This window comes from Pseudoalteromonas sp. DL2-H2.2, assembly GCF_021532535.1.
In the GTDB taxonomy this organism is placed as follows: domain Bacteria; phylum Pseudomonadota; class Gammaproteobacteria; order Enterobacterales; family Alteromonadaceae; genus Pseudoalteromonas; species Pseudoalteromonas rubra_A.
The window spans coordinates 519,043-634,385 of record NZ_JAKGBD010000002.1; the positions used below are offsets into that span (position 1 = coordinate 519,043).

103 protein-coding genes, 1 other RNA gene and 1 riboswitch (2 of these 105 only partly in view) are annotated in these 115,343 nt (G+C 50.7%); of the genes, 43 read left to right on the forward strand and 61 right to left on the reverse strand.

Annotation, left to right across the window (positions count from 1 at the left end):
* The 3 genes in view from L1285_RS04995 to L1285_RS05005 are tightly spaced (at most 9 nt apart) and all read left to right on the forward strand, a layout consistent with a single transcriptional unit that may run on beyond the window.
* Positions 1–106 carry the 3' portion of an FKBP-type peptidyl-prolyl cis-trans isomerase gene (locus L1285_RS04995; RefSeq protein ID WP_235411208.1) on the forward strand. It extends 389 nt beyond the left edge of the window, so only the last 106 of its 495 coding nucleotides appear in the window; the start codon falls outside the window, past its left edge; the stop codon is at positions 104–106.
* Positions 107–115: 9 nt separating this feature from the next.
* Positions 116–844 (forward strand): SDR family NAD(P)-dependent oxidoreductase, encoded by a 729-nt coding sequence (locus L1285_RS05000; RefSeq protein WP_235411209.1) that lies wholly within the window; start codon positions 116–118, stop codon positions 842–844.
* Positions 841–1,677, forward strand: a complete 837-nt coding sequence (locus L1285_RS05005) for an amidohydrolase family protein (RefSeq protein WP_235411210.1) — start codon at positions 841–843, stop codon at positions 1,675–1,677. Before L1285_RS05000 ends, L1285_RS05005 begins: the two co-directional genes overlap by 4 nt.
* On the opposite strand, the gene L1285_RS05010 is transcribed toward L1285_RS05005, so the two are convergent.
* The 5 genes from L1285_RS05010 to L1285_RS05030 form a co-directional block, all read right to left on the reverse strand.
* Positions 1,674–2,399: a YggN family protein gene (locus tag L1285_RS05010; protein ID WP_125716753.1), complete on the reverse strand. Its 726-nt coding sequence runs from the start codon at positions 2,397–2,399 to the stop codon at positions 1,674–1,676. The two genes, L1285_RS05005 and L1285_RS05010, sit on opposite strands and share 4 nt — an antisense overlap.
* 177 nt (positions 2,400–2,576) lie before the next feature.
* Positions 2,577–3,113: an Lcl C-terminal domain-containing protein gene (locus L1285_RS05015; RefSeq protein WP_235411211.1), complete on the reverse strand. Its 537-nt coding sequence runs from the start codon at positions 3,111–3,113 to the stop codon at positions 2,577–2,579.
* On the reverse strand, positions 3,110–4,798 hold the full coding sequence (locus L1285_RS05020) for an Lcl C-terminal domain-containing protein (RefSeq protein WP_235411212.1): 1,689 nt from the start codon (positions 4,796–4,798) through the stop codon (positions 3,110–3,112). The genes L1285_RS05015 and L1285_RS05020 overlap by 4 nt, the downstream gene beginning before the upstream one ends.
* Positions 4,799–4,938: 140 nt before the next feature.
* Complete coding sequence (locus tag L1285_RS05025; RefSeq protein ID WP_046005414.1) at positions 4,939–5,271, reverse strand: hypothetical protein; 333 nt, start codon at positions 5,269–5,271, stop codon at positions 4,939–4,941.
* 12 nt (positions 5,272–5,283) lie between these two features.
* A complete protein-coding gene (locus L1285_RS05030) occupies positions 5,284–6,000 on the reverse strand; it encodes a DUF2982 domain-containing protein (protein ID WP_235411213.1) in 717 nt (238 codons plus the stop codon).
* A 245-nt stretch (positions 6,001–6,245) separates the two neighbouring features.
* On the opposite strand from L1285_RS05030, the gene L1285_RS05035 reads away from it, so the two are divergent.
* The 3 genes from L1285_RS05035 to msrA are packed head-to-tail and all read left to right on the forward strand — an operon-like array spanning position 6,246 to position 10,939.
* Entirely contained in the window at positions 6,246–7,295 is a 1,050-nt protein-coding gene (locus L1285_RS05035; protein WP_235411214.1) for an efflux RND transporter periplasmic adaptor subunit, read from the forward strand.
* 3 nt (positions 7,296–7,298) lie between these two features.
* Entirely contained in the window at positions 7,299–10,409 is a 3,111-nt protein-coding gene (locus L1285_RS05040) for an efflux RND transporter permease subunit (RefSeq protein ID WP_235411215.1), read from the forward strand.
* A gap of 2 nt (positions 10,410–10,411) precedes the next feature.
* Positions 10,412–10,939 carry a peptide-methionine (S)-S-oxide reductase MsrA gene (gene msrA, locus L1285_RS05045; protein WP_235411216.1) on the forward strand — a complete coding sequence of 176 codons (528 nt, stop codon included), beginning with the start codon at positions 10,412–10,414 and terminating at the stop codon, positions 10,937–10,939.
* A 222-nt stretch (positions 10,940–11,161) separates the two neighbouring features.
* Here the strand turns inward: msrA and L1285_RS05050 are convergent, their stop codons facing one another.
* Both L1285_RS05050 and L1285_RS05055 read right to left on the reverse strand, forming a co-directional pair.
* Positions 11,162–13,033: a TonB-dependent receptor domain-containing protein gene (locus tag L1285_RS05050; RefSeq protein ID WP_235411217.1), complete on the reverse strand. Its 1,872-nt coding sequence runs from the start codon at positions 13,031–13,033 to the stop codon at positions 11,162–11,164.
* 38 nt (positions 13,034–13,071) lie between these two features.
* A riboswitch (cobalamin riboswitch) is annotated at positions 13,072–13,253 on the reverse strand.
* A 107-nt stretch (positions 13,254–13,360) separates the two neighbouring features.
* The gene (locus tag L1285_RS05055) at positions 13,361–13,843 is read right to left on the reverse strand and encodes a YajQ family cyclic di-GMP-binding protein (protein ID WP_046005408.1); all 483 of its coding nucleotides are present in this window, start codon (positions 13,841–13,843) and stop codon (positions 13,361–13,363) included.
* 169 nt (positions 13,844–14,012) lie between these two features.
* On the opposite strand from L1285_RS05055, the gene L1285_RS05060 reads away from it, so the two are divergent.
* From L1285_RS05060 to L1285_RS05090, 7 genes are all read left to right on the forward strand, one after another.
* A complete protein-coding gene (locus L1285_RS05060) occupies positions 14,013–14,366 on the forward strand; it encodes a VanZ family protein (RefSeq protein ID WP_235411218.1) in 354 nt (117 codons plus the stop codon).
* A complete protein-coding gene (locus L1285_RS05065) occupies positions 14,359–15,267 on the forward strand; it encodes a ketopantoate reductase family protein (RefSeq protein WP_235411219.1) in 909 nt (302 codons plus the stop codon). Before L1285_RS05060 ends, L1285_RS05065 begins: the two co-directional genes overlap by 8 nt.
* Before the next feature lie 592 nt (positions 15,268–15,859).
* Positions 15,860–16,690, forward strand: a complete 831-nt coding sequence (locus tag L1285_RS05070; RefSeq protein ID WP_046005406.1) for an alpha/beta hydrolase — start codon at positions 15,860–15,862, stop codon at positions 16,688–16,690.
* A 24-nt stretch (positions 16,691–16,714) separates the two neighbouring features.
* The gene (locus L1285_RS05075; protein ID WP_235411220.1) at positions 16,715–18,208 is read left to right on the forward strand and encodes a flavin monoamine oxidase family protein; all 1,494 of its coding nucleotides are present in this window, start codon (positions 16,715–16,717) and stop codon (positions 18,206–18,208) included.
* Positions 18,209–18,225: 17 nt separating this feature from the next.
* A complete protein-coding gene (locus L1285_RS05080; RefSeq protein WP_235411221.1) occupies positions 18,226–19,920 on the forward strand; it encodes a thiamine pyrophosphate-binding protein in 1,695 nt (564 codons plus the stop codon).
* Positions 19,921–20,161: 241 nt separating this feature from the next.
* On the forward strand, positions 20,162–21,094 hold the full coding sequence (locus L1285_RS05085) for a hypothetical protein (protein WP_235411222.1): 933 nt from the start codon (positions 20,162–20,164) through the stop codon (positions 21,092–21,094).
* Between the two features lie 3 nt (positions 21,095–21,097).
* Positions 21,098–22,111: a twin-arginine translocation signal domain-containing protein gene (locus tag L1285_RS05090; protein ID WP_235411223.1), complete on the forward strand. Its 1,014-nt coding sequence runs from the start codon at positions 21,098–21,100 to the stop codon at positions 22,109–22,111.
* 50 nt (positions 22,112–22,161) lie between these two features.
* Here the strand turns inward: L1285_RS05090 and thiI are convergent, their stop codons facing one another.
* Together thiI and L1285_RS05100 are read right to left on the reverse strand one after the other, a co-directional pair.
* Positions 22,162–23,619: a tRNA uracil 4-sulfurtransferase ThiI gene (thiI, locus tag L1285_RS05095; protein WP_235411224.1), complete on the reverse strand. Its 1,458-nt coding sequence runs from the start codon at positions 23,617–23,619 to the stop codon at positions 22,162–22,164.
* Between the two features lie 126 nt (positions 23,620–23,745).
* Positions 23,746–24,402: a TetR/AcrR family transcriptional regulator gene (locus L1285_RS05100; RefSeq protein WP_046005400.1), complete on the reverse strand. Its 657-nt coding sequence runs from the start codon at positions 24,400–24,402 to the stop codon at positions 23,746–23,748.
* A 176-nt stretch (positions 24,403–24,578) separates the two neighbouring features.
* On the opposite strand from L1285_RS05100, the gene coaD reads away from it, so the two are divergent.
* Together coaD and L1285_RS05110 are read left to right on the forward strand one after the other, a co-directional pair.
* Positions 24,579–25,061: a pantetheine-phosphate adenylyltransferase gene (gene coaD / locus L1285_RS05105; RefSeq protein WP_046005399.1), complete on the forward strand. Its 483-nt coding sequence runs from the start codon at positions 24,579–24,581 to the stop codon at positions 25,059–25,061.
* Positions 25,058–26,422 (forward strand): capsule assembly Wzi family protein, encoded by a 1,365-nt coding sequence (locus L1285_RS05110; RefSeq protein WP_235411225.1) that lies wholly within the window; start codon positions 25,058–25,060, stop codon positions 26,420–26,422. The genes coaD and L1285_RS05110 overlap by 4 nt, the downstream gene beginning before the upstream one ends.
* Before the next feature lie 47 nt (positions 26,423–26,469).
* On the opposite strand, the gene argH is transcribed toward L1285_RS05110, so the two are convergent.
* From argH to argC, 5 genes are read right to left on the reverse strand one after another with little or no spacing between them, the layout of a single operon-like run.
* Positions 26,470–28,335 carry an argininosuccinate lyase gene (gene argH, locus L1285_RS05115; RefSeq protein ID WP_235411226.1) on the reverse strand — a complete coding sequence of 622 codons (1,866 nt, stop codon included), beginning with the start codon at positions 28,333–28,335 and terminating at the stop codon, positions 26,470–26,472.
* A gap of 24 nt (positions 28,336–28,359) precedes the next feature.
* Positions 28,360–29,574 carry an argininosuccinate synthase gene (locus L1285_RS05120; protein WP_235411227.1) on the reverse strand — a complete coding sequence of 405 codons (1,215 nt, stop codon included), beginning with the start codon at positions 29,572–29,574 and terminating at the stop codon, positions 28,360–28,362.
* A 32-nt stretch (positions 29,575–29,606) separates the two neighbouring features.
* Positions 29,607–30,527 carry an ornithine carbamoyltransferase gene (locus L1285_RS05125; protein ID WP_235411228.1) on the reverse strand — a complete coding sequence of 307 codons (921 nt, stop codon included), beginning with the start codon at positions 30,525–30,527 and terminating at the stop codon, positions 29,607–29,609.
* Positions 30,528–30,535: 8 nt separating this feature from the next.
* Complete coding sequence (gene argB / locus L1285_RS05130; RefSeq protein WP_235411229.1) at positions 30,536–31,318, reverse strand: acetylglutamate kinase; 783 nt, start codon at positions 31,316–31,318, stop codon at positions 30,536–30,538.
* Between the two features lie 3 nt (positions 31,319–31,321).
* Positions 31,322–32,332, reverse strand: coding sequence for an N-acetyl-gamma-glutamyl-phosphate reductase (argC, locus tag L1285_RS05135; protein ID WP_235411230.1), 1,011 nt, complete (start codon positions 32,330–32,332; stop codon positions 31,322–31,324).
* Positions 32,333–32,506: 174 nt separating this feature from the next.
* On the opposite strand from argC, the gene argE reads away from it, so the two are divergent.
* From argE to L1285_RS05165, 6 genes are all read left to right on the forward strand, one after another.
* Complete coding sequence (argE, locus tag L1285_RS05140; RefSeq protein WP_235411231.1) at positions 32,507–33,670, forward strand: acetylornithine deacetylase; 1,164 nt, start codon at positions 32,507–32,509, stop codon at positions 33,668–33,670.
* Positions 33,671–34,042: 372 nt separating this feature from the next.
* Positions 34,043–34,531, forward strand: coding sequence for a hypothetical protein (locus tag L1285_RS05145; RefSeq protein WP_235411232.1), 489 nt, complete (start codon positions 34,043–34,045; stop codon positions 34,529–34,531).
* Between the two features lie 9 nt (positions 34,532–34,540).
* Positions 34,541–36,376, forward strand: coding sequence for a GMC family oxidoreductase (locus tag L1285_RS05150; RefSeq protein WP_235411233.1), 1,836 nt, complete (start codon positions 34,541–34,543; stop codon positions 36,374–36,376).
* Between the two features lie 13 nt (positions 36,377–36,389).
* Complete coding sequence (locus L1285_RS05155; RefSeq protein WP_235411234.1) at positions 36,390–37,478, forward strand: ferritin-like domain-containing protein; 1,089 nt, start codon at positions 36,390–36,392, stop codon at positions 37,476–37,478.
* A gap of 1 nt (position 37,479) precedes the next feature.
* Positions 37,480–39,465 (forward strand): alkaline phosphatase family protein, encoded by a 1,986-nt coding sequence (locus L1285_RS05160; protein WP_235411235.1) that lies wholly within the window; start codon positions 37,480–37,482, stop codon positions 39,463–39,465.
* 95 nt (positions 39,466–39,560) lie between these two features.
* Complete coding sequence (locus L1285_RS05165; RefSeq protein WP_235411236.1) at positions 39,561–40,592, forward strand: heme-binding protein; 1,032 nt, start codon at positions 39,561–39,563, stop codon at positions 40,590–40,592.
* Between the two features lie 57 nt (positions 40,593–40,649).
* Here the strand turns inward: L1285_RS05165 and L1285_RS05170 are convergent, their stop codons facing one another.
* A complete protein-coding gene (locus L1285_RS05170; RefSeq protein ID WP_235411237.1) occupies positions 40,650–43,076 on the reverse strand; it encodes a zinc-dependent metalloprotease in 2,427 nt (808 codons plus the stop codon).
* A 159-nt stretch (positions 43,077–43,235) separates the two neighbouring features.
* Here L1285_RS05170 and L1285_RS05175 point away from each other — a divergent pair, with 159 nt between their 5' ends.
* Positions 43,236–44,204 (forward strand): class 1 fructose-bisphosphatase, encoded by a 969-nt coding sequence (locus tag L1285_RS05175; protein WP_235411238.1) that lies wholly within the window; start codon positions 43,236–43,238, stop codon positions 44,202–44,204.
* 43 nt (positions 44,205–44,247) lie between these two features.
* Here L1285_RS05175 and L1285_RS05180 read toward each other — a convergent pair whose 3' ends face one another.
* From L1285_RS05180 to L1285_RS05215, 8 genes are all read right to left on the reverse strand, one after another.
* A complete protein-coding gene (locus L1285_RS05180) occupies positions 44,248–47,031 on the reverse strand; it encodes an NACHT domain-containing protein (protein WP_235411239.1) in 2,784 nt (927 codons plus the stop codon).
* Entirely contained in the window at positions 47,024–48,484 is a 1,461-nt protein-coding gene (locus L1285_RS05185) for a KAP family P-loop NTPase fold protein (protein WP_235411240.1), read from the reverse strand. The genes L1285_RS05180 and L1285_RS05185 overlap by 8 nt, the downstream gene beginning before the upstream one ends.
* 162 nt (positions 48,485–48,646) lie before the next feature.
* A complete protein-coding gene (locus tag L1285_RS05190) occupies positions 48,647–50,821 on the reverse strand; it encodes a carbohydrate-binding protein (RefSeq protein WP_235411241.1) in 2,175 nt (724 codons plus the stop codon).
* 552 nt (positions 50,822–51,373) lie between these two features.
* Positions 51,374–53,977 (reverse strand): TonB-dependent receptor, encoded by a 2,604-nt coding sequence (locus L1285_RS05195; protein WP_235411242.1) that lies wholly within the window; start codon positions 53,975–53,977, stop codon positions 51,374–51,376.
* A gap of 166 nt (positions 53,978–54,143) precedes the next feature.
* Positions 54,144–55,742: a glycoside hydrolase family 3 protein gene (locus L1285_RS05200; protein ID WP_235411243.1), complete on the reverse strand. Its 1,599-nt coding sequence runs from the start codon at positions 55,740–55,742 to the stop codon at positions 54,144–54,146.
* 155 nt (positions 55,743–55,897) lie between these two features.
* Positions 55,898–56,671 carry an ATP-binding cassette domain-containing protein gene (locus L1285_RS05205; RefSeq protein WP_235411244.1) on the reverse strand — a complete coding sequence of 258 codons (774 nt, stop codon included), beginning with the start codon at positions 56,669–56,671 and terminating at the stop codon, positions 55,898–55,900.
* A complete protein-coding gene (locus tag L1285_RS05210) occupies positions 56,664–57,632 on the reverse strand; it encodes an ABC transporter permease (protein WP_235411245.1) in 969 nt (322 codons plus the stop codon). Before L1285_RS05210 ends, L1285_RS05205 begins: the two co-directional genes overlap by 8 nt.
* Positions 57,633–57,640: 8 nt before the next feature.
* Positions 57,641–58,726, reverse strand: a complete 1,086-nt coding sequence (locus L1285_RS05215; protein WP_235411246.1) for a substrate-binding domain-containing protein — start codon at positions 58,724–58,726, stop codon at positions 57,641–57,643.
* Between the two features lie 294 nt (positions 58,727–59,020).
* Here L1285_RS05215 and L1285_RS05220 point away from each other — a divergent pair, with 294 nt between their 5' ends.
* Positions 59,021–60,202: an ROK family transcriptional regulator gene (locus L1285_RS05220; RefSeq protein WP_235411247.1), complete on the forward strand. Its 1,182-nt coding sequence runs from the start codon at positions 59,021–59,023 to the stop codon at positions 60,200–60,202.
* Here the strand turns inward: L1285_RS05220 and L1285_RS05225 are convergent.
* Complete coding sequence (locus tag L1285_RS05225) at positions 60,199–61,035, reverse strand: sulfurtransferase (protein ID WP_235411248.1); 837 nt, start codon at positions 61,033–61,035, stop codon at positions 60,199–60,201. The genes L1285_RS05220 and L1285_RS05225 overlap by 4 nt on opposite strands.
* Before the next feature lie 95 nt (positions 61,036–61,130).
* Between L1285_RS05225 and L1285_RS05230 the strand changes: the two genes are divergently transcribed.
* Complete coding sequence (locus tag L1285_RS05230) at positions 61,131–62,150, forward strand: glycosyltransferase family 9 protein (protein ID WP_235411249.1); 1,020 nt, start codon at positions 61,131–61,133, stop codon at positions 62,148–62,150.
* Between the two features lie 116 nt (positions 62,151–62,266).
* Complete coding sequence (locus L1285_RS05235; protein WP_235411250.1) at positions 62,267–63,076, forward strand: FkbM family methyltransferase; 810 nt, start codon at positions 62,267–62,269, stop codon at positions 63,074–63,076.
* Here L1285_RS05235 and L1285_RS05240 read toward each other — a convergent pair whose 3' ends face one another.
* The 5 genes from L1285_RS05240 to L1285_RS05260 all read right to left on the reverse strand — a co-directional run bounded on the left by L1285_RS05240 (position 63,077) and on the right by L1285_RS05260 (position 68,657).
* Complete coding sequence (locus tag L1285_RS05240) at positions 63,077–63,529, reverse strand: group I truncated hemoglobin (RefSeq protein WP_235411251.1); 453 nt, start codon at positions 63,527–63,529, stop codon at positions 63,077–63,079. It lies immediately after the preceding gene.
* A 9-nt stretch (positions 63,530–63,538) separates the two neighbouring features.
* Complete coding sequence (locus tag L1285_RS05245; RefSeq protein ID WP_235411252.1) at positions 63,539–64,315, reverse strand: DUF3034 family protein; 777 nt, start codon at positions 64,313–64,315, stop codon at positions 63,539–63,541.
* A 52-nt stretch (positions 64,316–64,367) separates the two neighbouring features.
* Positions 64,368–66,683 carry a putative bifunctional diguanylate cyclase/phosphodiesterase gene (locus tag L1285_RS05250; RefSeq protein WP_235411253.1) on the reverse strand — a complete coding sequence of 772 codons (2,316 nt, stop codon included), beginning with the start codon at positions 66,681–66,683 and terminating at the stop codon, positions 64,368–64,370.
* The gene (locus L1285_RS05255; RefSeq protein ID WP_235411254.1) at positions 66,673–67,404 is read right to left on the reverse strand and encodes a methylamine utilization protein; all 732 of its coding nucleotides are present in this window, start codon (positions 67,402–67,404) and stop codon (positions 66,673–66,675) included. Before L1285_RS05255 ends, L1285_RS05250 begins: the two co-directional genes overlap by 11 nt.
* Before the next feature lie 149 nt (positions 67,405–67,553).
* Entirely contained in the window at positions 67,554–68,657 is a 1,104-nt protein-coding gene (locus tag L1285_RS05260; RefSeq protein WP_235411255.1) for a phosphoribosylaminoimidazolesuccinocarboxamide synthase, read from the reverse strand.
* A 195-nt stretch (positions 68,658–68,852) separates the two neighbouring features.
* Here L1285_RS05260 and L1285_RS05265 point away from each other — a divergent pair, with 195 nt between their 5' ends.
* Genes L1285_RS05265 through L1285_RS05275 form a run of 3 tightly spaced genes read left to right on the forward strand, consistent with a single transcriptional unit; the run spans position 68,853 to position 71,432 of the window.
* Positions 68,853–69,545 (forward strand): ABC transporter ATP-binding protein, encoded by a 693-nt coding sequence (locus L1285_RS05265; RefSeq protein ID WP_235411256.1) that lies wholly within the window; start codon positions 68,853–68,855, stop codon positions 69,543–69,545.
* Positions 69,536–70,924, forward strand: coding sequence for an ABC transporter permease (locus L1285_RS05270; protein WP_235411257.1), 1,389 nt, complete (start codon positions 69,536–69,538; stop codon positions 70,922–70,924). The genes L1285_RS05265 and L1285_RS05270 overlap by 10 nt, the downstream gene beginning before the upstream one ends.
* Before the next feature lie 10 nt (positions 70,925–70,934).
* Complete coding sequence (locus tag L1285_RS05275; protein WP_125716799.1) at positions 70,935–71,432, forward strand: DUF3299 domain-containing protein; 498 nt, start codon at positions 70,935–70,937, stop codon at positions 71,430–71,432.
* 64 nt (positions 71,433–71,496) lie between these two features.
* Here L1285_RS05275 and L1285_RS05280 read toward each other — a convergent pair whose 3' ends face one another.
* The 5 genes from L1285_RS05280 to L1285_RS05300 form a co-directional block, all read right to left on the reverse strand.
* Entirely contained in the window at positions 71,497–71,667 is a 171-nt protein-coding gene (locus L1285_RS05280; protein WP_235411258.1) for a hypothetical protein, read from the reverse strand.
* Positions 71,668–71,747: 80 nt separating this feature from the next.
* Complete coding sequence (locus L1285_RS05285) at positions 71,748–74,222, reverse strand: cation:proton antiporter domain-containing protein (protein WP_235411259.1); 2,475 nt, start codon at positions 74,220–74,222, stop codon at positions 71,748–71,750.
* 82 nt (positions 74,223–74,304) lie between these two features.
* Positions 74,305–76,896, reverse strand: coding sequence for a M14 family zinc carboxypeptidase (locus L1285_RS05290; protein ID WP_235411260.1), 2,592 nt, complete (start codon positions 76,894–76,896; stop codon positions 74,305–74,307).
* A gap of 75 nt (positions 76,897–76,971) precedes the next feature.
* Entirely contained in the window at positions 76,972–78,366 is a 1,395-nt protein-coding gene (locus L1285_RS05295; protein WP_235411261.1) for an ATP-grasp domain-containing protein, read from the reverse strand.
* A 58-nt stretch (positions 78,367–78,424) separates the two neighbouring features.
* A complete protein-coding gene (locus tag L1285_RS05300) occupies positions 78,425–79,372 on the reverse strand; it encodes an ATP-grasp domain-containing protein (protein WP_046005366.1) in 948 nt (315 codons plus the stop codon).
* Between the two features lie 188 nt (positions 79,373–79,560).
* Between L1285_RS05300 and L1285_RS05305 the strand changes: the two genes are divergently transcribed.
* Positions 79,561–80,691 carry a M20 family metallopeptidase gene (locus L1285_RS05305; protein WP_235411262.1) on the forward strand — a complete coding sequence of 377 codons (1,131 nt, stop codon included), beginning with the start codon at positions 79,561–79,563 and terminating at the stop codon, positions 80,689–80,691.
* Here the strand turns inward: L1285_RS05305 and mutM are convergent.
* The 3 genes from mutM to L1285_RS05320 all read right to left on the reverse strand — a co-directional run bounded on the left by mutM (position 80,688) and on the right by L1285_RS05320 (position 83,711).
* Positions 80,688–81,497 carry a bifunctional DNA-formamidopyrimidine glycosylase/DNA-(apurinic or apyrimidinic site) lyase gene (gene mutM, locus L1285_RS05310; RefSeq protein WP_235411263.1) on the reverse strand — a complete coding sequence of 270 codons (810 nt, stop codon included), beginning with the start codon at positions 81,495–81,497 and terminating at the stop codon, positions 80,688–80,690. The two genes, L1285_RS05305 and mutM, sit on opposite strands and share 4 nt — an antisense overlap.
* Positions 81,497–81,985 (reverse strand): hypothetical protein, encoded by a 489-nt coding sequence (locus tag L1285_RS05315; protein WP_235411264.1) that lies wholly within the window; start codon positions 81,983–81,985, stop codon positions 81,497–81,499. The genes mutM and L1285_RS05315 overlap by 1 nt, the downstream gene beginning before the upstream one ends.
* Before the next feature lie 82 nt (positions 81,986–82,067).
* Positions 82,068–83,711 carry a methyl-accepting chemotaxis protein gene (locus L1285_RS05320; RefSeq protein WP_235411265.1) on the reverse strand — a complete coding sequence of 548 codons (1,644 nt, stop codon included), beginning with the start codon at positions 83,709–83,711 and terminating at the stop codon, positions 82,068–82,070.
* A gap of 284 nt (positions 83,712–83,995) precedes the next feature.
* Between L1285_RS05320 and L1285_RS05325 the strand changes: the two genes are divergently transcribed.
* Positions 83,996–85,027 (forward strand): energy transducer TonB, encoded by a 1,032-nt coding sequence (locus L1285_RS05325; RefSeq protein WP_235411266.1) that lies wholly within the window; start codon positions 83,996–83,998, stop codon positions 85,025–85,027.
* A gap of 161 nt (positions 85,028–85,188) precedes the next feature.
* On the opposite strand, the gene L1285_RS05330 is transcribed toward L1285_RS05325, so the two are convergent.
* A complete protein-coding gene (locus tag L1285_RS05330) occupies positions 85,189–86,043 on the reverse strand; it encodes a LysR family transcriptional regulator (protein ID WP_235411267.1) in 855 nt (284 codons plus the stop codon).
* 86 nt (positions 86,044–86,129) lie between these two features.
* Here L1285_RS05330 and L1285_RS05335 point away from each other — a divergent pair, with 86 nt between their 5' ends.
* A complete protein-coding gene (locus tag L1285_RS05335; protein WP_235411268.1) occupies positions 86,130–86,351 on the forward strand; it encodes a DUF2798 domain-containing protein in 222 nt (73 codons plus the stop codon).
* Positions 86,341–86,673 carry a putative quinol monooxygenase gene (locus tag L1285_RS05340; protein WP_235411269.1) on the forward strand — a complete coding sequence of 111 codons (333 nt, stop codon included), beginning with the start codon at positions 86,341–86,343 and terminating at the stop codon, positions 86,671–86,673. Before L1285_RS05335 ends, L1285_RS05340 begins: the two co-directional genes overlap by 11 nt.
* 42 nt (positions 86,674–86,715) lie before the next feature.
* Here L1285_RS05340 and L1285_RS05345 read toward each other — a convergent pair whose 3' ends face one another.
* The 5 genes from L1285_RS05345 to L1285_RS05365 form a co-directional block, all read right to left on the reverse strand.
* Positions 86,716–87,582, reverse strand: coding sequence for a hypothetical protein (locus L1285_RS05345; protein WP_235411270.1), 867 nt, complete (start codon positions 87,580–87,582; stop codon positions 86,716–86,718).
* Between the two features lie 135 nt (positions 87,583–87,717).
* Positions 87,718–88,170, reverse strand: a complete 453-nt coding sequence (locus L1285_RS05350) for a hypothetical protein (protein WP_235411271.1) — start codon at positions 88,168–88,170, stop codon at positions 87,718–87,720.
* A 116-nt stretch (positions 88,171–88,286) separates the two neighbouring features.
* Positions 88,287–88,511, reverse strand: coding sequence for a helix-turn-helix transcriptional regulator (locus L1285_RS05355; RefSeq protein WP_046005356.1), 225 nt, complete (start codon positions 88,509–88,511; stop codon positions 88,287–88,289).
* On the reverse strand, positions 88,504–89,013 hold the full coding sequence (locus tag L1285_RS05360) for a hypothetical protein (protein WP_235411272.1): 510 nt from the start codon (positions 89,011–89,013) through the stop codon (positions 88,504–88,506). The genes L1285_RS05355 and L1285_RS05360 overlap by 8 nt, the downstream gene beginning before the upstream one ends.
* A gap of 154 nt (positions 89,014–89,167) precedes the next feature.
* Positions 89,168–90,061 (reverse strand): hypothetical protein, encoded by an 894-nt coding sequence (locus tag L1285_RS05365; protein WP_235411273.1) that lies wholly within the window; start codon positions 90,059–90,061, stop codon positions 89,168–89,170.
* A gap of 191 nt (positions 90,062–90,252) precedes the next feature.
* Between L1285_RS05365 and L1285_RS05370 the strand changes: the two genes are divergently transcribed.
* Positions 90,253–92,367: a winged helix-turn-helix domain-containing protein gene (locus L1285_RS05370; RefSeq protein WP_235411274.1), complete on the forward strand. Its 2,115-nt coding sequence runs from the start codon at positions 90,253–90,255 to the stop codon at positions 92,365–92,367.
* 92 nt (positions 92,368–92,459) lie between these two features.
* Here the strand turns inward: L1285_RS05370 and L1285_RS05375 are convergent, their stop codons facing one another.
* From L1285_RS05375 to rsmI, 3 genes are all read right to left on the reverse strand, one after another.
* Positions 92,460–92,975 carry a hypothetical protein gene (locus tag L1285_RS05375; protein WP_235411275.1) on the reverse strand — a complete coding sequence of 172 codons (516 nt, stop codon included), beginning with the start codon at positions 92,973–92,975 and terminating at the stop codon, positions 92,460–92,462.
* A gap of 381 nt (positions 92,976–93,356) precedes the next feature.
* Positions 93,357–93,739: RNase P RNA component class A (gene rnpB / locus L1285_RS05380), an RNA gene on the reverse strand.
* A 59-nt stretch (positions 93,740–93,798) separates the two neighbouring features.
* Positions 93,799–94,662, reverse strand: coding sequence for a 16S rRNA (cytidine(1402)-2'-O)-methyltransferase (gene rsmI, locus L1285_RS05385; RefSeq protein ID WP_235411276.1), 864 nt, complete (start codon positions 94,660–94,662; stop codon positions 93,799–93,801).
* A gap of 63 nt (positions 94,663–94,725) precedes the next feature.
* Between rsmI and L1285_RS05390 the strand changes: the two genes are divergently transcribed.
* From L1285_RS05390 to dolP, 4 genes are read left to right on the forward strand one after another with little or no spacing between them, the layout of a single operon-like run.
* Positions 94,726–96,618, forward strand: a complete 1,893-nt coding sequence (locus tag L1285_RS05390; protein WP_235411277.1) for a penicillin-binding protein activator — start codon at positions 94,726–94,728, stop codon at positions 96,616–96,618.
* Between the two features lie 3 nt (positions 96,619–96,621).
* Positions 96,622–96,987: a YraN family protein gene (locus tag L1285_RS05395; protein ID WP_235411278.1), complete on the forward strand. Its 366-nt coding sequence runs from the start codon at positions 96,622–96,624 to the stop codon at positions 96,985–96,987.
* Between the two features lies 1 nt (position 96,988).
* Positions 96,989–97,573, forward strand: coding sequence for an SIS domain-containing protein (locus tag L1285_RS05400; RefSeq protein ID WP_046005342.1), 585 nt, complete (start codon positions 96,989–96,991; stop codon positions 97,571–97,573).
* 3 nt (positions 97,574–97,576) lie between these two features.
* Positions 97,577–98,143 carry a division/outer membrane stress-associated lipid-binding lipoprotein gene (gene dolP / locus L1285_RS05405; RefSeq protein WP_046005341.1) on the forward strand — a complete coding sequence of 189 codons (567 nt, stop codon included), beginning with the start codon at positions 97,577–97,579 and terminating at the stop codon, positions 98,141–98,143.
* 63 nt (positions 98,144–98,206) lie between these two features.
* On the opposite strand, the gene L1285_RS05410 is transcribed toward dolP, so the two are convergent.
* The 8 genes from L1285_RS05410 to zapE all read right to left on the reverse strand — a co-directional run bounded on the left by L1285_RS05410 (position 98,207) and on the right by zapE (position 104,742).
* Positions 98,207–98,650 (reverse strand): ClpXP protease specificity-enhancing factor, encoded by a 444-nt coding sequence (locus tag L1285_RS05410; RefSeq protein WP_235411279.1) that lies wholly within the window; start codon positions 98,648–98,650, stop codon positions 98,207–98,209.
* Positions 98,650–99,276 (reverse strand): stringent starvation protein SspA, encoded by a 627-nt coding sequence (gene sspA, locus L1285_RS05415; RefSeq protein WP_046005339.1) that lies wholly within the window; start codon positions 99,274–99,276, stop codon positions 98,650–98,652. Before sspA ends, L1285_RS05410 begins: the two co-directional genes overlap by 1 nt.
* A 127-nt stretch (positions 99,277–99,403) precedes the next feature.
* On the reverse strand, positions 99,404–100,141 hold the full coding sequence (locus L1285_RS05420) for a cytochrome c1 (protein ID WP_235411280.1): 738 nt from the start codon (positions 100,139–100,141) through the stop codon (positions 99,404–99,406).
* Positions 100,138–101,430 carry a cytochrome b gene (locus L1285_RS05425; protein WP_046005337.1) on the reverse strand — a complete coding sequence of 431 codons (1,293 nt, stop codon included), beginning with the start codon at positions 101,428–101,430 and terminating at the stop codon, positions 100,138–100,140. The genes L1285_RS05420 and L1285_RS05425 overlap by 4 nt, the downstream gene beginning before the upstream one ends.
* Complete coding sequence (gene petA / locus L1285_RS05430; protein ID WP_046005336.1) at positions 101,430–102,020, reverse strand: ubiquinol-cytochrome c reductase iron-sulfur subunit; 591 nt, start codon at positions 102,018–102,020, stop codon at positions 101,430–101,432. The genes L1285_RS05425 and petA overlap by 1 nt, the downstream gene beginning before the upstream one ends.
* Positions 102,021–102,524: 504 nt before the next feature.
* Positions 102,525–102,914 (reverse strand): 30S ribosomal protein S9, encoded by a 390-nt coding sequence (rpsI, locus tag L1285_RS05435; RefSeq protein ID WP_046005335.1) that lies wholly within the window; start codon positions 102,912–102,914, stop codon positions 102,525–102,527.
* A gap of 12 nt (positions 102,915–102,926) precedes the next feature.
* Positions 102,927–103,355 carry a 50S ribosomal protein L13 gene (gene rplM, locus L1285_RS05440; RefSeq protein WP_010386604.1) on the reverse strand — a complete coding sequence of 143 codons (429 nt, stop codon included), beginning with the start codon at positions 103,353–103,355 and terminating at the stop codon, positions 102,927–102,929.
* Between the two features lie 292 nt (positions 103,356–103,647).
* Entirely contained in the window at positions 103,648–104,742 is a 1,095-nt protein-coding gene (gene zapE / locus L1285_RS05445) for a cell division protein ZapE (RefSeq protein ID WP_235411325.1), read from the reverse strand.
* 143 nt (positions 104,743–104,885) lie between these two features.
* Between zapE and L1285_RS05450 the strand changes: the two genes are divergently transcribed.
* The 3 genes from L1285_RS05450 to L1285_RS05460 all read left to right on the forward strand — a co-directional run bounded on the left by L1285_RS05450 (position 104,886) and on the right by L1285_RS05460 (position 108,045).
* Positions 104,886–105,338 (forward strand): YhcB family protein, encoded by a 453-nt coding sequence (locus tag L1285_RS05450; protein ID WP_235411281.1) that lies wholly within the window; start codon positions 104,886–104,888, stop codon positions 105,336–105,338.
* Between the two features lie 111 nt (positions 105,339–105,449).
* Complete coding sequence (locus L1285_RS05455; protein WP_235411282.1) at positions 105,450–106,802, forward strand: DegQ family serine endoprotease; 1,353 nt, start codon at positions 105,450–105,452, stop codon at positions 106,800–106,802.
* A gap of 160 nt (positions 106,803–106,962) precedes the next feature.
* On the forward strand, positions 106,963–108,045 hold the full coding sequence (locus L1285_RS05460) for a trypsin-like peptidase domain-containing protein (protein WP_235411283.1): 1,083 nt from the start codon (positions 106,963–106,965) through the stop codon (positions 108,043–108,045).
* 64 nt (positions 108,046–108,109) lie between these two features.
* Here the strand turns inward: L1285_RS05460 and murA are convergent, their stop codons facing one another.
* The 7 genes from murA to L1285_RS05495 are packed head-to-tail and all read right to left on the reverse strand — an operon-like array spanning position 108,110 to position 112,767.
* Positions 108,110–109,375, reverse strand: a complete 1,266-nt coding sequence (gene murA / locus L1285_RS05465) for a UDP-N-acetylglucosamine 1-carboxyvinyltransferase (RefSeq protein WP_235411284.1) — start codon at positions 109,373–109,375, stop codon at positions 108,110–108,112.
* A gap of 12 nt (positions 109,376–109,387) precedes the next feature.
* Positions 109,388–109,645: a BolA family protein gene (locus tag L1285_RS05470; RefSeq protein WP_046005329.1), complete on the reverse strand. Its 258-nt coding sequence runs from the start codon at positions 109,643–109,645 to the stop codon at positions 109,388–109,390.
* A 5-nt stretch (positions 109,646–109,650) separates the two neighbouring features.
* Complete coding sequence (locus L1285_RS05475) at positions 109,651–109,944, reverse strand: STAS domain-containing protein (RefSeq protein ID WP_125716830.1); 294 nt, start codon at positions 109,942–109,944, stop codon at positions 109,651–109,653.
* Positions 109,937–110,620 (reverse strand): MlaC/ttg2D family ABC transporter substrate-binding protein, encoded by a 684-nt coding sequence (locus L1285_RS05480; RefSeq protein WP_442960472.1) that lies wholly within the window; start codon positions 110,618–110,620, stop codon positions 109,937–109,939. The genes L1285_RS05475 and L1285_RS05480 overlap by 8 nt, the downstream gene beginning before the upstream one ends.
* Before the next feature lie 4 nt (positions 110,621–110,624).
* Complete coding sequence (gene mlaD / locus L1285_RS05485) at positions 110,625–111,170, reverse strand: outer membrane lipid asymmetry maintenance protein MlaD (RefSeq protein ID WP_046005326.1); 546 nt, start codon at positions 111,168–111,170, stop codon at positions 110,625–110,627.
* 14 nt (positions 111,171–111,184) lie between these two features.
* The gene (gene mlaE, locus L1285_RS05490; protein ID WP_046005325.1) at positions 111,185–111,964 is read right to left on the reverse strand and encodes a lipid asymmetry maintenance ABC transporter permease subunit MlaE; all 780 of its coding nucleotides are present in this window, start codon (positions 111,962–111,964) and stop codon (positions 111,185–111,187) included.
* Positions 111,961–112,767 (reverse strand): ATP-binding cassette domain-containing protein, encoded by an 807-nt coding sequence (locus L1285_RS05495; RefSeq protein WP_235411285.1) that lies wholly within the window; start codon positions 112,765–112,767, stop codon positions 111,961–111,963. Before L1285_RS05495 ends, mlaE begins: the two co-directional genes overlap by 4 nt.
* Before the next feature lie 229 nt (positions 112,768–112,996).
* Here L1285_RS05495 and L1285_RS05500 point away from each other — a divergent pair, with 229 nt between their 5' ends.
* The 3 genes in view from L1285_RS05500 to kdsC are tightly spaced (at most 9 nt apart) and all read left to right on the forward strand, a layout consistent with a single transcriptional unit that may run on beyond the window.
* Entirely contained in the window at positions 112,997–113,956 is a 960-nt protein-coding gene (locus L1285_RS05500; RefSeq protein ID WP_235411286.1) for a calcium/sodium antiporter, read from the forward strand.
* A gap of 9 nt (positions 113,957–113,965) precedes the next feature.
* Complete coding sequence (locus L1285_RS05505; protein WP_235411287.1) at positions 113,966–114,937, forward strand: KpsF/GutQ family sugar-phosphate isomerase; 972 nt, start codon at positions 113,966–113,968, stop codon at positions 114,935–114,937.
* Positions 114,938–115,343: the 5' portion of a 3-deoxy-manno-octulosonate-8-phosphatase KdsC gene (kdsC, locus tag L1285_RS05510; protein WP_235411288.1), read on the forward strand. Its footprint extends 146 nt past the window's final position; 406 of the gene's 552 nt are visible here — the first part of the coding sequence; it begins with the start codon at positions 114,938–114,940; the stop codon falls past the right edge of the window.

Sequence of the window (115,343 nt, forward strand, 5' to 3'; positions counted from 1 at the left end):
AACACTGACCTTCGACGTAGAGATCCTGTCTGTACGTGAAGCCACGGCGGAAGAAGTATCACATGGCCACGTTCATGCTGAAGGCGGTTGCGGTCACAACCATTAAGGAATACACATGCAAAAAGTTGCCATTGTAACCGGTGGCAGCGTCGGCATTGGTAAAGCCATTGCCGAACGTCTGCTCACTCAGGGGTATCAGGTTTTCAACCTGGACATTCAAAACGCACCGCACGGTGAATATCGTCACTGTGACGTCAGCGACGTCGATGCCGTGCGCCGCACCATCACAGAGATACTTGCCACCACCGGACGTATTGATGCATTGGTGTCCAATGCCGGAAAGCACCTCAGCGCCACCATAGAGGACACCGATGAAAGCACTCTGGATCAACTTTTTGCCTTAAACGTCAAAGGCGCATACAGCGCCATTCAGGCGGTACTGCCAGCGATGAAAACACAGTGCAATGGCAGTATTGTCTTGATCTCATCCGATCAAGCACTGGTTGGTAAACCCAACTCCTTTGCCTACAACCTGACTAAAGCCGCGCTGGCTTCAATGGCTAAAACCACCGCTCTGGATTATGCCAGTTATAATATTCGCGCCAATGCCGTGTGCCCGGGCACCATTGAAACGCCTTTGTTTCATCAGGCCATTGATCGTTACTGCGAAAAAAGCGGTGCCGATAAACAAGCAATCGTCGCAGAAGAAGCGGCGCTTCAGCCACTGGGCCGACTTGGTCAGGCAGATGAAGTGGCAGCCCTGGTGGCCTTTTTACTCAGTGACGATGCCAGCTTTATTACCGGCAGTTTGCAAACCATAGACGGCGGATATACGGCACGATGAGCAAGATAATTGACCCGCATCTTCACTTTTTTTCACTCCAGCAGGGTCAATATCACTGGCTGAAACACACCCCGCCTGCCTGGCAGAACCTCGACCTGATCCGCCAGGATCACCTGCCCGAGGCACTCTCTGACTTGCGTGACTTTACCCTAGAGGGCTGTGTGCATATTGAGGCGGGCTTTGACAATGATCAGCCTCGTCGCGAGCTCGACTGGCTGGCAGAGATATTGCCTGCCCCGCGTTACAAAGCGGTAGGCTATGCCCAAATTGATGCGCCAAATGCGCAGTTCCGCGCTCAGCTGGACGCGCTGCGTCATCCCAGCTTGATTGCTGTTCGTGATATCACGGAAGGCCACGATGCCGTTCGTCTGCAAAGCCCTCAGGTGGCCGATAACCTGGCTTACCTCAGCGAGTGTGGACTGCATTTTGAAGCCCAGTTTGAGCTGTCTCAGCACACCGTCGTGCAGCACCTGTGTGATATCGCACGCCAGCTGCCGCAGTTACGCATTATGCTCAATCACAGCGGTCTGGTTGGCCAGCACGATAACTGGCAAGACAATGCAGCCAGACTGTCAGCACTGCCACACTGTGCTATCAAATTCTCCGGACATGAATTGCTGGACCACCCACTGCCTTTGCAAGCGCAGCTGCATAGCCTGCTGAACCTGTTTGGACGGGAGCGGGTGATGTTTGCCTCCAATCACCCGGTGTGTCTTATTCAGCACAGCTATGAAGCGATTTGGCACAAGTATCTTAATTTGTGTGAGGATGATGCGCCATTGTGGCATCAGCTCAGTTATGCCAATGCCAAAAGCTGGTATGGGTTTAGTTAGCGGATCTGCACTAAATCGTATGCCGCCAGGCTAGGTACTATGCTTTGCAGCCGGGTTTCGGTTTTATCCAGCGCATTCAGGCACTCACAGTATTCATCGGCTTTTTCTTCAAGTTGATAAGCTTTCTTTTTCAGTGACTTATCAATTTCACGTGAGATGATCTCCATACGCTGGCCCATGTCGCTGAAACGATCTTCTATATTGCCCTCACGTGCTTTAAATGCGTCCCCCACCGACACCAAAATTGCGCCCAGAGAGCCATGCACTGCAGAGTGGATCCGCTCACTGATCTCCTTGGTAAAAAAGTCATCGATTTTTGACAGTGACTGAGGGGCGATAAAATAGAAGTCTTCGCCGCGCTTGAACTTGTCCATCAAGGCCCGCTCAACGTATTGTAACTGAGTTTTCAGTACCTCAGGATCGTTGTCTGACATCCCCTCAACCACCTGCTCTATGGCACTCAGGCCCAGATTTACGCCGTCGGTTGCCAGGTTCACCAGCTCAGGTACGGTATCACGGATCCCCAATGCATACTCATTGAGCAACTGGGTGTCCTGATCGCTCAGCTGGATCCACTTACCTTTGATCAGCAGTTGGTTATCATTGTTAATTTGAACCCGGGTCTGGTTCTTATCGACAATCCGGATCACCGAGTCTGTGATGATCAGGCCATGGCCCAGCTCAACATCACATTTTCCGGCGGCCTGCAGCGGGATTGCCATCAGCCACAATACGGGTAGTAAAAGGAATTGTATTATGCGTACACGGAACACGTGCTACCTCCACCTTAAGACAATGTGAGCGTAGCAAATTTAGCAAGGCCAACCCACCGGTTTGCGGCGGGACTGGCCAATTTTTGCGCCTAACAGCAGTAAACGCGGTCAGTCTCAACGTCTGCGTTATTCACAGAAGGTATAACGCGCCAGTCTGACATAGGCCTGGGCGCTTTTGTTAAACACATTGCTGACCTTGCCATCACCAAAAGACAGTAGCCAGGCATTCGCTGGTGTCCCTTCTACCGTAGTGCTGGACCAGTAGTTTTTTTCCAGTGTGGCTAGAAACACGGTCTCATTGATTGATGGCTTGACACAGCTGTGTTCAACGATGCTGGCCAGCTCTTTAACATTAGGCAAATGCCAGTCACTGTAACCGGCAAACTCCTGGGCATTAGCGGTTTGCAGGGCCTGTTGCCAGCTCAGCTCTTGCGCGACATTATCGCAGCTACCATTGTCACTGTTATACACCTGACCAAACGTGCAGCGCTGCCACATCAGGTTAGTTTGCTTATCACAGACAGTGCCATCTTCATTCACCACAAACTGCTCTGTCGGCGTTGTATCCGGCACCAGCGTTTGCGACGCACAAATTTGCGAGGCATGACTTAGCGTGCTGATACTCGCAGCACTCAACGCGACAAATAGGGTCAATCTGTTCATTGGTCATCCTCCCCGTAACGACGGACTAACCGCACATAGGCCGTCTGCGACTTATTGCGTGTGACATCATTGCCCGTTTTTATATCTATCACCAGCGCTCTGACCAGGTTAGCGTCTTTGCCATCGGTTCCATCCACACTGGTTTGCGTGGTCCAGTAATATTGATGCCCCAGCAAGGCCTCAGCCGGAACATTGGGGAAATAGTTAGGGTCGAGTAAATAATCACCACTGCTGCTATGATCCAGCAGGTTAGCCAGCTCCATATAGGTCGGTAAGCGCCAGTTATTACCACCGCAAAAACTGGCCGCATTGACGGTATCAATTAATGCTTGTACACCACAATAGTTGTCCTGCGGGCAGGTCGTGTTAGGCGCACCGGGGCTCACATTCGCACCATCGGTGAGATACCAGGTGTAATGGTTTTGTGCATTGCGTGTGCTGGTGTTCGGCAAAGTGCCCGCGGTTACTTCTTTGACTTCCCAGATCAAGCCAGTCACGTTATCCAGTACGCAGCTGAAGTCCGTTGAATCTGACGTCAGCGGCTCAAACTCCTCACTGAACTTGGTAAAGTCAAAGGCCTGATTGCCCTGACCACTTTTAGGTAAAAACTGTACAACCGCATCCCGTCCCAGCTCGGCATCCTGTCCGGGAAAGTCGCTATTGCCACAACTGATTTCAGAGGTGTTGTTATAGCACTTAGTGGTGCCGGTATCATTCAGTTTGCCAAGTGGTTTGGGCAAGATTTCGACATTCACCGTGTCTGAACCATTGCGCTGTGCGCTGTCAGTCACAGTGACTTTAAAGTCTATCGAGGTGGCCTGGTTACCACTTTTTAGCGGTGCCATAAAAGAGGTTTTACAGGCCCGTTCATCCGCCAGCGTCACGGCACTGCCGTTACTCACCTGCTCCCATAAACAGCCAAACTGACCATCAACGGTAACGCTTTGCGTGGCGTCAAGCGTCACAGAGTCCAGTTCCTGAACCTGCTGATCACTGCCGGCATTGGCCAGCACCAGTTGATCATTGGCAACTAACGCGAGCTGTTTTGTTGACGTTGCGCTGGCACCTTCATCATCCGTGACCGTCAGCTGCCACGTCACGGTATCCGCCTCAGCCAGTAAGGGATGAACAAAGCTCAGGGTAACCTGATCGGTGCGCTCAGCGCTCACCGTGGCAGGCCCTTCGAGCTTTTCCCACTGGTAAGCAACGATGCTGCCATTTTCATCGTTATCCGCAGACTCTGCCGCAGATAGGGTGATGGTATCGGCATATTTTGCTGCCCCTTCCTCAGGGGAAGTTTGCGAAATTTTGGCGCTGGGCAGCAGGTTGACAGAAATCACATTCACCACCAGCGTATCGCTGGCAGACGAACCATCTGGCGCAGTATAGCTGACCTTCAGTTCAATCTTACTGTCACCCTTTACATCCGGCGCCGCGACCACCAGTTCCTCGCCTTCTTGTGGAAAACCTTCAAGCTCAGGTCCCGAGACCATTTGCCAGCTAAACACGCCACCGGATGGCGAGCCCAATGGTTTGAGCGTAAATTCGGTCTTTTCATTGACACTAATGTCCGGGCCGGCATTAACACTAACACTGATATTCGGGCTTTCATCACCGTCAGAGCCCCCCCCGCAAGCACTTAAAACACTCGCAAGGCCCAGAGCCAGTACTGATTTCTTCAGCATGGTAACTCCCAAAAAGTTACTTATCCGTTGTACAGTCACACAGAGACCGCCAACAAACTAGTTGTGACTATGCCAGGGGATTGAGCACAGCAGGCAAGAATATACCTTGCCCGGCGTGCGAGTAGTGGATGGTGAATAGCCTAGAGGTAACTGTCCTGATGGATCCGAACAAATAGCTTTGTGCCTATTTTGCTGTAATCTACCTTATACTCACGTCCATCGAGCGCCTGGATAAACAGCAGCCTCTTTACTTCACCAAACACATCCACGCTGGCCACGTGAACTACCTCTAAGTAACGCTCTTTTGCCTCGCGACGATTTTTTGGCAGTTCTTCTTTGAACGGTACCAATCCCGTAGGAGTCACCTTAATTTTTGGGTGATTCTCTCCATTCACGATCACTAAATCGAGCTTTTTCTCTTTGTGGATAAGGGTATTTCGACCACTTTTAATAAAAGCTTTATCAAAGCTCATGTATTTATCCTGTTACTTCATTGCTGAGGTAGCCAACTCGCTATGCAAGTTTTTGACCACCTCTTCGGGTGTTAACTTCCAACGATTCATGACAGTGGCAAATTGCCAGATATCCCTGTCCAGTACATTGGCAGGCAACATAAGGTCGTAGCCTGTCAGCGTTTTAAAGTTCTGCATCCGATTTGCGAACATCGCCATTAATCCAGAATAAGGCTGGCCATTCGGTGAGATGTAGCTCGCCTCTTCAATCAACCATTCTGATGGGCAATTGCCATTACTGCAATGTATTTTAACAGCTTGTAAAAAAATATTCCGCTGTTCTATCAGTAATTTTCCAGCCAGTCTTGGGGTCAGACGGGATAAAAATACATCAATATCCTTTAGTTTAATACCTACGACATTTAACTCAAGCGTTTCAACTCCTTGAGTGACACTTGGCACCCCACTGGAGTGAAAATTATCGTGCTCAAGTAAGAATTCTCCAAACTTGTGATTGTAGACCAGCCGCTGCGGACTCATTTCAATACTATAATAAGGTTGCTGGCTTTTCAGAAAGCCCAGCATAATCGCAACAATCGCGGCACTCGCCAGAGCAGTTTCAAGTAACGAAATGGGCGTCGCCCGTAAGGTGACAAACACCATGATAACAATGAGCGCTATTGCACCAACCAGCATAAACTCAATGCTGTGGCGATTGGCTGACGCACGCAGCCTGACCGGTTCAACCATAACTATAAAACCACAAATAAAAACCGTACATAATGATCCCCCAGAACACCATTTTACGTATTTTCTGACATCTTTCGCATGGCTTAGACTTTTTCATAATGCCTTAATTTTTGGGTACAAATTTCCACATAAAGGCTCCCTTTTGGGTCGCTTTTCGTTTAATGCACAAATATACAGGACGTTCGACGATTTGCTCTATTTGGAATTTTTGTACACTAAAGCCCCGCAGTCAACGAGAATCAATTATGCGCGCCAGTCAATCGGGTAAAGCCCTCTTTCCTTTTATAATTTTAGTGCTTATTGCTCTATGCGGCTATCTCTATTTGCCTGCCAGCAAGGGTAACAGCAAACCGTTCTCCGGCGCGCCGACTCAGGTCGCGGCGGTCACCATAGAAGAGCAAAGCCGGGCTATCACCATCAATGCAATAGGCTCTGCCCGTGCCAATCATGCCCTGAATATCACCAGTGCGCAAAGTGACTATATCAGCGCCTTGTACTTTGACGATGGAGACAGAGTCAAACGTGGCGACAAACTCGCCCAGCTGCAGGATCTGAAAGAGCAGCTGGCCGTACGAGAGCTAGAGGTCAACCTGAAAGAACAACAGCGTCAGCTTAAACGCCTGACAGAGCTGGCCAGAACCCAGTCGGCTGCGCGCTCTCAGCTGGACAGCCAGCATGCCATTGTTGATGCGCTGGAGATCCAATTACAAACGGCACGCACTAAGCTGGCCGAAATGGCCATTTATGCCCCGTTTGATGGCGTACTGGGCCAACGGATGGTGTCTGTCGGCAGCTTCGTCAACAATAACAGTATACTGGCCACGCTGGATGATATCAGCATCATCAAGGTGGACTTTCAGGTGCCTGAAAAATACCTGGCACAGCTGCAACTCGATATGCGTGCCTCCGTCTCCAGCGATGCATACCCGGGTGAAGCCTTTGAAGGTATCATTACCCATATCGACCCGCGTATTGATGACGCGACCCGCAGCATTCGCGTCACGGCCAGTTTTGACAACCCGCAAGATTTGCTCAGGCCCGGTATGCTGCTCCATGTGTCGCTCTTTTTGGGTGAGCTGAATGCGCTGATGGTGCCGGAGAAAAGCCTGATCCCCAGACAGGACAAGCACTTCATCTACACCATTAACGAGGGTAAGGCAAAGCAACAACAAGTGAGCGTGCTGTCTCGCTTCCAGGGCTGGGTTGCCATCGATGGTCTGTCTGCGGGTCAGCAAGTGATCACCGAAGGCACCACCAAAATTCGTAACGGCAGTGCCGTTGTGGTTAAGGGGTAGCGCGTGCGGATCACAGATACAGCCGTAAAACGGCCCGTTTTTGCTATTGTTATCAACCTGCTGCTGCTGACCTTTGGCCTGGTGGCCTTCACCATGTTGCCGCTGCGCGAATACCCCGATATCGAAACCCCTATCGTCAGTGTCAGTACCGATTATACCGGCGCCTCTGCCGAGGTGGTTGAAACCAAGATCACACAAGTGCTGGAAAATCGCATTTCCGGGATCGAAGGGATCAAGAGTATTACCTCATCCAGCCGCAATGGGCGCTCTAATATCACCATAGAGTTCAACATTGACCGCAATATTGATGCTGCCGCCAACGATGTGCGAGAGCGCGTATCCAGGGCACTGGACCGGCTGCCCGAGCAGGTTCGCCCGCCTGAAGTGTCGAAGTCAAACAGCGACGAAAGCCCCATCGCCTGGTTCGTGCTCAACAGTGAAACTATGGATACCCTGCAATTGTCCGACTATGCCCAGCGCTTTATCGTCGACAGACTGGCGGTGGTGGATGGCGTGTCAAACGTGCGCATCGGTGGCGAGCGTAAATACGCCATGAAGATCTGGCTGGACCGCCGTGCTATGGCCGCCCGGGACATTACTGCCAGCGACATTGAGCGTGTGCTGCGCAACGAAAACGTCGAGCTGCCGGCCGGTGAAATTGAATCGCTGGATCGCGACTTTGCCGTGCGCATTGCACGCAGTTATAAAACCCAGCAAGACTTTAATAACCTGGTGATCAAACGTGGTGCTCAGGGCTATCTGGTTCGACTGGGTGAGGTGGCCGATGTACGCCTGGAAGCGGCCGATGTCGAAAGTACCTTCCGCGGTAATGGCAAAAACATGATAGGCCTGGGCATTGTCAAACAAGCCAAGGCCAACACTCTGGATGTGGTCGACAACGCCCGCAAAGAGCTGGAAAAAATCAAGCGCAACCTGCCTGAAGGCACCACCATTCAGGACAGCTATGACTCATCGGTGTTTATTCGCGAGTCAATCGTAGAAGTATATCGCACCCTGGGCATTGCCATGGGTCTGGTGGTACTGGTGATTTTCATCTTCCTTGGCAACATTCGCGCCACCCTGATCCCGGCGATCACCGTGCCGATTGCACTGATCGCCACCTTTACCTTTTTATTTGCCATGGGGTATTCCATTAACCTGCTGACTCTGCTGGCACTGGTGCTTGCCATCGGCCTGGTGGTGGATGATGCCATTGTGATGCTGGAAAACATCCATCGCCGCATCGAGCTAGGGGAGCCGCGACTGCTGGCCGCCTATCGGGGCGCGCGCGAGGTTGGCTTTGCCATTGTCGCCACCACCTTAGTGCTGGTCGCAGTTTTTGTGCCTCTGGTATTTATGGAAGGTCGTATTGGTGCCTTGTTTACCGAGTTCGCACTGGCCGTCAGTGCCGCCGTTATCTTCTCCAGTGTCACGGCGCTGACTCTGTCACCGGCCTTGTGCTCCAAAGTGCTCAAAGCCAGTAATAAAGAAAGCAAATTCTCGCAGTGGATGGACCGCCAATTTGGCCGCCTCGAAGCTGGCTATCGTAATGTCATCAGCGATAACATCAATCGCCGTTATAGCCTGACGCTGACTCTGGCACTGGCCGGCTTCGCCAGCTTTGCACTGTTCCAGCAGATCCCCTCAGAGCTGACGCCCAAAGAAGACCGGGGCACCTTCTTTATTATGATGAATGGTCCGGAGGGTGCCAGCTACGAGAACAACGCCGCAAATATGGCCGAGATAGAGCAACGCCTGCTGCCCTATGTGGAAAATGAAGAACTGAGCCGGGTGCTGGTACGCGTACCGGGCTGGGGTGGTCGTGGCGGCGTCGCCATCGTCGGCATGCCAGACTGGGATGAACGCAAACGCTCAACCTGGGAAGTCATGGGTGAGCTCAGTGGTAAAATGCGTGAAGTAACCGACGTGCGCGCCTTTGCCATCATGCGCCGCGGGATCGGCGGAGGTGGCCAGTCTCGCCCCATCGAATTCGTGCTACAGGGCAATGATTACGACGAACTGGTCGACTGGCGGGATCGCATTCTCACCCGTGCTCGCACCAATCAGGGACTGGTCAGGCTCGATCATGATTACAAAGAAACCTTCCCGCAATTTTTGATCAGCATAGATAAACTCAAGGCCGCCGATCTTGGTGTTTCGGTCAGTGATATTGGCCGCACCTTAGAAACCATGCTGGGTCAGCGCCGGGTCACCACCTTTATTGATCGCGGCGAAGAGTATGATGTGATCCTCAAAGGCACCAAGGCCGATTTCAGCGCACCAAACGATATCGCCGACATTTATGTCACCTCGCGCAGCGATCAACTGGTGCCGCTGGATAGCCTGATCACCATTCGCGAAGAAGCCACCGCATCGCGGTTAAATCGCTACAACCGGATGCGGGCAATCACCATCACAGCCAACCTGGCGCCCGGCTATACGCTGGAGCAGGCGCTGGATTTCCTTAACCAGGTTGCAGCAGAGGAAAATGACATAGACGGTGCTGTCGACTATAAGGGCGAATCTCAGCTGTTTTACGAAGGCGCATCGGCCATGACCTATGTGTTTATTCTGGCCCTGACCGTGACGTTTTTGGTGCTGGCAGCCCAGTTTGAGAGTTTCGTACACCCGCTGGTGATTATGCTGACCGTACCGCTTGGGCTGGTTGGCGCCATGTTTGGCCTGTATGCCACCGACAGCTCGCTGAATATTTACAGCCAGATCGGGATTGTTATGCTGATTGGCCTCAGTGCCAAAAATGGTATTCTGATCGTTGAATTTGCTAACCAGCTCAGAGACAAGGGTGTGGCCTTTGAGCAGGCGATTATCGATGCGGCGGTACAGCGACTCAGGCCCATTATCATGACCTCACTGACCACGGTAATGAGTGCCATTCCACTGGTACTGGCCTCGGGTCCGGGCTCAGAGAGTCGCATGGTGATCGGGGTCGTGGTATTTGCCGGGGTGAGTGTTGCGACCATTTTGACGCTGTTTGTGATCCCCTGTGCCTACAGCATGCTCGCAAGACGCACGCAATCACCACAGGCCACCAGCGATAAATTGCTTGAGCAGCACGATGCCCACCCGCAAACACAACAGGAACGGGAGATTTAATAATGGATCAGCAAATTGCCACCTTTGGTGGCGGCTGTTTTTGGTGTATTGATGCCGCCTTTCGCAGTGTCCGGGGCGTCACGCACGTGGCCTCTGGTTATGCCGGCGGCCATACCGACAACCCAACTTATGAACAGATCTGTACCGGTCAAAGCGGTCATGCCGAAGTGGTTCAGCTGACCTTTGACCCTCAGCAGGTCGACTTTTCTGTACTGCTGGAGATGTTTTTTGCGCTGCATGATCCTACCCAGCTGAATCGTCAGGGCAATGACATTGGCACGCAATACCGCAGCGTCGTGTTTTATCATTCAGAACAACAACAGACGTTAACTCAGCAGTACATAGATACGTTAGCGCCCACACTGAGTGCGCCTGTTGTCACCGAAGTATCGGCTCATACGCACTTTTACCCTGCGGAGCAGTATCATCAGGACTATTATACCAATAACCCCAACCAGGGTTACTGTAGCGTAATGATAGCACCCAAGTTAGCTGCATTCGCTCAGAAGTTTGCCGACTATCTTGCGTAAGCTAAGCACGGAAGATCAAAAAAGGAGGCATCGCCTCCTTTTTTATTCCCCTTCTATAATTATACCAATTTCACTTAATACTTGGTCAATTTGAAGGATTAAATAGGACGCTAACGGCGTTAAAAATTTCTCATTTAGAACAACTAAATAGCAAAATTTTTGCCTTGTTATCGATCCTATTTTCTCGCCTCAAAATAGAACACTTAATTAAGCAAATTGGTATTAGAAGGTAATGCGGGTGCCCACATAGATCTGTCTGCCCGGCGGCTCATAAGGCAGCAAAGTGCCGTCAGCCGTTTTACTGGCAACTGAGTTGAAATACGCTTTATCAGTCAGGTTTTCTACTCTCATTGTCAGTGCAACCGGTTCAAGCAATTGGTAATTGGCACTCAGATTAAATACCGTGTATGACGGCAGGTCGGTATCAAAGTAGCTGATAGACGGACGCTTATCACGGTATTGCATCGCCAGTCTCACATCCAGCTTGTCCCACTGCTTAGACAGGACATAGTTAAACGCTTTGCCAGGACGACGTGGTAAATCTTCACGCTTTTCCTGATCTCTGGCATCCAGCAAGGTCAGGTTAGCGGCATGTTCCAGGCCCAGGGCTGAGAATTGTGCACTAAGCTCAATGCCTTTCATCTGCGCACGACCCACGTTGGCGGGAATATACTTACTGGTTTGCGCGTCAAACTCATTGCTGATCAGGTTGTCGATACGATTGTCAAAAATGGCTACATCATAGCGCACCTGTGCGGTATCCACCGTCACCCCCACTTCGTTGTAAGTGCCCTCTTCCGGTTTGATTTCGCTGTTTGGTAAGTACCAGGGGCTGTCTTTAACAAACGCATTTGTCAGGCTGGGCGCACGAAATGCGGTGCCATGGTTAACCCGAAAGGTGACTATGTCTGAGGCTCTGAACCCTAAGTCTGTGGTATAGGTATTGGCACGGCCATGATGCTCGTAATCATCGCTTCGCACCACTGCATTGAGCAACCAACGCGTATTGTCATAAAATGCCGCAGCAAACACGGCCGTGTTGTCACGTTCCGCAATGGAGAACTGCGCACTCGATGACGACAAGTCTTCATTTAAGCGGCTCACACCGCCCATCAGTTGTAATGACGGCATGAGTTTATAGCGGGCGCGATACTCGATTTCATCCCGCTTAGTGCTATAAATATCTTCTGGCGGCGGCGTGCCACCGACTGGCAACACCGACAAAAACTGGGTATTTTCTTCTTGTGCCAGGCTGACAGACACCTCCTGGCTCAATAGATCCGATTGTTTCTGCCAGGCCAGCTTAGTGGTGTAATTATCAAATTTGTACGCATCATTGCCAAAGGCTGAGTCATAGTCTGCCTCACCTTCACTGCGCTGTGCATGCAGTGCAAGCTGACCATACTGCACCAGGTCATAGCCCAGTTTCACACCCATATTGGTGTTGTCGTAGGCATCACGATCATGCTCTTTGCCGCGTGGCTGGGCAGGATCTTTGGCAGTCACATCATAGCCATCTGTTGTTTCATAACCAAAGTGATAGTTGACGGTCAGCTTATCCGCTTCAAACTGACCAGCCAGCTGTGCACCACCATAGTTGCGACTGCCCGAGGTCAGTGCCAGCTGGTGGCCTTTTTGCTCACGGGTAATAATGTTGATCACCCCGGCCACCGCATCAGAGCCGTAAATGGCGGCACGCGCGCCCTTAAGCACTTCAATACGCTCAATGCTGTTGACTGGAATATTGGTGAACGAGACATCGCCCGAGTTGGCATCGCTGATCCGCACACCATCAACCAACACCAGGGTATATTTAGTCGCAGCCCCGCGCACAAACACACTGGCTTTCTGGCCATAGCCCCCGCTGCGCACCACGTCAATGCCGGCCAGGTTATTCAACAAGGTTGGCACGTCACGCACATTAGCTCGCTCTATTTCAGCTCGCTTAACCACCGCAACTGAAGTCAATGTATCGACACTAGCTTGCTCAAACTTGTTCGCCGTGATGGTAATATGTTCAATGTCTTGCGCAGACAGCACAGAGAAAGGTAACACAGCCAGCATTGCCGTGGTTAAAGCAGATTTTTTAAACATGAGATCCCCTGATCCACGCCCACCGCGTGAATTACAACTATTGAGTAGGCTTCAGGGCCGGTTTCCGGACTTACTAATTCCAACCAGACAGTTGCGATAAGCTCACCGTTGCGGGGGCAGCGCCGGACTAATGCCAGTTCCTGAGGCATGCACCAGCTTCCCGATTATTCAGATCTTACAGAGACTCCGGGCTCCCGATCTGACACCCTGAAAAGTTGGCGCTATTGTCGGGGATCTGAGGACAAAAAGCAATGGACGTCTAGCATGCTAAAGCCTATTGTTGACGCTCAGCATGCCAGATAAAAGAAGGGGTTAACCTCGCACAGTTTAATCGCGGAAGTTTTTGAACTGGAAAGGCTGGCCAAGCTCAGCGCCGCGGATCAACTGCATGGTTTCCTGCAGATCATCACGCTTCTTACCGGTCACACGCACCGTCTCGCCCTGAATAGACGCTTGCACCTTGATCTTGGAATCTTTAATAGCTTTAACGACTTTCTTCGCCATATCTTTGTCGATCCCTTGCTTCAGCATCACCTTACGTGACACATACTTACCTGATTTTTCAACATCTTTAAGCTCAAAGCTGGCAACGTCCAGACCACGCTTTGCGGCTTTGCCCACCAGCATGTCGAATAATTGCATCACTTGCTGCTCAGACTCACTCTTGAGCACAATCACCTCGTCTTTGAGCTCAAATGAGGCTTCTACGCCACGAAAGTCAAAACGTGTGCTCAGTTCACGATCGGCGTTATCAACGGTGTTTCTCGCCTCTGTCATATCAATTTCAGACACAATGTCAAAAGAAGGCATATCTAGCTCCTGGATAATGTTTTTTCGGATTATAGCAATCCAAAGGCTGCGGCGCGACACCCCCGGTTGCGAACGTTTTCGGTTCAGGATCAGAATGCCTGTGCTTCATCCTATTTTCAGATTTCAATGATATACTGGCGTTTTCAACCCTAATGATTTGGAAGTATTTGTGGCACGCCGACTTTATCAATGTCTGTTATTACTGTCTCTGGCCGTTTGTACCTTTTTGTTTGCTAAAGAGATCCAGACCAATCAAATTGTTAGGTTTGAACACGCCGACAAGGTCGCGCACTTTGGGGTGTTTTTCGTGCTGGCGTTTTTCTCTCATCATGCATTTAGGTTCAAGATCTGGTTTCATTTGGTATTACTGACGCTTTATGGTGCCGGCATAGAGTGGATGCAAGACTCCCTGCCTTATCGCCAGGCATCGTGGGGAGATTTTATTGCCGATCTCGCTGGTGCCGTCAGCTACTTTTTAGCCTATTGGGCTTATTGCAAAAAAACAGGTAAAGCTGATGCCTGAGCTGTTTATTGTTGGTAAAGGGGCAGTAGGCCTGTTACTTGCTCAGCGACTGGCAAACACACACCAGGTCACATTGATCACCCGAACGCCCACTGATGCGGTGTTTTTTCAAACCGCTCAGTGTCGCCAGCAACTGCCTGTAAAGTGTCTGACCTGGGAAGCGCTGGCACAACAACAAATAACCATTTCTCAGTGTATTGTTCCGGTTAAGTCTTATCAGCTTGCAGAGGCCTTTATCACGCTCAGGCCTCACTTGAGTGAGGATGCCAATGTCATTCTGAGCCATAACGGGATGCAAACCCTGACTCCCATCACCGATGCGCTATCTGAACATCAGGGACTGTTTTTCCTGTCCACCAGTATGGGAGGATGGAAACCCAACAGTACGACGGTTGAATTTACCGGTCCGGGTCAAAGCATGTTTGGTCCTTGTAACCTGATTGCACAACAGCGCGCGCAGGTACTGTTTAATCAACTTATTGACCCCGCACTGCCAAATGCGCATTTAGCGTACGACATTGCACTGTTGCGCTGGCAAAAGCTCTGCGTCAACCTGGCCATCAATCCGCTCAGTGCCCTCACCGGACTCAAAAATGGCCGCTTGCGGGCACCTTGCTACGCCACCCAAGTGTTGTCAGTGCTAAATGAAGCATGCAATGTCGCAAACCACGTTGGGGTGCCCCTTAAGCTCAGTGAGGAACTCGCGCGCGCCCACCAGGTGATGACCCTGACTGCCGAGAACTTTTCATCTATGGCTCAGGATGTCGCAAACCACCGACGCACCGAAATCAACGCCATGTGTGGGTATATTGTTGAGCTGGCACAGCAGCTGGGCGTACCTGCGCCTCACAATACCTTACTGCTTAATCAAGTTCAGTCACTTCACCCAACCAATAAGTAGTACCTCTTTCTATTTTGGTACGTAATTCATATTGTTTTTTCTGCTGTAAGCCACCTGAGCGGCCCACAAATACCTCTGACACATAAATTTCAAATTTTTCGATAATGATTTTTATTTAGATTAGCTGCAGTTTTGACAATAATCACCCTAAGGGATGCCTTGTAAAATTATGCAGCATTCGGCCTGGTGCTTTGCACAATGGATAAAATGGCATTATTGTCACGCCGCGTAACGTGCATGAATTATTCTTGGCCAAAGATGCGTATGAATAAAAAACAAGTAAACGGTTCGATAATAGATACGATTCCAGCCTTCGGCTCTGTTTTTAGCACAATGAACATGAAATAATTATTCTCATCGATTAGACATAAGTCTAGTCTTTCATCGCCTTCCAGAAATGAATAATCACCCAAATAAAATGCATAACTCATTTGTCCAATACTCTCTAGATCTACTCACTATGTGCAACTCATATGTTTATGAAAGGTTAAACCAAGGAAAACACGATATAAACCGTACTTAATATTGGGAAATTTTTTTGCTACCATGCCCGCGATTTCAACTGCCTAACTTTAATTAAGAAGGAATTAATATGAACGCAAAGGCTTGGTTGCCACTGTGCTGCGCTGTCATTTTGAGTGGCTGTAATAGCGTCTCTTCGCAAACTCCCGCGCAATCTCTTTCTGAGCAAACAGTTGCCGTTAATAAATCAGTCATATTTATTCATGGCGCACATTTGAAAGGCGCGGCCTGGTCTGCTGTCCAATCTCAGCTGTCTAAACAAGGGATCAGCAATTATGTGGTCGACTTGCCAGGGCGCAGCACCCACATTGACCCTAAGTCCATCACTCTGGATCATGCTGCGCAAAGCTTGTGTGATCAGTTACGCACATACCCGCAACCTCAATCGCTGGTTGTTCACAGTCAGGGCGGTGCGGTGGCGCATAAAGCCATGACATTGTGCCAGGATGTCAAAATCACTGACCTTGTTTATGTCAGTGCAGTTGCCCCTGTTGACGGTGCCAAACCATTTGCATTGCTCAATAAACAGGATGAAGAAAACTACTTTGCAGGCATCACCTATGAAGATGGCTGGTTGAAGATTTCGGATAAGTCAGCTTACCTGGCGTCGTTTACCGAAGCTCAGAAAAAAAGCCAGCAGCAGTTTGTGCTGGATAACTCAGTTGATGAGCCCGCCATCACAGGCGATGGCAAAGTCACCCTGAGCAAAGCCACATTAGCGCCCATCAACAAAGCGTATGTGTTTGCTACTCAGGACAAAATTATCTCTTTGCCATCACAGCAGAAAATTGCCGAATCTATCAATATTACGCACACCTACAGCCTCGACTCAGGCCACTTACCTATGGTGACCAAACCAATCGAGCTGGCTGAGGTAATTACTCAGGCCCTGCAACTTTAACTACGCAGACAAGGATTGAAAAGTATGCAAAAAGGTATTTCTAACTCAGTGCCGGATCCTATGGTCACACTGAACAGCGTTCGGGCATTGGCAAACAACAGCCTGGCAACACGCCCAACAGTGACCATTATTGGTGCCGGTGTGGCCGGACTTAGCGCCGCCTATGAGTTGCTCAGACTGGGCGCAAAGGTCACGCTGCTGGAAGCGGATCCCAGCCACATTGGCGGGCGCGTCAGAACATTGCGTGAATCTGACAAACTGTACGCAGAACTGGGCGCGATGCGGATCCCGACAGAGCATCACCTCACCCGCCATTACATCCGTGAAATGGGGCTCAAGATGCGCCATTTTGTACAGGAAAATGACAAAACCTTTGCCATGATCCGGGGCCAGAAAGTACCGCGTAATGAAGCCGGCTTTGAGCAATTGAAGCAGCACTTTGCTTTGACTGAAAGAGAGCAAAAAATGTCTGCCGATAATATGTGGGAAATCGCCATTACTGAGGTGCTGAATTCACTCAGCGGTGATGAACAGCGTGCACTTTACGATGGGACTTTACGCAGTGACAAGCTCAAAGCACTGGATGAAATGTCGCTAAAAGACGCTTTTATCGCCGCAGGCCTGAGCCTGGATGCACTGGAATACGTCAGCGCAATTTATGGCGTCTCAACTTTAATGCACACCTCGCTGAGCGAGCACCTCAGAGAAGAGCTTGAACGAGTCTGGTTTGATGGCTTCGACGAGGTGGTAGGTGGTACCGATCTGCTACCGCGTAAACTGTTCGAAAAGATCCAGCATAAAGTGCAGTTCAAAGCCGGTGCGCGCGTTGTTGCCATCGACAGCCAGGCTAACGGCGTTGCAGTGACTTACCAGCTCAGAGATCGATCCAGGCACACCCTGCGCTCAGACTTTGCGATTTGTACATTGCCATTCGGGGTGCTCGGTAAAATTGACTTCAACCAGTCTATTAACCCCGGTAAGTCCCGCGCTTTTGCCCAGGTCAATTATGACTCAGCAACCAAAGTGCTGGTTCGGACAAAAAACCGCTTCTGGGAGCTGAACGAAGGCATTTACGGCGGCAGTACCATTTATGATGTGGGCCTGGGCCACACCTGGTTTCCTGCTGATAACGCCAGCAACAAAGATCCTCAGGTATCACGTTCACCCAGTTACCTGCTGGCCTCTTACACCTGGGGTCAACATGCGCGCCGGGTGGATACGCTGAACAACTTCGAGCTCAAAGAGTTTATCTTCACCGAACTGAAAAAAGTGCACCCCTATATTGAACGCGACGATATTGTCAGTGTGCTGCGCTGGAGCTGGACTAACCATACCCACTCAGCGGGCGCCTACGCCTTTTTTAACCCCAGAGATCATCAGGACTTTTACGCTCTGATGACCCAGCCCGAGCAGCGTCTGTGCTTTGCCGGGGAACATTGCTCTATGTACCACTCATGGATCCAGGGCGCGCTGATCTCGGCGCTGGAAGCCGTTCAGTACATAAGTGAAAAAGCATAACTAGATAAGGAAAGAAGATGTCTTACACTGTTGCTGAGTTTATTACGCTCAGATTAAAGCAACTTGGTTGTTATCACGTATTCGGGGTGCCGGGCACCTCATGCTCGGATTTTATCGACAGCCTGGTGGCCGATCCGGATATGCAGTTTGTTAATACCGTCAACGAGCTGGAAGCCGGTTATGCTGCCGATGGTTATGGCAGACAGGGCGCAATTGGTGCGGTGTCGGTCGCCTATGGGGTTGGTACGCTCAGCATGGCCAATGGTATTGCCAGTGCCCTGACCGAGCGCGTTCCCTTAGCCGTGATCAATGGCGGTCCCACCGACAAGGACTTACGCCTGGAAGCCGAGTATGACGTGCTTTTCTCTCACTCCACAGGCTTTGGCAAAACCGATCTCAAGGTCTTTCGTAAGCTCACTTTGGGCGCGGCCGAGATCCGTACTCTCGAAGGCGCAGCAGATCGTATTGACCGCTTGCTGATCATGGCGATGGAGCGCTCTGGCCCGGTTTACATCGAGATCCCCCAGGATCTGTGGAAACAACCTATAGGTCACTTCTCACCTAACCTGGCTTACAGCCCGAAACGCTTTAAACGTGGCGCACGGGCATTCACCAATGCAGTCGCTGATAAACTTGCCCAGGCCAGTAATCCAGTGGTCTTGCTCGGTGCCGAGTTGGTGCGCTTTGGTCTGATTGATGAGGCACTGCGTTTTGTCGAAGCACAAAACTTGCCCTTCTACACCACGTTACTCTCTAAATCTCTGATCAGTGAATCTCACCCATTATTCTGTGGTGTCTATGACAGTGACTTGGCCCCCTCTACCGTAACTCAGGGCGTTGAATCGTCGGATTGCGTCATCGCATTGGGCTGCTTGTTTGGTATAGATCATCGCTATATGGTCACTAAGTTGGGCGACAAGCTACTCCGCGTGGCCTTTAATAAAGCCATGATAGGGACTGAAGTACTGCCCAAATTGTCGCTGGGTGCCTCTTTGGAATCACTCAATCAGCTGCCTGAATTGAGCCGCACAGATCGCCAGATCCCCACCGTCGCCGGACAAACTTATCAGGATCGCCGCGCGCAGTGGCAGTCCAAGCTAGGTGATAGCCCTTACAGCGGCACTCTGGGCCACGATGGGATCTTTGCCGCCATTGGGGATTTCCTGATGGATCAAAACGACCCGTATTACATCAGCCTGGATACCTGTTTGGCCAGCTTCCCCGGTGCCGATATTCCCGTGCTGGACACTCAATGCTTCCTGGCAAACCCAATCTGGCTGTCAATCGGCCAGGGTACACCGGCGGCGATCGGTGCCTATTATGCAACTGGCAAACGACCACTGATAGTCACCGGAGATGGCGGCTTCCAGATGGTTTCGCAGGCATTCTCCTCATTCGTGCAGAACCAAATACCTGGCATCATAGTGATCATAGACAACGGCTCGTATGCCATCGAACAGTTCCTGATCGACGGCACTTTCTTTACCGAGCCAGACAAAGCGCCACTGGACTACGTGATGCTTAACGGCTGGAAATACGAAAATATGCCGCACGTATATAACGGCGGGATTGGCCTTAGGGTGACCAGCTATGAGGACTTACTGGGCGCGTTGCGTCATGCCCATGCCCGTCCTGATCAGCCTTGCGTGATCGCAGCCCAGATCCCAATGAAAGATCTGCCGGCTGAAAACCGCGCTTTCCTGGGTATTTAATACCAATTTGCTTAATTAAGTGTTCTATTTTGAGGCGAGAAAATATGTTCGATAACCAGGCAAAAATTTTGATATTTAGTTGTTCTAAATAAAAAATTTTTAACACAGTTAGCGTCATATTTGCTCCGTCAAATTGAACAGGTATTAAGTGAAATTGGTATAAGTCACTTAGTTCGTTAATTATCTCGTTATTTAATCGTTTTAAGAGGCGTTTACGCCTCTTCAGCACAAGGGTATAAGGATGACATTGTCGCGGCGTACGTTTTTAAAAAGCAGTTTCGCACTTGCAGGACTCACCGGCTGTCAGGTTGCAGCCTCTCCGCTGGTCAGAGCTTTGTTAAATCAGGAGAACAGCTATCATGCGCTCTACCTGAATAAAAACCGTCTGACTGAATTACTGCCACTACTGGCTCAGCAATTACACCTGTATCAGGATGCCGAGATCCACACCCAGGCTATCCAGTGTATTGCGCAGCTGGACAGTGAGCACGCCATCTACACGCGTCTCAACGAGTTGCTGACGCAAGACTCTATGAACCTGGGCCTGATCAATATGCACCGCTATCAGGATCGCCAGATGCAGTGTCTTGAGTCTTTGCAGGATCTCGTCTCCACCTCGCCGGTGGATGGTTATATCAGCTTTGGCTTACCCAACAGCAGTTTTGATCCTATCGCTCAGCTGACTCAGGTGAGCGGCACTAAGCTGACCGTCACCCGGACTATGCCAGCGGCTCATAGTCCGATTGCGCGTTCAGATATGATCAGCATCGCCACCACAACCGAAGTAGAGCAGCAAGCGTTGACGCTGGCGGATGACACGCACTTACAACTGGCAGCCATCTATGATGGCCCACATTGCTATAGTAAACCGGTGTTCACTCAGATGATGTCTGGACTGAGCCAGAAAATGCGCGCCGGCGGTCACCTTGCAATGCGCCTTTATGACGTGCAACAGCCGCTGCAACAGCATTTTGCTGCGGTGCTCAATGACTGGGCCAATCTATTTGAAGGGCAATCCTGGCAGCAAGCGGCTGCGCAGCGTGCACGCCTCTCCCCGGCCACAAGTTGGCACAGGGAGCTCGCTCAGTATGGCTTTAAGCTGGTCGATATGCATGCGCTGACATCGCATCAGACACTTCCTGAATACCTGGCTCTTTATCAAAAGGTTTCTTAATCTATGAAAACTCAGCAACATACCTCACTGTCCAGGCGTTCCTTTTTGAAGGGCACCGGGTTAGGACTGGGCGCACTGGCAACCAGCGCACCAACTTTTGCCTGGCAAAACACCATTGATGTACATCAGGGCGTAGTTGCCACCGCCACACTGAAAAATGCCGGCTTGCAGGAGCAAGAACAATTGCACGCTCAGTACACGACTCTGGCAGACACACTGGATTTAGCTTTCCGTGCGGATCAGCAGGTGTTAATTGTACTGGGTGTGGTCACTAACAAGCCGTTTCCCTATAGCGTGGATAGCAAGCTGCTATATGCCAGCCTCAAGCACCTGCTCGCGCAGGGGATAAACGCTCAGCAGATCACCATCGCATATAACAGTGAACACGACCTGGCTCAGACCTCTTCACTGATGGTGTCAGCAAGCAAGGCGTTGGGCAAGGAGTTCGCACCGGCCCGATTTATCAATACCCGTCATACTCAACAATGGGAGACATTGGCCCTGCCACGCGCATTACCCAATGTGCGGGTGCTTGCGGGTGCCAAACGTGCCGATCACCTCATTTATCTGGGACAGTTAACCGATCAGCATGGTCAGCCCGTTGCACCAGAACGTGCCATAGCCCAGACGCTGCTGGCGGCCGATGATCTGGTTCATTATACAGAGCAACTGGATGAGCTTACCAAAATATCTGCGCTCAACCAGGCGGTGTTTGCCAAGGTCAGGTTACTGGCAAACAATGCTACCCGCTTTATCGCGGCCACGGATGCACTAAGCACAGAGGAAAAGTGTGTGCACCCGGGGATCCTCAATATCTCTAACGATATGGCAAGTCAGGCTACCTTTGCCCGTCATTATCTTAGTGCACTTCAAAATGAGACCAAGGTAACAGCGCGTCATGCCCAGTCTTTGGTCTGGATGCAGCATGGCAGCAGTCGCGATCCTCTGACTACCCGACTGGTGGAGTCTGCCCTGAGCCGCTCAGGCGTTGCGTTGAAAAAGGTCACGCTGGGGTAAGGTAATGTGTGGCTGAGCAGAGTTGCTCAGCCACAGTGCAGCAGTTAGCGCTATGGACGGTATACTCTGACGTTTGCAAAGCCATTTTCGTGCAGGATCAAGGCCTGTAACTGGCTCATCACGCCCTTATTGCAGTACAGGTAGTAGTCTTTGTCCTGAGGCAGGTCACCGAACTTAGTGGCCAGGCGGAAAAACGGCAAATGGATCACTTCAATCCCATCGAGCTCAAGCGGCTCGGCATCTTCCTCTTCCGGGGAGCGAATATCCACCACCACAGCGCCTGCTGGCAGGTCGCTGACATTTTCTGCTTCTTTGACTTCTTCTTTCGCTTCGGCCTCAATCTCGCGGATGTCTTTCACAACGGCATTTTCCACCACAGTGTCCAGCACATCAAAGTCAAACTTACTTTCTTCCGCTTCGATTTTTTCCAGCTTAGCTTTAACCGTCGGCTTTTTCGAAATCACACCGCAGTATTCCGGCATCGACTCTGCCATTTCACACGTGCCTATCTGGCGTGCGATGCGAATGATCTCTTCTTTATCGTATTGGATCAGAGGACGTAAGATCAGTGTCTCGGTGACACGGTCAATTACGTTGAGATTTGCCAGCGTCTGGCTGGATACCTGGCCAATACACTCACCAGTTACCAAAGCCTGAATGCCAAAACGCTCAGCGACTGCGGAACCTGCGCGCATCATCATCCGTTTAAGCACAACGCCCATCTGGCTGCTTTCGATGTTTTCGAGGATCTCGGCGACCACTGGCTCGAAGTCGACCGTGATAAAGCGCACCTTATGGGTTGAACTATATTGCTTCCACAAATAGTGGCTGACCTGTTTAACCCCAATCTCGTGGGCTGCACCACCCAGATTGAAAAACAGGAAGTGGGTTCTCGCCCCTTTGCGGATCATTTGATAGCTGGCCACGCCCGAATCAAAGCCACCCGACATCAAAGACAGTACATCTTCTTGTGTTGGCAGAGGGAAGCCACCCATACCCAGGTGTTTAGTGGTTACGATATAAGCACGGTCGCCTTTTACCTCAATTTTAACCGTCACATCGGGCTTGCGTAGCTGCACCCGCGCTCCCGGTACGTTCTGATTCAGACCACCGCCGACATACCTTTCTACATCACTGGAGGTAAAATCATGATCGCCCTGACGCTTAACGCGTACACAGAAAGTTTTGTTTTCAATTTGCGGCCCCACCAGCGGCAGGGCTTTTTGATAAATGTCGTCCAGGGTTTCAAATGTCGTTTCCTGTACTTCCAGAAACTGAACAATACCCGGAATACGGCCCAGACCACTGATAAACGCGTTGCGGATCTTAGGATCTTCGCTTTGCGTCACCACAGTGATGTTGTCCCAGTTATTTTTTACCGTCACTTTTTCATCAAAGCGGCTGAGCACCAGTTTAATGTTTCGCTCGAGTACCATAGTAAAGCGTTTGCGAACCGATTTACTTTTGATCACGATTTCAGGGTGCAGTTTGACGATAAATTTAAACATAGAAGTCACTCTTGGTTTGGACATGAATGCGCAATTGGCGCGCCGACAACGGGCGCGCGATTATAGCAGACTTATTAAAGACTAGGAAATATACAGAGGATAACCAGCTTTTTCTGGTCTGTGAGGTCAGGCGATACTGGGCAATGCGGCGTCTGCCATCGCCTGATAGTGTTGCTGTAGTTGTTCAATTTTATCCCGGCTGAGTGCGGTGCCATAGGGTTTAAACAAAACTAAAACCTTTACAATGCCATTGTAGATGTCTTGCTGCTCCAACACTCCGGTCATTCTGCGCGCTTTCACATACGGGGTCCAAAAGCTCACCACCAATTTCAGCATATGCGCCAGTTCTTTAGCGTCTTCATTACTAATCGCAATCACTTCAGCCTCACGCAATCCGATAACAACGGCCATGACCTGCTCAAACAAACGTGCCTGAAACGCAATGTAGTCTTTTTTAAGGGCATCATCGCGGGCCAAAATATCATTCAGGTTGTCATAGAAGAAATGGTAACGCCACATCAATTCAAACAATGAATCGAGATATTGAGTCAGCTGTTCAACCGGCTCATCGTGGGCGCCCAACGGCTTGAAATGCGTACTTAAGTGCTCGCTGTACTGAGCAAAGATATTGCGGATAATGTCTTCTTTATTTTTAAAGTGGTAATACAGGTTACCTGGGCTGATCCCCATGTTGGAAGCAATGTGATTGGTGGTGATTGTCCGCTCGCCATGTAAGTTAAACAAGGCAATGCTGGTACGAATAATTTTTTCCTTGGTGTTCATATTCGGTTCTCTGATAACACGTAATTAATGGGGCAAGATTGACCTTTCGGTTATAACGCACAGTGAAAATAGCACTAAATAGGAATAACATTAAATTTTCATTTTGAAATCAGACCAGTGATATTGTGCCGCAAGCTTGATAATATAAGGCAAATTTGAATTGTTATGATCTCAACATGCAAGTAACCGCTTTATATCCGGGCACCTTTGACCCGCTCACCAACGGGCATGCCGACTTAATCAAACGCGCGGCCAAAATGTTTGATACTGTCATTTTAGCCATCGCACACAACCCCAACAAGAAACCTTGTTTTACTTTGGAAGAACGTGTTGCCTTGGCCAAAGAGGTCCTGGCGGCACATAGCAATGTTAAAGTGATTGGCTTCACCGGACTGTTGGTCGATTTGGCCAAACAACAGCAAGCCAATGTGCTGATCCGCGGGATCCGAGCGGTTTCCGATTTTGATTATGAATTCCAGCTGGCCAATATGAATCGCCGCCTGTTTCCAGAGCTGGAAAGTGTCTTTCTGACTCCATCCGAGAAGAACTCTTTCATTTCTTCGACTCTGGTCAAAGAAGTGGCGCTGCATCACGGTGATGTCAGTGAGTTTGTCAGTCCATTAGTCGCCAAAGCCCTTGAGGAAAAGTTACACGGATGAAAAGCCAATTTTTAATGCTCAGCAGCCTGGCGCTGGCGTCAGCGCAAGCCTTTGCCTCGCCCTGGATTGAGGCGCAGCAAAGCCATCTAAAACACTCCATTGACTTGCTGGTCAGTGCCGGCATTATCCAGCGCCCGGTCAATCAGTACCCACTGATGTGGAATGGCTTGGTAACCGACCTGGCCAACGTAGACTCCAGCGCACTCCCCGACGATGTGCAGTTTGCCCTGCTACATGTCAAACATGCACTTAACCAAGCTAAGCAGGACACCCACTCTGGCATAAAAGCGCACTATAGTGATGAGCAAACTATGCCAGCGGGCTTTGGCCAGCAAACCCGATCCCGCAGTGGTATCAGCAGTTATGGACAGATCACAGGCAGCAATGTCAGTGCCCGTGTACAGGTTAACTATGCGGATGACCCGCAGGATGGCAAACATGTCAATCATCATGGCAGCCACCTTGCTGTGTTGTTGGGTGATTGGGCATTCAGTGCGGAGCGACTGGATTACTGGTGGGGTCCGGGCAATGAAAACGCACTCATGCTCTCCAACAATGCCGCCCCGATGAAAGCGCTGCGCATCAGTCGAGCCAATACCAATTACAGCGGCCCCAGCTTTTTGTCTTTTGTCGGCCCCTGGCAAATTACCGCCATCGCGGCAAAGCAACGCCCATTATTAGATGTCGACAATGAAAAAGACTTCTGGGGAGTCAGAGTCTCGGCCTCTCCTGTCGCAGGTCTGGAACTGGCCTATGCCACCACTGCCAGTGATTTTGTGTACCACACAGATGTACTGGATGAGACCCGAGAACAGCAACGCCTCAGCAGCATTGATTTCAAGTACGCCTCACGCATTGCAGGTATCCCCCTTGCCATTTATGGTGAGCTCAGTGGGGAAAACGACCAGGGCGTATTGCCAGAAAACAGCAATGTCACGTTTGGCGCAGAAGCTTTCTGGGGCACAGTGGAGTATCGCATTAAGTCGTATCTTGAATACAGTGACACCGAAACCGATTGTCAGGCACAGCAGGCCAGTTTCCAGTGCCACTTTGCGACCACAGGTAAAGGCGCAGACTACCTGGAGCGAGGACGCTGGCTGGGTGCTCATATGGGCCCACAAGCAAAGTCGCTAAGCTTAGGCACCAACTACTATGGAATGGGTGGTTACGGGGGGTATGCCAAATTAAAACGACTGGAGTTTAACACCCTGGATATTGACCGGGATTTACTGCAGGTGGGTTATCAGCAGGGCTTGTTTAACGGCTTGCTGAAGCTGGATCTGGCATACTGGCGCGATAAAGGCGCGACCGACTCAATTAACGAAACATCCGCCTCTGTGAGCTGGGAATACCGCTTCTAAATAAGCTAAAGCGCCTTTGTTGGCGCTTTAGCTTATTACTGTAGGTTTCAGGCCACAAACTGGCAGGGAATACGTGCAGGCTCAGCAGCCTGCAACATAAACTCCATCGCCACTTCATCACAGTTGTTTTTACGCAGGCACAATTCGCAGTCTTTCATGACTTTTTCAGGAAGGCTGTCTTTGCTGCACCCATTAAAGCCTTGCTTATCGAAAAAGCCGGGCACCCGGGTCAGCACGATCACCCGCTTTAACGCCAGTCGCCTGGCTTTATCCAGCAAGTGCGACACCAATAATTGCCCCTGTCCTTTCACCTTAACAGCCGGGTCGACACCCAGTGAGCGGATCTCGGCAAGGCCTGTGTCATAAATATACAGCGACGCGCAGCCGGTGACCTTGCCATCGACCTCAGTCACGGCAAACTCATTGATACTGTGGATCATATCGCTTTTGGCTCGCGGCAGGTTTTCACCTACCTTAGCCCAATACTGGATCAACCCTGCGATGGCTTCAACATCGTTTAAAGTGGCGTCACGTACCGTGATTTGCTGTTTTTTTTTCGCCGCACCAATGGCAGCTGACACCTGCGCCATTGAAGTACCGCCTTTTGCACTGCGCGCAGCAATGCAGGCATCCAGTTGTAATACCGGGTAAACATCTTGCTCTATCTGTGCACAGACCGACTGAAATTGCACCAGGCTGAGATCTTCCAGATTTTTTTGCTCACTCAGTGCCAGCTGTACCAGCTGACCAACAATATGATGCCCTTCACGGAACGGGATCCCTTTGGCAACCAGGTAGTCCGCCAGCTCAGTGGCATTGGCGTGTCCGCCCTGCGCTGCCTGCTTGGTTTTATCGCCATTGACTTTGACACTTTCTATGCAGGACTGAGCCATATGCAACGCGGCGAGCCAGGTTGGCATAGCGTCAAATACGCCCTCTTTGTCTTCCTGCATATCTTTATTGTAGGCCAGTGGTAGTGCTTTTAATGTCATCATCATGGCACTGAAAGCACCAAATACCCGCCCTGTTTTGCCCCGGATCAGCTCCAGCGCATCGGGGTTTTTCTTTTGTGGCATTAAAGACGATCCGGATGTGACGTTGTCGCCCAGCTCAATAAAGCCTGCTTCTCCGGAGTTATAAAAAATCATGTCCTCGGCAAGGCGCGACAGATGCAACATAGAAATAGAGGCGCAGCTCAGTAATTCCAGCACAAAATCCCGGTCCGACACCGCGTCCAGGCTATTGCGGGTGGCGCAGCGAAAGTTCAATTCTGCTGCCAACTGCTCCCGGTCGATATCGTAGGCAGTGCCCGCCAGCGCGCCGCTGCCAAGCGGGCATTCATTCAAGCGTGTCACGGCATCCTGCAAGCGAGAGGTATCGCGTTCCAGCATTTCCACATAGGCCATGCACCAGTGGCTGAACAACACAGGCTGTGCCCGTTGCAGGTGGGTGTAACCCGGTAAAATGGTGCCCAGTTCATGCTCTGCCAGCGCAACAAACGCCGCTTTAAGCGCCCCGAGTGCTTCGAGCACAGTGCCTGCCGTGTCGCGACACCACAAGCGAAAATCGGTGGCCACCTGATCGTTGCGGCTGCGCCCGGTATGGAGCTTTTTGCCCAGGTCGCCTACTTTGTCGATCAGTCGTGCTTCCACATAGGAGTGAATATCTTCATACCCTGCCGTCGCAATGGCGTGCGGATCAGCACTGGCCTCGTCCAGTAACGCCTGCAAAGCCGCCACCAGCTCGGCATGTTCATCAGCGCTCAGGACCTGCACCTGTTTGAGCGCGCCTGCCCAGGCTATCGAGCCAACAATATCCTGCTCAGCCAGCTGATAGTCAAACGGCAAGGAATCATTAAATTGTTTAAAGGCCGCATCCGGCCCAGACGAAAAGCGTCCACCCCACAGTGCCATGTTACTTTACTCCTCTGATCACCGTTATTTAACCGACTTTTGCTTGTTCAATGCCGCAATGCGACTGGACAAGGAGAACAAGCGGATAAAGCCTTCGGCATGAGACTGGTCGTACACCTCGTCCTCACCGAAAGTCGCAAACGCTTCGCTATATAAGCTGTTCACCGAGCGCTTTTGTACCGCGCTGACCTGACCTTTATACAGTTTCAGCACCACCTCACCGCTGGCCACCTGCGCCAGAGACTGAGCAGCCGCCAGCAGCGAATCTTTTAACGGGGTAAACCAGCGACCGTCGTACACCAGATGTGCAAACTCATTGGCCACGGTTTCTTTCCATTTACGGCTGGCCTTGTCCAGCACCAGCTCATCAATGGCCTGAAGGGCTGCCACCATCACAGTTCCCCCCGGGGTTTCGTAACAGCCGCGCGACTTCATCCCCACCAAACGGTTTTCAACGATATCAATGCGCCCCACACCATGTTTAGCGGCAATCTCGTTCAGCGTCAGCAGACAGTGATAAGGACTGAGGTTTTGACCATTCACAGCCACCACCTGACCGGCCTCAATCTGTACACTGACCAGTTCAGCCTCATCGGGCGCCTGCTCGGGCGAAGCCGTCCAGGTCCAGACCTGCTCGCTGGGCTGATTCCAGGGGTCTTCCAGCTCGCCGCCTTCATGAGAAATATGCCAGGCATTGGCATCACGGCTGTAGATTTTGGTAGCAGAGGCGGCACAAGGAATGTTGCGCTCGGCCAGATAATCCAGCAAGGATTCCCGGCTCGACAGCGACCACTCCCGCCATGGCGCGATGACCTCAAGGTCTGGCGCAAGCGCGGCAAAGCAAGACTCGAAACGCACCTGATCATTCCCTTTGCCGGTACAGCCATGGGATAGCGCATCCGCGCCTACTTTGCGCGCTATCTCAACCTGCGCTTTGGCAATAATTGGCCGCGCCATGGAAGTTCCCAGCAGGTAAGTGCCTTCGTAGATCGCGCCACTTTGCAAGGTTGGATAGATGTAATCACTCACCAGTTCGGCCTTTAAGTCGACGATATGACATTCACTGGCACCGGACGCCAGGGCTTTTTCTTCGACACCCTGAAGCTCTTCATCCCCCTGGCCGACATCGGCAACAAAGGCGACCACTTCACAGCCGTAGTTTTCTTTTAGCCAGGGCACAATGGCCGACGTATCCAGACCACCTGAGTAAGCCAGAACAACTTTTTTAATCTTTTTCATGATGTTTACCTTAATACTTAAATCTTGTTGGCTCAGACGATTTGTTTATTCATAAGCGCCAGTAACAGGGCGTTTTGCGCATGCATGCGGTTTTCTGCCTGTTGCAATACTCGCGCTTTAGGACCATCCATCACCTGAGAGGTGATCTCATAGCCACGGTGCGCAGGCTGGCAATGCAGCACTGTGCTGGCCCCAGTTTGTTCGAGTAATGCCTGATTGAGCTGGTAGGGCATAAAGGTGGTTTTTGCCTGCTCCAGTGACGTATCACTGCCCATTGACACCCAGGTATCTGTGTACAGGGCGTTGGCACCGACTGCGGCTTCAATGCGGTCGCTGATCAGCACAGACGCCCCATTAACCGCCGCGATTTGCTCCGCCTGCTTAACGATTTGTGCATCGGGCGAATGGCCTTTCGGGCATACAGCCACAAAATCGGCCCCCAGTGTTGCCGCCAGCAGCAATAAAGACTGACAGACATTGTTGCCCTCACCCAGATACGCCAATTTGATCTGGCTGACGTCGCCAAACACCTCCTGCAGGGTCAGAAAATCGGCCAGCGCCTGACAGGGGTGGTACAAGTCACACAAGCTGTTCACCACCGGAATTGATGAGTGCTCAGCCAGCACCTCCAGGGTATGGTGAGAAGAAACCCGCGCCACCAGTGCATCGGCCCAGGTGGCAATATTGAGCGCAAAATCCTTTACAGATTCACGGCTGCCCATGGCGCCGTTTTGTTGGTCCAGATAGACCGCATGACCACCCAGTTTGTTAATCCCAATATCAAACGACAAACGGGTTCTGAGGCTGGGTTTTTCAAATAGCGTGACCACAGACTTGCCCGCCAGTGCGTGGGCAAATTCCTGCGGCTGTTGTTTCATATCGCTTGCCAGGGCAAGCAGCTTAAGTGCCTGGCTTTTATCAAATTCCAGACCAGTTATAAAATGACTCGACATAAAGCTTCCTAAGGTAAAATTTGCGTTCCGACGTGCTGCCCCTCCAGCAGGGCAAGCAAGTTATCTGGCTTTTGCCAGCTCGAGATATACACCCCGCGTCGTAAATGTCGGGCAGCGTGAAGACTGGTCTTAACTTTGACCTCCATCCCGCCCACAATCACCTTTTGTGCTATCAGTTGTTCTATCTGGTCGCTATTTAATTGCGCCAGCGGCTGACCTGCGCCATCTAATACCGCCTCGACATCGGTCATAAAAATCAGTTCAGCGCCCAGCTGATGTGCCAGTGCTGCGGCTGCTTCGTCGGCATTGACGTTAAACAATGCGCCATCAGCGCCTATGCCAATTGAGCTGACCAATGGGATCCGCCCGGCTGCCAGCAGCTCGGGTAGCAAACTGTCGCCCTGCGGCTCACAGGTGCCCACCTGCCCCAGTGCTTTGAGTTTTTGCGTGGTCATCAGGCCCGCTTCATACAAGCTGAGCCCAACCGGCCTTAACCCCGCCGTAATAGCCTGGGCCATGAGTTGTTTGTTGGCACACCCGGCCAGTGCGCCGACAATATAAGGCATTTGCTCTTTAGGGCTGATCCGCAACCCCTGGTGTTTAGCTGTGGCAAACCCGGCGTCATTAAGCCAGCTATCCACGAGCGCGCCACCGCCATGCACCACCACAAAACGGTGCGTTTGGTCTTGCTGTGCACGCGTATTCAGTGCGCTGAATAAGTCATGGGCAGCCTGCTCTGAATTAAGCACCGCCCCACCGAGCTTGATCACCCAGGTTTTTATATCTGTCATAAGTTACCCCATCAACCCTTGTTCATGCGGATACTGACTGGCCAGATTCATACACTGCAGCGCCTGCCCTGCCGCCCCTTTGAGTAAATTATCTATCGCCACTGTGACAATCAGTTGCTGCCCCTGCTGCTGCCAGCCAATATCGACAAAGGCGCGATTTGCCACCCCTTTGATTGACGGCATGCAGGCCCCTTTGAGACGGATCAGCGGTTCGTCTGCCAGCACCTGATAGGCCTCTGCAATCTGATGCTCTGAGACACCCGGTTTGAGTGAGACATAAATGGTTTCCAGAATACCCCGCGGGAAATTACCCAGATGTGGCGTAAACAACACAGGATGCGCGAGATAGCGTTCAATTTCCGGGGTATGGCGATGGTTAAACAGCCCATAAGGCGCCAGAGACACTTCGCAAAAGTGGGTGTTCAGGCTGGCTTTGCGGCCCGCACCGGTGACACCCGAGACGGCATTGATAATAATGGTGCTGTCACTAAGTAAGTCGGCCTGTTTTAGCGGCTTAAGCGCATTTAGCGCAGCAGTTGGATAGCACCCGGGCACTGCCACCAGCTGAGCTTCGCTCAGGGAATCGCCATACCACTCGACCAGGCCATACTGCGCCTTGTCGAGCCACTGCGAGTAAGGGTGGCTAAAGCCATAGTATTGTTCGTAATCTGCGCTGTTTTTAAGCCGATAGGCCCCGGACAAGTCGAAAACTTTTTTGCCCATGTTCAGAAAGGTTTGGGCCAGCTCAACGCTTACCTTATGGTCGGTACAAAGGCAGACATAGTCGACATCGCTGTCGGCTATGTCTGCAAACGCCTCATTCGTCAAAGGAAGCAGGGAGACATCAAGTAAACCTGTATGTTCAGGATATAACTCGCTCAGACACTTCCCTTTATCCAGGCTGTGCTCTGACACATAACAGCCACTGAGATTCAAACCCGGGTGGCGGGCCACTAAACTGGCCAGCTCTGCGCCGCTATATCCGCTGGCGCCAACAATTGCTACGTTAAACATCGATAACTCTTTAAACTAAAGTGAACACAAAGACCTTATATTTGCTATTGATGAGCTTATCGTCGCATTGTTGCACCCTCTATATTTATGCTAAAAAAATGAATTGATATTCACCTTACATACATATAGATTTTTATGCAACAGGTTTGAATAAATATTTTCAGGATAAACACCATGTCTCTACCCGACTTTAAAACCATGTACCGCGAACTGATAGCCCGCCCTTCTGTCAGCGCACTCGACGCCAGCCTCAATCAAAGCAACCGGGCGGTCATTGAACTGCTTGCGCAGTGGTGTGAGCAGCTGGGCTTTAGTACCGAAATCACCGAGCTGCATGCCGCGCCGGGCAAGTTCAACTTACTCGCCAGACGGTGCCCACCAGGCGTGGCAGAGCACAGCGGCGGCCTGATGCTGGCCGGACACACAGACACCGTGCCCTTTGATGACAGCCGCTGGAACTTTGACCCCTTTACCCTCAGCGAACGAGACAACCGCTTATATGGCTTAGGAAGTATTGATATGAAAGGTTTTTTTGCTTTTGTGTTGCAAGCACTGGAGGAGCTGAAAGATCTTAAGCAGAGCGCGCCAATCATGATCCTGGCCACCGCAGATGAAGAGATTACCATGGCCGGTGCACAGGAAATTGCACGCCACAGTAACCTCAAGCCAGAGCGCTGTATCATAGGTGAGCCCACCGATATGGTGCCGGTTTATACCCACAAAGGGCATATGTCTTCGGCGATTCGGGTAACAGGGCGCTCCGGGCACAGCTCCGATCCGGATCGCGGCCTAAATGCCATCGAGATAATGCAGCAGGTGATTACTAATCTGTTACAGTTAAAAGAAGATTTAAAGAATAAATATTCACTTGATGATTTTGCAATTCCGTACCCGACCTTGAATTTAGGTCATATTCACGGCGGCGATAACGCCAACCGAATTTGTGGCTGCTGCGAGCTACATATTGACCTGCGACCCCTGCCAGGACTCAGCATTGCAGAGCTACAGGCCTTGTTACTGCAGGCCGTTGCCCCGATCAATACGCGTTATCCCAACAGTGTGTCAGTGATTGACTTACATGACCCCATTCCCGCTTTTCATGGCACTCGGGATTGCGCACTGGTTGCTTTAGCTGAAAAAATTTCAGGTCAGCAGGCCGTGGCCGTAAATTATTGTACGGAAGCGCCCTTTTTACAGCAGCTTGGTTGCGAAACGATTGTGATGGGACCAGGCTCAATTGCCCAGGCACACCAGCCCGATGAATATTTGGCGATGGAAAAAATCAAACCCAGTCAGCAGATCCTCACGGAGCTTATCAAGCAGCAGTGCTTTGTGTAATAGCGTGTAATTTGCACAAACAACAACCAGCCACTATACCTGATCAGATGTAATACATGAGCGGTAAAAGCCTGCCCGAGCGCGCCCCGTCAAGCGCGTTTAAGCTCGCTTTTATCGTGATTGATGTGCCCAACAGGCACATCAGGGCCGTTCGGGCCATCGATTGTCAGCATGGATGCCGCAGTATCGCTCTACTGACAAGGAAGGGGCAAAAAATGTGCAAACTACTTTCTCAAATCTGTTGCCATGGTATCCGCAGTACCATGCGCCGTTACTTGCCCGGTAAACAACCGACTATCCGCCGTGTTTCTTACCTTCCGCTGATGTGTGCCGCTCGCCGATTTTTCTCATCACTTTATCAGGGGCAAACTTATGTACAGACTGACCGATTTTTATCGCCTCAGTGCCACATTGACCGGCTACGACGAGGTCGAATTACAGGGCACAGGCGTGGGTCCCACTTACTGCAAAACACTCAGCCAATGGGTGCGTCAGGACGTGATACAGGAACTTTATCACCGGGCTGAGGAGATTGGTGCGCTTGAGTGTGAATCTAATCAGGCACAATTTTACGAGCGTATCTGGAACTGCGCCAAACTTGGTCCGGTTGCCAGAAACATCATCAAGATGTGGTATCTCTCCATCTGGTATCAGCTGCCTGCCGACTGGAATGCCCTGTATGGGGTTGACGATTTCAGTGCGGATAAACAGCCCGTTGAAGACTATGTGATCTCCAGCAATGCCTATATTCAGGGCCTGGTGTGGAATGCCCTGGGTAGTCACCCCATGGGAGCAAAACAACCTGGGTACGGCACCTGGGCCTTCCCCGGCCAATCAGTCAAACCTCTCAACCTGGATTAGGACAGCAACATGACACATCATCATAAAGAATACGACGTGGTCATCGTCGGGGCCGGTATTGCAGGCGCTATTATGGCCAAACAACTGGGTGAGCAAGGCAAACAAGTGCTGATCCTGGAAGCTGGCACGGGCACCGATGGACGTTTCTTCGATCAGGGCAAAGAAAAGGGCTACCAGTCGTATATGGAACGTTTCTTCACTGCCATGGCCAAGATCCCCAACGCGCCCTACCCCAACAACCCCAATGCCCCACAACCTTTAGTGACTGATATTCAAAAGCCACCGCTGAATAAACCCGTCAGTGATCATGGCTATTTTGTCCAGTACGGTCCGGACCCGTTTGCCAGTACCTATACCCGCAGCGAGGGCGGCACCACGCTGCACTGGCTGGGCACCTGCTTGCGTATGCTGCCCGAAGACTTTGAGCTGAACACGCGCTTTGGCCGTGGTCGAGACTGGCCCATCAGCTATCAGGATTTACAACCCTGGTACGAAATCGCGGAACAACATATTGGGGTCTCGGCCAATGCCGATGTGCAGACCTATCAGCAGATTGATAACCCCAGCGTACAACTGCCGTTTGAAGCAAATTACGATTACCCGATGGAGCAAATTCCGCAGAGCTTTTTAGATCAGTATCTGGCCAAAGGACTTCAGGGCATGCAAGTTGAAATTGACAGCCAGCCCTATCCCATTGATGTGGTGGCCACCCCACAAGGGCGCAACGGCATGCCGCGGGGTGATTATCGCCCAGTGGGGGCAGTCGGCAACCCAGACCTGGGTCAGCGCTGTGCGGGCAACTCTAACTGTGTGCCTATCTGCCCTATTCAGGCCAAGTACTCAGCTTTAAAAACGCTGGAACAAGCCAAAAACACCGGCAATGTAACCATAGAAACCCAGGCGGTCGCTTACAACCTGGAGGTGGACCACAAAACGCAGCACATCTCTAAGGTCCACTATAAACGCTACCACTCTACTAAATCCGCGGCTTATGACGATAAAGCGGTCAAAGGCAAAGTGGTGGTGCTGGCCGCCCACGCCGTCGAAAACGCCAAACTATTGCTGGCCTCCAATGTGGCAAATTCCAGCGATCAGGTCGGTCGCAATCTAATGGACCACCCGACTATGCTGACCTGGGGCCTGATGCCCTGCAAAATCGGCGCATTCCGAGGCCCAGGTTCAACCTCCGGGATCCCTTCACTGCGTGGCGGGGCATTTCGCGCCGAGCAAGCCGCTTTTCGTATTGAGATAGGTAACTGGGGCTGGAGCTGGCCAGAAGGCGCGCCGATTGCCACTTTGCCTGAGCTCATCGATGAGCAAAACTTATTTGGCCCGGCCCTGCGTCACAAAATCGCCGAAGAGTACCCGCGCATGTTCCGCTTTGGCTTTTTGGTAGAGCAACTCCCCGACCCCGATAATCGCGTCACTATAGACGATCAATACCGGGACCAGCTGGGCAACTACCGGCCGGTGATCCACTACAAGGTCACCGACTACACCCGCGCCGGTATGGCACAGGCTAAAGAAGTGTCAGATGCCATTTTCCAGCGCCTTGGCGTCGAGCCTTTTACCAAATATAAAACCAGCGATCCGGGCTATGTGCAGTATCAGGGCAAAGGCTATGTCTACAACGGTGCCGGGCACCTGGTCGGCACGCACCTGATGGGCGACGATCCAAAAACCTCGGTAGTAAATCGCGAACAACGTAGCTGGGATCATCCCAATCTCTACCTGGTTGGCTGCGGCAATATGCCCACCATTGCGACCAGTAATCCGACTTTAACCATGGCAGCACTGACCTTCTGGGCTGCTGACAACGTGTTAAACGCACTCGACCAGTATTAATGAGGGATCTGCCATGTATCATAAACTGCAAAAACGTCCGATAGAAACGCTCGAACAGCTGCACTACGACCTGCAACTGGCCATTGAACTGGAATTCTCCACCTTGCCAGTCTACCTCACCGCCTTGTATTCCATTGAGGAAGGCACCAATCAGTGTGCCTATACAGTGATCCGCTCGGTTGTGATGGAGGAAATGTTCCATCTGACCAATGCTGCGAACCTGCTGATCGCCACCGGAGGCAGTCCGGCCATTAACAGTCCGGAATTTCTACCTACCTTTCCGACTAAGCTGCCTGACGGCGAAACCTGGTTTGAAGCAGATCTGCAAAAGTTCAGCCCTGAGGCACTGCAAAACTTCCTCAACATTGAAATGCCCGCCGCGTTGGCAAAAGAGGGGGATATCACCATAGGCGAATTCTATGCCGGTATTGAAAACGGCTTGCAAACGCTGCACGAACGCTACGGTCCGGAGCTGTTCCCCGCCGACTGCCACGACAAGCAAATCGCGCATAAGTATTACTATGGCGGCGGCGGAGAGATCACCCCAGTGACAGACCTGGCCTCCGCCAACTTTGCCCTCAATGCCATCATAGCGCAGGGCGAAGGGGTGCCAGATGACTGCTGGGATCCGGATCAGCCCTTTCCGCTGGGTGATACCACGGGCATAGGCAGCGGCGACCATCAGTTGTTTATGCAACCCAGAGAACTGTCCCATTACTACCGCTTTAATGAGCTGCTGTTGGGTTATCGCTATGCCCAGGGCGACACGCCTAATTCAGGACCAACCGGTCCGGCTATTCCGATTGATTATCACCAGGTTTATAACGTGGTGAAAAACCCACAACCGGAACACTACCAGCCTTACCCCGCGATTGCCCGGCTCGACACGGAATTTAACCTGACCCTGAGCCTGCTGCTGGATCAGCTTCATCTGGCCTTCAATGGCCAGCCAGACTTACTGGTTGCCGCCGTTGGCACTATGTTCGGGCTCAAGGAAAAGGCCCAAAGCATGATGCGGGTGCCCCTGCCCGATGACAGCGGACAATACGCTACGCCGACCTGGCGCTATATTGCCGCCAAAGACCGCCCGGGAGGATGCTGATATGACCACCAGACGCTTCGATCATATTATTGTGATCATGTTTGAAAACCAGTATCGCGGCTACGTGATGAATAACCCCTACATGCGCAACCTGGCTGCACAAGGGATTGAACTGACCAACAGTTTTGGCGTGATGCACCCGTCGCAGACCAACTATATTGCGTCTCTGGCAGGCGAGCTGTGCAATGTAACCGACGATGAAGTGCCGCAGCGTTTGCCCCAGCGTACTCTGGTCGACCTGATTGAAGACTCAACCCAGAACCTGGACTGGCGCGCCTATATGGAGAGCTATGTGGCGGGCTGGACGCCCTGGAAAGCAACTAACTTCACGCCCGTAAATAGCTATCCTTATGTGCTTAAGCACGACCCGTTTTCATCGTTTTCCCGCATCCTCGACAGCGAAACGCGCTGGCAAAAAATTGGCAACGAAGCACAGTTTTATCAGGACCTGCTCAACGACACCCTGCCTGAGTTTGCCTGGTTTACCCCCAATATGTGGCACGACGGGCATTACTTACTTGGCAGCAAGGACAATGACCTTAAAGGTGAACGCGCGCCGGTACTCGTGGATCAGCAGGCCGACTGGCTGAAGTCATTCTTTGCGTCGATTAACTTCCCTGGCCCCAACAGTAAATTGCCCGACAATACCCTGGTGGTCGTCACCTATGACGAAGCCGATTTTGAATCGGATTACGATACCAGCCAGAAGTACAAGTATTACTACGACGGGCCCAATCAGATTTATACGGTGTTGCTGGGCGATACCCTGACGCCGTCGCAGCAGCATGAGGGCTACAATCATTACTCCTTGCTGCGCACCATAGAGGAAAACTTCTCGCTCGGCACCCTGGGTAAAAACGACGAGCATGCCAACTATTTCCGCTTTTTGTGGGATGAGGCACTGCACTGGCACCCCGCAGCTTGCGTGCCCCACATTGAGCATGCCAGTGAGCTGCAAACCGCCAGCCTCGGTGACTTGCTCTATCTGTTTTACACTCGGGACGACAGACCGGGCCATCTGTATTGCACCAGCTTTGACGGCCATGCCTGGTCTGAGCCCTTACTGGCGCGGGAGGACTGTAAAGATCAGCTACAATTGAGTGCGCAGGACACTACCCTGGTGCTGGGCTATCGCGACCTGGACCTGAGAATTACGTTGCGAACGCTCACAGCAAATCAGGGCTGGCAATCCCTGGCTGCGCCCAGCGATGACTGTGTATCGGCCCTTGCCCTTCAGGTGTTGCCGCAAAGTCACGAGCTGCTTTTGGTGTATCGCGACCAGCAAGGCACTATGCAGGCTCAGCGCTATGCCCAGCAACAGTGGCAAAGCCAGCCACAAACACTGGTATGCAGGCCAGAAGGTGCATTTACTCTGGCCTCACTGGGCAGCAATACCTTGTTGATTTACCGTGAAGGCAGCGCCAATGCACTGGCCTGCCTGAGCTACAACAGTGCCGAATTTAATGTCACCGATGTCAGCAACAGCGCCTATGCCGGTCCTCAGGACAATGCCGTAAGCCATCAGTGGTCGGCTAACGGCTTTGGTATTGGCCACTTTTCGCAGGCACCGAGTAAACTCACGCCCGATGAGCCGGAGCCACAAGAACACAGTTACCAAAGTGACGGCCAGCTGGCCGCCGCCACGCTCGATGGCGTGCTGCACTTGTTCCACAACGCCCCCCATAGTCAGCAACTTTTGAGCGCTAACTTTTCGATTCCCGGCGTGCTCACCAGCCAGTTGCCCGTGTCTTACGATCCCGCTAAGGCAGATACTACCAGCAATGGCTACGGCACCATGGCCGAGGCGGGCTGGAGCGAACAGCAGCCGCTTAGCAACGTCCACCGGGATACCGCCAGCCCCTTATGCGCCGCGCGGTACCGCGATCAGCTGTGGTGCTTTTACCAAAGCAGCCAAGACCAGCAATTGCGCGCGCATGTAGCGGCCTATCGGTCGATACACAGGCACACAAATGGGGAGCAAGACTGAGACACGACAAAACATGAACACCATTAATCACTGAGTACAGACGAAGGCGGCCAGGGATCCCGTTGCCTTCGTGCAGTCACTGAAGGGATCAGCCTATGGCATACGGGATAAGCACCCACATGCCAGTAGCAACAAATGAGGACACCACCATGACTGACGTAACGCCCCCGGATCTTTCTAAACCTTTGCTGATCGACCCGGCACAGGATAACCCACCCGCGCCGACCACTGAGCTTGGCCCATTGCAACATCTGATAGGCACCTGGACCAATCAGCCGCTGGGTAACTCGGGTATGGGTGGCACAGACAAACCATTTTCTTACTGCCTGATGCCACTGCCCCAGGAAGCCAGCTATATTCTGAAAAACTTTGCTTATTATGAGGAACTGACTTTTTCAGCCATTCACGGCACGGCGCCTAACCGGGGTGGGTTAGGCACTCAGGTTGCCAATACTCTGTTTTATGAACAGCGCGTTTACTTTGCCGATGGCCCGGCCAAAGATCAGCTGGTGCATGCCGAAAATGGCTCACTGCTGTTCCTGACCGACCGAAAACAACTGCTGGGGCCTTATGGCAACGGAGAAAAGCCGGGGATCGGAACTGAAACGGTGCCTAATAGTGTGCCGCCCACACAAAACTATGACTTTATCAAGCAAATGTCGGTGCCACATGGTAACTCAATTCTTGCCAGCGGCCATTTCCAGTCTGGCACAGGTGTGCCGACCATTCCGATGCTGAGCAAGAGCGATGTCTTGCCCATGGGCCTGCCTCACGATGTCAGCACCGATCAGTACAGCACCAAAAGTGTCGGTAATCTAAATCCGGACTTTACCCTGAATCCCAACCAGCCGCTGACCAATGCACTGGAAGTCTCACCGCCTAAGAAGTTTATTCTGCTGGAAGTCGATACCGCCCACTCCGGCATTCCGGTCACCAACATTGGCTTTGAACAGCAACACGCCAACGTTAGCCGTTACGCCATCAGCTACTGGCTGGAATCACTCGATGGCAGTGATAACTTTACCCAGTTGCAGTACTCGCAAAATATCACCATGGAGATCCCCATTCAGGGCCAGTCCGTCACCTTCCCGCACATCACCACCAATACCTTAGTTAAAAAAGTCTAAACTAAGCGGGCATAAAAAAACCGGACTGCACTCAGTCCGGTTTTTCTCTAAACGCGCTTAGATGGGCGAACCCGGCGGCATTGGTAAGGCTTTAAAGCCCGCTGGCCATGTGCCGCTTTTCAGATACTGGGCCACCTGCTCAGCCAGGTAGGTTTCGAATGCATCCGCTTTAGTGGCGCCACCAAACAAGGAATCGTTGCTGTATTGCTCCACCAGCTGGTTGAGGTAAAAACGCAATTGCGCCTGCACCTCAGGTGCCAGCTTGTCGCTGCTGCTAAGCTCTGCCAGGCGGTAAGCCGTTAAAAACTGCACCCGCTGCGCAAGCTTAGTCGCCATGCCCGGCTGGGCTTTGGGCTGGAAAACATGCTGATAGAGGGTATTCAATACCTCGTCGCTGCTCAGGTGCGCGCGGTTGCGGGCCTCCTGCTGCGCCAGACGATTTAATCGCTCAGGGTTAAGCAACAAGCTCAGGGTATGCTGCGCCGCCACCTCCGGCAACGCCATGGCATCAAGCGTCAGGCCGGTGCGACCTTTCACACTCTCCCGGGTTTTATACTCACCATAGGCTTTGGGCGGGATCAGCGCCAATACCGATTCTGGGATCATCAGCTGCTCAGGCGATAAGGTCTCCAACAGGACCGACAATGCCGCCTGTTGCTTTGCCTTAGCCACCACCTGAGCGCCTTTCGGGCTCTGCTCGCCTCGCACTTCGTAGTCATAGTCTACGCCGCCAATCAATTTCACCGCCGACTCCACCTGATAACGGTGGAACAAATACAGCGGCACCAGCTTTTCTTCCAGCTGAGATAAAGCCTCACCGGTTTTGATGTTATTCAGGCCAAAACGGGCCAGCGCCTTTTGACGAATATCCAGCACTCGTGTTAATTCAGCAGCCGGGTCGTCACCGTTATCCCATAGGTGGGCGCTTGGGTGCGCTCCGCCTTTCGGACGGGCATCGGCATCCGAGATAAACTCCAGCCCCTTGCTCTTGTTTTCAGCCAAAATCGCCGCCAGTGCCTGAGCTTCGTCTTGTGCGGTAAAGTCACTGTAACCGTATTTGATCACTTGGGTATCCCACTCGCCCATGCCGGTGGCATAGCCTTTACTGATATCCAGCTCACCCTGTTCGTTCATGCCCACCAGCGGATGTGGATAATCCATTACCGAGGCACGCTCTTTTACCGACGCCGAGAAGTTATGGGCAATTCCCAGGGTGTGGCCGATTTCGTGGGCACTGAGCTGGCGAATGCGGTCCAGCGCCATAGCATGCAAACGCGCCGTCACTTCATCGCCTTTTACAAATGGCGCGGCTAAAGCTTCGGCTATCAGAATATCCTGACGCACCCGCAACGAGCCCAGCGTCACATGGCCTTTTATGATCTCGCCGGTGCGCGGATCGATCACCGATGCACCATATGACCAGCCACGGGTTGCACGATGCACCCACTGGATCACGTTGTAACGAATGTCCATAGGATCGGCATTTTCCGGCAGCACTTTGACCTGGAAAGCATTTTTGTAACCCGCCGCTTCAAAAGCCTGATCCCACCAGCGCGCGCCATCCAGCAACGCGGTTTTTACCGGCTCAGGTACGCCCGGATCCAGGTAATACACAATCGGCTCGACCGGCTCAGATACTTTTGCCGTCGGATCTTTTTTGTTTAAACGGTGGCGCGGGATATAACGCACATACATAGATTCGCTCAGTGGTGCCGAATAGTCTTTATGCTCTATGCTCCAGTAGCCCGACTGCGGATGAAATGCACGGGGTTGATAGTTATCATCCGGCAGTTCAATCAACGAGTGGTGCTGGTGGACAGTGACCGCATAAGGGTTCGCCGTGGCCTGCTTCACATATTCGCCGGGCTTGCTGCCCTTAAAGGTCAGCACCGCTTCCAGCTCGGTATTTTTCATAAAGGCTTTAGAGCGCGGCATATAGGTCGCGCTGCGGCTGGCGTCCAGACTGTAACTGCCCTGATTGCGCGCCGCCAGGGTGCGAGATACGCCATGTACATCCGATAACAGGTAAGGCGTGTAGTCAATCAGTACGCTGTCGTCATCTTCGGCCACCACCTTAAAGCCGTTTAAAATGCTTGAGGCAAAAGCCTCTTTTACGCTTTGCTGCTCTGCCGGATTGTCGGCACTGGCACGAAAATAGGTATTCAGAGCACGCAGCATCACCTTGTCACCAAAGCGCTCGAACTGCACCAGATACGTGCTGCCCAGCTGGCCTCTATCCAGGCCTATGTCGTTTGAGCCGACGCCATACGGCAGGCTATGCTGCAACAAAAATGGCTGAGCGAGCTTGTCGACATCGAGATAAATCTTGCCACTGGATGGGTCGCTGTAAAACGCATAGAACCCGGGAAAATGGTTGAGTTTGTCAGTAAATTCATCAATAGACTTAATTGCAGCGTGCGCTTGGGGTATCATAGCCAGCAGCAAAGCCGAGAACATGTGAGGTGCAAAGCGTGTTTTTCGCATTTTCTTATCTTTGTTATTTGAGGTTAGATGACTGGTACCCCTTTTGTATATTAAATCGTATACAAAATACAGTTATTTAGGACAAAATTCAGCGCTGTTTGTGGCCTGCTCTCTCACTCTTTCAGGGCTGCAACATAACCGTTATCAGGACTAAAATTTATGCGTAGACTTCCACCGGTGTTAATTGAAGACGGCTGTTCCCGTGAACTGGTTTCACTGATCCGAACCATTCTGGCTGCCTGTAAAGAAATCTCTTTCCGCGTCGGTCAGGGCGCGCTGTCAGGCGTGCTGGGTTCAACGCTGGATGAAAACATTCAGGGCGAAACTCAGAAGAAACTCGACGTACTGTCTAACCAGCTACTTAAAGACATTCTGCTGGAGTCTGGCTATGTAAAAGCCATTGCCTCGGAAGAAGAAGAAGGCACGGTAGCAGGTAACCCGGATGCCAAATTTATTGTCGCATTCGACCCGCTGGATGGCTCATCGAATACCGATATCAACTCGCTGGTTGGCACCATCTTCTCTATTATGGAAGCGCCAGAAGACGGCGATCCGGCCGATCCGGCTATCTTTATGCAGCCCGGCCACAAGCAAGTTGCCGCAGGCTACGTCCTGTACGGCCCGTGCACCACGCTGGCACTGACCACAGGTAAAGGCACCCGCATCTTCACGCTGGATAAAACCCACGGCAGTTTCCTGCTGACTGAAGAATTTGCCAAAATCCCGGCCGACACCAAAGAATTTGCCATCAACGCCTCAAACCAGCGTCACTGGCAACCGGCCATGCAAAACTACATCAACGACCTGCTGGCAGGCGACACCGGCCCGCGCGGTAAAAACTTCAACATGCGTTGGATTGCCGCCATGGTGGGTGACGTACACCGTGTACTATGCCGCGGCGGCCTGTTTACCTACCCGGCCGACACCAAAAACCCGGAAAAGCCATACAAACTGCGCCTGATGTACGAAGCCAACCCGATGGCCATGCTGGTAGAACAAGCCGGCGGCCTGGCCCACACCGGCGAGCAACGCATTCTGGATATCGACCCGGAACATATCCACCAGCGCGTGGCGGTGATCTTAGGCTCGAAAAACGAAGTCGAAGCGTGTCTTGGGTATCATAAGTAAGCTTTAGGATTAGTAGGCGCAATTTGGTTGCGCCTATGCTTGACTACAACGCCCCGATACTCACCTTTACTCCCTTAACTTCAAGTGCCTCTAACAATTTGTCAGGAATTATCGAAGAATTTGGACTGTGTAAAATATACAGATTTTCTAGCTGTTCAATTTCTAGCAAATCAGTCCAGTCACTGTCGTTGATATCGTTTAAACGATGCAACTCGAGCACTTTCAGACTAGGGAGGTTGGCCAAAGCCTTAAAGCTATCTACCTTGCAATCAAGTAATGCTAATTTTTCAACCTTCATATATTGCGGAAGAGCGTCAAAAGTTGCATTTGACAAACGTAACTCTTTCAAATTTGGCAAAGTCAGCAAAGACTTTTGCACTGCCTGACAACCGAAGTACACGCTGACACAACCGACGTTCACTAGATGAGAATAGTTGCATAACCCACTGACGCCTACAACAAAAAAACCCAACGTTGAGACCTCACTAAACTGTAATAACGAGGGCAATGTCGTATCGGTATCAATATTTATCAAATTCAGGAATTCTGTTTTAAATGCGGGCAATTGCTCCACAAACTGAGCGGTATTATAGTTTATGCTTACTCTGTCATAAAAACTCATTGGCAACGGCCAGGGTTCATCAGTTAAATACTCATCAACACACAACATATGTAGGTCGTCCAATATATTGGTAAACTGCTGTCTGTTTTTGACAAACTCCTTGGTTATATGACTAACCACATTGGTGTAAACTATTTCACCTTCAAGCAAAGCTTTCGTCAGATTTTTATAAGTCTCCTGCTTTACCCGCTTAGATAGCTTTATTGCGCTATTAATAGCAATGCGTGCTCGCGTATAAGGAGAGTGATTATGAATAAAAGGAACAGTAGCAAAAAGGTTGTTAAAAACCGCATCCAGTTGTTTACGGCTATTGCCTTGCAAAGTGAGCTCTTCAAAAACCAACAGCCAAACCTCTTCCCAGTTTGCATATCCAACACTCGCAACCAGCGGCTCATACACTTCCTTATTTTCTTCCTTAATCATCCCAAGATTCAGACTAATAAAATACGCTGCAAAGTATTCCTGAAACGATAGGTGACTAAAGCCATACAGCTCTTGCCCTTGCTCCAGCCCTTTAGGAATAATAAAGCCAGTGCGGCATTTTAAGTAGTCGATTAATTTAATGCACTGGAGTTTTGCATCCTGCACCGACATAACTTCTGTCAGTTGAAGAGCCAGAAACATCTCCAACTCGGTCTGGCTGATTTGCAGCAACATATCCTGCTGGCCAATCACGGGCAGAGCTTCACGTAGTTCCTCTAGTTTTTCTTCATCGCCTGACAAAGAATCCAGTGAGTCCTCAGGCAGACAAAGATCACCGGCGTGCATACAAAACGCCAGTTTGCCCAGCCAGTTGCGAATATCTTTATAGTCATAATGGTCATTAAAATCTGGTGCCACATTGCGCACTTTATCCATGGATTCCAGATAAGTGCCGACAATGCGCTGGTACAGCTCCGCCCGGCCATCGGGCAGCTGGCCGCGCCGCCACTGAATAAAGCAAATAAGATTCAGCAACACGGGAATACGCGACAGCAAATTGATTTGCTTAACATTGCCCGATACGTCATCGAGCTTTTCCTGAAACTCAAGCCTTCTTTCGTGCTGCGGCGGCAGATATTTCTCGGACCAGTTTTTGACAAAGCTGCGCCTTTGTTCAGGCAGAAAAGGCACCAGAAAGAGGGTTTGTGGCAAGTTTAACGCCGTATTCTGGCTGGCCAACATATCCTCTGCCAGCTTGTCAGAACCAGGAAATAGCTTTGAATACTCGTCAAGACCAGAAAATAGATTTGAGTACTTGTTAGGACCAGAAAATAGCTTTGAGTACTCGTCAGGACCAGGAAACGTGTCAAAACTAGCTAGTAGCTGTGAGTTATTGTCAGGACCAAGTCTTAACTTCGAATTGAAGTCATTAAAAAAACGCTGCTGAGCAGTAGCAGAGTCATCCACTGAACCTGCTTCCTGAGCCTTCTCCACTGAGGCTTCACACCAAAATTGAGACTGCTCAAACCCCACCACACGGCTGGTCATCAGTAGGCGGATTTTTGGATAATCACTCAGAAGCTGTTTGATTTGTTCAGCCAGCCAGGCTTTTACCCGGTCGGAGACCTCATCCAGGCCATCCACCATCAATAACACCTGGCCACAGGCCAGTCTCTCTTTCAGCACCTGGAATGCTTCACTGTCTCGTGCAATACATCCGGACAAAGACTTGCCCTTCAAGCGCAGGATCAGCTGAATAAAGTCATCGTTATCACAGGGCAAAATTGTGTCGGCGGTTAAATTGCGGGCCCGTAACAGCAGGGGAAATAACGGTCCGATACGGCGCCGGGCATAGTTATCACTCCAGTGACTGAGTGAGCACAATAACCATTTAAGCAAGGTACTTTTGCCAACACCGGGGTCGCCAAGGATAACCGCTCTGGGGTGCGTGCTGAGCATCTCGGCCACACTGCACAGGGGCAGTTTATCCAGTGCTTGTTGCTCCTCCCCTGCTTCCACCAGCTCTTCCGGTGAAATACGTTGTTCGCTGAGGTGTGGCACCACATAGAGCTCGTCAATATGCACCAGCACCTTATCGCCATCGCTGTCGTCCAGCTCCAGGCCTTGGTTGTCCAGATAAACTTCCTGATTAGTAATTTCATCCAGATAGCGATACAGAGCCGACTTATGCAAATCAATAAATTGCTCTGTCTCCGCTGGCTGATACGCTGGCAGCGCGGCATCTAAGGTGGTCGGTGCGTGGGGCATAATCGTTCTAACCATGGTTATAGTGCTGAATTAACTGATGCATCATATCACTAAGCATTGCCGGTGTTATACCTGCGCTATCGTGCAATCCGCTCTTTGTATCAAACAAACAGCGCAGTTTAAAAACGCTTAAATCGCTGGGGTGCTCATAATTGGCGTTGATACTGGTATCATGATGATCTTTATTGAGCTCTTTAAATACGGAACTGTTGTTATTAAATTGCTCGTTCTTGATTTCCTTACAAAAATCATAGATATCCATGCCCGCTTTCTCGCTTATTTCTATGCTTTCATAAATGCGCCGGTAGCTAACACTGAGGCTGGCCACTATTAACACCAGGGCAGACAACACAAATTCCCGTTTAAGCGCCTCAATGGACTTAAACTCCCGGTAAAATTCATTGGCATCCGCCAGCTCTCCCGCCAAACCGTTATAGTTACATTTACGAAAATAAGCCGCGACCCGGTTAGCCAGCATTTTTAAACGCCGGGGGTTAGCGGGTAAACAATCAAACTGCGCCAATACCTTTTGCAATTCTACAACCAGCTGAGGAGCGCCATTATCCCGATATAATTCTTCCAAATGCTGTATGAAAAACGACACTTTCTGACTTTGATTCGGGACGGGCAGACGATGGGCCTCCTGACATAACTTTTCCAGGTATTCCACGCCAAGATAGCTGTACTGGCTTTGTGCCTCCGCTTGTTGCTCTGGCACGAGCGTCATAAACTGACGCTGCAAAAAGCGCTCAACCTGTTGCTGATCGATGGCCATCACCACTGTACAATTAGGAATATTCAGATAAAGCTTCAGGCCTTCTAATAACTTGTACGCGACGTCGGGCTCACAACGATCCAAGTCGTCGATAAAGATCACCAGCTTTTTGCTCTTGTTGCGTTTTGCATCTATCAGCGTTTCTACCGCCTGTGTCAGTGCATCATTGATCTGATCGGCAGCGAGTCTGCTCAGCAGATTATCTTTTTCGTACTTTTCACCCATTTTCTGTATTTTGTCAAAACCAGACGCCCCCATAGACGCAGTTTTGATAACGCCATCAAATACCGTCAGGGCACCCAATACACTGATGTTGGTCAGCTTACCCACACTGTTGATGAACCTGGAGCCGGTCGAAAAATGGTTTTTAATGCAATGCAGCAAAGCAACGATGGGAGAGGCTTCATGCTGATAACGCCAGGCTTCAAACCAGATCCCGACACATTCCGCGCCTTTTTGCTGATTTTGCCTGCCAGTTTGTAGCTCATTTGGCGCAATACCCGTCAGCTCATTAAAAATGGCCGCCAGACACGAAGTTTTACCGCTCCCCCAGTAACCCGTGATAGCAATGGTTTTGGGGCTTTCTGAGTGCTTAATATCGTAGGTGACATTTTTTACAAATCCGGTTGTTCCCAGGTTGTCACACGGGATATGAGTAGGTTGATCGTTGTGGCTGTGGCGGGTGCTAGTCACTCAGTTTTCCTTACTAGTGTAATTGATAAAAGCTATCTTACTGAATTCCCCTAGTTAAAACTATACATTGAGCCAGCCTGATTACTTGCTCTAAAAATCAGCGACAAAAAAGCCATGGCCGCTTGTGCGTGCCATGGCTTTTTTCTTTTACTGCATTGATGGTTACTGGCAGTTTTCGATTGCTTCCCAAGGCCCTAATGAGGCTGGGTTATTGCCCTGGTTCCACCATTTGGCTTGGTAAGTTTGACCTTCAAAGGTCACCTGATCGCCGGTGGTGTAGATGTCGTTTGCATTCCAGGGCGCCGGGCAGGCGTTACCAGGTTCAAAGGTCACCTCTACGCTGTGCGCTGCAGACAGTGCCACGAAAGTGTAGCTTGACTGCGCTGTCACGCTGACGCCGTCAACTTTCAATGTCGCAACGCGATACCCGCTGTCTGGCACAAAGGTCAGTGTGAAGTCGGTGTTGCCTTTGCCACTGATCACGCCGCTGGCATCCGGGGCTGGTGAAATGCTGCCGCCCGTGCCCACAACCGTGGCCGTGATGTCATAGAATACCGGTACATCAATGGTTGCATCGGTAAAGTTACCCGAGACAAAATCGAAGTTGGCCGCGCTGAGGCTGTTCACATCGGTGTTTTTCAGTACCAAACGCTTTTGATCGCCTTTTGAGGCTGTCTCATCCAGTGTGATCACCGTATCCGCGCCTTCCTGCGTCAGGATCAACATGGAGAAGCTGTAGTTGAACAGTGGCATGCTGATCACGGTTTTGGCCGGATCAAAGCTGTTCACCGTCAGTGCCATATTCCAGCCCCAGTTTTGGCTATTCAGTGGCACGATAAAGCCCAGACGGTCATAACCACCCGTCACGTTGTCGAACATTTCCGGTGTTAAGTCAGCAATCGTCAGGCCAACCAGTTCAACCGAGCTATAAATACCGCCATCTTTGGCCTGCACACCGATAACCAGTGCTGTGTCTGTTTCATAGGCTTTGAGGTGCTTAAAGCCAATGCCCGCAGTACCACGAATTTTATCAAGCGAAGGGTTGAAGCCGGTTACAGTTTGCTTGCCTGACCAGGCAATTTCATAAATATCCGACTGGGCGATCACCGCTTCGGTGTTCACGTTCACAGCCGCGGCCGATACGCCTTCGAGTACCACACGCTGACCGGCAAACGCCAGTTCGGCACCAGCAGGGACATCCGACACAGACAGGTTGCTCAGCGGTGCCGCCGTTTGCCAGTCGCGCAGAATAATGCGGTCTTCGCCTACAGTGAAATCGCGCACTGTGGTCACAGAGCCACTTTGCTCGTGCAGTTCAATGGTGTCTGCACCACCGCCTGGCAGCACTAAATCGTTACCCCAGCCTGCCGAGAGTTTTTCATCGTATTTAGAGCCTTCAATGACATCGTCCGCCGGGGTGTCGAAGATAGTATTGTAGCCACCAAATTTATGAACGTACTTGGTGATACAGGTGCCCAGCTCGTCACAGGTGATCTCATCTTTGGTCAACAAACGTGCCGTGCCCCAGGCACCGCGCAGGTGGGCCGCAGCCAGCAAACCCGACATGGTCGCCTGAACTGTGATGGGATTGCCGTTGTCGTCTTTGCCCGGCCAGCTTTTCGTCAGCGCCTGCTCCCAGGTCATGTTGGCCGCAGTCAGTAGCTGGGTCATCACGCCATAGTTAAAGCGCATGGCATCGCGCATCACCAGTTCCTGATTATCCGGGATCAGCAGATCGGCAAACGAGTTGACGCCGTTTTTGCCCACAAAGGTGCCTTCCCAGCGGTTAACGTCGGTGGCTTGAATTTTGTTGCCACCAGAGCCGACAATTTCCACCAACGCCTCGGTTTTACAGCCAATCCAGGTGCTGTCTTCCACAAACACATAGAAGCTGTCGTACTCAGTGCCATCCACAGTCACGACTTTCGGGCTGTAGTAACCGGCATCAATCAGTACCGCTTCACCCAGCTGATACCCCACAAACCCCCATGCGTTCATGGAGTTATACTGCATCGTCTTGAACATGTCGGGGTCATTGGGGGTTTGCGCATTGTAAAAGCCATCAATGCCCAGCTTAGTGAAGAACTGATTGATGGTGGTAGGCTCCGGGATCATGCTGCCTGTTGAACAATCCCGGATCATGCGTCCCGGCGCTGAGACTTTGGCATACTTGTAAACCGGGTTATCGAGGTTCTCCAGGTAAAAATCTGCAAGCGCAGGGTTAATACCCGATTCGAAGTTTCTTAAGCTGTCCAAAAAGTCCTGTACGCCGGTGCCCGCCGACGCGGAACAACTTAACATTACGGCCACTGCACATCCTGTCATTTTCACTTTCATTAGGTGTTTCCTCATTATTTTTTTAATCGAAACAAACCCAGCCATATCAACCCGATCAGAGCAACAATTTTAATGAACAACCGCAGCCCAACCCGAAGCCGCCTACCAATAAACCCGCATGAATTATCTATACCGGGTTCATATCGCTGAGGTAGTGAGCTAACCTATCTTGCATCACACACAAAACGGGCATTTCTATTTGCTCAACTAATATACAAGCTAGCGTTGACCAAATAATAAGTCAATTGTTTTTACAAAATTTATTACAATAAGGTTTCATGCACAAATGAGGGCGAAAAGCAGAGAAATAAGGCAAGCCGGGCAAACTTGCCTTAACCGAGTAGAAGTGTGGGTGCATCACATCATCCTGCAAAAAATAGCAGTGAATTCAATGCTGCACCCTTTCCCATGCACCAGAGCAATCATCCTTGCCTGTTTGTGCACAGGTTGACCAGTTAAAACCAAACTGGCCTAAAGGAAGCCAGGGCTTCCTTTATTAGGTTAACGCACGGTACGGGCAACCGTGCGCTCTGTCGGTGTTAAAAGCGACTGTTAGAAGCGAATGCTGGCACCGACAAAGTAACGGGTACCAAATTCATCCACAGCATGAACGATATTGCCAGCTGTTGGCTGCCTTAGTACCAGAGCTTCGTTGAGCAGGTTAACCGCTTCCAGTGACACGTCTATGTTGTCTGTTACATGCCAGACTACAGAGGCATCAACCTGATCATAGGCATCGTTCGAGCTGTCCAGGCCACTGCCGTTGAGCTGTCTGACCCAGTTATCACGGTAGTTATACGCCAGGCGCACGCTGAACAGGTCATTTTCGTAGTAACCAGACAGGTTGTAGGAGTTTCTCGATACTTCCTCAATCGGTGTTTCCTTGCCGGTCGAGTCGGTGCGGCTGCTGTCGGTATAGGTGTAGTTTGCCTGCACCCCAAAACCGTTTTCAAATGCATGCTGATATTGCAACTCAATACCACGTACATCGGCCGTGCCCACGTTACGTGAACGCGTTACCAGACACCCTTCACCACATCCCGGATAAAACTCAGCGGCGGTCGTTTGCTCAATGTAGTCACTGATGTTCTTCACAAACAAGGTGGCACCCAACACAGATGACGGGTTAAAGTACCACTCAACCCCCATGTCGTATTGATCAGACTTATACGGGTCCAAGTCCGGACTACCTACGTTCGCCGTTTTAAAGCTTTGGGAAATAATGTCGGCCACTTTCATGTCATCATAATCTGGGCGCGATACCGTTGAACCGGCGGCAAAACGGAAGATCATGTCTTCAGTCAGGTCGATGGCTAAGTTCAGGCTTGGCAGATAATTGGTGTAGGTTTTGTCCACTTCCCCTTTCACGCCATTGATTTCGCCTTTGGAGAGAATGTCGGTTTCCACCACACGCAGGCCCAAGTTACCGCGGAACCCTTCACCCGAGAAATTAGCCTTTACATAGGCTGCGGCAATGTCTTCTTCAATAGAGAAGGCATCTTTGACCGTGACAGTGCCAGGTGCATTGTTGCGCGCGTAATCCCACAGACCACGGGTCGCAATCGGGAAAGAAGACAGGCTGCCGGCGCGCCCCTCGGCACTGTGCAGGCCTGAAACAAATCCGCCGTTAAAGTCGCCCAGCGTCAGTCGCTCGCCCCCTTCACGGATAGCATCTACGCTCAGATCCTGGTTGTTTTCCTGATAAGAAAAGACCTGCTCCTGAAACTTAATCCCCGTCTGAATAGAGGTGATCACCGGCGAGTCCAGCTCAAAGGTGAAGTCGGCCTGGATATAGTCTATTTCATTGTCGCGTTCGTAATTGATGTAAGTGTATTCGTGGAACAGCTCTAAATTATCGTGGCTGCTCAGGTAGTCTGAATTAACTGGCTGTAATTCAAGCGGCCCATCGACATTGTAAGAAAAGCCTGAGTTAGCACGCTCGGTAATGTCGCCCCACCAGGTACTTGTCTGACCGATACGGCCTTCGGCGGTTGACTGGCCCAGTACAAAGTCTGCCGACCAGGCATCAGCCTGATAGTTGGCTGTAAAGTTAAGTACATCCGACTGCATATCAGGTGTGCGCAGTACGCTGTTATTAAATAGTGGCGCGCCACCTGGGCCCGATGCGCGCACGGTGGCACCGGTAACTATGCCCTGCTCATTAACGCTGACGGTTTCGCTCTGTAAAGTGCCTGAGTTCATAATGGCGAACATCGCCGAGTTAATGTGGTCGTTTTGCAGCTCGAACAGGTTGTAATCCAGGCTTAGCGTCAGTGCATCGCTGGGCGCGTACTGAACACTTATCTGGCTGCTGCTGCGCTCCCTGTCTTCGTCAAAGATAATCGATGAGGCACAGCAAGAGGTTTTTCTTACAATACCCGCACTGTCTTCCAGTTCGGTTGCGCCCGGCGGTCCGAAGGTGGACAAGGTTTCACGATATACTTTCGACTCTTCATTGGAGTAAGCAACAAGGATACCGAAGTTTTCCTGGTCATTTTTCCAACTCGCCAGGCCAGAATAGGCCGGCGACCAGTCTTCGGCGTTGCTGTGGTAGGCATTTTCGACAGACGCAAACACAGTGCCCGATTCCATCTCCAGTGGCTTACGGGTTTTCAGGTTCACCGTACCACCCATTGCGCCTTCGTTGATGTCCGACTCTACCGACTTATAGACATCCATGCCCGAGATCTGCTCAGATGCAAGCATCTCAAAGTTAAAGCTACGGTTCATCCCGCCTAAGTCAAACCAGCCAACACTGGCTACGTTTTGACCATTCAGCAGTACCATACTGTGCTCCGGTGCAGTACCACGAACAGTTACGCCACTGACCTCACCAAAGGTTCTGACCACAGTCACACCCGGAATACGCTGCATCGCATCACCGATGTTTTTATCCGGGAACTTGCCGATGTCTTCAGCCGAAATCGAGTCAACGACCGAGTTAGCAAAACGCTTAGTGTTAAGCGCCTCGGTGAGGCTGCGGCGGATCCCTCTGACTTCGATGGTTTCCATTGCCTGATTCGCCCCTTCCTGCTGCTCTGCCGCAGCACCAAATGACATGCCAGACAGCGCCGTTGCCACACAGACTGCGACATAACTGGATTTCAGATAACTGTTCAGATACCTGCTTTTTACCTTTGAGCCCTGATTTTTCATGATCTTCTCCCCTTTGCCTTTTCCCAAGCCGTTCATTCCCAGTGAGTCGACAGGCTTGTGTTTTTATTAAACTGTCATTTTTTATTAGTAAAATTGAATTACTAAGTATTTATTAAATCATTTTGACTAATTGTCAAGCACTTATTATTTCGTTTTTCTGATCTGTTTAAAGTTGCTCAGCCATTGCGCGGGCACTGACTGCTCTGCTTGAGTAGGCGCAAACATAAGTCGATAAATCAGCATATTGCGTTATTTCGTAGTCAGAGCGCATGGCAATCACAATGACTTTGTCGGGCCACTTTTGCAGTGCCTGTTGAACACGTTGCTGCTGCGCCACCACATCGAAGCTTTCGCCGGGTAAGGGATAGTCTTCTGTTATCAGCACCAGAGGCTCTGCCAGCGGTTCAGTCGGCGCCTGTAACGCCGCCATCAGCTGATCATGTTGCCACAGCCGGTATTCCCGTCCGCGCTCAGCAAGTGTAGAAAGGATCACATCCCGCGCCGAATTCGGGTCGTTCGGACCTATTCCCCGGCTGTTGACTATGTTGTCGTACCCTTTGGGATCTGCGGCAAATGCCAGGGTAAATGCCCGGCCTTCGAGTGGCCATTGCCGGCGCTCGTTACGCACCACCCGAATGGCCGCCACTGCCGCTTCACGCGCCAGTTCATTGGCGCTTTCCAGCACGCTGGCCGCGGTATGTAACGATGCAGCAAAATGTTGATATTTAAAGGCCAGTACCTGCTGCAAACGGGCATCAACGACAGACTCAGGCAGGCTACCTTGCTTCACAGCAGCCACTACGCCATCAATGGTTTGTGCCTGAATGGCCTTATAAGGCGTAGTGCTGTTTTCGTAATGTTCTTCACTGAGCATCACCAGATTGGCGCCCGCCTGCAATGCCAAAATCGCCGCCTCTGCGGGCGCGTAATTCTTACGCATCGACCACATGTTCATGCTGTCGGTGATGATTAGTCCCTCAAAGCCCAGCTGCTGGCGCAAGATGCCCTGTAAAATGGTCGCAGACAGGGTTGCCGGATAATCGGGGTCTATCTGCGGATAACGAATGTGGCTGGTCATGATCAGCGGTACGCCCGTTTCAATCGCCGCCTTGAAAGGCAATAAGTCTTCGCGCATCAATTGTTGCAAAGACTTGTCGACTTCCGGCAGGGTCTGGTGTGAATCGCTGTGCGTATCGCCGTGGCCCGGAAAGTGTTTGGCGCAGCTCAGGCTGCCACTGCGCTGTACACCGCGCACCGCCGCCGCAACATGCCGGGCAACGTGATGGCTCTGCTCGCCAAAGGCCCGCAGGCCAATAATGGGGTTATCCGGGTTGGCATTCACATCGGCACAGGGTGACAGCAAGGTATTGTAGCCCACTTCCTGCATCTGCTCGGCAAACACCTGATACATGTCGGCGGTAAGGGCCGTATTATCGGCCTTGCCCAGGCCCAAATTACCAGGGCCCAGATCGGTATACTGAGTCAGGATCCCCCAGGCACCTTCCTGGTCAACAGCCAGCAACAAAGGCGCATCGCAGGCTCTCAGCGAGGCTTCGTGTTGTAACTCGCGTGCCAGTTGGGCGGCACTGGTGGGGTTCGCGGCATTGTCATCGGTGATGTAAAAGCCGCCGATATGGCGCTCCTTGACCAAGGTTTTAGCGTAGTCGCGATCCTCTCCGGCAAATGCCAGAACAAACAGCTGCCCGACTTTTTCTTCAACAGAAAGTGTGTCGATAAGCTGTGCTACTTTCTTTTCAATATCCATACTGCCCTCTGATTTTTGGCAAAACAAAGCCCTCGGCGCCAGTGCGCCGATTTAAAATGGGTTCGGGTTAACGCGGTGCCTATCTGGCACCTCACAGGTATATCAAACTCGCCTTAATAGCCGACCAAGAGCGGCTGTGCGGCGAGCAAGTGCCTTTACGCGGCGGATTTTGCCCCGGTGATCAGTCCGACCAGATCTTCTTTGGTCACATCACTGACCGACACATCCGCAACCGACTGGCCCTGATACAACACCACGGCGCGGTCGCAGGTTTCGATGACATGCTGCATATTGTGGCTGATCAGCAGCACCGCAACGCCCTGCGAGCTGATCACATTGATTAACTCATTGACCTGAGCACTTTGTTCCACCCCCAGCGCGGCCGTTGGCTCATCCATAATCACAATGTCGGCCCCCCAGTTCACGGCACGGGCAATGGCTACCGCCTGGCGCTGACCACCAGACAAACGGTGGATCTGCTCCTGATAACTTGGAATACGGCTGTTCAGTCGGTTCAGGGCTTTCTTCGCCCGTTTCTCCATGGCCTTTTTGTCCAGCCAGCCGAGTCGACGTAAGATCGGGTTCTTGTGCAGGATCTCCCGATTAAGAAAGAGGTTTTCAGTGATATCAAACTCAGGCACCATGGCCAGGTCCTGAAACACGGTTTCTATGCCGGCCTCGCGTGCCGCCAGCGGCGAATCGATATGAACTGGCTGACCATTCACCAGGATGGCACCTTCATCGGGTGGATGGATCCCTGAGATACAACGCACCAGCGTGGATTTACCCGCACCGTTGTCGCCCAGTAAGCCGACTACTTCGCCTTTATTGATGGTAAAGCTGACCCCTTTCAAGGCGTGAACGCCGCCAAAGCGCTTGTGTACATCCCTGACTTCGAGGGCGATTTGATCCAATGCACTTCTAACCATTTTTCAACTCCTTGACACCAATTGCCACTGCCACAATCAATATCGCGCCGCGGGCTATCATTTGTTCATTTGTGGAAAAGCCAGACAAGATCAGGCCATTGTTGATCATGCCCATCAACCAGGAGCCCAGAATGGCCCCTATGATACAGGCGCGGCCACCAAACAGGCTGGTGCCGCCAATTGCCACGGCTGCGATAACCGTCAGCAGGTCGGCCTCGCCCAGGGTGTAACGCGCCCCGTGCAGACGGCCTGCGTACAGCAGTCCCGCCAGTGCCGCAGCCATGGAAGAAATAACCAGCGCGTAAATACGCACCTGAGTTACCTTAATCCCCATAGCCAATGCCGCTTTAGGACTACCACCTACCGCAAGTAAGTGCTTACCAAAGGCCAGTTTAGTCAGAACCACGTAACCCAGTGCCGCAATGACCAGGGTCCAGATAAATAAAGACGGAATACCAAACAATTCACCGGCACCAAAAAACGCGGTAAAGGTTTGATCTATGATTGGCACAGACTCCAGGTTAGTCAGCTGGCGCGATAAGCCCGTGATCACCCCCATAGTGCCTAAGGTGATCAATAAGGACGACACCTGCAACCGCTCAATCAGCAAGCCGTTGATCAGGCCAACAACCAGGCCTACACTGAGTGCCCCCAGTACCGCCAGCGGAATGCCCACATGTTGTAGTAGCAATGCCCCGACCAGCGCCGATAAGGCCACCACAGAGCCAATCGACAAATCGATATGACCCACAGCCAGTGCAAAGGTCAGCCCGACCGCCATCACGGTGATGGGTGCAGTCTGGCGCACAATATTCATAAAATTGGTCAGGCTAAAAAAGCCCGTGTCATGCAGTGCGACGGCAAAAATCAGCATCACTGCAAGGAATATATAGTAGATAAAAAACTCTCGTTTTACTGCCAGCAACTTGAGCTGCTGCAAGGGTAGTTGATTAACGCTCATGGTATTCCTTATTGTTTTAACGCTAAATTTAGGAGCCTGGGCACAGGCGACTGGAACGCCTGCTGCCAGATCTGTGCAATGTTGTTTCGCTTCACGGTATCAAACGGCACCAGGGTAAAATGCGGTGCCGGTAAGCCCAGTGTGGAAGCCGCACCCAGCCGCGCCATGGTTTGCCCAATATCAAAGGGGCGGTCTGAAATGGTGCCATAGACGTTGCCACCCATGGCCATATCCAGCAGGTTATTAACGCCCAGATCATGGGTGATCACTTTAATATCGCGTCGGCCCAGCGAGCGCAGCGCTTCTACCACGCCTTCAGCGGCAGCATCCCAGGACACATAGATGGCTTCAAGCTCCGGGTGCTGTAACACCATGGCCGCTGCCACATTACTGGTCTCGTGCTCTTTGATAAAACCTTTTTCAATGATCACATCCAGTTCAGGGTAGGCTTTTAGCCCTTTACGAAACGCGTTATCGCGATTATTAGTGATAAAGTAGCTGGCATCGTGATAGATCATGCCTATCTTACCTTTGCTACCCAGCGCATCCGCCGTCAGGTCGGCGGCCGCCTTGCCCATGCCAAACATGTCATCAGTGACGATGCCGACAAAGTCTTTGCCCTGTTCAAAACCAGGAATGGGGTTGCTGAGTAATACCAGTTTGGCGCCCCGCTCTATCGCCCTGGCATAACTTTGCTTAGTGCTGACACCATCAACACTCAAAGACAAAATAATATCGGGGTTAAGTGCCGCGATGTTCTCCAGATCGGCCACTTGCTTGGCAGGATCGAACTGAGCATCGGTTGCTGCCACTACTTTAATGCCTAACTTTTCGAATTCGGCACGTGCCCCGCGCGATACTGCGGCAACCCAGGGACTGGCACCGTGCCAGACCAGTGCAGCAGTCAAATCTTTTGATTTAATCGCCTCACTTTGCTGCTCGCTCAGGTGGATATCACTGGATTTTGCCGCCTTGCTCCAGTCGATACTTTGTGCCGCCCAGCTCATCGGCGTTGCACAGAGCGCAGCAGCGGTAAACATCCCGCTCAGCCACGCCCGACGACGATGACCCTTCATCTGAGTTCCTGTAGACATAAGTAGATCCTGCTGTTGATTATTAAAATTCGCACTTACGAACACCCTAGCCGCCGTTTTTGTACTGGCATTTAGGATCAGTTTTGTTGTATTTATAGTCATATTCGGCCAACAAGTGATTTATGTCAATTAGTTTGACTAATTATTTTTTATTCGGTTTAGTCTCATGATCGAGTAAGATGATCGGCTTAGTTCAGGGATAATGTGTTGTATAAGCAGGTACATACGGCACAATCACTGGGGCGATATCACAATACAGCCCCAACATCAGATTCAAATAGTAAGGCGAATACATTGAAAGGCTCCAACGCAAAACAGAATAAATCGATAAATTTGCGTCTTGTACTCTCTCAGATTGTCACACAGGGGCCAATCTCCCGTGTTGAGATTGCCCGCAATACCCAGCTGACCAAGCAAACCATTACCAATATGGTTGAAGAGCTGCTGAGCGTGCAGCTGGTAGAAGAAACGGGCATTAAGAAATCCGAAGGCGCAGGTAAGCCCTCGAAAATGCTGGTGCTGAATAAAAGGGCCGCGTATACGCTGGCGGTGCGCATTGTTGATAGCGAACTGGAAGTCGGTTTATTTTACCTCAATGGCGAGCTGCTTAACCGCTTGCACACCCGGCTCGAAAGCAACGACGTCTTGCTCGATAAGATCCAATACCTGATAGACACGTTACTGACCGTCGCAAACCTGAGCGTTACCCAAGTGCTGGGTTGTGGTTTGTCGGTACAACTTAGCCACCTCAAAGGCGTCGAGATTTTTGCTCACAACCGCCAGCTTCAGCAACAACTGGCGGATACCCTAGCTGTGCCCGTCGCGCTGGAAAGCACCGCATCTGCCTGTGCCAGTTACCAAATGCTGTTTGGTGAAGCACGGCTGCTGGATAGCTTTGTCTATGTCCATCTGGGCAATCAGGTGGAGTCGGCTGTGGTTTACGAGCGGCGGATCCTGCTCGGTCAAAATGGTTTGACCGGCGCGCTGGGTGAGCTATTTGTGACTCCGGAAACCGATGAAGACACCGCTGAGCTGGGCAGGCTTAATGACTTTGCGTCGCTCAGTGCACTTAAACAGAGCCTGGGACGCCCGGGCTGCAGTACTGAAGAGCTGCACCATCAGTTGCAGGAGCACCCGGTGATAGAGCGGTGGCTTGAACAGGCCGCCGAACCGATGCGGATCGCCATTCACAGCCTGGAGTCTTTGCTCAATACCCAGACCATAATTTTGGGCGGCGACATTAATGACTGGCTGCTGGATAAGCTGACCTCAGAACTGCGCCCGTTTATTCCCTCCATCGCGCAGTTTGGCGAACGCCAGGTGGTGCGCCTGGTCAAAACCCCGGACGTTGCCAATATCGCCCTCAAGGGCATTGCCACTTTACCGCTGCACAGTGCACTCAGTGCCAAAAATATGCAGACTTTGTATCTGCCTGCACTCAATCAGCCCAGCGAGCTTCAGGAACTGGTGTTTTAATTTTCGGGGGTAAGGGTTGCGACCGGCACGTCCAAATCTTGCCCCCACTCACTCCAGGACGCATCGTAAACAGATAACGGATAAAACCCGCATTCATCGGCAATCATGGCCAGAATACAGGCGGTGATCCCGGAGCCACAACTGAACTGCAAGGCCTGACTGGTCACACCCGCTTCGCTCAGCAGCGCCCGTAACTGCGCCTTGGGTTTTAGCAAACCGCTATCATCCAGCACGCTGGCGTAATGCACATTGGCACTGCCCGGAATATGGCCACTGCGCATGCCTGCTCTGGGCTCGCATTCCTGACCACTAAACCTTTGCGGGCTGCGCGCATCAAGTAATAGTACCTCGGGGTCGTCTATGGCCGCCAGCACCGCAGCTTTATCAATAAAATAACCAGTTTGGGGGTTGGCAACAAAATCACCTAGTTCGCTTGTATGGGCATACTCAGCTGCCAGTGGTAAGCCCAGCTCCAGCCACTTAACCAAACCGCCATCCAGCACATACACCTGTTCAAACCCCATGGCCTTAAACATCCACCAACCACGGGCGGCACTGAACAAGCCAAAGTTGTCGTACACAATCACAGTATCCTGTTGGCTGATCCCCAACTCTCTGACGCCTTGCTGGAATTGCTCGGCACTGCACATTGTGCTGGGAAACCTGCCATCGGGGTCACTAAACGTTTTGCTGATATTAAATCGTTTTGCCCCGGCAATGATCCCCGGCGGCTCGTAATTTCCTTTTGTCCCGGCTTTGAGCATACCACAATCGAGTATGACCACTCGATCGAGGTTGTTCAGTAACCAGTGACAACTTTTGATGTTTTTCATAATGTTAACTTTTGCTTAAATTGAGGTACAAAGGTGATTTTGTTCACAAGCTTTGGTTATACTAGGTTGCTTTAGTGCCTATAACAAGAATATCCATGTCCATAAAAGCTATAGCTCCTCACCATTTGAGTGGCCCCATCTTAGTGGTCCTGCCCCGCTATATTGGCGACGCCATCAATACGTTGCCAGCCATCGCGCTGCTCAATGAATTGTATCCGGGGAATAAGATCTATCTGCTGGTGCGCCCTTATATGCGAGAGGTGCTGCAAAGGGCACATGGATATGAGTTTGAATTACTCGATGATGCCAGGCATCAGGCAGAAGAAAAGGCAAGTTTGTTTGGTTTTGCCAAAACGCTCAGAGCTTTTCGCTTCTCCATGGCGGTGTTGTTTCGCGGCTCGCTCACCGATGCCGTACTTTGTAAACTAGCCAGGATCCGCTATGTAGCCGGATATGCCCAAAACGGCCGCACTCCGCTGTTGTCACACTCCCTCAAGCTCAATCATTGCCATCACTATCTATTTCGCTATTGCCGTCTGGTGAACGACATTCATGGCAAGCCGTTCGAGCAATTTGCTTTGCCCCGGCTCAAAGCAAAAACGTTGCCGCTCACACAGGATCAGTCGCACGCGACGGGGGTTTACATTGGTGGTAAAAACAAAGGCACCCGTCACTATCCCGCAGAATTAGCTGCACAGGCGCTGCTTAAAATACATCAGCAAAGCAGCACCCGGTTTTACTTGCTTGGGGATCCATCCGAACAGCAAGATATGGAAGAGCTCAAACAGCTGCTAGACGCAGAGGGAGTTCAGGTAGCCAACCTGGCGGGCAAAACCTCTGTGGGCGAGTTAGTCGACACCATTGCAGCCATGGATGCCATGATCACCATAGATTCCGGCCCGATGCATATTGCTGCCGCATGCAAAGTGCCAACACTGGCGCTGGCAGGTCTGGGCACATCGCCTTTTTCGTTGGTTGCGCCATTAACACCGCTGTGCCGCACCATCACCAGCCACTCAACAAGTCTTAATGAGGCGGAAATTATCTGTGCGATACAACCTCAGGACCTTGCACAACAGTTCAGCCAGATGCTTGGTAAAAGTCACGACACCTAACGAGAAACATTTAATACTTCACCGAATATTCTATCCTCTTCTGTCTTTGTGCTTGTATACCAGATCCACAGTCGCTACTATTCTGTTTGCAAAAAAGGAATAAACGGAATACATACATGTCAATTAACAAGCATGCACTACACCCTAAGCAATGTTCGAATCTCATCCGTATGGGCAACCAATTTGATGGTGGATATGTTGTCCCAAAAAATCATATAAAAGAGACTGATGTTTTACTGTCGCTGGGTATCAATGATGACTGGCAGTTTGATAAAGAGTTTCAGGCACTCAACCCGGATTGCCGGGTGGTGGGGGTGGACTATACCGTCGGACTTGGCTTTATTGTTCGTAAAACCCTGCAAAATAGCGTTAAATCTTTGCTCAACACCTTGCTGTTTCGCCATGATAAACGCCAAAAATATTGGACGCGCTTGTTAAACTGCGTGTTCTTTTACAGCTTTTTCCGTGGTAAAAATAGCCATTTACAACGCCGTGTTAGCAAGACTTCAGGCCAGCTGGATATCAGCCTGGATGAGCTCATTCAGCAACATTGTGGGACGCCGGAAGACACGGTTTTCCTGAAAATGGATATTGAAGGGGCTGAATATCAGGTGATTGATGACCTGTGTAAGCATGCCGACCGCATCAATGTGGTTGCTGCCGAGTTTCATCATCTGGATACGCATACAGAGCACTTCAATCAGTTTATTGCAGCGATGTCTGAGCGCTTTCATGTTGTACATATTCACGGCAACAACTATGGCAGATACGTCGACACCATCGACTTTCCCGAAACCGTAGAAATCACTTTTATCAATAAAACCCTGATGCCAGACGCACAAGCTTCAACCCATTCCTATCCGGTTGCAGGGCTCGACTTTCCAAATAACCCTAAAAAGCCAGATTATTCGTTAGCGTTCGAATAATCAGATCTTAATCACCTCACCACGCAAGGGTGCCAGCCTGGCCAGGATCTGATTTTGCGTGGTGTAGGCAATGCCCGCTTCAGTCATGGCATTGATCAGCAGCTCAACCACACGGTTAAAGTCGGCTTCGGTGATCTGCATGCCGGTGTGGATCTGTACCATAGAGTCGCCCTGATAGTCGCAGGGTCCGTCCAGGGTGTCGCATAAGTGCGTGATAAAGCCCTGGCGGAAGTGGCTTACATTGGCTTTGGCAAAATAAGGTAAAATGGCTTTATCGCGCCCTATCTGGTTAATAAATAAATCCACCAGACGTTCCAACCCAGGCTGACAGCCTATCTGTTGATACAAAGTGGGCTGGCTGGCAGAGTGACAACCACTTAATCCGATACTGGCCAATAGTAAAATCAGGCCATACAGCACACGACTGGCATTGCGTGTTAGTCTCTTCACCATCGCGCTTCCTTAAAAATAACCTGTGACAGACACATACCAGCCGGTTTGGTCCGGCTGACCGGCAATGCTGCCCAAGTCCAACCAGGCCGCGGTGATATTGACCTGTTTATTGATAAACCAGGCGACAAACACATCCTGCCACTGCTGCTCACCAAGTCCGAGGTTATCGGGTTTTTCACGGTACTCGTAGCCCAGCGCCAGGTTTTGACTGAGAAAAATAGCCGTACTGGCTTCGAGATAAATACGTTCGCTGCCCTGCTGGCCACCATAGCCCAGCAGACCAAGTTGGTTGGCCTCGGTATGGCGCGCCGTGATATTCCAAAATGCGTTAAAGCCACCCAGTGCCCCCAGATGTAGCTTGCTGGCAGCCAGATAGATATCGGTGCCGCTGTCGTCCTCAGCACCCAGTAAGGCAGCAACGGCATCGTCTTTGAGTGATTTATGCTGCAAGCCAAGACTTAACTGTGGCCAGGTGCTGTAAACAATATCTCCATAGAGGCGTACTTTAACGCCGCTGACCGACTGCTCTATATCGGTATTGAGTGCCGGTACGGCAAAGGTTTGCTCGGCATAACTGAGCTCAACACGGTCAAACAGATTGGCCTGAATACCACACACATCAAGTCGATAATCATCAACGCTGGCACGGCTGCAAAAGCCGCCAAGGCTCCACTGCTCTTCGCTGGCATAACCCACCAGTTGTGCCCAGGGTACTATGCCACCCCCTGCACTCCCTTCGACCTGAGACACACCGGGTGTGGCCAATAACTTACCGGAGCCTGCCATACCTGATGTGCTAATGCATAAGGCACCGCAGGCAAAAACAAACCTGCACAGGTTAGCCCGCTTCATGATACTGGCCAAGCCATTGCGTCAGTAACTCCGCCTTCAACGGTTTACTCAAGTAATAGCCCTGGGCGTAATCACAGCCCATTTCTTTAAGCAGCTCCAGCGAGGCTTTATCTTCTACCCCTTCAGCCACCACTGTAAAACCGAGCTGATGGCCCAGACTAATGGTGGAACGTACAATGCACTGGTCCTGATGGGCTTCGGCCAGTTTGAGAATAAACACTTTATCCAGCTTAAGTTCATCAATGGGCAGCATCTTTAAGCGGCCCAGTGAGGTTTGCCCGACCCCGTAATCGTCCAGCGAGATATGCACACCGATTTCTTTGAGCACTTTCAGCGCCGCAATGCCTTTTTCTTCATTTTCAATCATATCCCGCTCGGTCAGCTCAATGGTGATCAATGACGGCGAGATCTGGTAGCGATCCAGCATGGCCTCAAGGTGTGGCACAAAGTCGGGGTCGGCAATGTCCTGCGCCGACACATTAATGGCCGCTTTCATGGTGATCCCCTGCTCAACCCAGTTGGCCACCTGCGCCACCACAGTTTTAAGCACCCACTGAGTCAGTTCAACAATCAAACCTGACTGCTCTGCCAAGTCAATAAAGAATTCGGGCGACACCCACTCGCCATTGCGCCGCTGCCAGCGGATCAGTGACTCAACCTTATCCACCTGCTGACTGTGCATATTCAGTTTAGGCTGATAGGTCATAAATAGCTGGCCATCATCACTTTGCAGCGCGGCTTTAAGTTCATCAATGATCAGCAAACGCTCCAGATAGGCTTCGTCTTCACCGGTTTGATAGAAGTACACGGCATTACTGCCCTGTTGTGCCGCATTATCGGCTGCGATCAGCGCCCGGCGCACCAGATCTTCCGGATCCTCAGCCTGCTCGGGATAATGCACCACCCCAACGCTAAAACGCAGGTTGATCTCCAGGTTTTGCACTTGATAGGGCTGGTTAAGGGCACTCAAAAAGCCTGCAACGCAGCCCTCCATTGAGCTGTCTTCTTTGGCCGCCAGCACAGTTAAAAACTCATCCCCTCCCAGGCGGGCATTAAGCCCGTCAAAATCGGCGCCAATTTGTTCAATGCGCTTTGCAACGGCCTGAATACAGCTGTCCCCCACGCGCGGCCCCAGTTTATCGTTTATGTGCCTGAGCCCTTTAATATCAACCACCAGCAGGTAATACACCCGGCCATCTTGCAGCAGCTGAGTTAATTTCTCCATAGCGGCTGCCCGGTTATAAAAGCGGGTTAAACCATCGTGACTGGCCTGATAACGAATTTGCTTTTCCCGTGCCTGAATATCGTCGCCCATTTCATGAAAGGCATCCACCAGCTGGCAGATCTCCTTGGTGGGGCGAGACTCATGTACCGTTGCCTCGTAATCACCCAGCGCAAAACGGCGTGCCATCACAGTGAGCTGCTGCAAGGGCGTTGCCAGGTTACGGGCCAAAAAACCACTGGCCACAAAGCCAAACAACATAGTCATGCACGACGTCAAAATAATGCTCAGCACCAGCTGATCAAATTCCTGATAGTCTTTGGTCATATCGGCGCTCAGCACCAGGCTTACTGGTGAAGAGTTGAGCGCAGGTAGCGCCACTTCAGCATTGATGTAAACGGGGAATTCACTCAGCCAGCGGGTGATTTTTTGTTCGTGCAGATAAGCGAACAAGTCCTGAGACTCAGGTAAACTTAACGAACTGGCCTTGATCTGCTCACCATGACCGATAAAACTCATTTCCATCCCAGTCAGCTCACGCAGCTGCCCGGCAACCTCTTTATCAACGGCAAAACCGACAATCGTAAAGGCAATGGTCCTTGGTGCCTTCACCGGCAAAATAATGGCCTGATAGAGCTGCTTGTCGAGGCTGACAAAGGCCGATTGCTCGGTGTGGTTGAGTAGCTCCCTGAGCAGCGGGCGCAAGTCTTCGGCCAACTCGATTTCGGCCTGATTGGCGGAGATCAGCTGACCGCGCACGTCGAGCAACAGCATCAGATCGGCGTCAATACGCTGACTGTGATTAAACAGCACACTTTCTATGGTCGGGGCATCCCGGGTGGCAACGGCCTGCTTAAAGCCAAAGTCCTGGGTCAGTACCGTGGCGGCGGTGACCAGCAAGCGCTCTTTGGCACTGAGGTATTGCTGATAAACATTTTGCGCCGTCTGAATATCTTGCTGTACCTTGCGCTCGTTGAACTGGCTGGTAGACCACCAGAAGCTCACTAAGCTGGCCACGGCGGTCAGTAACACCAGGCCAACGCACAGCGCGATAATGCGATTTTTAAAACTAGTGCCCATGATGCTCCTTAAACATCTCCGAGAATGTGTTTCTGGGTGCCGGTGTCTGTGTCTCTACAATAACAGACCCGGATTGTTGTAATTGTGTCACCGTCACTATCCTGCGCGTGTCGATTTCCTGTGTTTGTTGTGCATGCCAGATGGCCACTTGCTCTGCGTAAGCGGGGATCTTTACTGCGCCCAGCTGATCGCTGATAAGTACATCTTTTGATTTAGAAACATAGATATAACCCACCATTGAATCATGAATATTACATCCTAGAACAACGACACCGGGTTGTTCAAATCGTATCGGTTGAATGGGCGTACCAGCATATAATTTTAGCTCAAAGCGCTTAGTGTCTGAGAAGGAATACACATGATGACGAATATCATCGCTGTTGGGAAAGCTCACCGCCTGGCCCTGCATAATGGTGAGTAATTTGGGCTGGAACTGTTTAGCAACCTGATCCATCACCGCTACCTGTTGCACCGAGCCGGGATACACTGGCGCAACGACCTCAACCACAACATCGGACAATGGCGCTCCATGCTGGTCGCGCAATTGAAGGGTGTATCCGTTACCGGAACCGTTACCGGATCCAGTATCGGCACCAAATGCTGGGCCGGTCAAAGCCAGTAAAGCCCAACCAAACGTGACCCACGCACAGTCCGCAGCTCGCCTGATCATGTTCAGACGCCCTGGTGCTGTCCTTACCGGGTTATGCCCGCTGACGTTCATGGATATTTGCCTGAGCCAAATGCATACCCTTAAGTAAAAGTGACGCTGAAAAGAAAAGCAAGGACTAACCACAAATGACTCCACCACAATATTATTCAAGACAACAAAAAAGCGGCAATCTGCCGCTTTTGTTACTCAGATAGCGCCACTCAGGCGTCTATCAGGCCATATTCTTTATCCAGCACAGCAATCACCTCGTCGCGCGGGCTTTGTGGAATAGTAAGCTGCTTGCCGACGATTTTACTGGCAATGCCCACGTACGTGTCGGACACCGACATCATCACCGACTCTGGCAATTTGTAGCTGGCAGCCAGCTGCTCGCGCTCACTCATGCGGTCTTTGTTCAGCAATACGTCGCTGTCGGGCACATTGTTGATCAACAGCTGACGGAAACCTTCTTTTGAGTTCTCAACGATTTTGCCGTCACGGTAGGCCGGGCCATCCCAGATCCGCGATGAATCCGGTGTACCCACTTCATCAATGTAGATCAGACGCTCTGTGCCATCTTTGTCTTCGACATAACCAAATTCGAACTTGGTATCGACAAAGATCTGGTCCAGCTGCGCCAGCTCTTTAGAGATCAAAGCAAAGCCTTCGCTCAATAGCTTTTCATACAGTGCAACATCGGCTTCGGATTTAAAGTTGAACGCATCCAGGTTATCCATGATATTACGGCGGGTGATGTTCACATCATCAACTTCCGGTACATCTGGCAAGCCACGAATGATCCCTTTGGTTGACGGGGTGATTAAGACCTCATCCAGCTTCTGATGGGCACTCAGACCTTCTGGAAGATTGATCCCGCAGAACTCGCGTACGCCTTTGCTGTAATCGCGCCACATGCTGCCGGTGATATACTGACGGGCAATGGCTTCGACGCGCACTGTGCTGGCTTTACGCACAATCCAGACATAAGGATGTGGAATATCCACGATGTGGTTACCAGCCAGACCGGCTTCATCGAACAACTTAAACCAATGGGCGGCAACACTGTTCAGTGCGATACCTTTACCCGGCACACCATTGAGGCCATTTTCGCCCTGCCAGATGCAGTCGAAGGCCGAGATGCGATCCGAGATCACCATGATCGCCAGCTCAGTTCCGGTGGGAACATCATAGCCTTTTTCTTCAATTAAGCGGGCGCTGTCCTGGTCGGTTAACCAATAAACTGAACGTACTTTACCACTGTGCACAGCACCTTTGGTGCGAATGGGTAGATCGTCATTGACGTCTAGAACTTTGTAGCTACTCATTGTATCTCCATAGAGAACGGCTGCGTCTTGCTAAAGGACGCAAAATACAGAGGGGGTTAGAGCGGTGTATGATAGTCGAGCAGCCGTTAAATCACAATTGCTTTACCGCACTGTTCGGCAATATGCCGCAGGCAGGTTTAGCTTGGGGCACAAGTATTTTATGATGCAGGCGTGATCCGCCATTGATGTGAGACTATGCTAGAAATTAATGACCTGATATTTCGCTGGCCAGGCCAGACAGACGCCACACTCAACATACCCAGACTTGAAGTCGCCGCCGGTGAGCGGGTATTTTTACATGGCCCAAGCGGCAGTGGTAAATCAACCCTGCTGGGGCTTTTGAGCGGCGTTAATAAACCCGAGTCTGGCAGTATCCGCTTGCTGGGTAAGGACCTGACTCAGCTCAGTGATGCCGCCAGAGACAAGTTTCGGGCCGATCACATTGGTACTATATTTCAGAACTTTAACTTGCTGCCCTACCTCAGCCCGATAGAAAACGTCACGCTGGGTTGTCATTTTTCCCGCAGCCGCACCGAGCGCGTCAAGGCATCAGGTAAAACACTCACTCAGCAGGGAGAGCAGTTGTTACAGCAACTCGGACTGGATCCCAGCATTATGGCACGCTCCGTGGCCCAGCTGAGTATTGGTCAGCAACAGCGGGTGGCCGCAGCACGCGCCTTTATTGGCCAGCCGGAGCTTATCATTGCCGATGAACCAACCTCCGCACTGGATGCCGACAACCGTAACGCCTTTATCGAGCTGTTGTTCAAAGAAGCCAGCCAATATGGCGCAACCATTTTATTCGTCAGCCATGACAGCAACCTGGCCGCTATGTTTGATAAATATCTGAGCCTGAGCGACATTAACGAGGTGACTCAATGCAGTTAATCACCTTAGCGACCAAAAGTATGTTCAATCGCAAGGCCTGTGTGCTGCTGACCTTGTTTACCATAGCCATCAGTGTGATGCTGCTGCTAACCATTGAGCGAGTGCGCCAGGAAGCCAAAAGCAGTTTCAGCAATACCGTGTCGGGCACCGATCTGATCGTCGGCGCACGCAGCGGAGACATTCAGCTTTTGCTTTCCAGCGTATTTCGCATCGGTTATGCCAACAACAGCGTCAGCTGGGACAGCTATCAGGATATCAAATCGCAGCGCGGTGTAAGCTGGGCTATTCCCATCAGCTTAGGCGACAGCCATAAAGGCCACGCAGTACTGGGCACCGACAGCGCTTACTTTACACACTTTCGCTATGGCAAAAAACAAAACCTGGCCTTTGCCGCGGGCCGCGCGTTTGTTAATGCGCAGGAAGTGGTGCTGGGCAGCGAGGTTGCCAGTAAAATGCACTACCAGCTTGGCCAGCAAATTGTGATCTCACACGGCATGGGCAATACCAGCTTTCACCATCACGACGATAACCCGATGACCATAGTCGGGATCCTGGCGCCTACCGGCACGCCGGTGGATAAAACCGTGCATGTGCCACTGGCAGCCATCGAGGCCATGCATGGCCAGCCTAAATCAGCGCCCCGCATGATAGGTAAGCCAAAACAGCCAGCTGGACACTCGCATGATCATGCAGATGACCATGAGCACCATGATAGCCATGACCACGGCCATGCAGATGAACATGACCACGGTCATGACAAGCCGGACACCGTCGCAGTTACTGTGCCTGCACCCGCACATTTGCATGGCGACCTGATCGGCGAGCCAAAGCAGATCACCGCATTTTTGATGGGTCTGGATTCACCTCTGTATACCCTGCAAACTCGCCGTAATATCAACAATTACAAAGCTGAACCTCTTCTGGCGATTATGCCCGGCGTCACATTGCGAGAGCTGTGGCGCATGCTGGGCCTGGTAGAGAAGATCCTGTTACTGTTTTCAGGTATCGTCGTGCTGACCAGCCTGCTGGGTATGCTCACCACCTTACTGGCAACCCTCAACCAGCGCCGCCGAGAATTGGCCATTCTGCGCTCTGTGGGTGCACGGCCACGACATATTTTTACCCTGATGAGCAGCGAAGCCATTTTAATTACGGCAGCGGGTTGCGCACTGGGTATTGCCCTGTTTTACGCCCTGATAGCGCTGGCACAGGGCACGCTGCAAAGTCAGTTTGGGATCAGCCTGAGCATTTCACTGCTCAGTCACTATGAACTCATGCTGATCGGCGTTATCATGGCGGCCGGCACTTTGATGGGCATATTGCCTGCAACCCGAGCCTATTTCTATTCGCTCAGCGATGGCATGAGCATTAAGCTATAAGAGGTTTTGAATGACACCACTACGCACTTTTTTCTGGCTATGTACTGCGCTATTGCTCATTTCAGTACAAGTGCAGGCAGGCCCCCCTAAAGAAATTTTCTGGGAAGATCTGATCCCTCAGGGCCATGTCCAGATCAGCAATCAAGACGCTGCCGCCAGCCATGATGGCGACCAGCAAAACTGGGTACAGCCGGACCTGGATGCACCTGTGGTCAAAAGCCTGGATGGTAAGCAAGTGAGTTTGCCCGGATTTGTGGTGCCACTGGAAGGCGACAGTGAAGTGATCACGGAATTTCTGCTGGTCCCTTACTTTGGTGCCTGTATTCACGTGCCACCGCCGCCGCCCAATCAGATTGTCCACGTTAAAATCAAGAACGGCGTGCCCATCGACAGCCTGTATGATGCGATTACCGTAACGGGGACTATGAAGGTTGCAACCTGGAAAGGCGACCTGGCACAAACCGGTTACCAAATGGACGCGGTTGGCGTCGCACCGTTTGAACTATAAACGCCGGCTGATGTATCTGAAAGTGGCTCAGGATTGAGCCACTGAATACTGACTCAATTAGCCTTTAACACAGGCAACTTTTGTAGTGATAGGTATCACAGTGAACAGCTGCTGTATTGCAGATGTCTTTTTCTGTGATGTAGCCACCTGCCACTTGTGGCGTCTGTGCCTTATCCAGTGAACGAGTTTGGCGGCCTAACTGCTTAATTGCTTTTTTATGTAACTGTAGTTTCATTGTGTATTTCCTTATTGTTGCTTTTAAACATGTGCATTAGCACCTCACCACCATTGCACATATTTCGATCAAACGCAAAACTACATATCGGCCAGCTGTTTGCAGAGTATGCGCATCAATTTGGTGTCTTCTTGCATCAATACTTTTAGTTTTTCGACCGGGATCCAGATGATTTCACAAGGCGTTTCGGCCAGGTATTCCAGTGCCGATACGCCGCTCAGCAAAGCGGTTACACCCAGTGCCTCACCGGGTCCTCTGACCACGACTTGACTGTGACCCTGCGCACCGGCTGCCACTTCCCGCACGCTGCCCCGATATACCACACCCAGTTTGCTGAGCGACTTGCCCTGGCGGATCAGTACCTGTCCTGCGTCATACACGCCGCGTTCCTGACACGCACTGATTTGTTCTCGGGTTGATTGCGTAGCCCCATGCAGCCAGGGGATCTGCTGATCTAACTGGGCCGCTTCGGTCTGGCGGAAAATCGAGGCTTTTTGTAATGCAGCCATGCGCTTTTCAACATCTTCCAGCAAACGGCTGGCTTCGGGCTTATCGAGCACTGCCAGCTTTAACTGCTCGTTGATCACTGCACGCTCACGGTTGAGCAACAACCGGGTCGCAGCCTGTGATTGCAGGGCCTGAACGATATCCGGAAACGTCTCCTGAAGCGTATTAATTCGCGCTATGGTCTGAGCGATATTGTCCTGAACCTGCTGGCGTACCTCGGCCGCTATCTGGGCATTCGGTGAAAGTGTATCGATATGGCTTTGCAGTGCCTCCTGGGCCTGAATAAAGCCCCGGGCCACGTCATACCCTACCACCAGACGCTCAAAATATAGCCTCAATAACATGCGTTCTAACCAGGCAATACCGCGCAGTCGCTCCAGCCAACCCGGTACTTGCCAGGTTGCAAACAGGGTATCGCGCTGCCCGATACAGGGCTCACCGTCGAGTGCCAGCTCCACCGCTTCCACCAGCAAGTTGGTGGCTCGTTTACCCAAAGTTCCCTGTTCAAACTGCGTCCAGTAGTGCTTGCGTTCAGTTTCCAGCAGGCGACGTAAAAAGGCGGTATTGAGATCGTCCTTATCTATCGGTGTTGCCGTGTCTGGCGGTGCCATCGCCCCCAGCTTGACCTGAGCTTTTACCTGCTGCCAGTCAGCACCGCGTAAAAACGGGCTGTCCATCATAGTCGGCAACATAGTTTGCAGGGTATTGGCGACCTGCTGATTTGCTTTATCCACCGTGGCCTGTTTGGCCGGAGGCAGGCTGTCAAGACGCAGAAACTTCAGCAGCATGCCCATAGTGCCGCCGTTAATTAAAATCGTCAGTACCACAATGCCGGCACACAAAAACAGCATGCGATCGCTGACCTCTTTGGGGATCGCATCGCTGGCAGCCACCGTCAGCGCCAGCGCTAAAGAGACCGCGCCGCGCAGGCCACCCCAGCACAACACGCTGGCTTTCTCAAACGTAATACCAACGCCGATACGACTCAGCAGCGGGGTAAACACTGTGATGGAAATGGCCCGGATCAACATGATCCCCACATACAAAATGCCCAGCGTCTGCCATGCCTGGAGGTCGTCCAGTGGCACCCGAATGGCCACCAGGATCCCCACTAACAGAAAAATGCAGGTATTGGCAATATGCGCCATCATTTCCCAGAAGTGGTGTAAAAACCCGGCAACCTCCGGGCTTATCCGGGTACGGCCGACGCTGGCCAACACCAGCGCGAGAGTCACCACAGCCACCACCCCGGAAACATGGAATGATTCGGAAATGAAAAACGCCGAATACGCCGCCGCAATGGTAAGGGTGATCTCTATCATAGGATCGTTAAACACCCGATCGATCCACATAATACACAACCCGCCCAGCACCAGGCCTATCGCCAGCCCCACCAGCACCACCCCGGCAAACTGGCCGACTGCCTGGACAGGCGAGGCCATCATGGCCTCTTCTCCCCCACTGCTGGCCAGCACCCAAACATAAAACAAACTGAAAAACACAATGGCGGTACCATCGTTAAGCAAAGATTCGCCCTCAATCAGGGTTTCGAGACGTTTACGTGAGCTGACTTCCTTCAGCAAGGCCACCACGGCCACCGGATCGGTGGCGCTGATCAGGGCACCAAACATCAGGCACATGGCCCAGCTCCACTGCCAGTGTTCGGGCACGCTCAAATGTAATAACTCGGCCGTCAGCCAGATGGCCAGCATCAGACCCGGCACCGCCAGAATGGCAATCTGGGTAAACATACGCCGGAATAAATGCACTTCCATGGCAAAAGCGCTTTCAAAGATCAGGGTAGGTAAAAACAGGAAAAGAAACAGGTGCGGATCGATGTCGGCTACCAGCGTCAGGGTATCGCCCACCATCTGCATATCGCCGTCAAAGACCTCACCGCGCTGCGCCAGGCCGATGCAGATCCCAATCACCAGTAACGCCACGGTGTAAGGGATCTGGGTGTTTTTCAGGGCATGGCGGGTCAGTGCACCAATAAACAGGGCCAGGATCAAAAATACCAGGACCAGAATGCCAGATTCAAACTGCATACCAGCCACCTTAATCACCGCGCTCACAATGGTGTAAGCTTAGTTCACCCAGGCTGGCCCTGTTAGTTTAAGGGTAAAAAACTCAGCGCTCGGTTTTACCCGGATAATAGATGGTTACCGGCTGTGAGTAATTCGGCACATCATCATAGCTAAACACCGCATAATACTTGGCAATATCCGGCGTGCCGAAGTTGTCCAGAGTATAGTTATCCGGTCCGCCGTAAAGCTTCACCCCATCAAAGGGCGAGCGCGGCGGATGGAAGCGGTTGCGCACCACAAAAAAGCCGACCAGGTCGTCGTCTTCTTCATTTTCCCAGGTCAGCTTGACTACGCCGTTTTCGACCTGAGTTTGCAGGTTATGGGGCGCTGCCACCGGGTGTTTACGGCGCTCGATATAATCGATCTTCAGTTGTGCCGGTTGCTGATCCTGACAGTTGGTCCAGTTCACCAGTGCATCTGTAGCCTGCGACTCCGCCGTGGCACGAATAATAAAGTAAAATGGCGTCTGTGCCTGATGCAAACGTTCCAGTTCCTGCAAGCTGTAGCTGTCAAAGATAAAATGATGCTCGGCGCGCTCTCTGAGTTGCTCATTGCTCACCTCATAGCCGATGTATTCAATCTTCTGACGCTGCTTCACGTGCTGATAATCCACATCTCTGAGCTCTACCAGCTCTATGGTAAAGCGCACATCCCGCGCCGAGGCAATAGAATTGCAGCAGCGCACTGTGAGACAGGCATTGGTAAATACAGTGCGATCCACTGGCAAGTCCACATTCAGATCAAACGACATCTGGCCATATACAATATCGCCTTCGGCATCAAAACCCGACGCCAGCTTATCGGCCACCACTTTGTCCTTGTAAATGGTATTACAGGACAGCGGGCTGAGGGCAAGCTGCTGCTCAGGTAACTGATACACCAGCTCCAGGTTGGGCCGATAGTGCAGACCACTGCCAAACGAGCCGTAGCCAATGTCGAATTGCATGACCTGAGAGTCTTTGCCCAGAGGCAATTTTTTGGGCCCCTGTAAGCGCAGCAGTAAGCGCTTCTGCTTGAGCAGCTTGGCCAGCAGGCTACGTTCAACCCCGTTAAACAGCCATTTCATCCAGATCCCCTGGGTGAGCTTGTCGGATTCAATGGTTTGTCCCAGCGTATGCAAAGGCTTAGCGTCGGCAATACAGCTGTAGTCATAGATGTCCTCAACCTGATCGGCATCAAGAATCGCCACCGACCACTCGCCATATTTTTCAATTTTGGCGGCCACCCGGTTCATCGGATAGATAAAGAACTGGGCGCTTAAGATCTGCGAGCCTTCCACAATACTGCTGAGATCAAACTGCACTACACCCATGCTTATCCCCCGCTTTTTGTCGACGCCGATAAACATGGAGTTATAACCAAAGTGCTCTTTGTTCTTGGCCTGATTGTTCTGCGATAAATAGCCCACCGTTTCGCGGGAAGGAAATAAAGTACGGGCGCTTTCTGTGCGGCCCAGACGCGTTTTCAGGCGCAATTCCGGGCTGAACGGGGATTTAATTTTAGTGACCTTATCAACGGCGCGAATGTTATAAAAATAGCTGTGCCCGCTTTGCAGCTGGCGGTCGACAAAACCCAGTGTTTTGGTGATCGCCACCAGGGTTTCTTCACCACAGGGGTTTTTATTGTGCTGGCTGCGATAAACTTCAAAGTAGATGTCGTCCCGGTCTTCATACTGCCACTCCAGCTCAACACTGTCATGGGCCACGGATTTAATGGTAAAGCCTTCAACCCGTTTAGGTGCCAGCGGCGAGTAATTAATGGCCTCGCTCAGCGCATATTGTACGGCGGGAATATTTTCGGCCACACTCTCGGACATGTTTTTCATGTAATCCGGAATGTTACGCGTGCCCACCTCCACCACAGTGGCGATGATCCCTTTGCGATAATAATACTCGCGGCCACTGCCGTGGATCAGCTGAGCCGGCGGCTTGCCACGGTGGATCCCGTACTGACGTCCCGTGACCTTTTTGATCTCGTGGTTCATATTGGCGCACAACACGTTCAGATCCGTGCCTTCGATCTCCACCTCATGATTAAACTTATGGGCGGGGAAAAACACGTTACCCTGAGAGTGATAATCCAGTGCAATGCGAATATTTTCATGACTTTCCACAAAGTCGCGAATGGCACAGGTTTCCGGCTCCGAAAAGGCATGAGGACCGCCATAGGTATTCGAGCCGGTATTCTGATTGCGCATAAATTTGGCATCAAAGTTACGGTTTAAGTCCACCCCAAAGGTGCCATCGCCGTTGTTACGCCGGTTCTTACGCCAAAATGAAAAGTGGTTACGAGAGTACTCAAAGCCATCGGGGTTCAGACAGGGCACCATGTACAGGGTGTTACGCGTCAATGCATGTTGCAATTTTGGGTTAAAGCGATAGTTATCAATTACATACTGAACAAACTTCACCGCCAGCTCGTTGCCTATCCACTCTCTGGCATGAATCGAGCCGGTATACAGTAAGGCCGGTTTATCATCGGCATAGGTCACGTCCAGGGAAATGGTCACCAGCATGATCGGTCGGCCTTCCCAGGTCTCGCCTATGCTCTGTAAACGGAGCAAATGGGGATGTGCGCTCATGGCGCTTTGCAGGAACTCTATGGTGTCCTGATAGGACGCATATTGGATTTTCATAGCGGTTGCTCAGTTGCAGAAAACGAAAAGCCATAACCCGGATCAGGCAGCCTGATCCGGTACAGCCAGAAAGCATTAATGTGTGGTCAACCCGGCAGGCATCACCTGTTGCCAGTGCGCCACGATTTTTTCCAGTTTCTTGTCCTTCAGATTTTTCACCACACACAGTTGTTGAGGCTCGGTATTCAGGGCTTCTACCACACCATGTGCACCGAAGGTGGTCATGATCTCGTCGATCATCTTGTCGCCGATCCCTTTCACCTGCGCCAGGATCTCCCGGATCTGGGCATCATCAAACGTCGGAGCCGGATAGCTGTTGAGCTCCATACCGGCCTGCTCATCGCTGCCCGGAATGGGTTGCAGGGCTTTGGCTTGTGCCGATTTAGCTTGCAGCACAAAGTTGTCTTGCAGGTTCCAGATCTCACTTGGCCACTCTTCGATGCGTTGATATTGGGTATCAAGAATTGGAAACTGTTGTTCATCCATGCCGTGGAAAGTCTCGCCACAGTCCTGACTCGGTGTGTAACTGGAAAAACCAATGTGACGCATAGTGCGCAACAAGCGTGAATCGATTTTGCCCAGCTCCTCCCAGTTATACAGCGGAATGCTTGGCTTACGGAAACGACCGTCCGACAGTAACCACATCAGATATTGACCGATCCAGTCACGGATATACGGAAACGCTGCAAACGCGGTGGCGCATTCCAGGATCCTGAGTTTGCCATCTTTGCCCAGTGCAATGTCGCAGGCCCAGTACTCGGCGTTGGCCGCTTTTGACGCGGCAGTCGCCAGCTTCAGAACCGACTTAGGTACTGCCTGATAATCCATACTGCCCCCCTGGCTGGTGTTGGTCAGCCACTCCCCTTCCGGTGGACGACGCCAGAACGCACACACAGGCTTATGACCCACCAGCATGACACGAATGTCTGCTTCCATCGGCACAAAGTCTTGCACGTAGGCCGGGTAGTATTTTTTCTCCGTCAACAGCGCCATTGCTTCGTCATAATTATCCACTTTATGGACAAAGTAGCCGCCATAGTTAGACGGGCCATAGGAGCGCTTGATGATCTTCGGGTAACTGGCCTGGCTCAGGTAGCGCTTGGCTTTTTCCGGGACATAGAAGATTTCGGTGTGTGGTGCCGGTAGTTTGTATTTGCGGCAAAAATGGGTCACGTTCTCTTTTGACTTGTTAGAGAACTGGCTGTCCAGCGAGGGCAAAAAACGCACATGCGGCAAGGCACGGGCGATTTCACGAAACGTTTCGTAGGCCGTCGCGGGAATATTACCGATCAGCACATCGATTTGCTTGCGCTTCACTTCGGCAATAAAACGCGCTTTGTCATTGCCCCAGTGATATACCACAGTTTCGATTTTATCTGGCCAACCTTTGAAGTTGGATTTGTCAAAAAAGCGTAAGACGTAATCCAGATAGAGAAGTCCAATCTTTGGGAGTTTGGGTTTTGCAGTCATTGCTCGGGCCACCTTGGCAAAATTAATGGGTTGGTAAAATAACTCTGTGCTTTGGCCATCAGGCCACTTTGTGCGTATGCAACGCATTGTGTTGTGTTGCAGTGCGCTCGATCAGCTCCACCATGGCATCGATCTTGGCCTGGTTAAAATTGATCCCCAGCGCTTCTTGTTCTGGCGTTGCAAAGGCCGGAATGGTGTTTACTTCCAGCACCACATATTCCTCACGCTCGCGGTCATAAATGAGATCGACACCGGCGATTTCCAGACCTAAGGTACTGGCAGCGCGCAGCGCGAGCTCTACTACTTCGTCGTCGGGCTCGCGAACAAACACCGAGCCGCCACTGGTGATATTGGTTTTCCAGTCATCCTTTGGCGCTTTGCGGCCATAGCAACCGACAAACTTGCCATCCACCACATCAATGCGGTAATCGGTATTGTCGTAATCAATAAAGCGCTCGACGTAGAAATAACGCAAATCGGTGCGGCTCAAAAACGGCAGCAGCATGTCCAGCGCCTGTTCACTGTCGATTTTGACAATGCCAACACCACCCCAGCCGTCGGTGGGCTTGTAGATCAGCTTGCCGCCAAAATCCCGCAGCGCCTGTTTTAACCCGTCCATGTCGTTTTTGTGGCACAAACGATAATCCGCTGTACAGATCCCCTGGCTGTTAAGCAAGTGAGAGGTGCGAAATTTATCTTCCGCCAGGGCAAACGCGTCGTAATTATTGAGCGTCGGAATGGCCTGACTCAGCGCCTGATAAAGATACACCTGAAACTGAGTTTGCTGACCCGCGTTGTAACTTAAAAACGCATCCAGCTGCTCCATCACCACGCCGTTACAGCTGATCTGGCCGTCCTTTGCCCGGGCATCGCGCAGATTCAGCCCGGTACTGGTCTGGATCCCGCGCTCAGCCAGTGCATGAACCAGGCGCTGCTCTATCTCGCGCCCTCCCCCATTTTCGTACATCCAGATGCCAACGTGCGGTGCCGTGACTGAGCGTGTCATAAAGTGTCTCCTTGGTCCTTGAACAGGTGCATAAAATTTGGTCAGGAAGGCTATTCTACAGGGCACTGTGTGACAGATTTTTGATCGTTTTTCTGTACCTATCGGGATCCAAAAACTGTTCATAATTCCGTCACCTCACTGTCATCGAAAATCGCCACGATGGGCCAAAATTACCGCAGGGACCTGTTATGGATAGTCTGGACTTTAATGAACTCGCGTCTTTAATTCGTTGTAATTCTTACAGTAAACATAAAGCTGGTGTGGATGCACACGGCGAACAAATGATTGAACTGGCGGCGCCGCTGGGCTATACGCTCACCCGCTATCAAAGAGAACATATTGGCGATCATTTGCTGCTGCGGGCGCCCAGAGGGGCTGGTAAACAGATCCTCTTACTGGGCCATCTGGATACCGTCTATCCCCCCGATACCTTTGTCGAATTCAGTGAGGATGAAGAGTGCGTTTATGGTCCTGGCGTGTGCGATATGAAAGGCGGCAACTGGGTCGCACTGAACGCACTGCGTCAGCTCAAGCGCACCTATGGCAAGCTCCATAACATTGACTGGCTGCTGGTCAGCGATGAAGAAATTGGCAGCGACGACAGCAAAGCACTGACCACTAAAATCGCCAAGCAGTATGACGCCTGCCTGGTGTTTGAAGCCGCGGGTAAAAATCACGAACTGGTGGTGGCCCGCAAAGGCATTGCCACCTATACCATTACGATTACCGGTAAAGCGGCCCATGCCGGCAACCATTACCGGGATGGGATTGATGCGAACTTTGCACTGGCAAACATGCTGATGGAAATGTCGGCCCTGACCGACCTGAAACGGGGTAGCACAGTCAATGTGGGCAAAATCCAGGGCGGCATTGGTGCCAACACCATTTCCCCTTCGGCCACTATGGTGGTAGAAGCACGCTTTACCAAAGCCTCTGAGCAGCAGCGTTTACTCGAAGGTATTGAGAACATCTGTCTGGCCATTGAAGTAACTGGGGTGTCGGTCAAATTAGAAGGGGGTCTGCAACGCGGCGTTATGGCCCCGACAGACAAGCAATCGGCTTTACTGAGTGAGATCAATGAGATCCTGGGCTATGAGCTGCCAGTGGAACATCGCGGTGGGGTATCCGATGCCAACACGGCCGCAGCGACCGGCACACCAACGTTAGATGGCTTTGGCCCCTATGGTGACGGGGACCACACCATTCATGAGCGGGCACTCAAGTCTAGTTTTGCACTGCGCATTGCTCAGGTCACTCAGATCCTGGCTAGTCTGTGCTATCAGGCCGAGTCGCAGCCCGCCCTCAGCGACAGCGATTAACGCTGACACTGCGGGCAGTAGACGGTACTGCGCTGACCCAGGCGGATCTCTTTGAGTGTGGTTTCACAGCTGACACAGGGTTCGCCTTTACGACCATAGACCAGCAGCTCCTGGGCAAAATAACCCGGTTTACCGTCACTTTGCGCAAAGTCTTTCAGGGTGGTTCCGCCCTGTTTAATAGCACTTGCCAGCGTCTCTTTGATGATAGGCGTAAGACGCTCATAACGGTGTAACGAGACTTTCCCAGCTTCCCGTTTTGGGTGGATCCCGGCTTTGAACAAAGACTCGTTGGCGTAGATATTACCCACCCCGACGACCACCTGGTTGTCCATAATAAATTGTTTGATCGCCACCTTTTTACCGCGACTGGCCGCAAATAAATGCTCGGCGGTAAACGCCTCGGTAAGCGGCTCCGGCCCCAGTTTTGCAAATACGCTGTGCTCCTCAGTAACCCCTTGCCACAGGCACGCACCAAAGCGGCGGGGATCGTTCAGGCGCAATGCCAGCCCGTTGGCAAAATGAAACTCTATGTGGTCGTGCTTTTTGAGTGGCGTATCCTGCGCCACAACACGCAGGTTGCCCGACATGCCCAAATGCAAGATGGCCGTGCCCAGCGGACTTTCCAGCAGTAAGTATTTTGCCCGTCGTTTGACGGCACTGATGACCTGCCCTTCCAACAGGCTGACCTGCTCAGGGACCGGCCAGCGTAACTGACGCTGATGCACAATTACTTTGCTGACATTTTGATGCTTGATATGGGGTTCGATGCCTAAACGGCTCACTTCTACTTCAGGTAACTCTGGCATTACTTCAACTCAATAGGGGCAAATAACTGTTGTGCCTGTGTTTTGTCGACACTAAACCAACGCTGTGATTGTCTGGCAAAAAGATAAAAGCTTTGCTGTTGCTGATACAGCTGAAAACTCATCGGTAATTCACTGCCTGCCAGCCAAAACTGAGCAACGCTGAGCGCAGCACTGCCCGGCAAGCCGGGGTTTTCAGTCAGGGTCAGCTCACTTTCCTGCCACCGGGTGATCAACGCTTCCAGCTCAGCGGGTTGCGCCTGCCAGGCAGCATCCTTATCAGCACTGAGCCGCCAGGAGGTGCCAATGCGTTCAATCTTAAAACCGGGAAATCCCAGTGCCAGCACAAAACTTTGTTGCTCAAAAAGCGGCATACTGCCCAGCTCTTCTTTCGGCGGATTTATTTTCTGATGAATACCGTTAAGAAAAAAGATCATGATCAACATAGAGAAGATCACCACATTGTTCCAGGCCTTACGGCTCAAACGCATAACTGCTCCAGTGCTTATTTGCCCGCAATGCGGCGGGTTATTCAGAGCCTAAATCATATCCCGCAGCGGGTGTTAAGTACACTCAGATGCGAAAGAAGCCGATGTTTTTACTCAATACACCCGACATTTGTGCCAACTTTTTAGTGGCCTGTTTGTTGTCATTCAGGGCACTCATGGCATCCTGAGCGGCTTCGGTGATCTCTTCCATATTCGAGGCCACCTCGTTGATAGCCGACGCCTGCTGTTGCGCCACGTTGACCACCTCTCCTACCTGAGACAAAGAGTTTTGCGCCTGGGTGTCGATTTGCTCCAGCAGCTCAGTGGCTTCAAAGGTCAGCGTCCGACCATGTTCAACCTGGGGCTGGGTTTTTTCCATAGCTTCCACAGTTGCTGAGGTTTCACTTTGTACTTCCCGGATCATGGTTTCGATCTGATCCGTGGCCTCAAAGGTTCTGCGTGCCAGCTGACGCACTTCGTCTGCCACCACCGCAAAACCGCGTCCGGATTCTCCGGCACGTGCAGCCTCAATGGCCGCATTCAGTGCCAACAGGTTAGTTTGTTCAGAGATCCCACTGATCACATTGGCAATGCCGCCGATCTGCTTGGTCTGCTCTGCCAATTTTTGAATTTGCGACACCGTGCCATCGACTGTTTGCGCTATGGTATCCATTGCCTCTGCGGTATTACGAATTGCCTGGCGTCCCTGATCAGCAAAAGTCACCGTTTGCCTCGAATTTTCTTCCGTTTGTCTGGCAATATCACTCACCCGCATCATGTTTTCTCGCAATGAATCAAGCATTCTGGCGGTATTACTGGTGGCTTCTGCCTGATGCTGCGCAGCGTCATAAATTTCACCAGATGCCCCGGTTACCGCATCAGCCTGCACTGAGAGCTGCTCAGAGACTTCTTTGATACTGGTGACTATCCGGGTTAATTCACCAGACATGCGGCAAACAGAGTCCAGCATGCTGTCCGGATAGTCGGTGTGGATCTGCCCCGTCAGGTCGCCCCCAGAAATACGTGTTACCGCAGCTGCGGCATCTTGCGGCTCACCACCGAGTGAGCGCTGGAAACTGCGCTCTATCGCCCAGCCCACCAGCACACTGATGGCCACGGCAATAAAGGTAAACCACAACATCAGCTGGGAAAATCCGCCCGCAGCTTCACGCGCTGCGGGGGTCAGCGTTTGATTTTGCTGCTCCTGATAATCAATAAACTCGTTGATCACGTTGAGCCAGCTGATAAAAGCCGGGCGCGCTTCATCCAGTACCAGGGTATCTACGCTCTGACCGGCTTTTTTATTACTCAGTATGGTGCGGATCAGGGGTAACGTCTTAGTTTCAATTCGTTTGATCCGATTCAGGATCTCACGCTCCTGAGCACTAAAATGGGCGCCTGAGTTGATCATTTGCGTCATCTTAGCGTCGGAGTCCTGATAAAAGCGGGCAAGCTGCTCGATTTCCCGTTCATATTCACTCAACTCAGACGCGCTGCGGGCGATGGCCACATCGCGAATGGCGATTGCCCTATCGTGCACACTGCCTCGAAAGTTAATCGCATAACGTTGCTTCACCGAGTTGACGTCCGTGATCTCTGTGAGCGTCTGATCGATAAATGCCACGCGATTACTGCCAATAATGGTCATCACGACCAATAATGCCAACGCAATACCAAACCCGACCACCAATCGGCTTTTTACCGACAATCCCATTAACCACTGCACCATATTGTGCCTCCATGATAGCAACATACTGAAAGTTCAAAGTTAGTCGCAGGTGATGAAGCTGTAAAGCGGATAAAACGAATTACTATGATAGAAAAAACAGCTGGTTGCTTAAACCACAGACATACTACAGTCATATTCATTTGAAACCATATCAGGGACTCAGCTATGAGTTGCCCTTATCACGCACGGATGACACGTGTATAATTTTCGCTTCGCGCTTAATCGACTTATTTAGGCGTAACGCTCTGATATGGTTGTCGGAGCCAGAAATTGGAATACTCACAATGAAAAAAGCACTACTTTGCCTGATCACAGGCCTACTCTCTTCACCTACATTTGCCGACGCGCGATTTGTGCGAGCCAAATTAATTGAAGACGGTGGCTCAATACGCCCGTCAGAAGCGATAGAGGGCAGTCGACGCGAACACTGGGCTTTTGTCGACTACATGGTAGACCCGAACGGCAAACCCGTACATGCACTAGTCGAAGCCTCGGCTCCCAGGCAAGTTCACGAAGCTAAATCAGCTTTAGCAATGCGCACTTATCAACCTGCCCGGCTGGGTGAAAACGCAATCACTTCTGCCAGTCAGTTGCCGATCCGATTTAATAAGGTGTTTAAACAATACACCAATAACAATGTTTCCAGTGCGTACAGTAAGTACTTTGACGAGGCAAAGCGCTTGGTGGTCAGCAATCAAATGGCCAAGGCCAAGCCCGCACTAGATAGTCTGGTCGAAGATCACACCAAAAACCTCACTGAACAAGCCTACACCGCTTGGTTAATGAGTGCGTACTACTACAACGTACAGGACTGGCACCAGTACGAATATCACCTGAGAGAAGCTGTGCACCTTCATCACTTGCTTACGCCAGATTTGGCATTGATGTCGATGCAAAGTCTGATGAACCTGGAGGTCTATCAGAAACAATACGGTAATGCGTTTGAAACCCTGCTCAAAATGCGAGGGATCAAAAACAAACAACTGTCTAAGCAAACTATCACTGAGTTTAGTGCGCAGCTGCAGGAACAAATTGACGCCAACCCGGTCATCACGGTCACTGCCAAACTGGCTGAATTACGCACCTGGCGCCATACACTTAACCGCAGTACCATTTCACTCAGTGCAGAAAACGGTAGCCTGAGCACTGCAGCTTTGTACTGTGAAAATGGCTATCAGCGCTTCGGCGAACTGCCGGTGAAAAACTATCAGGTTCCTGAAGCTTACGGCAGCTGCTATCTGGCGGTACAAGGTGAAGCCGACACCCAAATCACCTATCGCGAAGAGGGTGATGCCCGTTTTGGACTTTATCTGTAAATTTGACAAAAAAATGAAAAACCAGTGATCCGAATAATCAGATTATTCGTTTTATAGGATGAAGGGTTCGCAGTACGGTGTACTAAACAATCCCCTTCGCGACGGCACTGATAAACGCGCACTTTAAGTGCGCGTTTTCTCTTTTATCAAACCGATAAAACTTATTTGCTCACCACATCAACCAAATTACCCCGAAGCACATCTGAGCACTGACCCGCCTGACGCAACAAGGTAATAAACGCTTGCGTAAGAGGAGGCGGTTGCTGCGCGTTGGCCCACAATGCATAGACCGGGCGCACATGCTGCCACTCGCCCACATAGCTAAACGGTTTGTTCAGTTCAGCGACTTCTGTCATCGGCAAGACGGCCGCCCCCAGCCCGGATGCAACCATTTGTCTGGCTAACGTGATGTCTCCCACGTAAGAGAGGTGATCAAAGCGGGACACTAGATCGCGCCACAATGCAGAATCCGGAATTTGTTCCTTTTTAAATGGCATGAACAAGGTGTTCGTTTCTTTTGCCTGCTCAGGCACCACACACTTTAGTGCAATCTCGCCGATACGCGTGTGATAGCAGTTGGAATCCTGCAATGTGCCCACCCGAATGATCACATCGAAACGCTTCTGGCTCAGCAACACATTGGTATTGTCCGGTTCAATGTGCAGCACAAGATCCGGATGGGTGCGCTGAAAAGATTCAACCACAGGATATAAAGGGCCATTGATCAAATTCTGCGGACACAATAAGTGAAATGCGCTGACTTGCGGGCTTAACAACGCGGTGCTGTCAGCTTGCAGGGCCAGCAGCGAAGGGGCCATTTTTTCATAGACGACCTGGCCATGAGATGTGGCTAACACACCACGCGCTGAGCGATTCAGCAGGCTGTACCCAAGCCGAGCTTCCAGCGCGGCGATCCGTTTAGAAATAGTTGGTGCGCTGAGACTTAACGCATCAGCCGCTTTCGCAAAACTGCCCCGGCGAGCCACTTCAACAAAGAGCAGCAAATCATCGAGCATGTGGTTTTCCTTAATCTTAGCTTGCTTATTCTGACATTCCGCTTCTGCTCGCGCCCGCTATGATGGGTATAAAACGGAGGAACGCGATGCTAAAACTGATATTTACGACTTTATTTTCATTTTGCCTGTCGACACTGGTGTCGGGCTGGGTCACCTATGTCAATCTGGGTGTCGCGCCCGGATTTTTGCAGCACTGGTTCAAAGCGTTTATCCATGCCTGGCCCGTTGCTTTAATCACGGCTTACCTGCTCAGCGGGCCAATCCACTCTCTTACTCACTTTATTCTGGAGCGAAACCATGTCAAATGACACATTACACACTGAACACACCCCAAGCGACGGTGCAATCAACCTGGTCGCCTATATTAATCCAAAAGCCGCTTACTACCAAAGCTGTAAGTCTGCGATTGAGGATATCATTGAGGTAACACGACAGGAGCCCGGGTGCCTGCGCTTTGAACTCTATGAAAACGCCGCGCAGTCTCAGCTGACATTGATAGAACGGTTTGCCGAGCAAAGTGCGTTTGATTTTCATCATCGCCAGCCATACACCCAGGCGGTCTATCGACTTTATGAAAAGGCACTGGAAAAGCCCGCTGAATTGCATTTTATGAGCAGTATCAGCATATAAAGCGGGACAAAGTGCCCGCACACTGTGGGCACTCTGGCGGGGTCATCCTTTCTCTGGGCGAAGCGACTCGATCACCTGAGCATCCACCCAATAAATATCCCCTTCTGCCAAGCCGGCATCGCGGTTAAAGAAAAGATACTTACCATCGGGCGTTACAGTGGCTGAAGCTTCCCGGCCCGGCGTATTCACTTGAGGACCTAAGTTGATGGCCTTACCCCAGCTGCCGTCTGTTTGCCGAAAACTGATATACAAATCACTGTAGCCATACCCGTCTTCCCGCTGACCATCCCAGATAATATAAGAGTCATCAGACGCAATAAACGGATGTGCATTGTATTTGCCGGTATTGACCTCAGGGCCAAGTACCACAGGCGCCTGCCGCTGGCCGTTGCGCACCTCAGAAATACGAATGACATCCCCACTTTTATAATCGTCCAGAATATAAGTACCTTTGCTGGACGAAGTCAGGCGCATGATCCCCCAGTCATCCCGGTCAAACATCGGGCCGAGCACCTGCAACGACCCCCAGCCACAGGCAGTACGTTCCATATAGTATTTTCCTAAATGCATGGTTTTTCCGTCCGGTGCCAGAAAAGGCCGCCCCACTCGCGGGCCAATCATCTGCTCATGCCATTGATTGTTACGCTGGATATAAGACATTAAGGTCCATTTACCGGTATCCTTATCTCTGCGGGTGAAGTAGAACTCCGTCATATCGGGCGAGAAGAAGGCATTATAATCCCGGTGCATGGTAGAGACTAATCCGGGGGCAAACACTTGCGGTACACCTCCCGGTTTTTTTTGCCCCAGATAGGGTCCGGTAGGTGCGTCTAAAGTCGATTTGGCCTGGTTCTCTGTACTCATTAATGATGCTGACACCAGCACCATCAGTAACATGATTGGCTTCATAGTAAAACTCCTTTGGCTAAGCCGCGATCACTGATATCACTCAGTTTAAGGAGTTCACCGGGTATAACATGAAGTTTGCCTGATGTTTCGCTGAAACAATTAAAAAGCAATTAAATCAAAAGGAAAAAACAAGAGTTAAACCATTTGCGCACTGCGTGTCTTACTCAGCTGCTCAAGGACATCGATTGCTTTTAGATACAACTCACTGGATTCTTTACTATGCCCTCCCATGGCAGAGGACAGCTGGTAGGTATGACGCATATCACTCAGGAGATCGTGTTTCTCGAACGGATCTTCATGCATCGAGGTAGGGGCGCCTATTGCCATCATTTCACCTGTGCCGATAAGCCCGCCATCAAACAGTTCTCTGGATAAACTGCGCATGTCACCTGCCGACATATTGTGCACATCGTACTTGGCTGCAAGTGCTTGCCACTTATTTTCCGCTTGCCGGGCTGTGTCACTGAGTGTGACGGTATCGCTTTTTGCTGTATCCGCAGCGGTTTGCTCGTTGGTGGTGTAACCCGTACGTGTTGTGTAGACCTGACTGGCGGCACTGGCGCCTGTATTTGCATTAATTGCGTTCATTTAGATGTCCTTCCATTTCACTGAGATCAACGCGAGTTAGCTCTGCGATAAACCCAGCAAGCCCGCAATTGGTCTTTCTAATTTCACAATTAAAAGCAATTTAAGTGCCAGGCTCACTAGCCGAGCTCATTTCCCGTATACTGAAAGACCGCTTCCAGGGGTTCGCCAAATACCCGAGCAATTTTAAAAGCCACTTCCAGTGACGGAGAATATTTTGCCGCCTCAATTGCCATGATGGTTTGCCGGGTAACACCAACGCGCTCTGCCAGTTCCTTTTGGGTCATCTCACCCGCCATAAACCTCAAAGTTCTGATTTGATTTTTGATAGTGCACTCAGCCATAAGGTGTCACCATGCGGTTTCTGATCAGCTGAGTTGCGTAATTGACTAGTTCCGCCAGCAAAAAGGCGCCAACCATGATGTGTAACGTGAAAAACGGCAACGGCACATGCTCGGCAAACCCCATACCGTTTTGCTCAAAAGCATATTGTCCAATCGCAAAACAGACCCCGGCCTGAAGCGTCCATAACGCATATTTATTGCCCACCAGCGACACCTGTTTTTCTCGTTCATCCATAGGCTGATCGACTTCGCCATCACTGACCAGCTCCAGCAGTAGCTGACTGGCAATAGACAAAGCAATCGAAATTCCCACAACTTTGACGAGCAGTTGAGATATCCAGACCCCACTGGCGAGCTGTTCTGCTGTAGCCATCATCAGACTGGAGGCGTAGAAATAGACCACAGCACCGGTTACCAAAAGATCTAAGCTCAAAGTCAGATCCCGAAAGCTCAGCGAGTCGAGCAGCGCCTTGAGCACTTTCAATTTTTCATTGCTTGTCATGACTACCATCCTTAACTCAAAGTAAAAATTATTTGACTTTATACTGGTCAAAATTCAAACCAGTGTCAAATATCTTTTACTTCTGGTTATAAATGCATGACATCACAGCCCCTGGTGGGCGTCATCGCTTATGCAGAGCTGGATGCTCAAAACCTCAATAAACGGGCCTGAGGTCGTCGATGATTTTTGCATCGACCCAGAACAAGTCGGACTGCGCTTCGCCTGCTTCTCCTTTAGGCTTAACCATTCTGTTGAAAAATAAGTATTTACCATCTGGCGTCACCTGAGGCCCCCCTTCTTCGGCGGCGGTATTGACCCGCTCACCCAGGTTAATCGCCTCACCCCAGGCACCATCAGGCTGGCGGAAACTGATATAAAGATCGGAGCTGCCAAACCCCTGCTCCCGCTCACCATCCCACATAACATAAGACTCGTCGGGCGCGATAAACGGGTGGGCATTCCACTTGCCGGTATTAATTGCCTTACTGAATGCTTTTGGCGTCTGCCATTCACCCTTATCCCAGCTTGCATACCTTAATACGCCATTGCCGTCGCGGGTAAACTCGTCGAACACTAGCGTGCCCTTGCGCGACATTTTAAGGCCCATCATAGGGATTTCATCAAATGCGGGGCCAAGCTTTTTCATTTCAGACCACCCGTCTGAAGTCCGCGTTTTATATTGCTTGCCGTAAAACACCCTTTGACCATCCGGGCTGTAATATGGCGCACGACCGGTTTGCTTGGTCACGACTTTTTGCCAGCCTTCGGCAGCTCTTTTGAATACCACGGACGCCGTTTCACGCTGGCCTTTGTTTATCCGCCACCGGGACACATAAAGCACCTCTTTATCCGGCGCAAAATGCACCGCATCTCCCCAATCGGGCGTCGACACTAACCCAGGGGCAAACACTTCGGGCGTGAGTCCGGGAGGGTTTTGGCCCAGATAAGGGCCGGTCAATCCGGGCAGCACACCTTGAGCATGGCTGTTGCTGCACAGCAACAGGGTAACAATAGGAAAAAGTAACGTTGGTAATTCAGACTTCATCATATATTCTCCATGTAAGCGGATAGATAAGCCTTAACCTTAATCGTTTCAAAAATTAAAACTGGGCTTTATAGTGACTTCTCGCTGACTTTAATCTGTAAACTATAAAAAGCATTACTATCAAAACCCTACATAAAATTTCACTGTAAGGATTTGGTACAGGTGCAGAAAGCGCCGAGCGCACTAGGGATGTTATGACACAGCAATACTGGGTTGGTGAGTTTTTTGTAGACTTATCGCGTAACCAAATCACCGTAAACCAAGAGGTCAAAACTTTAGCACCCAAAGCACTGTCGGTACTGACCGTGCTGGCTCAGCAGCAGGGCCAGGTGATCAGTCAGGACGCAATACTGGATGCAGTCTGGCAGGATACCATCGTCTCGCCTAATACTTTGCAACGCTGCATTGCTCAGTTAAGAAAAGCACTGGGTGATGATGGCAAAGAGCAGCATTTTATTAAAACCCACGCCAAGCAGGGCTATAGCCTGGAGTGTGACGTACGCTGGCAAACCCAGCCGCCAAGCGCAGCACCGGCACAGTACACAGAAGACACTCATCCCGAACCAAGCCACACACCTGCGCCCGCGCAAATACGCTCCCGCTCGCAATTCGGATTTGCCCTGTTTGCGGCGGCCTTTTTTATTGTCGGTCTCGCGGCTTCGGTATTGTTTGAGCCAAGTTCAAGCGAACAGCTGACCATCAGCGAATTTCGCCCCCTCACAGCCACCGATAATCGCGAAGTGGCCGGGGTTTACTCACCCGATGGCGAATATATCGTATTCCATCGTTTTTCGACTGAACTGTGCCGTAACAGCATCTGGGCAAAGCGCATCGACACCCAACAGGAGTTTCGCCTGACGAACAATCTGGATATCAACGGGCAGCATCAGTTTTCACCCGATGGCAAAACCCTGGCATTCGTGCAGACCTCAACCTGTGTGCAACCCGTCACCCAGAAACTCTGTTATCACCTGATGACGCTGGATTTCAATAAAGCGCTGCAAACACCGCAAACCCCAACTCGAGTACTGGAATGTAAAAATTCACAGATAAGAGAGCCACAATGGCTCGACAGCGAGCATATTGCACTGCTACAAAAAACGGATGAGCGCTGGAAACTGATCCGCTACTCAATGACAGATAACACCAGTGTGCCTCTGTATGAGGTAAGCGACGGCGACATCATCAGCTATGATTATTCCCGTAAAGACGGCCTGCTGGCAGTCGTGCACCTTGGTGAGGGAGAGCACTATTATCTGGATATGCTGAGGCCCGATGGTGAGCTGGTATCCAGTCACCGTATACACTACCCAAATACCATAGCCCGTTTCAGGCCCGTCTACCCCAATTTTTCGCCCTATGAGAACCAATTGGCCTTCAGCACCGGTCGCCAGTTATATACCCTGACCTATCAGGGACAAGTCAGCCCCGTGACCCTGCCAGTTGATGAACCTATGGGTTCACCCGTGTTTCATCCCGATGGTAACCGTATGCTGGTGATCAAGGGGCAATATGACAGTGATATTTTGACTATACCGTTTGGCAATGAAGCCTCGCTACAAACGTCGCAAGCGACAATCCTTGAGCGCTCCACCAAAGAAGAAAGTAATGCGGTGTTTCAGCCGGGTGGTAACCTGCTCGCCTTTAACTCAGCGCGCTCCGGACAAATGCAGATCTGGCTCAGCGACGGGCAAGTGCCCCGCCAGCTCAGTAACTTCCCAATGGATACCTTTTTATATGAAACTCACTGGTCAGCCGATGGCACTGAGCTTTTAACTAACGCCGACAAAGCATTGGTGAAGTTCGCGCTGGATGGCACTGCGCACGCCATTACCCTGGCGCACCCGGTAGAGCAATTGTTTTACTGGGACAGCCACTCTCAGACGGCACTTGCCCAGCTCAAAATAAATGGCGTGCTCACATTTGCCGAGCTGAACCTGACAAACTCAGCCATACGTGTTCTGAACGACCGCGAGGTCACCTGGGCGCTCAAAACCGCAGACGGTAGCCTGGTTTACACCGATCATATGGATCGCTTCTGGCGATCCGGTTCGGTTGAAGACGAGTTGATTGAGCCACTTCTGGATCAGGGCAGCGAGCGGCGCTTTACGGCCTTTGGCAATACCCTGTACGGGATCAATGAAAACGCACAATTGTGGTCTTACGATCTGCACAGCGGTAACTTTAAGATCTTAACCACAGTGGCAAATGATATTGTCCGTATTTCGGCCGTCAACGATGAGCAGATCTTGCTGATCAAGCAGCTTACATCCCGAAAAGAAGTGGTGGAGTTGCTGCTGGCGGACTGAGAGTCAATAGCTGAAAAATAGAAAAGCGACTCGCTTAAAAAACGAGCCGCTTTAAGTATTGCAGATCTTATTAAAAATTAAACTGAGTATGTTTATAACATTGTGCTACAACAGCCCGTGTCACAACCGCAACAAGAAACTGCACCACAACATTTAAAATATTGCCCTGTAGAACACTTACCACTGCAACAATCACTAGAAGATGCCATCGTGCCGATAGAACTCACATCGGCATCGTTCAGCTGTGGTTTTTCGCTACAATCCATACTCGTTAACTTTTGGACTAGGATTTTGTCTATAGTAATGGTACGAGCCTTTCCTTTAATAGATACTTCAGAAGCATTTTGACCCGATAGAGTCATTGAACCCTCTTTATTCTCGAAGTAGGAAATATCAGAAGTTAATAGCTCAACCCAGCTCCCACCAATATTCTCCTGAACGGAGTGGCTGATCATGGGAAACACACCCGCTTTGTGATCATGGAGTGCGGCTGTCAGTCTCACGCGATAGGTTTCATTTTTGTGCTCATCCATAAATGTAATGGTGCCTGGCACGCCAATAGCCAGTTTAGCAGATGCTTTTCCAACACTGTTGCCGTTGATCTCCATGTCAAACTTGTAGTCAAGTGCTTTAACTTTTAGGAAGCTTTCTTTTTGACCCTGAAAGTTAACCTACTTTGCTAAAACGCCGTTGAACAACAAAAGGGATAGTACAACAAAAAACGTAGTGAAAAGTTTCATAGATTACCCTTATGAAATACATTAATTATAAAAAACTTCATAAAAATAACACCAAAAACAATACAACAACACAAGTTACATAAAAGAAAATTTAATGATGCTTTTATATATCAAAGTGTACATGCGTTATCGCTCTAACTCGCTGAACATGCTCTGAAAGAGCAACAGAATTGTTTGTTAACCAGAGAAGTGAAATGAGGAAGTATTTTCCAGCGCCTAACTAGCTTTGTTAAGCGCTGGAATTAAAATGGGGTGAGTCAGCCTGTAAGCCGGGTTCTGTTCTCTCCCGAGGGAGATCGATAATCATTCGTCTAGGCTTGGGATCGCTCCCAAGCTCGAGCAACCTACCCGGTTCCCGTGCGGGCCACACGTTCTTATTAAAAAGATGGAACCCTATTTGGTCTTGCTCCGGGTGGAGTTTACCTTGCAACCAACTGTTACCAGTGGTCCGGTGCGCTCTTACCGCACCCTTTCACCCTTACCGGTTCCGAAGAACTTAGGCGGTCTTCTCTCTGCTGCACTTGTCGTAGGCTCACGCCCCCCAGCCGTTAGCTGGCACCCTGCCCAATGGAGCCCGGACTTTCCTCCCCCTGATCATTTTCGTCACAGGCAGCGATTATCCGGCTGACTCAGGCGGGCGATTATACGCACCTTTACCAAAAAACGCAGCATCAATTTACGTTATTTGAGTTTATTCTCCTTCACGCTCGGCAATAATCGCTTTATACAGGGCGTTTTTCTTCAATCCGAAGTACTCGGCGGCAATGCCACAGGCTTTTTTCAGCGGCATTTCCCCTTCCAGCAGACCTATCAACTGTTTGGCTTCCGGCGTCATTTCGCTGCTCACCTGAATTTTGCCCGGCAGCATCAGCACCAGCTCACCCCGCTGGCGTTCAGGTTCGTTTTCAAGAAAGGCGATCAGCTCACAGACGGGTCCGCTGAAAAAGGTTTCATAGGTTTTGGTCAGCTCTTTGGCGAACACCACCTGCTGTTGCTCACCCAGTGCCGTTTGCAAGTCAGCCAGGCTGGCCATAATACGGTGGGTGCTTTCGTACATAATGCTGGTGATGCCGGACTCATGCGCTTCCTTAAAGAAGCTCTGACGGGCTTGGCTTTTAGCCGGTGTAAAACCGATAAACTGAAAGCGATCGGTTGGTAACCCTGAGCAGCTTACCGCAGCAATTGCGGCACAAGCACCAGGCACAGGCGTGACCTGAGCGCCGGCTTCGCGGCATAGGTTCACTACAGCGTAGCCTGGATCGCTAATAAGCGGTGTGCCGGCATCGGATACCAGCGCGATGTCCATACCCTGCTCCAGCCAAGTTAGGATCTGCTGCGCCTTTTGTTTTTCGTTATGGTCGTGCAGCGCAAAGGTTTTTGCTTTTATGCTGAAATGGCTCAATAATTTACCTGTGTGACGCGTGTCCTCAGCAGCCACTAAGTCGACGTCTGCCAGCACTTTCAGCGCACGTTCACTGATGTCTTCTAAATTGCCTATGGGTGTGGCAACGATATACAGGGTGCCAATTTTGTCTGAGATTTCGGCATTTGTCATTGAGCTCTCCAGGGTCAGTCAGTAAGATATCCACAAACAAAAGGTATGAGTAAAGGTTTGCGAGTGCGACTGAAAAATATAAGTCTAGTGATTGCGGTATTGTCGGGGTTATCGGCCTGCGGTACAACCCCTAAAACGGCATCAACACAAGACAAACAGACATTAGCGACAACCACCACCGCACCAGCCGAACAACTGGATGCGCAGGGCTTGTTTGATAAAGCGAATCGTAAACAAGGCGCAAGTAAAATTCAGTTGCTGTATCTGGCAAGACAGGCCGCTATTGACGAGCAAAACTGGCCCATTCTGGAAAAAGCCTGCAGTGAACTCGAAAGCAAGGCCAGTGTCGACCATGTACAAAACAAGCTGTATACCGCGCTTGCCCGTCAGCAACAGCAAAAATACAGCAGTGCGCTGGCGTTACTGCAATCCTTAGAAAGCAAACTAAAGCTGCCTGACCATCAGGCCTGGCATCAGTACCTGATGGGCAGCGTATATGCCGCTCAACAGCTTCCCAAAAAAGCACTGGTGCATTACTTTAACAGTGCGGATCTGGCCAATAAACATCAATTAAACATTGCAGGTCTCAACCAGGATATCTGGCAGGCACTGCAACAGCTGTCGTCGTATGCACTGGAGCGTTTTGATCGCGGCACGGTGATCCAGCAGGGCTGGGTTAAGCTGGCCAAATATCATCAGATTTACCTGGGCTCGACGGTGCAGCTTCATCAGGCGCTAAATAACTGGCAACGCCGCTATACCAGTCACCCGGGCAGTGAAATCATCCCGACGGAAGTGAAAACCACTTTGGATCTTGCACCGTATGATGTCACCCGCATTGCTGTACTGTTGCCTACCTCGGGCAGCAGTGAGCGCCTGGGCAGAGCCCTTAAAAACGGTTTTCTCGCGGCGATGGATAGCAATCGGGTTGAAGAAATTTTCTTTATTGACGAAACCCTGGATGTGGCACAGATAGACAGGGAGCTTGGGCAAAGTCAGGCCGAGTTTGTCATTGGCCCACTCCTTAAAAGCAATGTCGAAAAACTCACTGAAAGTACCTATTTAGCGACAACACCGGCACTGTTTTTAAATACACTGGATATGCCCGCTGCGCTTGGCAACCCCAATCATTATTACTTTGCGTTAGATCCCGAGCATGAAGTGGAACAGGCAATGGTGCATTTCCTCGCGAAGGGCTATCAAAAACCTATGCTGCTGGCCCCGGATACGGCTTCCGGTAAACGCCTTATCAGCCACTTTGAAGCTCAGTGGCAGCGTTACAGTGAAACCCGCCCTGAAGTGGGCTTTTACTCTGACAGTGAAAACATGGCCGAAGTGGTTGGCCAGCTACTCGAGGTCGACAGCTCCAAACAACGGATCAATACGATTAAGCGTATGTTTCGTAAAGAGCTGGAAAGCGAAACCCGCTCTCGCCGTGATATCGACGCCATTTATATCCTCGGAGATGCCATCGAAACCCGCCTGCTTAAACCGTATTTGGACGTCAATGTCAGTACCTTTGCCGATCGGATCCCGCTCTATGCCAGCTCGCGCAGTTACAGCAAGCAGATAGATAAAACAGACAAAGGCGATCTGGAAGGCCTGTTTTTCACCGAAGTGCCCTGGATGCTGCCCGGCGCGGTTAAATCGCAAAGCTTGCGCGAACAACATACTCAGTTGTGGCCCGAGCAATCGGATATTGAACAGCGCCTGTTTGCCATGGCCTATGACGCGCTGAATCTGATCCCGGAAATAAAACAGTTAAGCAAAATACCTGGCAAAGAATTTGATGGCCTGACCGGCGCGCTCACCATTAAGGAAGCCAACCGTATTAATCGTCAGCTCAGCTGGGCACAGTATCATAAAAACCAGATCCGCCTGGTCAGTTTAGATCAGCGCCCGCCTACGCCGCTGTTTATGAAACAGCTGTATGAAGATTATCAGGCACAAAGGTAGACGATGTTCGGCAAGCTATTCAGTCATAGCCGGGAGAAAGGTCAGCACTATGAAGAGGTTGCTGAAACTTATCTCAAGAAACAGGGTCTTAAAGCCATGGCGCGCAACTACCTGTGCCGCTATGGTGAAATAGACCTGATCATGAAAGAAGGTGAAACCTGGGTATTTGTCGAGGTCAAATTTCGTCGTGGCGGCGGCTTTGGTGGTGCAATACAGGCACTGAGTCAAAGTAAGTTACAAAAACTACGTCGCAGTATATATAATTATCTGCAACAATCTGCGTTGCACAATGTCCCTGTACGAGTAGACTTTGTGGCAATTCAAGGCGATAAAAACCCAGATATCCAATGGATTAGAAATATTACTTAGTATGCAAGAATCAATAAAAGAGATCTTTACCGAAAGTATTCAAGCACAAATTGCCGCAGGTGAAGCACTGCCTGAGGTCTTGGAGTCGACGGCTTATGCCATTGCGCAATGTCTGATCAATGGCAATAAACTGATCTGCTGCGGTGTGCCCAGCTGCCACATGATTGCAGAGCACTTCAGTAACCTGCTGGTGAACTACTTTGAAACAGAGCGCCCTTGCCTTCCTGCACTGACCCTGAGTCAGACGCAGATCAACCTCAGCAATGGCGACGAAAGCCAGGGTGCAGATTACTTCGCCCGTCAGGTACGCGCTATCTCCAATCAAAATGACTTACTCTTTGTTGTGGCCATTGACGGACACGAAAAGAGTGTGATCAGTGCGGTTGAAGCGGCGCTGACCAGTGATCTCAATGTTATTGCATTGATTGGTGACGATGGTGGCGAACTGACAGGCTTGCTGGGCCCGAATGATGTAGAGATACGCGTGCCCAGCAAACGGGCCAGTCGCATTCTGGAAACCCACCTGTTTACCGTACACTGTCTGAGCCAGCTCATTGACAATATTCTCTTTCCACAGGACGCATAAAAGATGTTAAAACGACCTGCACTGATACTTTGCTCCGTATTACTGATCCAGGGCTGCGCTGCAGCTGTGGTTGCCGGGACCGCTGGTGCCGTTACCTCGGCCAATGACAGACGGACTTTGGGCTCACAAATTGACGATAACAATATCGAAATCAAAGGCACACTGGCACTCAAACGTATTCCCGCGCTGGCCAATCACGCCAATATCAGCTTGGTCAGTGTCAACGGCCACGTACTGATGGTCGGCCAGGTCAGTACCGTCGAAATGAAACAGCAAGCTCATAACACCCTCAAGGGCGTACAGGGCATTAAACGTATTTATAACCAGCTGCGGATCGGCAGCAACATCGGCATTACCACACAAACCAACGACAGCTGGCTGACCACCAAAGTCAAAACCAAGTTGATTGCCGATGACCACATTGATGGTGGCAATATTAAGGTGGTCACAGAAAACAGCGAGGTCTTTCTGATGGGCCTGGTCAATCAGGATGAAGCAGAACGAGCGGTGGATATTGCCCGCAATGTACACGGCGTACTGAAAGTCGTTAAAGCATTCGAAATCTTGTAATAGTTAATAACTATGTATATAAAAAAACCTGCCAGAAGGCAGGTTTTTTTGTTGTCTGACGTGCTACTTTATCACTCTCAGGTGAGAGGCTTTCTTCGCTTTTTCAGGCGTTTCTTTGTCTGCTGAAGGAGTTTCAGCAGGTTCCTCTGTCACCTCAGTCTGAGCAGGCTCCTCTAAGTGTTCATCATCCTGTGGATGGTCCGACTCAGAGAAGATTGTACCTTCGCCATTTTCACGCGCATAAATCGCCAGTACAGCACCAATGGGAACATAAACCTGCATGGGCTGACCAGAGAAACGCGCATTAAAGCTCAGTGCGTCATTGTCCATTAAAAAGTTAGCAGCTGCTGAAGGACTCACATTCAGCACAATCTGCCCCTGCTGAACAAACTGACGTGGCACTTCAACTGCCGGATACTCAGCATCGACCACAATATGTGGTGTGCACTGGTTATCTACAATCCAGTCGTAGAAAGCACGTAATAGGTAGGGGCGATTCGAAGTCATTAGCTGCGGATCTCACGCTCGGCTTCAGTCAGTGAAGCCTGGAATGAATCGCGCTCAAACAAACGCAGCATGTATTCTTTGAGCTCTTTTGCACCGGCACCTGACAAATCAATGCCAAGTTGCGGCAAACGCCACAATAGTGGAGCCAGGTAGCAATCAACCAGGCTGAACTCTTCACTCATGAAGTAAGGTGCTTCACTGAAAATAGGGGCAATCGCAAGCAGCGCTTCTGTCAGCTCTTTGCGTGCCTGCTCGGCATCACCACCACCTTGGGTGATTTTTTCTGCCAGGCTGTACCAGTCAGTTTCGATACGATGCATCATCAAACGGCTGCGACCACGCATAACAGGGTAGACAGGCATTAATGGAGGATGAGGAAAACGCTCATCTAGGTATTCCATTATGATATTTGCCTGATACAGACCAAGCTCTCTGTCGATCAGAGTGGGAACTGTACCATAAGGGTTAATCTCATGCAGTGCCTCTGGCAAGTTGTCCTTTTCAGCCAGATGAATATCGACACTTACCCCTTTCTCGGCCAATACGATACGAACCTGATGGCTGTACATACAGTTTGCACCGGAGAAAAGAGTCATAACAGGGCGCTTATTGGCAGCAACGGCCATGCCTACCTCCATAAATTAATGACAAAGTAATAACATCACTTTAATACCAATTTTATGTAATAAAATCGATAAAAACAGCAATAGGGGCTAAAGCCCCTATTGCATCAATTGCTGGTAAGTGTCCAGATTAATGGACATCTCTCCAGTATTCTTTCTTCAGCAGGAATGCCAGAATGAAGAAGATAACCAGGAAGCCAAGTACCTTAATACCCAGAGCTTCTGATTGCAGGCGTGAAGGTTCACCAACATAAGCCAGGAAGTTAGTCAGGTCGCGAACCGCCTGATCATATTCATCCGCACTTAGCTCACCCGAGCCGTCTGTTGTAATGCTTTTCACTTTCCGAACTTTTACGCCGTGCTCTTCCACTTCTTCAAATTCAGCAGTGGGCACACCTTGTAGCTCCTGCAGTACGTGTGGCATACCAACCAGTGGGAACACTGAGTTGTTTACACCAAACGGACGGCTTTCGTCTACGTAGAACGACTTCAGGTAAGTATATACCCAGTCAGCGCCACGTACACGCGAAACCAAAGTCAGATCTGGTGGCGCAGCACCGAACCATTTTGCAGCATCATCAGTATCCATGGCGTTAAGGATGTGACCACCGACTTTTGAATCATCAAAAATAAGGGTTTCTTTACCAATTTCAACCGGAATACCGATATCACGGAAAGTACGCTCATAACGTTGATACTGCATCTGGTGACAACCCAGGCAGTAGTTCATGAACAACTTAGCACCGCGCTGCAATGACGCATTGTCAGTCAGGTCGTTGTTCGCTTCCAGTAGTGGAACCGACGGACCCGCTGCCATTGCAAAGGTAGGCAGCAATGCGAATAAACCAATTAGTAGCTTTTTCATCATTTCGTCAACCTCGTTGGCAATGGCTTAGTAGTTTCATTCTTCGAGTACACAAACAGCAGTACGAAGAACATGAAGTAGGTTACCGTACAAATCTGTGACAGGATTGTTGAAGTCACAGTTTGTGGTGTTGCACCAGCCCAACCCAGGATGAAGAAGGTAACAACGAACTGAGCAATGTTCAGCTTGTGGATACCACTACGGTAGCGGATTGAACGAACCTTACCACGGTCTAACCAAGGCAGTAATGCCAGCATCACGATAGACACACCCATAGCGATAACCCCTAACAGCTTGTCAGGAATCGCACGCAGAATGGCGTAGAAAGGCGTGAAGTACCAAACTGGGAAGATATGCTCTGGTGTTTTCAGCGGGTTAGCCGCTTCAAAGTTAGGCGCTTCTAAGAAGAAACCGTTCATTTCAGGCATAAAGAATACCACCCAGCAGAACAGGATTAAGAAGCCAGCAACACCCAGAATATCTTTAACGGTGTAATACGGGTGGAAAGGGATCGCATCAACGATGTCTTTCTTACTCGTGTAGTACTCATGGAACTTGAATTTAGGCTTGTCTTCTTCAGCAACAGTGCCTTTTTTACGCTTGATGTCGATACCGTCTGGGTTGTTAGAACCCACTTCATGTAGCGCAACAATGTGTAGGAATACCAGAATAACCAGTACCAGTGGCAATGCGATTACGTGCAATGCAAAGAAACGGTTCAGGGTTGCGCCTGAGATTACGTAGTCACCACGGATCCACAGAGTCAGGTCATCACCAATCACCGGGATTGCACCAAACAGTGAAATGATTACCTGTGCACCCCAGAATGACATTTGACCCCAAGGTAGTAAGTAACCCATGAACGCTTCAGCCATCAGTGCCAGGAAGATCAGCATACCGAATACCCACAGCAATTCACGCGGCTTCTGATAAGAGCCGTAGATCATGCCACGGAACATGTGCAAATAAACCACTATGAAGAATGCCGACGCACCGGTCGAATGCAAATAACGAAGTAACCAACCGTACTCTACATCACGCATGATGTATTCAATTGAAGCAAATGCGCCTTCGCCTGAAGGAACATAGTTCATTGTCAGCCAGATACCGGTCAGGATCTGATTAACCAGTACCAAAATGGCCAGCGAGCCAAACAGGTACCAGAAGTTAAAGTTTTTAGGTGCTGGGTATTGCGCGATATGCATATTCCAGACACGCGTCATAGGAATACGATCGTCAATCCAGTTTATCACAGCGCCGATTGCGCCTGGCTTATCAACCTTCGCAGTCATTATGCAACCCCTTCTTCTTCACCTACCAAAATGGTAGTGTCGTCAATAAAGGTATACGGCGGGATCTCCAGGTTCAACGGAGCTGGTACAGCCTGGAATACCCGGCCGGCCATATCGAACTTAGAACCGTGACAAGGACAGAAGAAACCATGTTCAGTACCTTCAACCTTTTCACCAAAGCCACCATTGAGGAATGACGGAGAACAACCTAAGTGAGTACAAATACCGACTGCGACAAAAATCTCAGGACGCTTAGAACGGTGAGGGTTTTTGGCAGAGTCGAGCTGTTGTGGCTCTTCTGAGTTAGGATCACGAAGGTTAGCTTCGTGTTTTTTCATTTCATCCAACATCGCAGGCGTACGATACACAACCCATACAGGTTTGCCTCGCCACTCAACACGAATCAATTGTCCAGGCTCAAGCTTGCTGATATCTACTTCTACAGGCGCACCTGCAGATTTAGCTCGCTCACTCGGATTCCAAGACGCAATAAAAGGAACAGCAGCTCCAACCGCACCAGCGCCACCTACGACAGAGGTTGCGATAGTTAAGAAGCGACGTCGGCTGTTGTCTACAGGCGCATTGCTCATCCACTTATCTCCACTATGATTCTCAACACTTGCTATATTGAGAACATCAGTTACAGCAGGTTAATTTTAAGAAACTACAAAATAGACGCGATCATAAATAAATCCCTTGATTAAAACAAGGTTATTCCAGCACCATGCCCGAATAAACCCACGAATATTAGGGGATTGGTTACTTCGAGCATGAAGCCGATTTACTATGATAAAACGTCATACGCGACCTTTCACTGACTAAGATCAAGCCCTGCAGGCGAGCTATCAAAATTTAACCAGTGTTTTCGCGACTCATTACTTGCCCCGCAATTGTAGCAAAAAAATGCGCTGAGATATCGTCCGAACTCGACTAATTATTATAATTATTGAACTTTTTTGACCATAAATCTGGTCGAGGGGTTGGATCAGGGAGCGAGGAAAAAAATAGACAGTGAAAAGTGTGCTGTTTTACATATTACCAGACACAAAAAACCCAGCACGAGGCTGGGTTTTGCAATTCTGAAACGTAATAAATTAACGTTTTGAGAACTGAGTCTTCTTACGTGCTTTCTTAAGACCAACTTTCTTACGCTCAACTTGACGAGCATCGCGAGTAACAAAGCCAGCTTTACGCAGAGTTGGACGTAGTGACTCGTCAAACTCCATTAGTGCACGAGTGATACCGTGACGGATAGCACCAGCTTGACCAGTTGAACCACCACCTGCAACAGTGATGTATAGGTCAAACTTTTCTGTCATTTCAACTAGCTCAAGCGGCTGACGAACAACCATGCGAGAAGTTTCACGACCGAAGTACTCTTCGATAGAACGCTGATTAATTACGATGTTGCCAGTGCCTGGGCGTAGGAATACGCGAGCACTTGAACTTTTACGACGACCTGTACCGTAGTATTGATTTGCCATGAGTAGTGCTCCTTAAATGTCTAGAACCTGAGGCTGTTGAGCCGCGTGGTTATGCTCGTTACCAGCGTAAACTTTCAGTTTACGGAACATTTCACGACCCAGAGGACCGCGAGGTAACATGCCTTTAACTGCTTTTTCGATGATCATTTCAGGCTTTTTAGCTTGAAGCTTCTCGAAGTTTACAGATTTAAGGCCACCTGGGTAACCAGAGTGTGCATAGTACATTTTGTCCTGAGCTTTGTTACCAGTTACAGTAACTTTCTCAGCGTTGATAACGATGATGTAATCACCAGTGTCAACATGTGGAGTGTACTCAGCTTTATGCTTACCGCGTAGGCGAGAAGCGATTTCAGTAGCAATGCGACCTAAAGTTTTACCTTCAGCGTCAACTACGTACCAGTCACGTTTTACAGTTTCTGGTTTAGCAACAAACGTTTTCATTATAAAAATCCAAAGTTTTCAGTTAAAACCACAGGTAGTCCGAATGACTACCGCTCTACTTTTTGGTGCTTTAACCCCTTCGAGTTTAAGACTTTTTTGCCGCTCAAGTCAGTGGCTAAGCCGACGAGGGCAATAGTAACGCAACGTGGCAGGCCGCGGATTATAGCAAGGGTTTTGCCACGATGCTAGGGGATGGCTGTTTTTTCCACAAAAAACATGCCATTCTCTGAAATAGGTGTGAATTGCCAGTTTTAAGGCACAATGCATGGGTTATGCATACATTATGTACGCATTATGCAAGGTGCTCACGGGCGAGATACTCCAGCGACTGCATTTCCTGTAAGCGGCTGATACAGCGTTTAAACTCAAAGTTCAGTGTACCGTCGGTATACAGCTCTGTAATCGGTGCTTCTGCCGAAATGATTAAGGTCACATTGCGCTCATAGAATTCATCAACCAGCGCAATAAAGCGTCTTGCCGCATCATCGTTGTTCTGCCCCATCTGTTTTACATCCGATAAGATAACGGTGTTATACAATCGGCTGATCTCCATGTAATCGACCTGAGAGCGTGCGGTTTCGCACAAGGCACTAAAGTCAAACATGACAATGCAGTCAGATACTTTACGAGTCTGGATCAGGCGCCCTTCAATCTCAATTGGCTCGTTCAGTTTACCGGGTTCAGGCGAGAGCTTATCGAAGTACTCAAACAGATTGTCATCGGCTTCTTTGCCCAGCGGGCTGTGGAATATTTCGGCCTGCTCTAAGGTACGCAGACGATAGTCGATCCCCGAATCCACATTGACCACGTCGGTGTTTTCATTCACCAGTGCAATGGCCGGTAAAAAGCGCGCGCGCTGCAAACCATTGCGATAGAGTTCGTCCGGAATGATATTGGACGTGGCGACCAGCACGATGCCTCGTTCAAACAAGGCTTCCATCAAACCGCCCAGCAACATGGCGTCGGTAATGTCCTGGACAAAAAACTCATCAAAACAGATGATATCCGTCTCAGCCTTAAAAATATCCGCAACAACTTCCAGCGGGTTTTTCACTTCCTTGAGTTTTTTTAGCTCATCGTGCACACGGTGCATAAAACGGTGGAAATGCACTCGCATTTTACGTTCAGTTGGCAGTGCTTCATAAAACGTATCTACCAGATAGGTTTTGCCACGGCCCACCCCACCCCAGAAATAAAGCCCTTTGACTTTGGGCTGAGGCGTTTTCTTCAGGCCAAACAGGCTACCCAGCAGGCTTTTTTTGACCGGCACTTGATTGACCAGGTCGTCATACAATCTTTGCAGGTGCCTGACGGCATTTTCCTGTGCGCTGTCATAGTGAAAATCATCACGCTGTAAGTCTTGTTGGTACTTTTCCCAGGGCGTCATCATCTTTTTTATTGTCGAAGAGCAGTTTTATTTACCCGCTATATTAACACGCATCGAAACTCAGCGTATATTTAAGCTATCGAAGTCGATTATTTTTTTGCATTCGGTGTGCCATCAGGTGACACCATCAACAGGAGTACTTTATGACAACAATCGCCTGGTTCGGGATCCTTGTAATAGTCGCAATCGCTGCTTTCTTCGCGGGCACATTACTGACTAAAAAACGCTTCAAGCATGATGAACTGGAACAACAAGCGCAAGAAGCGCAGCATGCATTGGAACAATATCGCCAGGATGTCAGTGATCATCTGGCAGACAGCAAAAAATTGATGGCCAAGCTGGAGGAAAACTACACCCTGCTGAACCGCCACTTTGAAGAAGGCAAACAGCTCCTCAGCCAGGACAAACCACTGCCCAGTGAACCTTTCTTCTCTAAAGAAACCACCGAGCAGCTGCATGCTTCTCTGCACATGCGTGATGAAAAACGCCGCGCCAGTGAGCACACCCACGACGCACCACCAAGTGATTACGTTGAGGGAGAAAGCGGCCTGTTCAAAGGAGAAGGGTCACAAAGTGAGCAATTAAAAGCCTCTTGATGAACTTTTTTTTGACCCCATAGTCTGTAGAAATAGCAATTGAATAATGGGTGATGCGCGAACGCGCGTCGCCCAACGGACTAACGCTGTTTCCAGGAGAATTCCACGACTATGAAACTGAAATTATCATTACTTACCGCAGCGCTACTTTCTTCAAGCTTATTCTTATTACCCGAAACCAGCCATGCGCGCTTGCCTGTCGCCGTGGATGGCCAGCAGCTGCCTACCCTGGCTCCGATGCTGGAAAAGGTCACCCCCGGGGTGGTCAGTATTCAGGTCTCGGGCGCAAAAGAAGTACGCCGACGCGTTGATCCATTTGATTTCTTTTTTGGTAACCCTGCCCCACGCTCTCAGAAACGCCCTTTCAGTGGCTTAGGGTCTGGTGTCATCATTGATGCAGACGAAGGGTACGTGGTCACCAACAACCACGTTATCGATGAGGCAGACAATATCGTGGTCACCTTAAAAGATGGCCGGGAGTTTAAAGCAGAGCTGGTTGGTGCAGACAAAGAATCTGACATCGCGTTACTGCAAATCGAGGGCGAAGATCTCACTGCCGTGAAATTGGCAGACTCTGATCAGCTCAGAGTGGGTGACTTCTCGGTCGCCATTGGTAACCCATTTGGCCTGAGCCACACTGTGACCTCAGGGATTGTCAGTGCGCTGGGCCGCAGTGGCCTTAACATTGAAGGGTATGAAGACTTTATCCAGACCGATGCTGCCATTAACCAGGGTAACTCAGGTGGCGCACTGGTCAACTTGCGTGGTGAACTTATCGGGATCAATACCGCTATCCTCGGTGCTTCGGGCGGTAACGTCGGGATCGGATTTGCCATTCCCTCAAACATGATGAAAAACCTGGTCGACCAGATCATTGAATACGGTCAGGTACGTCGTGGCTCACTGGGGATCCGGGGTCGAACGCTTGATGCGGGCCTTGCCAAAGCACAGGGTTTTGATGTTAAGCAAGGTGCCTTTGTACAGGAAGTGGTTAAAGACTCAGCAGCAGATGAAGCCGGTATTAAAGCGAATGACGTGATAGTTGCGCTCAATGGCGACAAGATAGAGAGCTTTGAGGAATTACGCGGCAAGATAGCAACGCTGGGCGAAGGCAAAAAAGTCAAAATCGAGATTTATCGCGACGGAGACACACGTACGCTTAATGTCGAATTAAAAGGTCAGAGCGAGCAACGTGCCGAAGCCGATCGCATTCACCCTAGCCTTCAAGGCGCGGTACTTGAGAGCGGCGAGCGTAATGGCAATCAGGGCATTGTGGTCGTCTCTGTAGAAGAGCGCTCACCCGCTGCCCGGGTTGGTTTGCAAGAAGGGGATGTCATTATGCAGGTCAACCGTCAGCGTGTTACCTCTGTGCGAGACATGAAGCGCTTGATTGACGACATTCAGGGTAATATTGTTCTGGGTATTAAACGCGGACGCGACTCGGTGTTTTATCTCATTCAGTAACCCGCAACACGCACCTGATTTAATTTGAGCAAACAAAAACACAGCGGCCATGGTCGCTGTGTTTTTATATCTACCCACTTCTTTGAGTCGCGCATTAATGCAGATTGGTATCAATTATGCCATCATTACGTTCTACACCGATAACTAGACAAAAATAACCGTGTTTAAATTACTCAAGCTCATTATCCCGCCAGTCTTTATTGGCTTAGGCCTGGCATTGATTATTATCTGGTTCACACCCGAGTTGCGGCAAAATGCCCTGCGCCTTGAACTGAAAAGCCATTACACCGCTCAGCATATGAGCTTTGCGTCTGGCGTTAACCGCGCAGCCCCGGCTGTGGTGTCGATTTTTTCAGAAAGCTTTAGCAATCAGCCGAGATTCAAACGACAAAATACGGTTCAGGAGCTGGGTTCCGGTGTGATCATGAGCCGTGAAGGCTATATCCTGACAAACTATCATGTCGTCAATAATGCCGACCAAATCATTGTACTGCTGCCGGATGGCCGGTTATTTAACGAAGTACAGTTGGTGGGATATGACACCATCACCGATCTGGCGCTGTTAAAAATCAAGGCTGAACACCTTCCCGTGATCCCGGTTGACGATACCTTTAGCCCACAGGTGGGTGATGTGGTGTTGGCCATTGGCAATCCGCTGAACCTGGGACAAACCATCACTCAGGGGATCATCAGTGCCACTGGCAAGCAGACCCTGACAGACAGCCAGTATAATAGCCTGCTGCAAATGGACGCTGCGGTGAACATGGGCAACTCAGGCGGCGCACTGGTGAACTCCAATGGCGATCTGGTGGGGATTACATCGGCCCAATTCAGAGCCCGATACAATATTGATATCCAGGGTATTTCGTTTGCCGTGCCCTACTCTCTGGCCAAAGACGTGATGGCTAAACTGATCAAAGATGGCCGGGTGATCCGCGGTTACCTGGGATTCAGAGGCACTCCGGTCGACAATACCGGGCAGGAAGTCACCAATGTGTACACCACCATAGTCGGCTTACGGATCAGCGATCTCGACCCACTGGGTCCGGCCTGGCAAGCTGGTATGAAGGAAAATGACATTGTCACCAAAGTAGCCGGTGAGCCCGTGAAAAACCCACAGCAGACCCTGCGTAAGATAGGCAACACAGCACCGGGAACCCAGCTGGAGTTTGAAGTCTACCGGGGCAATCGTCACCTAACCTTTATGGTGGAAGTGGCTGAGCTGGAAACGCCAATTTATTAGCCCGGCAATAAATTGAAGCAATAAAAAAGCGAGCTCAGCTCGCTTTTTTATTCGGTGTCATTTTTTAATTGTGGCGGCGCTTAATCTTCGCGCCCAGCTTACTGAGCTTATCCTCAATACGCTGATAACCCCGGTCAACATGGTAAATGCGATCAACCACCGTCTCACCACTGGCAACAATACCAGTCAAGATCAGACTGGCCGATGCCCGCAAGTCAGTTGCCATCACCTGAGCACCAGATAAGAACTCGGTTTCACCACAGTAGGCCGTATTGCCCTCAAGACGAATATTGGCCCCCATACGCTGCAACTCAGGCACGTGCATAAAGCGATTTTCAAAAATCGTTTCGGTAATGGTCGCGCTGCCATTGGCCACCACATTCAGTGCGGTAAACTGCGCCTGCATATCGGTCGGAAATCCAGGATGCGGCATAGTTTTAATATTCACACCCTGAAGCTCACGGCCCCGCATACTGACAAAAATGCTGTCCTGCGCTACCTCTACCAAGGCATTGGCATCGCGCAGCTTGTCTAATACCGGCTCCAGGCTGTGGTAGTCTGTATTTTTACACAAGACTTCACCCTGGCTCATGGCTGCCGCAACTAAAAAGGTACCGGTTTCTATTCTGTCCGGGAGGATCTTGTGCTCACACCCACGCAGAACATCGACCCCTTCTATTTCAATACGACTGGAGCCGGCACCCGAGATCTTCGCGCCCATGGCAACCAGACACTCTGCCAGATTGACGATTTCAGGCTCGCGCGCTGCGTTTTCCAGCACCGTTTTACCGTCTGCCAAAGTGGCCGCCATCAAGAGGTTTTCGGTTGCGCCAACGGATACGGTTTCCATGAAGATTTCGGCGCCATGCAAGCGCTTACCCTGTTCAACATGGGCATTAATGTAGCCGTTTTCGACACGGATGGTTGCACCCATTTTTTCAAGCCCGGCAATATGCAGGTCAACCGGACGCGCACCGATGGCACAGCCTCCCGGCAACGACACCTGCGCTTTACCAAATCGTGCAACCAGCGGCCCTAACGCCAGCACTGATGCACGCATCTGCTTAACCAGCTCGTAAGGCGCCAGTACTTTATCGACCTTGGCACCATCGATCTCTAACAGCTGACCGCGCCAGTTTACCTCTGCACCTAAAGTGCGTAATAAGGCTTCTGTAGTCCCTATATCCCTGAGTCTGGGTACATTACTGAATGTGCTTTTTCCATCGGCCAGAATCGCCGCAAACAGAATTGGCAGGGCTGCATTTTTAGCCCCGGAAATAGTGACTTCACCGTTTAAAGTGGTGCCACCTTGGATAACAAACTGATCCATTGTGGCTCCAGATTATTGAGGTAAGATAAATTTGCGCTCGCGTTGCCACTCAGTTGGCGTAAAGGCTTTAATGCTGACGGCGTGGATAGTGCCATCTTTAATCACTTCCATCAGCGGAGCATAGACCATTTGCTCGCGCTTAACCCGGCGCAAATCTTCAAAGCAGCCGCCTACTGCGATGACTTCGTAATGACTGCCTTCTGATTTAACTTTGACTTCGTCAAGTTTCAGCGCTTCTTGTAGTAAAGCTTCGACTTGGTTTGTTTCCATTGGACTCACTCAAATAGGTTACTGACCTGACCCAGCGCCATCAGATTTTGTAGCTGGTCAGGCACATTTTTTAACTCAAGACGGACGTCTTGCTGTTTTAATTTGCCTAAAGAGTGAATTAACCAAGCTAAGCCCGCGGTGTCAACCCTGGATACCTCAGAAAGGTCAAAATACAGGACTGACTGCGCATTTTCTAGCAACTGGTTAAGAAGCGATTCATTTGTCAGGCTATCTCGTGTGAGCTCGCCAACGACCGCGACAGTGTCGGCCGAGGGCTTGGTAAGTTGCAAATTAGGCATTGCCGTCGTCACCTCGAAACTGCACTGGCAGTTTGCTTTTCTTGTCCAGTAACTCAATCACACGTTCAATCCCCTGCTGACGTAAAATACCGTGCAGCTCAGATTGTTTGGCATCGAGCAAGCTGATCCCTTCTGCCATCATGTCAAAAGCTCGCCACTGCCCATTGCTGTCGCGGCGCACTTTAAAATCGATCTTGATATCCGGTTTACCCGCTTCGACAATCTTGGTTTTGACTATGGCGATTTTGTCACCATCGGCATCACGCGCCGGTTCAAACTCAACGGTCTGATCGGTGTACTGCGTGAACACACCAGCATAGGTTGCAACCAGGTAAGACTTAAAGACATCAATGAAAGTGCGAATGTGCTCAATGGCCTGACGCTTTTCTTCTTTGTCTTCAATATTACGGACTTTCTGAATATGGCTGCCCAGCACACGATAGGCGGCATATTTATAATCAATATACGGCAGCAGCTCTTCTTCAACGATCACCCGCAGATGCTCTTTGTCCTGCGCGATCATTTTCTGATCTTTGGTCACACGTTTAAAGGTGTTATCTGCGACTTGTTGCACCATAGTGTAAGGGTTGGTCATGTCCACTTCACTGGCAGACACAGTGCTGGCAAGTACAATCAGAAAAACACTTGCGAAGAAACCCAAAACTTTCGCCATCATGGTATTACTCACTACTTTGATTAAACAGGAATTGGCCAATCAGTTCTTCCAGAACCAGAGCCGACTTAGTATCAGTGATCATGTCACCATCTTTGAGTGCCGCGCTTTCAACGCCAAATAGCTCACCCAGATCAAGCTCATCATTACTCACCACTTCTTGCCCCAGACAGTTCTGCTTGGCAGACTTTGACGCAATCACCGGAGAAATACCCAGATATTGCTCACCCAGAATGCCTGACGTCAGGATAGAGACCGAGGTGGTATCTGAGAACTGACATTCATAGTGACTGTCGATGCTCATGCTGACAACCGGCACGAACTCTTGAGGGTGAATGCGGATCCCTTCAACGCGGCCGATAACAACACCACCGACTTTGATAGGCGCTCGGGTTTTAAGTGAACCGATATTGTCGAACTTAGCCTCCAGGGTGTAGGTTTCGCCATTTCCGCTGATCCCTGCATTGGCCACTTTCAGTGCCAGCATTACAAAGGCGGCCACGCCTAACGCAACGAACAGGCCGACAAGTATTTCTATTTTCCGTGTATTCATGTTTCTACAAACCCTTAACTTGAAAACATCACTGCTGTCAGAACAAAGTCGAAGCCCAGAACAGCAAGAGAAGAATGAACCACCGTTTCTGTGGTGGCTTTACTGATCCCCTCGGACGTTGGGATACAGTCATACCCTTTATATAGCGCAATCCAGGTCACGATCAGCGCAAATACAAAACTTTTAATCAGGCCATTGACAATATCCTGCTCAAACGACACCTGAGATTGCATAATGGACCAGAAACTGCCTGAATCAACACCCAGCCAGTCAACACCAACCAGGTGTGCACCGAGGATAGCAATGGCGGAGAAAATCAGCGCCAGCAACGGCATACTGATAAAACCAGCCCAAAAGCGCGGTGAAATGACGCGTTTTAATGGATCAATCGCCATCATTTCAAGGCTCGACAGCTGCTCTGTCGCCTTCATCAAACCAATTTCCGCGGTCAGCGCACTGCCCGCCCGACCGGCAAACAACAAGGCGGTTACCACAGGCCCAAGCTCACGTAACAAGCTCAGCGCGACCAGCGGCCCCAGACTGTCTTCTGCGCCATAATCGACCAGTACGGTGTAGCCCTGCAGCGCCAGTACCATGCCGATAAACAAGCCAGATACCATAATAATGAGCAAAGACTGATGACCCACCATATACAGTTGACGAACCAACAAAGGACCGCCTTTTCTGAAATTGGGCATACTGCACAGCGCTCCCAGTAACATCCTGGTTGCCCGGCCCAGCGACGCAAAACGGCTTAGCGTCTTATGGCCTAACTGCTGTAAAAAATCCATCAAAGGCTTCCTCCTGCCAATAACTCATCCTCATAAGGTGCGGCATCAAAATGGAACGGCACCGGCCCATCTGAGTGGCCTTGCAAAAACTGCTGCACCAAGAGGGATTCATGAGCCAGCATCTGCTCCGGTGTGCCGCTACCAATCACGCCTTGTTCGGCGATGATCACCACATGATCAGCAATACTGAGCACTTCGGTGACATCATGCGTCACGATTAAGGAGGACAATCCCAGCACTTCATTGAGTGACTTAATCAGACGCACTAGCACCCCCATTGAAATGGGATCTTGCCCTGCAAACGGCTCGTCATACATGATCAATTCCGGGTCGAGCGCAATGGCTCTGGCCAATGCCGCACGACGTGCCATCCCGCCCGATAACTCGGACGGCATGAGATCCCGCGCGCCACGCAGACCAACGGCTTGCAGCTTCATCAATACCACCAGGCGAATCAATTCTTCACTCAGTTTGGTGTGCTCACGCAGCGGGAACGCAATGTTGTCGAATACTGACATATCCGTGAATAAGGCCCCACTTTGGAACAGCATGCTCATTCGCTTACGTGCCTGATATAAGGCCTGGCGTGACATAGCTGGAATGCTGTCACCAGAGAAGAGGATCTCACCGCTATCCGGCTTAAGCTGACCACCGATCAGCCGCAACATGGTGGTTTTACCAATACCACTGGGCCCCATGATGGCCGTAATTTTCCCTTTGGGAACGGAGAAACTCATATTTTTGTAGATTGTCCTTTCACCACGAGAAAAGGTCAAATCCCTGACTTCAACTATTGACTGCGTCAAGTCGCTCTCCACATCATACTTTTTCAATTTTGGAATAATACGTTGTTTTGCCGTGATATGGAAAACCCTTAATGGTAAAATTTTGTAATTCATTCGCCATATTTGTTGTGCGAAATGCACGCTTGCTTATCCTCTATACCCCTTCTAAAAACGATGACTTTATTTATACATTTGATGCGCTATTTGTTACTATCTGCGCCATTGAATTTAGTAACTTGGCTTAGACTTCATGGTTTTATCGTTTGTCATACTCATTCTTGGATTCATTGCCCTGGTTTGGAGTGCCGACCGCTTCGTTTATGGCGCGGCGGCACTGGCTAAAAACCTTGGGGTACCAACGTTAATTGTGGGTTTGACTATCGTTGCAATGGGCTCCTCTGCACCTGAAATGATGGTCGCCGCGCAGGCCGCGCTGGTTGACAAAACAGACACCGCCGTTGGCAATGCCGTAGGCTCAAACATTGCTAACATTTTGATGGTACTTGGCATCACCGCACTACTGAGGCCGCTTGGCGTCGGCTCAGGCATTTTAAAGCGCGAAATGCCACTGCTGGTTGTTGTGTCACTGGCAGCCTGGTTGATCATCAGCGACAACCAGTTTAGCGCGCTGGAAGGTTGGCTGCTGTTAATTGGCTTTTTTGTGTTTATCGGTGGCCTAATCTATATCTCAAAAACCGGTAAAACCGACCAGGACGATCCGCTCATTTCAGAAGCCTGTGATGAAGTCCCAAGTGATGTCCCGATGAGCAAAGCCCTATTCTGGCTAGTCGTCGGCATGGTCCTGCTGCCGGTCAGTGCTGACTACCTGGTCGATTCCGCAGTAGACATTGCAAAGTATTTTGGCATGAGTGATCTGCTCATCGGCCTGACAATTATCGCTATCGGCACCAGCTTGCCTGAGCTTGCTGCGTGTGTGGCAGGTGTACTTAAAAATGAAGACGATCTTGTGCTGGGCAATATTATTGGTTCGAACATCTTTAATATTTTGGCGGTGTTGTCTATTGCCGGGATCCTCAATCCTGCAACGTTGGACAGCAACATCGCCAGCCGCGACATCTATGTCATGCTGGGCGCAACCGCTGCGCTGGTACTGATGAGTGTCAGCCTGAAAGGCCGTCGCCAGATCAACCGTGTTGAAGGCGGACTGCTCCTTGGCGCATTCTGTGGTTATATGTACTTCATTATTTAAGGATTCAGCATGAGCACGCACAACTTTATCGGCTCTGCCAGGCAGGTATTAGAAATAGAACAACAAGCCATTGCCGAAATTGCTCAGTATGTGGATACAAAATTTACCGCGGCCTGCGAACTTATGTTGCAATGCCGAGGTCGTATCATAGTTATAGGGATGGGCAAGTCCGGCCACATTGGCAACAAAATAGCAGCCACACTGGCCAGTACCGGCACACCTGCGTTTTTTGTTCACCCGGGTGAAGCAAGCCACGGTGATTTGGGTATGATCACCGCCGATGACGTGGTCTTGCTTATCTCAAATTCAGGTGAAACCCACGAAGTATTGGCTATCGTGCCGGTGATTAAACGCATTGGCGCACAAATCATCAGTATGACGGGCAACCCTGAGTCGAATATGGCAAAGCTGGCAGATATCCACCTGTGTATCAAAGTGTCCAAAGAAGCCTGTCCTTTAGGCCTTGCGCCCACAGCGAGCACCACAGCGACGCTGGTTATGGGTGACGCGCTGGCCGTCGCTTTACTCGAAGCCAGAGGTTTTACGGCGGACGATTTTGCCCTGTCACACCCCGGTGGCAGCTTAGGTAAACGCCTGCTGCTAACCCTGGCGGACGTGATGCATTCAGGAGAAGCCGTTCCTGTCGTTACACAAGGCTGCACCATTACCGACGCACTGGTTGAGATGTCAGGCAAAGGCTTAGGTATGACCACGATTGTCGATGCCCAGGGGCAACTCAAGGGCTTGTTCACAGATGGGGATTTACGCCGTATTATTGAACAACGACTTGACTTACACAGCACCCCGATTGAGTCTGTTATGACAAAGCACTGCACCACAGTGACACAAGATATGCTGGCCGCAGAAGCATTGCATATCATGGAGAAAAAACGCATCAATGGCCTAATTGTGATTGATGCACAAGGTTGCCCAATCGGCGCATTAAATATGCAGGATTTACTGCGAGCAGGAGTTTTATAAATGCTGTTTTCCGATCTTTACCAGCCCATAGACGACACCATTGTCCGTAAAGCACAAGCGATTAAACTGCTGATCTGCGACATCGATGGGGTATTTTCCGATGGCCGTATCTATCTGGGTAACCAAGGGGAAGAGCTAAAGGCATTTAATACCAAAGACGGTTTTGGCATCAAAGCGCTGATCAATGGCGGCGTTGACGTTGCCGTGATCACAGGCCGTCATTCACAGATTGTTCAGCAGCGCATGACTAGCCTCAACGTCAAACATATCTATCAGGGGATGGAAGATAAGTTGCAAGGTTACGCTGAGTTGAAAGACACATTGCAACTGGACGATCACGAAATTGCCTATATCGGTGATGATGCACCGGACCTGCCAGTCATGCTCAAAGTGGGCCTGTCTGTTG

Coding starts and splice junctions, on each gene's coding strand:
- L1285_RS05000 (WP_235411209.1), top strand. CDS start 116: ATGCAAAAAGTTGCCATTGTAACCGGTGGCAGCGTCGGCATTGGTAAA.
- L1285_RS05005 (WP_235411210.1), top strand. CDS start 841: ATGAGCAAGATAATTGACCCGCATCTTCACTTTTTTTCACTCCAGCAG.
- L1285_RS05010 (WP_125716753.1), bottom strand. CDS start 2,399: ATGGCAATCCCGCTGCAGGCCGCCGGAAAATGTGATGTTGAGCTGGGC.
- L1285_RS05015 (WP_235411211.1), bottom strand. CDS start 3,113: ATGAACAGATTGACCCTATTTGTCGCGTTGAGTGCTGCGAGTATCAGC.
- L1285_RS05020 (WP_235411212.1), bottom strand. CDS start 4,798: ATGCTGAAGAAATCAGTACTGGCTCTGGGCCTTGCGAGTGTTTTAAGT.
- L1285_RS05025 (WP_046005414.1), bottom strand. CDS start 5,271: ATGAGCTTTGATAAAGCTTTTATTAAAAGTGGTCGAAATACCCTTATC.
- L1285_RS05030 (WP_235411213.1), bottom strand. CDS start 6,000: ATGGTTGAACCGGTCAGGCTGCGTGCGTCAGCCAATCGCCACAGCATT.
- L1285_RS05035 (WP_235411214.1), top strand. CDS start 6,246: ATGCGCGCCAGTCAATCGGGTAAAGCCCTCTTTCCTTTTATAATTTTA.
- msrA (WP_235411216.1), top strand. CDS start 10,412: ATGGATCAGCAAATTGCCACCTTTGGTGGCGGCTGTTTTTGGTGTATT.
- L1285_RS05050 (WP_235411217.1), bottom strand. CDS start 13,033: ATGTTTAAAAAATCTGCTTTAACCACGGCAATGCTGGCTGTGTTACCT.
- L1285_RS05055 (WP_046005408.1), bottom strand. CDS start 13,843: ATGCCTTCTTTTGACATTGTGTCTGAAATTGATATGACAGAGGCGAGA.
- L1285_RS05065 (WP_235411219.1), top strand. CDS start 14,359: ATGCCTGAGCTGTTTATTGTTGGTAAAGGGGCAGTAGGCCTGTTACTT.
- L1285_RS05070 (WP_046005406.1), top strand. CDS start 15,860: ATGAACGCAAAGGCTTGGTTGCCACTGTGCTGCGCTGTCATTTTGAGT.
- L1285_RS05075 (WP_235411220.1), top strand. CDS start 16,715: ATGCAAAAAGGTATTTCTAACTCAGTGCCGGATCCTATGGTCACACTG.
- L1285_RS05080 (WP_235411221.1), top strand. CDS start 18,226: ATGTCTTACACTGTTGCTGAGTTTATTACGCTCAGATTAAAGCAACTT.
- L1285_RS05085 (WP_235411222.1), top strand. CDS start 20,162: ATGACATTGTCGCGGCGTACGTTTTTAAAAAGCAGTTTCGCACTTGCA.
- L1285_RS05090 (WP_235411223.1), top strand. CDS start 21,098: ATGAAAACTCAGCAACATACCTCACTGTCCAGGCGTTCCTTTTTGAAG.
- thiI (WP_235411224.1), bottom strand. CDS start 23,619: ATGTTTAAATTTATCGTCAAACTGCACCCTGAAATCGTGATCAAAAGT.
- L1285_RS05100 (WP_046005400.1), bottom strand. CDS start 24,402: ATGAACACCAAGGAAAAAATTATTCGTACCAGCATTGCCTTGTTTAAC.
- coaD (WP_046005399.1), top strand. CDS start 24,579: ATGCAAGTAACCGCTTTATATCCGGGCACCTTTGACCCGCTCACCAAC.
- L1285_RS05110 (WP_235411225.1), top strand. CDS start 25,058: ATGAAAAGCCAATTTTTAATGCTCAGCAGCCTGGCGCTGGCGTCAGCG.
- argH (WP_235411226.1), bottom strand. CDS start 28,335: ATGGCACTGTGGGGTGGACGCTTTTCGTCTGGGCCGGATGCGGCCTTT.
- L1285_RS05120 (WP_235411227.1), bottom strand. CDS start 29,574: ATGAAAAAGATTAAAAAAGTTGTTCTGGCTTACTCAGGTGGTCTGGAT.
- L1285_RS05125 (WP_235411228.1), bottom strand. CDS start 30,527: ATGTCGAGTCATTTTATAACTGGTCTGGAATTTGATAAAAGCCAGGCA.
- argB (WP_235411229.1), bottom strand. CDS start 31,318: ATGACAGATATAAAAACCTGGGTGATCAAGCTCGGTGGGGCGGTGCTT.
- argC (WP_235411230.1), bottom strand. CDS start 32,332: ATGTTTAACGTAGCAATTGTTGGCGCCAGCGGATATAGCGGCGCAGAG.
- argE (WP_235411231.1), top strand. CDS start 32,507: ATGTCTCTACCCGACTTTAAAACCATGTACCGCGAACTGATAGCCCGC.
- L1285_RS05145 (WP_235411232.1), top strand. CDS start 34,043: ATGTACAGACTGACCGATTTTTATCGCCTCAGTGCCACATTGACCGGC.
- L1285_RS05150 (WP_235411233.1), top strand. CDS start 34,541: ATGACACATCATCATAAAGAATACGACGTGGTCATCGTCGGGGCCGGT.
- L1285_RS05155 (WP_235411234.1), top strand. CDS start 36,390: ATGTATCATAAACTGCAAAAACGTCCGATAGAAACGCTCGAACAGCTG.
- L1285_RS05160 (WP_235411235.1), top strand. CDS start 37,480: ATGACCACCAGACGCTTCGATCATATTATTGTGATCATGTTTGAAAAC.
- L1285_RS05165 (WP_235411236.1), top strand. CDS start 39,561: ATGGCATACGGGATAAGCACCCACATGCCAGTAGCAACAAATGAGGAC.
- L1285_RS05170 (WP_235411237.1), bottom strand. CDS start 43,076: ATGCGAAAAACACGCTTTGCACCTCACATGTTCTCGGCTTTGCTGCTG.
- L1285_RS05175 (WP_235411238.1), top strand. CDS start 43,236: ATGCGTAGACTTCCACCGGTGTTAATTGAAGACGGCTGTTCCCGTGAA.
- L1285_RS05180 (WP_235411239.1), bottom strand. CDS start 47,031: ATGGTTAGAACGATTATGCCCCACGCACCGACCACCTTAGATGCCGCG.
- L1285_RS05190 (WP_235411241.1), bottom strand. CDS start 50,821: ATGAAAGTGAAAATGACAGGATGTGCAGTGGCCGTAATGTTAAGTTGT.
- L1285_RS05195 (WP_235411242.1), bottom strand. CDS start 53,977: ATGAAAAATCAGGGCTCAAAGGTAAAAAGCAGGTATCTGAACAGTTAT.
- L1285_RS05200 (WP_235411243.1), bottom strand. CDS start 55,742: ATGGATATTGAAAAGAAAGTAGCACAGCTTATCGACACACTTTCTGTT.
- L1285_RS05205 (WP_235411244.1), bottom strand. CDS start 56,671: ATGGTTAGAAGTGCATTGGATCAAATCGCCCTCGAAGTCAGGGATGTA.
- L1285_RS05210 (WP_235411245.1), bottom strand. CDS start 57,632: ATGAGCGTTAATCAACTACCCTTGCAGCAGCTCAAGTTGCTGGCAGTA.
- L1285_RS05215 (WP_235411246.1), bottom strand. CDS start 58,726: ATGTCTACAGGAACTCAGATGAAGGGTCATCGTCGTCGGGCGTGGCTG.
- L1285_RS05225 (WP_235411248.1), bottom strand. CDS start 61,035: ATGAAAAACATCAAAAGTTGTCACTGGTTACTGAACAACCTCGATCGA.
- L1285_RS05230 (WP_235411249.1), top strand. CDS start 61,131: ATGTCCATAAAAGCTATAGCTCCTCACCATTTGAGTGGCCCCATCTTA.
- L1285_RS05235 (WP_235411250.1), top strand. CDS start 62,267: ATGTCAATTAACAAGCATGCACTACACCCTAAGCAATGTTCGAATCTC.
- L1285_RS05240 (WP_235411251.1), bottom strand. CDS start 63,529: ATGGTGAAGAGACTAACACGCAATGCCAGTCGTGTGCTGTATGGCCTG.
- L1285_RS05245 (WP_235411252.1), bottom strand. CDS start 64,315: ATGGCAGGCTCCGGTAAGTTATTGGCCACACCCGGTGTGTCTCAGGTC.
- L1285_RS05250 (WP_235411253.1), bottom strand. CDS start 66,683: ATGGGCACTAGTTTTAAAAATCGCATTATCGCGCTGTGCGTTGGCCTG.
- L1285_RS05255 (WP_235411254.1), bottom strand. CDS start 67,404: ATGAACGTCAGCGGGCATAACCCGGTAAGGACAGCACCAGGGCGTCTG.
- L1285_RS05260 (WP_235411255.1), bottom strand. CDS start 68,657: ATGAGTAGCTACAAAGTTCTAGACGTCAATGACGATCTACCCATTCGC.
- L1285_RS05265 (WP_235411256.1), top strand. CDS start 68,853: ATGCTAGAAATTAATGACCTGATATTTCGCTGGCCAGGCCAGACAGAC.
- L1285_RS05270 (WP_235411257.1), top strand. CDS start 69,536: ATGCAGTTAATCACCTTAGCGACCAAAAGTATGTTCAATCGCAAGGCC.
- L1285_RS05275 (WP_125716799.1), top strand. CDS start 70,935: ATGACACCACTACGCACTTTTTTCTGGCTATGTACTGCGCTATTGCTC.
- L1285_RS05280 (WP_235411258.1), bottom strand. CDS start 71,667: ATGAAACTACAGTTACATAAAAAAGCAATTAAGCAGTTAGGCCGCCAA.
- L1285_RS05285 (WP_235411259.1), bottom strand. CDS start 74,222: ATGCAGTTTGAATCTGGCATTCTGGTCCTGGTATTTTTGATCCTGGCC.
- L1285_RS05290 (WP_235411260.1), bottom strand. CDS start 76,896: ATGAAAATCCAATATGCGTCCTATCAGGACACCATAGAGTTCCTGCAA.
- L1285_RS05295 (WP_235411261.1), bottom strand. CDS start 78,366: ATGACTGCAAAACCCAAACTCCCAAAGATTGGACTTCTCTATCTGGAT.
- L1285_RS05300 (WP_046005366.1), bottom strand. CDS start 79,372: ATGACACGCTCAGTCACGGCACCGCACGTTGGCATCTGGATGTACGAA.
- L1285_RS05305 (WP_235411262.1), top strand. CDS start 79,561: ATGGATAGTCTGGACTTTAATGAACTCGCGTCTTTAATTCGTTGTAAT.
- mutM (WP_235411263.1), bottom strand. CDS start 81,497: ATGCCAGAGTTACCTGAAGTAGAAGTGAGCCGTTTAGGCATCGAACCC.
- L1285_RS05315 (WP_235411264.1), bottom strand. CDS start 81,985: ATGCGTTTGAGCCGTAAGGCCTGGAACAATGTGGTGATCTTCTCTATG.
- L1285_RS05320 (WP_235411265.1), bottom strand. CDS start 83,711: ATGGTGCAGTGGTTAATGGGATTGTCGGTAAAAAGCCGATTGGTGGTC.
- L1285_RS05325 (WP_235411266.1), top strand. CDS start 83,996: ATGAAAAAAGCACTACTTTGCCTGATCACAGGCCTACTCTCTTCACCT.
- L1285_RS05330 (WP_235411267.1), bottom strand. CDS start 86,043: ATGCTCGATGATTTGCTGCTCTTTGTTGAAGTGGCTCGCCGGGGCAGT.
- L1285_RS05335 (WP_235411268.1), top strand. CDS start 86,130: ATGCTAAAACTGATATTTACGACTTTATTTTCATTTTGCCTGTCGACA.
- L1285_RS05340 (WP_235411269.1), top strand. CDS start 86,341: ATGTCAAATGACACATTACACACTGAACACACCCCAAGCGACGGTGCA.
- L1285_RS05345 (WP_235411270.1), bottom strand. CDS start 87,582: ATGAAGCCAATCATGTTACTGATGGTGCTGGTGTCAGCATCATTAATG.
- L1285_RS05350 (WP_235411271.1), bottom strand. CDS start 88,170: ATGAACGCAATTAATGCAAATACAGGCGCCAGTGCCGCCAGTCAGGTC.
- L1285_RS05355 (WP_046005356.1), bottom strand. CDS start 88,511: ATGGCTGAGTGCACTATCAAAAATCAAATCAGAACTTTGAGGTTTATG.
- L1285_RS05360 (WP_235411272.1), bottom strand. CDS start 89,013: ATGACAAGCAATGAAAAATTGAAAGTGCTCAAGGCGCTGCTCGACTCG.
- L1285_RS05365 (WP_235411273.1), bottom strand. CDS start 90,061: ATGATGAAGTCTGAATTACCAACGTTACTTTTTCCTATTGTTACCCTG.
- L1285_RS05370 (WP_235411274.1), top strand. CDS start 90,253: ATGACACAGCAATACTGGGTTGGTGAGTTTTTTGTAGACTTATCGCGT.
- L1285_RS05375 (WP_235411275.1), bottom strand. CDS start 92,975: ATGGAGATCAACGGCAACAGTGTTGGAAAAGCATCTGCTAAACTGGCT.
- rsmI (WP_235411276.1), bottom strand. CDS start 94,662: ATGACAAATGCCGAAATCTCAGACAAAATTGGCACCCTGTATATCGTT.
- L1285_RS05395 (WP_235411278.1), top strand. CDS start 96,622: ATGTTCGGCAAGCTATTCAGTCATAGCCGGGAGAAAGGTCAGCACTAT.
- L1285_RS05400 (WP_046005342.1), top strand. CDS start 96,989: ATGCAAGAATCAATAAAAGAGATCTTTACCGAAAGTATTCAAGCACAA.
- dolP (WP_046005341.1), top strand. CDS start 97,577: ATGTTAAAACGACCTGCACTGATACTTTGCTCCGTATTACTGATCCAG.
- L1285_RS05410 (WP_235411279.1), bottom strand. CDS start 98,650: ATGACTTCGAATCGCCCCTACCTATTACGTGCTTTCTACGACTGGATT.
- sspA (WP_046005339.1), bottom strand. CDS start 99,276: ATGGCCGTTGCTGCCAATAAGCGCCCTGTTATGACTCTTTTCTCCGGT.
- L1285_RS05420 (WP_235411280.1), bottom strand. CDS start 100,141: ATGATGAAAAAGCTACTAATTGGTTTATTCGCATTGCTGCCTACCTTT.
- L1285_RS05425 (WP_046005337.1), bottom strand. CDS start 101,430: ATGACTGCGAAGGTTGATAAGCCAGGCGCAATCGGCGCTGTGATAAAC.
- petA (WP_046005336.1), bottom strand. CDS start 102,020: ATGAGCAATGCGCCTGTAGACAACAGCCGACGTCGCTTCTTAACTATC.
- rpsI (WP_046005335.1), bottom strand. CDS start 102,914: ATGGCAAATCAATACTACGGTACAGGTCGTCGTAAAAGTTCAAGTGCT.
- rplM (WP_010386604.1), bottom strand. CDS start 103,355: ATGAAAACGTTTGTTGCTAAACCAGAAACTGTAAAACGTGACTGGTAC.
- zapE (WP_235411325.1), bottom strand. CDS start 104,742: ATGACGCCCTGGGAAAAGTACCAACAAGACTTACAGCGTGATGATTTT.
- L1285_RS05450 (WP_235411281.1), top strand. CDS start 104,886: ATGACAACAATCGCCTGGTTCGGGATCCTTGTAATAGTCGCAATCGCT.
- L1285_RS05455 (WP_235411282.1), top strand. CDS start 105,450: ATGAAACTGAAATTATCATTACTTACCGCAGCGCTACTTTCTTCAAGC.
- murA (WP_235411284.1), bottom strand. CDS start 109,375: ATGGATCAGTTTGTTATCCAAGGTGGCACCACTTTAAACGGTGAAGTC.
- L1285_RS05470 (WP_046005329.1), bottom strand. CDS start 109,645: ATGGAAACAAACCAAGTCGAAGCTTTACTACAAGAAGCGCTGAAACTT.
- L1285_RS05475 (WP_125716830.1), bottom strand. CDS start 109,944: ATGCCTAATTTGCAACTTACCAAGCCCTCGGCCGACACTGTCGCGGTC.
- L1285_RS05480 (WP_442960472.1), bottom strand. CDS start 110,620: ATGATGGCGAAAGTTTTGGGTTTCTTCGCAAGTGTTTTTCTGATTGTA.
- mlaD (WP_046005326.1), bottom strand. CDS start 111,170: ATGAATACACGGAAAATAGAAATACTTGTCGGCCTGTTCGTTGCGTTA.
- L1285_RS05500 (WP_235411286.1), top strand. CDS start 112,997: ATGGTTTTATCGTTTGTCATACTCATTCTTGGATTCATTGCCCTGGTT.
- L1285_RS05505 (WP_235411287.1), top strand. CDS start 113,966: ATGAGCACGCACAACTTTATCGGCTCTGCCAGGCAGGTATTAGAAATA.